We start from the raw sequence: 110,716 nt of genomic DNA on the forward strand, positions 1-110,716 counted from the left end.
TCGTGACGATCCGGCCCACCTTCGATCACGACGTGATCGACGAGCCAGCTTTCGAGCCCGCGACCCCAGGCCCAGACATCGACCTCGATCCGGTCTTTCTGCACGTCGACCCCGGCAGTCAGAAACAGCCCGCCCGCTGGCACCGTGCCGGATGTCCAGCGCTCGCGCCGGTCGTAGAGCCGCTGCCAGTCGGGGGCTTCCCCGGTCTCGACCCAGGTCTCGCCGAGGATCGTGTTGCGAAACGCCTTGATCGCCTCGTCCGACCCCTGGGCCGCGTCCCATGCCCGCACGATCCGCTCCCAGCTCAGCCAGCCGATCGGCGAATAGAGTGCGGAGAGGTGATACCCGACCGTGGTCGGATCGGCGGCCGTGGCGGTTGCCCGCCATTCGCCACGCTCAAGCATCGCCGTCTTGTGGTGCTCCGCGATGGGCTGCTCGCAGCCCTCGCAGTGATATTCCGCCGTCTCGGGGCGGCCCTTCTGCCAGCGCAGCCGGTCGAACTTCAGCCACTGCATCGCGCCGCAATGCGGGCATGGCACGAAGAACCGCCGCTGGTCGGACGCCTCGAACTCCCGCTCGATGCGCGACAGCCCCCGGATCGTGGGCGTCGAGACCAGCAGCACCTTTCGCCGATGGGCGAAGGTCAGCGAGCGCGCCTCGGCCAGCGTGACCGGATCGCCTTCCTCGTCGGCCGATGCCGGATATGCGTCGACCTCGTCGAGGAAGATGTAGCGCGCCGGGGTCGAGCGCAGCCCGACCGCCGAGTTCGCGCCCGTCATGATCAGGATGCCGCCCGCGAACTCCTTCGACAGCATCGTGTTGCCCGCGTCGCGGGACCGCGCCGGTTTGACCCGCTCCCGCAGCTCTGGGCTTTCATCGATCAGCGGGTCGATCCGCTGGCGCGAGTTGCGCTTGGCCAGTTCCACAGTGGGCTGGACGGCGAGCATCGGCCCCGGCGCCTGGTGGATGGCGAACCCGATCCAGTTGTTGCCGGCCTCGGTCGCGCCGACCTGCGCGGCCTTCATGAACACGATCCGCTGCGTGGGATCGCCGGGCGACAGCCGGTCCATGATCTCGCGCATGTAGGGCGTGCGCACGGTGCGATACCGCCCGGGCTCGGCCGAGGCGCGGCCAGAGAGCATCCGGTGCCGGTCCGCCCATTCCGAGACGGTCAGGTCCGGGTCGGGCCGCAGCCCGTTGCCCCAGGCGCGCAGGATCTCGCCCGCGCCGTCGAAGTCGGTCAGACCGCCAAGATCATCGCCGCTCTCACCGGAAGTCGGGCCGGACCTCGGCGAGTTCGTCGAGGTGGGCGCGTACATGTTTCTCCAGGACCTTCTGCATCGCGGCTGGCTCCACGGTGATCTGCTGGCCGGTCGCGTCGCTGCACGAGGCCGAGATCTCGGCCGCCATCAGCGCCGCCGCGCGCGCAGGCCAGTTCACCCACGCGTCCCGCTCCTCCCGCGCCAGCCGGAACACCAGCGCCAGCGCGCGGGCCCGCTCGATCAACTCCCCCTTCAGCTTCTGGAGCCGGATGCGCCGCTCCTGCGCCTTCAGCACCTCGTTCGCGGTCTTGGCCTGCAGGAAGGTCGTGCCGCCCCCGACGGCCGGGACCGCCAGACCCTGTTCGCGGAGCGTGTCTCCGACCGCTGCCACCGCCGCCTCGGGGACAGGCTTCAGCTTCGGCGCGGGCGGTTTCCGCGTCTTCGACGGGTCGGTCGTCTCTGCGCGCCGAGCGTCGCTGGCGGCCGCGTTGATGCTGCCATCGGGATAGAGGACCAGCCGCTCGGCCGTCTTCGCCTTCTGGATCGCGCCCCGCGACAGCCCGACATGGGCGGCGTACTGGCGCTCGCTCATGCCCTGCATCGACGGCTCCGATTATCATTCAGATTCATGTGCTTATCGAGTTGATAAGCCCCGCGGACAGAGGGAACGTGATCCCACGAAGACGATGCAACTCACCACGGAGCCACCCCGATGACCACGCGCCTGAACCCGATCACCACCCCGCGCCACGAACTCCGCGCCGAGAAGGCGCGCAGGAACAAGGAAGCCGCACTAGCCGCCTTCATCGGCAAGAAGGCCGAGATCGACGAGATGCTCGCCCGCCTGCAGGCGCTCAGCGACGACCATTTCAACTGCGCCCCCGACGAGGCGGGCTGGGCGATGGTCGGCACCCTCGAACACTACGCCAGCCTCCTGAAGCGCATTACCGACAGCGCCTTCGGCGAGGGCGAACACGCCCGCTGATCTCCGGCAACGCCGGAACTCCCGCCGCGCGCCCTGCGCGGCTCGGGGTCGTAGAAGGCGCCGCATGTCGCGGGCCGAATACGGAGATGACCCCATGACCAAGATTTCCGATACCCAAGCCATCATCCTCAGCGCCGCCGCACAGCGCGAGGACCGCATCGCCCTGCCGCTCCCCCACAGCTTGCGCGGCGGGGCCGCCGCCAAGGTGGTCGGCGCAATGCTCGCCAAGGGCTTCCTGCAGGAGGTCGACGCCGACCTGCGCAAGGGCGAGCCCGTCTGGCGCGAGACCGGCGATGGCCACGGCGTCACGCTGGTAGCCACCGACGCAGGCCTCGCCGCCATCGGCATCGAGGCCGTGAACGCGAACACCGCGCCTGCGAGCGCGACGGATGCGCCTTCCGAGGAGCCCGCGCCGGACACCCCCACCGAACCGAAGGCTGCGCCCAAGACGCGCACGCCGCGCGAGGGAACGAAGCAGGCCACGCTGATCGCCATGCTGCGCGCGCCGGAGGGCGCGACCATCGAGGAGATCATGGCCGCGACGGGCTGGCAGTCGCACACGGTTCGCGGCGCGATGGCCGGGGCGCTGAAGAAGAAACTCGGGCTCGAGGTGACCTCGGAGAAGGTCGAGGATCGGGGGCGCGTGTACAAACTCCCCGCCGCCTGACGCACCGGACGCCAACAAGCTGATGGCCGCCGTCCCTCCGGGGCGGCGGTCGATCATTTTGCGCTCCGCATCCGGATGGCCTCGAACACCCGGCGAAGGGCGAAGGAACGGGCGATCGACACGACGGTGAAGACGGCGCCCATCTTCAGGTTCTGCGCCAGCGTCGTGTGCAGCCCGAAGATCGGGAAGATCAGGATCTGCGTGACGACGGCAACGCCGTAGCCGACGATCACATTGGCGACGGACTCGACCAGCGACATGAGGCGGGATTGCTTTGTAACTCCTCCACTCATTGGATCGCTGCCCCTGTATGGTGGTGGTTCGATAGCCGGGAGAGGGTCGCCGCGTCTGCTTTGAGGGTCGTTCCTCGTGCATGAGATTGGCGCCCTCGACCGGCGTTCAGGGCTCGAACGGTATCCTGGGGCCGGGTCGGCTTGATCCGTGTCCTCGCTTGGACAAGGCTGGGCGTGAACGTCGGGATCGAGGCTCCCTGGCCTGAACGCGGGAGGACGGGATGTTTGCAGGGATCGACGTGGCGGCAGAGCGTCACGTATTGGCGCGGCTCGACGATACGGGGGTGCCGATCGGCCGCCCGACGCCCTTTGCCGAGGATGCGGGTGGCTATCGGCTGCTGCTCGATGCGCTCGGGCCACCGCCGGCGCTGGTCGTGATCGAGGCGACCGGGCACTACTGGAAGAACCTCTACGCGACGCTTGCCGCGGCTGGCCATGACGTCGTCCTGCTCAATCCGATCATCGCACGGCGTTTCCAGGAAGCGCAGCTCGAACGCACCAAGACCGACGCGGTCGACGCATCGGCGCTGGCCCGGCTCGGCTTCGAGAAGCGCCCCGTGCCCACGCGGCTGCACGATGCAGCCTCCGAAGCCTTGCGCGAGCTCGTGCGCCACCGCGACCGGCTGCGGCAGGACTTCGATGACCGGGTGCGCCAGCTGCACCGCCTGATCGACCTCGGCTTTCCCGAGTTCACGCGCCACGTCAAAGGCCTGGACACGATGCTCGCCACGGCGCTCATCGCCGAGTGCCCGACCGCCGAGATCTTCGCCCGCACCGATCCGCGGCGGCTGGCGCGGTTGCGCTACGACGGCCGGCACAAGGTCGGGCTCGATCGCGCCGAGCGCTTCGTCGCTGCGGCCAAACGCTCGGTCGGTCAACATCGCGGGCCGGTCTACGAGATGCAGGCCCGCCATGTCTGTCAGGACCTCGACCTCTGGCGCCGTCGCCTGAAGGAGATCGAGGCCGATATCGAGGGGCTGCTCGACGCCCATGAGATCGGCCGACTGCTCACCAGCATAGACGGCATTGGCCCGCATTCCGCGGCGCGCATCATCGCTGCCGTCGGCGATCCGGCCCGCTTCCGAAGCGCCGGTGCCTTCGCGGCTTACGTCGGTGTCGTGCCCGGGCTTCGGCAATCGGGAAAGCGCACGCCCGCCCGGGCGCCAACGACCTTCGGGAATGCGAAGCTGCGCCGCGCACTGTGGATGACGGTGCTCGCCGCAGTCCGCATCAACCCCTGGCTCAAGGCATTCCACGACCGTCTGCGCGACGCCGGAAAGCCGCCGAAGCTCGCTCTCATCGCGGCCATGCGCAAACTGCTCCACGCCGTCTACAGCGTCGCCAAAAGCCGAAACCCCTTCGTCATCAGCACCGAGCAGGCGCAAGCGGCGTAGACCCAGAATATCGGAGCCGATCGCGCCTGCGGCGTCAGAAACTGCTTGATCCACCAGACGGTATCTCATGCCGCTGCCTCATCCATCAGCCAGCAATTCAGTCGCCAGAGTTCGCAGCGCATGCGCCGCAACCAGGGGGACCACGCCGTTGCCACAGAGGCGAAGCCGGTCCACCCGGTGGGCCAGCCCATCAGCGCCTCGACGAACAGCGGGTTCAAGGTCCGGCGCGCATCGGAGGTATCGCTCCCAGCCAACGGCGTCAGCAGGACCTGGCGGCCAAGCAGGCCGTTCACCGGCGTGTTGGCAAGGCTCGTCGCCCCGTCCTTGTGGTCGCGCGCCGTCGGCGTCATCCACATCCCGGCCGCGTGGGTCAAGTCCGCTGTCCGCCGGTTGCCAGCGCTCGGCTTGCAGCCGTCGTTCGCCATCGGCGTCGTCCAATCCCGCGCCATGCGGTCCAGACCCTTCTCGTCGCGCCGTTCGCCGCCCCGGCTGCGAAAGCTGTCGGTCTGCGGCGTCGGCCAGAGTGCGGCCGTGGTCGCCAGGTTCATCCCGTGCTGTCCCGCTGCCTGCGACGGCGTCGGCTTCGTCTGCCGGTTCTCGTTCGCGCTCGCCCTCGGTGTCGGCCAAAGCCGCAGCAGTTCCGTCCGGTTCCCGCCACTCGACCGGGTGCCAGAGCAGGCGCGCGGGGTCGGCCAGTTCGTCGCCCTCGCGGATGGCGAGGATGAACAGACGCTCGCGTTTGTGGGGCGCGCCGACTTCCGCCGCCGTGAAGAGGCCTGCCGCAAGGCGGTAGCCCATGCCGACCAGTCCTGCGGCGACTTCGGGGAAGCCGAGGCAGAGATGATGGGCGACATTCTCGAGGAAGACGAAGGGCGGCTCGATCTCGCCGATGATGCGGGCGACATGCGGCCAGAGGTGCCGCGGGTCGTCCGCGCCACGGCGCTTGCCCGCGACGGAGAACGGCTGGCACGGATAGCCCGCAGTGACGATGTCCACCGCGCCGCGCCACGGGCGGCCGTCGAAGGTTCCAACGTCGTCCCAGACAGGCGCGCAATCCAGGGACGCATCTTCCATCCGCGCCACGAGAGCGGCCGCGGCGTAGGTTTCCCGTTCGACATGGCCCACAGCACGATATCCGGGGAGGGCGATGGCGAGCCCGAGGTCGAGCCCGCCCGCGCCAGAGCAGAGGGAGAGGCCGAAGAGGCATGCTTCTCCGGCTCCGGAAGCGCGTCCGGAGGAAGGTAAGCCAGGTCATGCATGTCACGCGGCGGTCTTGCGCTTTCGCGCGGGTTCGGGGGCGGCGTCCGTTGCCGGGGCATCGGCCGGGGCTTCGGTGTCGTTGCCGAGCCGCTCGGTTCTCACCTGTGCGAAGGTCCGGCCGTCGCCTTCGAGAATTGCGTCCTTCCCGGTCTCGGCCTGCCAGCGCTCGACGGCGACATCGACATAGGCCGGGCTGATCTCCATCGCGAAGACGCGCCGGCCATTGGACTCGCCCGCCATGATCTGCGAGCCGGACCCCGAGAACGGCTCGTAGCAGAGGCCGCCGCGGGCGACGTGCTGGCGCATGGGGATCCCGAAGGCGTCCAGCGGTTTCGGCGTCGGATGGTCAGGGCGCTCGTCCTTGGCGAAGGACGGCATTTCCCAGGTCGAGGGCAGCGTCTGCTCGGCCACCTTCGGCGGGCGGTTCGGTCTGCGCCAGCCCATGAAGCAGGGCTCGTGCTTCCAGAGGTAGTGGGAGCGGGTGAGCACCCCGCGGTCCTTCACCCAGATGATCTGCTGGTGAACGAAGGCGCCGGCCTTTTCCCAGCAGGCCTCGAGCATCGCCTGGCGGCGGGAGGCGTGCCAGCAGTACCAGGCCGCGTCCTCGGTGATCGCCTCGGCCACGGCCGCGGCGATGAAACCGTCGTAGAGCTCCGCGCCCTGCGAGCTGTCGTCCCAGGTGGTGCCATAGGATGCGGACCAATCCTTGTTGCGGGTCGGGTGGTTCGAGCCGTCATAGTCCACCAGATACGGCGGGTCGGTCGCGAACAGCACCGCGCGCTCGCCGTTCATCAGGCGGCGCACGTCGGCTGCGCTGGTGCTGTCGCCGCACAGCAGCCGGTGTTCGCCGAGGATCCACAGATCGCCCGTTCGCGATGCCGGGTTGCGCGGCGGTTCGGGGATGGTCACCGGCGGCACGGAGCCCCCGGCGCCACCTTTTTCACCGTCCCCCTCCGGCACGAAAGCCAGCAGTTTGTCCAACTCGCCATCGGAGAAGCCGATCAGCGACAGGTCGAAGTCCTCGGCGAGCAGGTCGTTCAGTTCCGCTGACAACAGCGCCTCGTCCCAGGTGCCGAGTTCGGTCAGCTTGTTGTCCGCGATCCGGTACGCCCGGCGCTGCGCCTCGGTCAGATGACCCAGCACGATCACCGGCGCTTCGGTCAGCCCCAGCTGCGTCGCGGCCAGCACGCGCCCGTGGCCTGCGATCAATTCGCCGTCCTCGGCCACGAGGCAAGGCACGGTCCACCCGAACTCGGCCATGCTGGCGGCGATCTTCGCAACTTGGTCCGGTTCATGCGCCTTGGCATTGCGGGCATAGGGCTGGAGCTTGGCCAGCGGCCACATCTCGATCCGCTCTGGGGCGAAGCTCAGCGTCATGGGCGGGTCATTCCTCGGATCAGGATGGATACCCTGGCTTCCGGAATCCGGGGTCCAGACTGGACCCCACGCAGGGTCCAGTGGCCACCAGGGGTGTCCAGCTTCAAGGGTTTGATTTTGCGGTGTTTCAGGCGGGTTCAGGCGGCGGTGGATTCTTGGTGGCTTCCCAAAAATCCGGCCCTGTCGCTGGCGATGTGCTGCGCTTCGCCCGCCAGCATACGAATATCGCCAGGAAGGAACCGGAAACTGCCGTGGGCTGGACCCCGGTCGGACCCTCGCTGGATACCGGGGTCCAGAAGAGCCCCGTCAACGCAAAGGGGAGAGCGAGCTTTCCAGCGCACTCTCCCCATCTTGCCTTCGGAATAGCATGGATCTGTTGCAGATGTCGAAGGGAAAAGTGTTGCAACACATTGGAGTCACTGCGCATTCAGCCGCGCAGCGATCTTGGTCAGCGCCAGTTGCCAGCGACGCCAGGCGGTCGTGCGGTCGCAGCCGAGTTCCCCGCTGATCTGCTTCCACGGAACGCGGGCGGCACGCGACCAGACCAGCTTGCGCTCCGCCTCCTCGATCCAGAGCACCCAGTCGAAGGTCTGCTCGAGCCGGGTGATCGCGGCGGCCGAGGGCCAGACCCGCATCGGCTGCGGCTCCATCGCCGCGATCTCGCGGCTGGTCCGCACGATGTCGGGCCAGGTGTTGAAGTAACCCTGCGCCTTCACCGGCGGCAGCTTGCGCAGGGTGCGGAACGCCTCCTCGAAATGATCGGCGACGTAGCCGGCGGTCCATTCGCGATCAGCCATGGCGCGCTTCCCTGTCGGACGGGCGCGGGCCGTAGAGCTTCTCGCCGAGCTGGCGGACCAGTTCACGCTCGGGCCAGGTGAGGCGGTCGTCATCGGCGGAGACCGCGAGGACGCCCTGTTCCCGCCAGCCCTCGCGCTTGACCTCGTCGGGGTTGCGGCGGTGGCCGCCGTAGCCCTTGGGCGTGAACCGCATGCCGCTCATTGCACACCTCCCCGGGTCTCAAGCGCCCAGAGCAGGATCGCGATGGCGTCGGCCTCGTTGTCGTCGGCGGGCGAGAAGCCGCGCGCCCGCGCGGCCGCCATCATGGCATCCTTGTTCGCGTTTCCCTTGCCGGTGGCGTGGCGTTTGATGGTGCCGACCGGCACGCCCTGATAGGCGACGCCCGCGGTCTCCGCCCATGACGTCAGCGTGGCCAGCAGCCCGCCATAGACATGCGCCGCATCGGTGCCGACGTGCCTGCGCACCTCCTCGAAATGGATGGCGGTGATGGCTCCGGCGTCGTGGGCCAGTTGATCGAGCCAGCTCCGGAACCGCAGGTAGCGTATGCCGCCGCCGTCGTAGCGGCTCGGTCGGAAGGACACGGTGCCGCTGGTGATCAGACCGTCCGCCGCCTGCAGGGCCCACCCGGTCATGGTGCCGAGATCGAGGGCGAGAACGACCGGCACGCCGGGGCACGGGGCGCTCATGGGTGTCGAGGTCAGAGATACGTGGGCCATGATCGGCTCCTTTCTGGGTTGCTGCTCGATGGGGTGACGGGCGGGACATCCAGCCTTTGAGATTGCCCAGGTGTAGGTGGTGACCCTCCCGCGCTTGGCGGGGAGGTCACCTACCCCTTTAGGGGGGCGTTTTCCGGATTCTGAAATCTGCTCCAAGGCATTGATCCGAAACAGAACTTCCAGAATCCGGAGCAGAATTCGGGAAGAACCTTCCGGATTCTGGAAAGCACCTTCCAAGCCACTGAATCGAAATCGGAAATGCCAGAATCCAGAATTCGCGCGGAAAGCAGAAGCTGCGGATTCTGGCCAGAATCCGGGGCTGTGGAGCCAGAATTCGCGGCGGGGAACGGCGTGAATTCTCATGCCTCGTCCTCCTCCTGGTAGACCCAGACGGAGGGGTTCTCGACGGGCAGGACGGCCCCGGTCTGCGGGCATTTGTAGTGGCTGGGCAGCGCCGGGATCAGCTCCGGCGTGACCTCGCCTGTGTCGGGATCGACGGTCTCGTCGCCAGTGCCGAGCAGCATTCCCTCGACGCAGAGATAGCCGTATTTGCTCCGCTCCGCGGCCAGGCCGATCCGCGTGGCGGCGGGCCCCCGGATGAATTTCACGTTGCCCTTGGTGGCGAGAACGCTGAGCCGGTCGTGGACGATGGTCCGCCCGCCGAGGCCACCGGTATTCTCGAATGCTTCGGAAAACTGGGCGAACGTGTAGAGCTTGCCGCGCCGCGCCTCCTCGTAAAGCAGGCCGAGGATGACGTCGTTCTTGCGCATGCGCTCGGCGTCATGCTTTGCGCCCACCTCGGCGCGCACGAGGCGCTCGTTCATCGGGTTGATCTCGACCCATTGGCTGCGCACCTTGTCGATCAGCTTCGAGGGCAGCGCGGGGCCATTGCGCAGCTCGATCTCCAGCTTGCGCTCGGACGCGTCCTCGTCGGGGCGGTGGAGGATCAGGCCAGAGGTGTAGAAGCCCCGCAGCGCGCTGGCGCCCGAAAGCGCGAGGAACGGATCCTCCTTCACCTGATGCTTGCTCAGCTTCTTGGTGTGGTGGATCAGGATGATCCCGCAGTCGGGGTTCACGTGGTCGCGAAGCACCTCGACCCGGTCCTTGAGAAAGAACATCATCGCGGCGTTGTCGTTCTCGCCGCCGCCGTCAGGTCCGCCGTCGAACAGGTTGCGGATCGGGTCGATGCACAGGATGTCGACGGGCTCGGCCGGGAACGCCTGCTGGATCGCCTGCGCGACCAGCGCGCTGCCACCCTCATCGAGCAGCAGTTTCAGCTTCGGCGTGACGACAAGATTTTCGCGGGCGGCGCCCATCACCTCGGGCGGCAGGCCGATCTGCTGCATGCGCTCGCGCAGATAATGGTACTGGATCTCGGCCTGCAGGTAGAAAATCCGCAGCGGCCGTGGCGGCGTGAAGCCAAGAAACGGCACACCGGCAGCCATGTGCACCAGCCAGCTGATGACGAGATCGCTCTTGCCGACCTTGGGCGCGCCGCCCAGCACCAGCATGCCGCCCGGGGTCAGGACGCGCGGGCCGATGATGTCGTCGGGCATCGGCGTGCCGTCGTCCAGCAGCGCGCCCAGGGTGAAGGTGGCAATCTCTCTTGCCGCCGGAGCGCCGTCGTTCCGAATGAGCGGCGGGCCGTTCCTCGCGATGTGCAGCGCCCAAAGCCGCTCGTATTCGACCCAGAGACGGTCTTCCGGCCAGTTCGGCCGGATCATCGCCGCGTTGTATTCGCCGATCGCGCGCCAGACTTCCTCCCGGCTCATCCGCCCCTCATGCGCCATGCGGACATAGTGTCCGATTGCCATGCTGACGCCTTCGAACCGCGTCCAGGCGTCCTGGCCGCCCTCGCGGACCGGTGTGGAAAGGGCTGCGTCCACGCAGGGTTTCTCGCGTGGCTCGGCCGTCGCCATGCCGACACCGGGCATGGGCGGCATTTCGGCCGCGCGCTCGAGCATGTCGGCCAGATCGAACTCGAGATCGCGGGCTTCACGGATCAGGACGAGCCGTTCCTGGCCGCCCTTGTGATAGACCGTGCCGGGGATACGGATCGGCTGGTGCGCCGAGCGGAAATGCATGTCGCCGCCGACCTTGAGCGCGATATCGCCCCGCAACTGGCAAAGTCGCGCGAGATCGGCGCCTTCGGCAGGCTCGGTCAGCTTCCACCAGACATGGAGCTTGGTCACGCCATCGGCTGTGCGTCCGCCGCTCTCGACGATCAGCGTCGGTCGCCCGAGGTGGTGGACGAGGTGATCGAGCTTGGCAGCGATGTCGCCTGCGTCGAGATCGACGACGACGCTCTGCATCTGCAGGACATCGGCGGCACGCGCCTGTCCGGTTTCCGCCACCGTGCCGGGAATGACATAGACCGCCGCTCCCTCGCGCGCGCCCCAGGCGGCGAAGGTGGCGAGCTTGTCGGGCGCCGCGCCGTTCGCGTCGATCCAGATGTTGTGGGGCCGGCCGTCCTTGCCCTGACCCTTGTCCACGAAGCCGCGGACCGGGATCAGTCCCTCGGAATAGCCGAAGACCACGTCGACGAAGCGCGCGATCTGCGCGGGATCCGGTTCCACGGCGAAGGGATCGGGCAGCGGTGCCGCGTCGTTGAAATCCCGCCATGGATTGAAGTGGATGATCTTGTCGTCGCTCATGCCGCCAACCCCCAGCACCGTTCGGCATGGGCGCAGAACCGGCATTCGAAGAAGTCGCGGCTGGCGGCGATGCGGGGCAGCAGCTCGCCCGCGTCGGTGGCCTGCAGGATCCGCACCGCGCGGTCGGACATGCGTTGCGCCAGATCGGCATCAAAGGGCACCTGCTCGTGATGCAGTTCGGCCGTGTCCTTGTTGATCGCGGTGAAGAGTGCCGGGGCTGAGGAAATGCCCGGCACCGAGGGCTCCATGTAGGCCTGGTAGATCGCGATCTGGGCGGCATAGACGGGCTTGGAGACGGCGACCCCGTCCTTGACGCAGGCCCGCCAGTTCTTCGCGTTCATCGTCTTGCATTCCCAGAGCGCCGGAGCGCGAAGACCGAGCGCGGCCGGGGCGCCGGCGATGATCCCGTCGACATGGCCACGGATGCGACCGCCCGCGACGGAGAAGCCGAACTGTTCCCCATCGGGCCGATTGCCCTTGCGGGTGTAGAGGTCGAGCCCCGCCGCCCGTAGCCAGCGGATCGCCAGATCCTCGAGCTGATGACCGATCTCGAAGATCCGCAGCGTCTGGCCGCCGAAATCCGTGCCCTCATCCTTGGGCGCGCCCGCGAACTCGAACTGCAGCGCGCGTTCGCAGGCGTGCCCCAGACGGGACGCGCCGAGATAGGTCCGGGGCGGCGTGGCCTTCCGCTCGGCGATCAGCGCGGCGTCGACCAGCGCATTGATCCGCTCGGCCATGGAGGGGCGCGAGTTGAAATCCAGCATCAGAACGGCACCTCGCTCCCGGCGGCGATGCGCGACATCTCGGCGCCATAGCCCTCCAGAACCTCCTCGATCAGCGCGGTGACCTCTGTCGCATCGAGATCCCGCAGCCGCTTGTCCCAGCCGATTTGGTCCATGGTCGTGCCGAGCCGCTTCATCACCATCGCTATGGCGAGGCGTTCTTCATCGGTCGTTCCCTGCATGGTCAGTCCTTTCCGGTGGCGAGCCGCGAAGAACGCCTGGCAGTGCATCGAGCAGAACCAGCGGTATTCGCGGGGGCGGGGTTTGTTGGGGTTGAAGAAACCGAAGCCGCGCGCGAGGCGCAGACAGACGGCGCAAGGCTCGAGGCGCGGGTGCCAGAGCCGAATACGCTCCGGGCAATCCGCAGGCGCTGCGGACGGGGATGGGACTTGCGCGACATGGCTCACGCCGCCCTCCGCTCGGATTCGGCCGCCGTGACGAGGCGCCGGATGTCGCGCTTGTTGAACTGGAACGAGATCAGCGCGGAGGCGCGATAGCGTGTCAGGCCGTAGTCGCACCGGAACTCGGGCGGCAGGCAGTTCAGCTGCTTTTCCGTCGCGTCCTGCTTCAGCCAGCCCCTCGACTTGAAGGCGCTCTCGTCGGTCTCATGGGTGTTCAGCCAGTCGTCGGCCTGCGCGAGACAGACGATGCGCTCGCCCACGCTCAGGAGCCGCGTCGCCTTGCCCTTGGCGCCCCCGACCGCGTACCAACGGCCCTCGAGGAAGAACACGCCGCCCCAGGCGTGAAAGCCGTTGGCCATCAGCGCGGCGTCGTCGCCGAACAGATCCACCCACGCGAAACTCGATCGCTCGAGAAGATCGAGCTCGGTCATGACGAAGCTGTCGATGGGCTCCGCGCCTTCGCGTGGCAACTCGCACCCGCAGATCGGGCATTCGGTGACCGCGATCGGGATCTCGGCCTTGCATTCGGGGCAGAGTTTCGTGGGGGCTTCCCCCGGCGTCGGAACGCGGCCGTCGAGATCGACATCCTGTTCCAGCGTGCCGTGCGTGAGGCTCGACGTCCCGAAATCCAGCACGACGCAGTCGGTCTTCACGATGCCGGGGTGTTCCTCGGGATCGACGGTGCGCAGCCCGCGCCCGACCATCTGGATCATGGTGGACTTGTAGGAGCTGGGGCGCAGCAGCACGACGCAGGAGGTGGGTGGATGGTCCCAGCCCTCGGTCAGCACCGCCACGTTGACGACGACGCGGATGTCGCCCGCCGCGTAGTCGGCGAGGATCGCCTTGCGGGTCTCGGCCGCCAGATCGCCATGGATCAGTGCTGCGGAAACGCCCGCTGCCCTGAAGGCCTCGGTGACGTGTTCGGCATGCGCGACTGTGGAGCAGAACACCACGGTCTGCCGGTCGCCCGCCTTTTCTTTCCAGTGCCGGATCACCTCGTCGGTGACGGGGGCGCGGTCCATGATGCCCGCCACCTCCGCCATGTCGAAGTCCGACATGGTCTTGCGGACCGCGCGCAACTCGTCCTGCACGCCCACGTCGATGACGAAGGTGCGGGGCGGCACCAGGTGGCCCGAGGCGATCAGTTCGCCCAATCGCACCTGGTCGGCCACGTTGTCGAAGACCTCGCGCAGGCCCTTCCTGTCGCCACGGTTCGGCGTCGCTGTGACCCCGAAGATCCGAGCGTCGGGATTGGCCTCGCGCACCCGGTCAATGATGCGGCGATAGCTGTCGGCGACGGCATGGTGCGCCTCGTCGACGACCAGCAGGTCGAGGCGCGGCATGTCGGCGAGGTTCGATGCGCGCGCCAGCGTCGGCACCATTGCGAAGGCGACCTGGCCGCCCCAGGACTTCTCTGTGGCGTCGATGACCGATGTGGCGACGCCCGGCACCACGCGCTGGAATTTGGCGCGGTTCTGGGCGGTCAGCTCGTCGCGATGCGCCAGCACGCAGGCCTTGGCGCCGTCGCCGATCATCTCGCCGGTGACCGCCGAGAGCATGATGGTCTTGCCCGCGCCGGTGGGCGCCACGCCCAGCGTGTTGCTGCGGGAAGCGAGCGCAGCGACGCTGCGCTCGACGAAGGTCTTCTGGCGGGGGCGCAGGCGCATGGCCGATCTCCCCCTTACTGCGCCCAGCTCGGCCGACCGGCGGCGCCGGGGGCGGACGCGGGCTGGCTGGGCTGGGTGGCCGTGGCGGGCTGCTGCGGGGCATGTCCGGCTGCACCCTGTCCGCCGAACTGCAGCGCCGCAGTCCCCATGACCTGCGCGTAATCGCGATGATCCGGCGTGACCGCGCTGCGGATCTCGTTCTTGTCGTCGCCGCTGGCGTCGGTGCCGATGTCGATGCGGGCGATGAACTCGATCCCGTCGAGATCGGCAAAGCCGTTGATCCGCCGCGCCGCCTGCGCCTCGGCCGACATGTCCTTGTCGGAAATCCCGCGGGCCGAGTTCAGCATGCCGCGCACGAGGCTGCGGCCCATGTTGGCCCAGTCGGGCCCCTTCGGGCTGTAGAGCCCGATCAGGGTGAAGATCTTGCGCCGGGCGTACTGCCCCTCGGTCACCGTGAACTCGCCGTTCAGATAGACCGCGCCGGTCGAGCCGCGCGTGGCATAGCCGCCGTTCCAGCCCTGCGAGGCGTCGTCGAAGCCGCCCGGGCGGATGGTCAGGCGCACCTTGGCTAGCGTGCCCTTGGGGATCAGGTTGCTGTTGCTCTGCGCGTCGTTGAAATCGTTCCAGGGACCCATGGGGAACCTCCTTTTCTGATCAGGATTGCGGTTGGGATTGGGCGTCAGCCGCCGGATCGGCGGGTGGCGGGGTATAGGTCAGGCGCTTGGGCGCTGGCGCGACGGGGGCGCGGATCTTCGTCATCAGGCGGCCTAGGTGAGGCTCCTCGACCTGATCCAGACGGCCCGAGCGGTCTTTGGCCGGAAAGCCCCAGTAGTTGATCGTTTGGCAGACGAAGGCGCGATAGGGATCGCCGTCGGCCTTCAGCTCGGCCATGGTGATCACCTCGTCGACGATCCCCGGCAGCTCCAACCCGGTCTTCGAGCCGTCGATCTGCGGCTGGAAAACCTTGCGGTTGAAGTCGTCGAGCTTCTCGTCGAGGATTCCGACGAACCAGACGTTCTTGGCCCGTGTGTGCTGGAGATGGGTGAGCCAGCCGATCATCTCGCGGCCGTGCAGCCCGTAGGCCCCGCGCACGTCCGGCTTGCCGGTCTTCTCAGACAGCGCCTCGGGCTGACCCTTGCACCAGCCGAAGCACAGCCGCCCCGCCACGGTGATCGAGTCCACGAAGATCGTGTCGTAATGGTCGAGAGCTGCCGGATCGCCGAAGCGGTCGCAGACTGCCTTGTAATGCGCCGGGCTGTAGGGCTGCTCGTCGCGCAGCGCCGGGTTCGGCCCGCCGATGAACACCGCGAAATCCCGGCATTCCGTCCAGGTTCGCGGCCGGATGCTGTCCCCCGCCCAGCCCTCGATGGCGAGATCGCCCGCCTCGAGGTCCATGAACAGGGTGGTCGACGCGTTCAGCGTCCAGAGGAGCGAGGTCTTCCCGATGCCGGATTTGCCGAAGATGCAGCCCTTGATACCCCGCGGCTCGGCCAGCCGCTGGTCGGCGCTGATGATCGGGAGGCTCATTGATCGTCCCCTTGCGGGACGATCTCAATCTTCAGCGTGCCGGGCCGGACGGTGCGCGCGGGCTCGAACCCGGCACGGATCGCATCGGGCCAGGCGGCGTATTTGCGCTCGGGCACCTTGAACGCGATGTCGACATACTGGGCGGGATCGTCCCCGGCGGCGCGGATGCGCTCGACCATGGCGGCGAGGCGATCCTGGTCCCAATCCACCCGCTTCGGCAGATCGGCAACCACGGTGAAATCGCCGTCGTCGAAGCGGATCGTGCCGGTATTCTTACCCGCCGCCTGCCGTTCCGCGGCGGCGCGGGTAGCGTAGCGGACGCTCAGCGCCCCATCGAGGCGGGCCTTCGCGGCCTTGGTCCCCGCCATGCGCTCGTCGACCTCTCGCTGCAGGATGGCGAGCAGTTCGACGGGCAATTGGGCGATGTCCTGCAGGCTGAGACCCGGCAGGTTGTCGCAGGTGGGGGTGTTCTCGGGGAACGGCATGAATGGGTCTCCGTGATGGGCAAAAGGGGACTGGAAGGCGGTCATCAGGCGGCCTCGGGTTCGGCGAGCAGCAGCGCGGACAACGAGACGGCGGCGGCCTTGGGCTTGGGGCGGGCGACCGCGATGTAGGCGAACTGGTCCGATCCCGTGCGCTGCTGCACCAGATGCACGAGGCCCTGTTCGGCAGCCCAGAAGGCCCGCGAGCCCAACCTGGACAGTTCCGCCCGCTGCTGGTCGGACAGGCCGCCGAGCATCGGGAAGATGTCGAGGACCAGAAAGCCGCGATGGTATTCCAGCCGGTCGCCCGGAACCGCCTGCGCCACCCAGGCGCAGAACTCGATCTCGGTGAGCGGCCGGCTGGCGCGGACCGTGACGAAGGGGGTGGTGCCCATGAACATGATCTCCTCCTTTCGCCTCTACTCAGGCCGCCACGAGATCGTCCCAGGCGGGACCGAGACCGTGGGCGGTGAGAACGTGACGGAGATCGGCCAGGCGGCGGTAAAGCGCGGAACGGCTGCCGAACCCTGCGGCCGCCAGCGCGGAAACAGGGCGATCTGCCAGCGCCGCGCAGAGGCGGCGGTCCGTCTCCGGGAGCCTCGCCAGCGCGGCCTCCAGCGCGTGGTGATCGTCGCTGACCGAAACGGCGCAGCAGTTCTGGCCATGCCAGGCGGCCAGCCCGTCATCCTCGGTCAGCGTGTCGCCGACCGGCTCCTTGCTCCCGGCGAGCGGGACTTCGAGGGAGAGCAGCGATCCACCCTGCGCGCGACGCTGGCGATGGTGTCTGATCGCGATGCGCGATGACTGGTTGCTCAGGACGATGTTGGCGAAGGCGCCGATGCTGCCGCGCGAGGGATCGTAGGCGGGCAAGCGGCGCAGCAGATCGACCAGGAGATCCTGACCCAGATCCTCGCGCTCGCAGATCGGCATGCACAGCTTGCGCCGGAGCCGTTGTCCCGCCGCATCGGCCTCACGGATGATGGCTTCAATGTCGTTGGGGGAGAGTTCGATCTGCATCGCTGCGCGCCTCAGTCATCGTTTCTGATGACACAAAGGTGCCGGATGCAGTCGGCGCGTAGGTGGGAATAAGGTGGGGGTTTGGTGGGTCCGGCCGCGTTAGAGAGCCAGTCGGGCAGAAGACCAGCTACGCCTGTTCATGCCTTGGTCGGCTCCAAGGCTGTTGCCGTGGTTGCTGGTCACTCGGATACTGCGGGCGCATTCGACCCGTCTCATCCCTTTGTTACTGTTCGATTTCGCGGCTATGGTGGAACCCGGCGATGGAATCGCTCGTCACGAAATAAGCATCTATCGTACCTGAAGATGTGTATCCCAAGCTGGGACAGAAGTTCTATTGAGCGGTGAAAACGACATACTTGCTGGCGCGCGTAGAAAACTTTTCCCGCTTTGACGGGGAGAACTTATCCGCAGATCCAGTCATGGGCTACGGGCGAAGCGGCAAGGTCCCCCATGAAATCCATAACTTCTCGGTCGCATCAGATGGGTTCATTTATGGCTACCTTCCGAAAGAAGGTGGAGGGGACTTAAGCAGGCTGGGTGGCAATAGAGGCGACGCGGAAGTCTCCAACGTCACAGTAATATTCATCAGTAGCGGTGTGTTGTGCGGATATTACAGGAATGCGACCGTCTTTTCGCACCCGATTAGGCACCCTGATAACCTGGAAGCCGGTAGTTCGCCGATCTATTGCAGAGTGAAGGTGCAGCCTGAAAATGCATTTTTGATCCCAGCGGGCGACAGACACGACGAGCTACAGCCTAGACCATCCGGCCAGTTTCCAGTTCTCTACGGGAACGAAGATTCTGCGTGGGTCGGTTGGTTTGAAGGTTTGGTCGCAGGAATTCAGAAAACATTCCGCAGTGAGAAAAAACGCAGGAAATGGACGAATAGTGTTGAGCGCAGCTCCAAGGCTCGAGCAATGGCGCTTCATAAATACGGCCTTAGATGTGAATGCTGCAAGATAACGCACACCGACAACGTTCGCGCGTCGATTTTTGAAGTTCATCACAAGGTACCATACGCGGAAAACTTCGAGACGCGGCAATTGAAGATATCCGATCTGGCAGTCCTTTGCGCAAATTGCCATCGAATGATCCACAGAATGCCGGATGTTTCCGATGTCAATGCTCTCAAAGCATATCTGAAGTAGGTGAACGGTACCGGTTCAGTCTTCAACAACGATGTCCGCAGCGACAACGCCTGGACGGTAGCCCCTTCCTCGGACAGTCATGATCAGGGCCTTGCTCTCGGCATCGGTGAACCCCGCAGCCTTAAACGCGTCGCGCAGCTCGCGGATTAGATCCTTGGCCTCGCGCGCCGTCGTGCCTTCGACATGGGATCCGGAGGCGACCTGATCGCGCGACAGCGCCTTTCCCAGGAGGCGCTCGAACACGGGGAAGATTTGACGCGACAGTGTGACGGAGCGACCGTCCCACTGAACCTCGGCCGTCGCTCTCCGCACGCGAAGTACAGGCGCCAGCGGGACCGGCGCCAGAGCCGCGACGTTGATCGCGATGCCATCCGAGGCGGGCATCAGCACTGCGAGGGTTTCGACCAGATGAAATCCCGCATCATGATGTCGCCGCGCGGCCTCCGCTGGCAACTCCGGTGCGAGGATCGTGATGTCCGAGCCCTGCGCGGCCTGGCGCAAAGTCGCGATGATGCCGTCGCCGGTCAGGGCTGCAGGCTCGAGCGCAAGAAACACTGCACGCCCCGATCGCGTATCGCCGAGCCGCCAGACCTTCTCCGCCGCCAGCTTCGGGGCCGCTGGGAATCCCGCCGCTGTGCCGATCATGGATACCAGCGCTTCACAACCAATGCGGAACACGCGCAAATCGTCCTCGCTGAGATCGACGTCGTTTCGGCGGTCGAGCGGACAATCAGCACGGTATCCATCACCCGCTTTCCGGATCGGCCGACAGGAAAGGCCGCACTCGCAGGCGTCGCAGACATCCCAATCGCCGAGCGGCGCCTGTTCGACGAGGACGCGCTTCGCCAGCAGCCGGTCGAAGGTGGTGCCGAAGAACGGCGTGGCAAGCTCGCCGGGCAGGATTGCGTCGTCGCCGGCCTCACTCAGCCGCGTCAACAACCTCAAAATCGTCTCGGTCATTCATCAGCCCGTTCCGTTCGATCAATGTCATCACGCGCGCCTCGTGCTGGGTGCGCCGGAACTGAACGACGCCGGGTGGCCGCAGCTTCACCGTCACCTGCGGCTGACGCTTGCCGTCGCCCTTGAACAGGATCCGGAACACGATCTCGCCGAGCCGCCAGGCGCCGCTGAAGGAAACCGGCGTGCTGCCGAAATGCCGGAGCGCATCGCCGCCGAGATCCCGCGACCGCAACGTGCGCACCACGCGCGGATATCCCTTCTTGCCCGGCGCCATCAGGTCAGCCGCCGCCTCGATGATCAGCACCTTGTCGATCAGCGGATCGTAGCCGCGTCGAAGGCGAAACTCGGTCCCGCGAGTTCGATCGGACGCAGGGTGTAAAGGTCCTGCGCGTCGTCCCCGTCGAAAAAGCCGGGCTTCTCCAGAACGATCGACGCGAAGAGTTCAGCGATCTCGGGCTGATGCGCCTTCCGGACGCGTGCCAGCCTCAGCATGCCGGTATTTTCGGAATAGCGCAGAACCGCCTGCGAGATTTGCCGCACGCTGATGACACGCTCCTGCTGGCCTTCGACAACGGGCATGGTCGAAACCATGGAGCCATGGCTGACCACAAGATTGATCTCGTCATCGTCTATGTAGTCGCCGACCCGGCAATAATCGCCAAGGAAGGCATCGCGGAAAAGCTCCGCTACTGCCGACCGAAATGCCTCTACCTTCTCCGCGGTCAGATCGATGGCGATACCACGCTCCCGACCGGCGTATTCGTGAAGGCGATCCGCGGTCAGCATCGCCTTGTGATCGGCGGCCGCGTCGAACAGATCAGGGTGCTCGAGGAAGACCCGGACCGCGATATGCTTCGGGTCATGCGCCTTGTTCGGGGCGTCCTTGTCGCCGGTCTTCATTTCGGGGAAGAGGTTGATGCCTTGCCGATCGGCCTGCGTCTGGATGATCTCGAGACCGCGAGCGTCGCCCAGTTCGGCGATCCGGTGCAGGTCGGCGCGAAGGCCCTCAGGGTAGCTGTCCTCACTGCCGGTCAGAAGCGACTCCAGCGCGGTACGGGCCGAGTCCTCCTCCTGATCCAAGAGATCGACGGAAAAGCCTTTGCACTCGCCCTCGTGTCGCGCGAGCAGGGCCTTCATTAGGATCAGGTCCACGGTCTTGATGAACCGGGGATTCACGAACTTCTTCAAATTGCCGGCCACGGCGAATCCCCTTTCATGTCTGGATGGACGTTCCTTTTATGTTCTTTTCTGAGGTCGTTCAACCTCCGCGTGATTAGCTGGGACGGATTCTGACCGAGGTGAGTAGAGGCTGAAGGAGACGACCGCTCCGAGGCCCGCATGAAACGCCCCAATCCACTGCCACCCGATCAGATGACGCCCGCCGAGCGACGCGCCGAATTGTGCAGGTTGCTCGCCCTCGGGCTGGTCCGGCTGATGCAGCGCGATCAGCGCTAACCTTCTGACGAGACTGGAGAAATTCGCCTGCACTATCCGGCCGACCAATGCCGTCATGCAACCCGGAAGCCAACGGAGACCGCATGACGATGCACGACCCAATCCCCGCGCGCCTGGTCGCGCTGAAGACTACGCCGACACCAGACCTGAAGAAGCAGTGGCGCGATCTGTTCGACAGCGAACCGCCGCCGTTCAACCGGCGCTACCTTGAATCCCGCCTGGCCTACCGCATTCAGGAACTCGCCTATGGCGGGCTGAAGCCCGAGACCGTCCGGCGGCTGGAACAGCTGGGTGAAGAACTGGACGGTGGCGACAAGAAAAAGCGCGGAATGCGCCTCGACCGCGACCGCCCCATCACTGGCACGCGGCTGCTGCGCGAGTGGCAGGGGGACGAGTACGTCGTCACCGTGACCGCCGATGGCTTCGAGTGGCAGGGGCGGCCCTACAAGTCCTTGTCGGCCATCGCCCGCGCCATCACCGGCACGCGCTGGAACGGCTGGGTATTCTTCGGCCTCAAGAATCACAGGGGGCGGACATGACGAAGCCTGTCGTCCGCAAACTGCGTTGCGCAGTCTACACCCGGAAATCTTCCGAGGAAGGGCTGGAGCAGGAATTCAACAGCCTCCACGCCCAGCGTGAGGCCTGCGAGGCCTACATCGCCAGCCAGCGATCTGAGGGCTGGGTGCTGGTCCGCGATCAATATGACGACGGCGGCATCTCGGGCGGCACGCTGGAGCGGCCCGGCCTCAAGCGCATGATGGCCGACATCGAGGACGGGCTCGTCGACGTGGTGGTGGTCTACAAGATCGACCGCCTCAGCCGCTCGCTGGCGGATTTCGCCAAGCTGGTCGAGGTGTTCGACCGGAACGGCGTGACCTTCGTCTCGGTAACCCAATCCTTCAACACCACCACGTCGATGGGGCGGCTGACGCTGAACATCCTGCTCTCCTTCGCCCAGTTCGAGCGCGAGGTGACGGCCGAGCGCATCCGCGACAAGGTCGCCGCCAGCCGCAAGAAAGGCATGTGGATGGGTGGGGTGCCGCCCTTCGGCTACCGGGTGGAAAACCGCAAGCTGCTCGTCGACGAGGACACCGCCGCGTATGTGCGCTGGATCTTCGCCCGGTTTCTCGAGATCGGGTCCTGCACCGAACTGGCGCGGGAGGTCGGTGCGCGCGGCATCCGGACGCCGCGCGGCAACCGGATCGACAAGAAGTATCTGTACCGCATGATGAACAACCGCGCCTACATCGGCGAGGCGGTCCACAAGGGCGACAGCTACCCCGGCGAGCACGACGCGATCATCGACCGCGGGACTTGGGACAAGGTTCACGCCATCCTGCAGGAGAGCCCCCGCAAGCGCGCCGCACTCACCCGCGCCGAGACTCCCGCGCTACTGAAGGGTCTCTCAAGAACCTTTTCGCCGAACCCAGCGGACTGGCGTCAATTGACATGGCTATGGGATACGCGATCCCAGAAGCAATTATGCGTCAAGCGCGTAGCGAAATATCTCTTGATGCAGGGCGATCTACGTCCTCGCTTTTGGCCTCTACGCTCGATCTATATGTTGCTCCGCAGTTTCAAGGGCGCGCAGACAAGCATGAAAGCCTACTTTCTCTTGTGAGCCGTTATCTTACCGAAGCGGAACAGAAGACGTTTGCCTCCCGTCTCGCGGTTTGGACAGGTTTTGTTGAGTGATTGCCCGAGACCAATGGCACGCCTTTGTAACGGATCCCGCTCGTGCGGGTCGCCATCTATCAAACTTGGGAACCTCTGTCGGCCATTCGACTACCGCGCCAGTTGATCCGTCAGTCCTCGAAGAGTTTCTTCGACGCTTGGCGAACAGTGAGGCTAGTGTTGAACTGATAGCCAGCATCGTAGATTTGACATCACGAGAGTACGTCGAGTTCTGCACGCGACACCTTCCGCCACTACTAGACTCACTAGCGAATGAAAAGGTAGGTGAGTTGGCCGTCGTTGGGCCGATGCTTCGCGGAAATACGCGTTGGGACCTAACAGCAGTCGGCAGAACGTCCGGACGAATTCTGCCAACGCAGTTCATCACCAGATTGCCGCAACGGAGCTTTGTGCTACCAGAAAACGCGCTTGTCCGGTGGTTAGTTGATGACCTGTCGCGAACGGTCAAATTTGTTGAGAACTCGATTGGATCCAAAGCTTTGTTGCCGCAGCTTTCGATTATTCGTGAGGGCTGCGAAGAGGCTATGCGGCATCAGTGGTTTCGCGAGGTACCACCGCCGCGCTCCCTTGATGCTTCGATGCGGCTGGCTGCGCAGCGCCAGCGATTGCCGGCGTATCGGCTGGCATCCGGACTTGCGACACGCCGACTGCGATACTCATCCAAAGACCGCACGAGCCGTTGGCGTCACATCCTTGAGCTCTTAGCGGTCAGCTGGCTCGCACCTGTCAGTGACGATGACCTTTTTGAATTGTTCGCCCTCGTCATGGTCCTTGATCTCCTAGAGAACGAACTCGGGCTTGGATCTCCGACTCAATACGGCCTCGCTGCTCCAGGCCGCAACCATATTGCGCTTTTCGATACGGCCTCCGGTAGTGTCCGAGTCTATTTCGACCAATCGCCGGTATCTGTGCTCGGCTGCAGATCATATCAGCTTGAGATAATAGACGCGCACGATGGCGTTCGCGGTGTCGGGCGGCGACCAGACCTTATGCTAGTTCATGAGGGTCCTTCATCTCGTCACGTGATGTTTGTCGAAGTCAAGAAGACTGCAGACGGTTCCTACATTAGTGACAGTGTTTACAAAGCATTGGGTTACATTTCAGATTTCCGCGACCTTTGGGCGGTTGGCTCGAAGAACCCCAAAATAGCTGTCTTGTTTCCAGAAGGGATCGCGCCGAGGGACCCATCAGCTATCGACAGTCAAGAGGTTGTCTTGTCCTCGGCTTTCGATCGAACAAGCCTTGCATCTGCGCTCAGATCGGGACTGTCTCTCTAGGCAACGTCGGCAAAATCGATGACCATTGACTATCAATGGGTATCTATGACAAGACGGTGACGGGAAGACTTGCCGACTTGGAGTGCCGTATGCTTGAGCGATTTTTCACCCTGCAAGAGCTTGAAGAGACATTGAAACTCTCTCTATCGACTTTGCGCCGCGCGGTCAAAACTGGCGAGTTGCAGCATGTAAGGGTCGGGAAGAAGGGGCAAATAAGGGTTTCCGAGGCTTCCGTTCAAGCATATCTCGCCAAGTCGAAAACAACGCCTGATGCCCAGAGCATTGCTCTTTCGCCGGCTGATCGCGAGTGCAAGAACGCTTCCGACTCATCTGTACGCACCCTTGCCGGGCGCGTCGGCGAGAAGCAGAGCTACAAGATCTTGAATGCCGACGTCTCCGTCGGCCTCAGATCCCTTCCATCGAACTTCGTACACACCGCTGTGACGTCTCCGGCGTACTTTTGGCAGCGCGACTATGAGTGCGAAGGTCAGATCGGGCATGAAGCGACAATCGAAGAGTATGTTCAGGCCTTGGTAGAGCCATTCAAGGAGTTGAAACGCGTTCTTAGACCGGACGGAGTCTTTTTCCTGAACATCGGCGATGCCTACTACAATGCGAAAGGCAGGCCCCACGGTCGGGATCGAAAAAACTCTGGTCGGCAGCTTGCGCGCGAGAAACTACGCGCGGTGGATGGCCCCGGCTTGGGGCTGCCAAGGAAGTCCTTAATTGGGCTTCCTTGGCGAGTTGCCACCGCCATGCAGTCCACTGGCTGGACATTACGAAGTGCCGTGATTTGGGAGCGCCCCGGAAGTCTTGGAGAGCCAACGGCCCATGATAGACCTCACCGGACGTACGAGAATGTTTTCATTTTCTCCAAGGGACCAAAGTACTACTTCAATAGGGCAGTGCTTGGAGGAGAGGAGGACATTTGGCGAATTGCCGCCCGCCCAGAGAATCCACATAGCCATTGCGCTCCCTTTCCAACTGAGTTGGTTGATCGTTGCCTCGCCTGTGGCTGCCCAGAAGAGGGTACAGTGCTTGATCCCTTCTTGGGGTCAGGCACGACGGCAATATCCGCGCTTCGCTCAGGCAGGAGCGTAGTCGGTATCGAACTGAATTCGAAGTATTGCTCAGAGGCCGAACAACGTATTGGCGCGGAATTCGTGACGTCTGAGAGGGCGAGTTCAGCCGCGTGATTGCTGTCAGTCCCTCTCAGAAGCGATAGTCGGGGCCCAGAGCTTCGTCTCAGGGCTCGGCGTTCGTTTGCCATTTGGAAGGTCGAAACGAAGCAAGCCGGTCTTTCGGCTGGTCGCCGCAATTTTGTTGAGATGGGTGGTGCGTACAGGCACTTGCTCCATCACCGCGCTGGCAAGTGTCCCGAACGCGATCCCCGGTCTCTGCGACACGGTGTGCAGCAGGAGTTCGGTCGCCCAGCCTACGTGGGCAGAGCATCCGACTCCGTCGCGGTCGGTCTCGAACGCAATGATCTGGTCCTCGGGAAACAACTGGGATTGCCCGCTTTCCTCCGTCTTTATGGCGTGGCGCGTGCGGACGGCTTCCTTCTCCACCTTTTCTTGGACGGTCCGGAAGACCTCGACCCCAAACCCGCTGTGGGTGCCAAGGATCAGCCGCATCTTAATCCGATCCTCGCGCGGCTTTCGGATCGCCATATCGGTCAGGTAGGTGGCGACCCGCGCCTCTTTCATCTTGGCCTTCAGTAGCTGCAGGATCTTGGCCTCGTTGGAGCCCTCCGGCATTGCCTCGAAGGTGTCCTTCCACGCAGGGTCGGCTAAGAAACGGCCAACAGATGCTGCAACGCCTTCCCAGCCAGCGTGCCGGTTCACCTCTTCGGCCATGAAGTTGAACAGGAATTCGCCGCTCAGGCTCCGCAGGAAATCAAAAACCTTGGCGGATTCAACGTTCCAGCCGGTGGGGTCGATGAACGTAAAGGTGAAACCGTCGCGGCAGGCAGCGCGTATGCCGTCGAGGTTGTCTTCGAACGGACCCGAGAACACCTGAATGTCGAACTCCGGCTTCGCGGCCGCGAATTCCCGCAACTTCGCGACAGAGGCAGGATTCCGTTCGCAAAACCGGAAACGGACCTTGAGACCGGGACGACCCATCTCGAGCAGCGAGCGACGCACCGTCTCCAGCGTTTCGATGGCCTGTGAGAACGAGGCGTCAGAGTATCTGTTGGTGTCCGAGACGCGCCAGGGGCCCGCGAACGCGTCCACAAAGTTGAAGATCGGCGATCTGCCTTGGAACAGCTTGTAGGCCGCGGATTCCAGATACTTATTTAGAAACAGATGCTTGATGAAGGACTGCTCGCGCCCGTGGTAGTCTTCTATCTTTGGCGCCATCACGCATCCTTGGGCTGTAGGGCGCGAAGGATCGGTTCGGGAACGATCTTCCAGGGAAACCCATTCCACTCTTCGCCGTCGAGAAGGCGGCCACCGGATTTCGGTCTTGCACCACCCCATTGCTTGAAAAAGAACGCTACGCCGTCACGGTCGCAAATGTCCCGGAGTTGACGGGCCCAGCCCTCCTCCATCGGTCGAGCGCGAGGCCCGCTCTCTCCTCCAACGATAGCCCATGCCATACCTTCCAGGTCCACGTTCCCGATTGGGCCAAGCAGTGGTTCGAACGAGATGAAGCGTGCATCGGAATTGATCTGCTTCAAGTGCTCGATCCTGCTGGTATGTGCGGCATCCTCGACCGAGACACCGAGCCAAATATGGCGCGGGACCGGCCCGCCCTGATAGCGACCGCGGACATAGTTGCGCATGAGGGAGCTGCGCTTGGTCAGGACTTGGTAGACATGCCAGTCGGCCTGCTCCATGGCGTCGAAGACCTTGTCGACAAAGGATCGGTCGATGTCCTTGTGGAACAGGTCGCTCATTGAATTCACGAAGATCATCCGCGGCTTCTTCCAGAGCGAGGGCTGTTTCAGCCTCGTCGGCCAGAGCGTCAGGTCAAATCCTTGCTCATAAGGGTGGCTCGGAATACCCCGCCAGCGCTCTGCAAAGCGCTCAGCGTAGCAGTTGTCACATCCCGGGCCGACCTTGGTGCAGCCGGTCACTGGGTTCCATGTCGCGTCCGTCCATTCGATCTCTGATTTCTGGGCCAACTGCTCGCCTCGCTTTTTGCTGATGGTAGCACGCACTTGACTCGGCACAAAGCAGGAACGCGCGCCTGACTTCGATCGCTAGTGGGATGCGGCGCGCTTGTGCCGACGACTAATCCGTTCGATCTCCGTTCCCTCCGCCAGTCGGATGGACTTTCCAACATGAACGCTTTCCTGGATGCAAAAATCCACATGAAAGCAGAGACTTGAGGCTATTTACCGGATCGGGCGCGGTTAACAGGTCCGGAGAATATCGGCCCGGAGAGAACGCGTGTGCGCCGTTCGGGACGTGGGCCGGTTAACAGCCCCTCTCGCATAACCCTCGAATACAACGGAAAAATCCGGCCGCAGCCGGATCGGGAGAACGCTTTCGCGAGGGTAAGTGGCGGAGGGGATGGGTCTGACGTCCAACCTTCTCCAGTATAAGTCATTGATTTTATTTGATGCGCACAGCTGCTACGCTGGAAGAGCGGGAGTCCGTCCGCAAAGGTTGGCTCTATCGTGATGTCGGCAACGATGAGCGGCAGTCGGCTGCCTTGATCTTGGAGAGCACCCCCGATCATCCACCAGCCGCCCTCGGCGCCAACAGGATGACGGCCGCACCGGCGAGGCAGATTGCGGCACCTGTCAGGTCCCAAGTGTCCGGGCGCTGCTTCTCGATGAGCCACAGCCAGAGGAGCGAGGCTGCGATATAGACCCCGCCATAAGCTGCGTAGGCCCGCCCCGCAAAATCGGAGGGGGCAAGGGTCAGGAGCCAAGCGAAGACGGCCAGGCTCAGGAGGCCGGGGACCAGCCAGAGCGCGCTCGCGCCTTGCCGCATCCATGCCCAGACCGCAAAGCAGCCCGCAATCTCGGCCAGAGCGGCACCGATGTAGATGGCGAGGGTGCCGGGTGCTTTCACGATGCCGCCTCGCTCTCCGGATGCTGGTGATCGGTTGCGCATAGCGAATGGTCGCCCAGAACTTCAATGACCCGGCAATCGGCAATCCGACCGCCTGCACATTGCACGACCATGCGCTCAAGTTCGCCTTTCAGCGCAGTCAGGCGCGCAAGGCGGCTTTCAACCTCGGCCAGCTGCGCCCTGGCGATGACATCGGCGGCTGCGCAGGATTGATCGGGTCTGTCAGAGAGACTCAGAAGGTCTCGGATAGCGTCCAGCGGAAAACCGAGCTCCCGCGCATGGCGGATGAAGGCTAGCCGATCCAGTGCCGACTGCCCATAGAGCCGCTGGTTCCCGGCACTGCGATCTGGCTCCGGCAGGAGCCCGATCTGCTCGTAGTAGCGGATCGTCGGAACCTTCACGCCGGCCGCTTCGCCCAATTTTCCGATGGTGAGCATCAGATTTCCTCTTGAAGCTATAGCTACTAGAGACCTTAGGTTCCCGACTCAGCAAATACAATGTTGCCCGCTGGGCGGGTTGGAAGGGCGTGATGACGGCGAACGACAGTGCAACCTACGAATGGACGGTTTCCGGGATGGACTGTGCGTCGTGCGCCGGCAAGGTCCGGGGTGCGGTCGAACGCCTGCCTGGCGTGAGCGACGTCGATGTGGCGCTAATGACCGAGCGGCTTCGGCTGACTCTGGATGAAGGGCAGACCCCTCGCAACCAGATCGAAGCAATCGTCAAGCGGCTCGGCTACGGGATCGCGGCGAAAGGATCGAGCCCCGATCGGAAAGGCTTCGTGCTGCCGGACGATGAGCAAGCGTCCCGTGCGGACGGCTCGCGAGATGCCGCAGGACTCGAGCCCAACGCTGGATCGACAGGGCCCGAGAGCGGTCCCGGGCCCGGTTCGCGTTGGTATCAGACCGCGAAGGGCAGACTGGTGATCGGCACCGGTCTCCTCCTCGCGGCGGCATGGGCCGTGAAACTGCTCGCCTCCCAGGATGTGGCAACGTGGGCATTCATCCTCGCGACGCTCATTGGTGTCGCCCCTATCGCACGCCGCGCCGTCGCGTCCGCCAGAGCGGGGATGCCGTTCACGATCGAGATGCTGATGACAATCGCCGCCAGCGGCGCGCTCGTCATCGACGCCGCCGAGGAAGCGGCGCTCGTCGTCTTCCTCTTCGCCGTCGGGGAGGTTCTCGAAGGTGTTGCGGCGAACAAGGCCCGCGACGGGATCCGGGCGCTCGCTCGTCTGGTACCGAAGACCGCGATCCTGGAGATCGGCGGCCGGACTCGGGTGATACCAGCCGACCAGCTGCAGGTGGACCAGATCGTTCTGGTGCGCCCGGGAGACCGGGTCCCGGCAGATGGCGAAGTTATCGAGGGCACCTCGGGCGTCGATGAGAGCGCCGTCACGGGCGAGAGTGTGCCGAAGCTGAAGGAACCCGGTGCCTCCGTCTTTGCCGGCTCCATCAATTCCGAGGCGGCGCTGCGTGTTCGGGTCACCAAGTCGGCCGAGGACAACACCATTGCCCGTATCATCCGGCTGGTCGAGGAAGCGGAAAGCGCCCGGGCCCCGACCGAGCGCTTCATCGACCGTTTCAGCCGCATCTACATGCCGGCCGTCGTCGGAGTTGCGGTGCTGGTGGCCATCGTCCCGCCCCTCGCGTTCGGGCAAGGCTGGGATACGTGGATCTACCGGGCGCTCGCGCTTCTCCTGATCGGATGCCCCTGCGCGCTGGTGATCTCGGTACCGGCTTCCATCGCCTCTGCGCTTTCTTCAGGCGCGCGTCGCGGGCTGCTGATGAAAGGAGGCGCCGTGATCGAGGCCGCGGCGGCCACCACGCATGTCGCATTCGACAAGACCGGAACCCTGACCCACGGACGGCCGCGCGTCACGGACGTGGTGCCGATCTCGGGATCGGAGACAGAGGTGCTGGCGCTGGCTGCCGCCGTCGAAGCGGGGTCGAGCCATCCTCTGGCGGAGGCGATCCTGTCCCGCGCGGAAGCTGCGGGAGCGCCGTTCCTGGCCGCGACCGCCGCCAAAGCGCTTCCGGGCAAAGGGGCCGAAGCAGTCGTTGAGGGTGAAACCGCCTGGGTGGGCTCTCCACGGTTCGCCGGGGAGCGCGGTGTGTTGGACGACCACGCGCTCCGGGCGGTGGTCGGCATGGAAGATGAAGGCAAGACAGTCGTCGCGGTCTTCCGCCGGAGCCAGTTGGTCGGACTCGTAGCGCTCCGGGACGAACCCCGAGAGGATGCCGCCCGCGCGGTGCAGCAACTCAAGGCGCTTGGCATCGCGTCTGTGATGCTGACCGGCGACAACCGGCGCACGGCAGCAGCCATTTCCGCTGGGCTGGGCATTGACCATCGCGCCGAATTGATGCCCGAAGGCAAGGTCGCCGCGATCCGTGAGATGACCGCCAGAGACCGCGTGATGATGGTGGGCGACGGCATCAACGATGCCCCTGCGCTCGCCACCGCCCACATCGGAGTTGCCATGGGCTCCGGAACGGACGTCGCGCTTGAAACCGCCGACGCCGCGATCCTGCGCAATCGCGTGACCGATGTGGCCGGCAAGATTCGCCTTGCTCGCGCAGCCATGGCGAACATCAGGCAAAATGTGGCGATCGCGCTCGGCCTTAAGGCGGTGTTTCTGGTGACGACGATCCTCGGCATTACCGGGCTGTGGATCGCGATCCTTGCAGATACCGGCGCGACGGTGCTCGTCACACTGAACGCGCTGCGGCTTCTTGCGTTTGATCCGGAACGTGAGGCCTGAGATCAGATCATCGGCAGGGCGATGGTTCCGCTGCCATGCCGCAGGGCCGAGCGCTGAGAACATAAACCTCGGGGTACTGTTCCGCCGCGAGTGCTCAACATGCTGCAACTGGAATCGGGCTTCTGCTCGGTTTCGCGCTGGTGGCCGCCATCTGGTCGCGCACCACTACGGGGCTATTGGCCGTCCGGGGCGTGAAGCCGAACTCGAAAGAGAGACCGCAGGCGGCGATCATGGTGGCGTTCGTCGGGCTGCTCGCGCTCCACACGATTGAAATCCTGGCTTTCGCCGCAGTCTACAGGGCGCTGCAGGGCTGGGGCGTGGGAGGCTTCGACGGCAGCTACGACCCATGCTGGAGCGGCCTGATCTACTTCTCCGGCGTCAACTTCGCCACGCTCGGGTACACGCAGATCGAGGCAACCGGGCCGATACGGATGGTCAACATGATGCAGTCGCTCGGCGGCTTCATGGTGCTGACCTGGTCGGCGACGTTCCTCTAACTCGGTCTGCGAACTGGCCTGGCGCGAGTAGCAGCCGACGACCATGGGGAATGTCAGTTTGCCTCCGACACCCTCTCTTGGTATCGGCGCTCGCGCTCTGGCCATGTGCTCTTGATGTAGTCGAGAACGGCGCGGATGTCCGCGTCGCTCAGCACGTCTGCGAAGCCGGGCATGTCGCTCTCGTATCCGCCGCCGACCACGGCGGCGGTGCCTTCCCTAACGATGCGGAACAGGACATCGTCAGGATGGTGCCAGGTGTGGCCGCTGGCGTCGTGGGGTGGCGCCGGCAACCGGCCGGACGGAAGCGGCGAGCGCCAGCCCGGCTGGCCCTCCAGTTCCGCGCCGTGGCAGGCGGCGCACTGATCCGCATAGATCTGGCGTCCTTGCGCGATGATGTCCGCCGACGCCACGGCGGTGGATGCGGTACCGGCATAACGCCAGCCAGCAAAGACCGCGAGGATCACACCTCCGACGACCAGACCGATCACGACAGTATTTCGGAGAGCTTTTTTCAAGACGTCTATCGCCGATCACTGCGGAATAACATTCGCGTTTGGTCGAGACCACGTTGTGCCAGCGGCGAGGCGCCTGCGACAATGGACATTCTCGTGAGCAATGCCTATCTTTGCAGCATGCTCGAACGTGTCGTCACCATGCTTGCCATACTCGCGATCACCGTGGTGACGACGGTGACCTCCGCGCATGCGACACGCATGAGCATGAATTCCGGTGTGGATCACGCGATGCATGTCGCCGACATGATGCACTCTCCGGTCATTTCGGGCTTCGACTGTGACGCTGGAGAGCACTGTGGATCGGCCGATGCCGAGATGTGCGAGTTCGTATGCGCAGGCCTCTCTGCCTTCCTGACGTCGGCAGGCGAGGAAGCCGGGCACGCCTACGGCGCCGCCAGTCATGACGTCCCGTCCGCGGCAATCCACGTCAGCCGTGCGCCGGGACTGAACGAACGACCTCCCAAGCTCCGTCTCCTCTGAGCGCGCCCGGGCAGACGCCCGAGGCGCCCCATCGGTATTGATGAACGGGACGGAAGTCCCGAGGAGACGACCATGAACATGCTTTCTCGACGCGGCTTTCTTGCCGCAAGTGCGGCCGCCATTGGCGCTGCACACTTGCCCCGCATCGCCTTCGCGCAAGGGGTGGCGCCGATCAGCCTCTCCGCTGCGACGCGCACGCTCGACATCGACGGTCGCGCTGCCACGGTCTTCGGGCTTGCCGGCCCCGGCGGTCAGGGACTGATCCTCGACCCCGGCCAGAGGTTCCGGGTCGATCTGACCAACGACCTGGACGTCGGTACCATCATCCACTGGCACGGACAGATCCCGCCCAACGCGCAGGACGGTGTGCCGGACATGCCGATGCCCCTCCTCGCACCGGGTGAAACCCGATCCTACGACTTCGAGGCACGGCCCGGCACGCACTGGATGCACAGCCATGTGCCCACCCAGGAGATGCAGCTGCTCGCCGCGCCGCTGATCGTGCGCTCGGCCGAGGACGTTGCTGCCGACCGGCAAGACGTCGTGATGTTCCTTCATGACTTCTCCTTCAAGGCCCCCGAGGAGGTTCTGGCCGAGATCGGCGCAGGTCATGGCGGCGGGCACGGCGCGGGCCATGGTGCCGGTGCATTGCCCGATCAGGGCGCTCCCATGGGAGGCATGGGGGCGATGCAGGGCATGGATCACGGGGCCATGGGCCATGGCGCCACGGGCGGCATGCCGATGGGCAACATGCCCCGAATGGGCGGGATGATGGGTATGGGCGGCCAGATGGGCGGCATGGCCATGGACCTGAACGACTATGACTGGGACGCCTATCTCGCCAATGACCGGACCCTGTCGGACCCGGAGGTGGTCCAGGTCGAGCGCGGTGGCCGTATCCGGCTTCGGGTCATCAACGCCGCTGCGGCGACGGTATTCTGGATCGAGACCGGCGGTGCCGAGGCGCGGCTGGTCGCGGTAGATGGGCACGCGGTCGAACCTCTCGCCGGCACGCGGTTCGGTCTGGCAATGGGCCAGCGTCTGGACATCGAGATCGACCTGCCGCACGAAGGCGGCGCCTGGCCGATCCTCGCCCTGCGCGAAGGCGCGCGCGAGCGCACCGGCCTGATCCTCGCCACGCAGGGTGCCGAAGTGCGGCGTCTCGATGCAATGGCGGATGCCGAAGCGCCCGCGTTCGACACCGATCTGGCGCAGGAGGCGCGCCTCATCGCGCTGGACGCTCTGCCGGATCGACCCGTGGACCGCAGCCAGATGCTGATGCTGGGCGGTTCGATGCAGCCGTACGTCTGGACGATAAACGGGGCAGTCTGGGGCCAGCACCAGCCGATCACCGCACGCAGCGGTGAGCGGGTCGTGCTGTCGTTCCACAACATGTCGATGATGGCGCACCCGATGCATCTGCACGGCCATGTGTTCCAGGTCGTCGGGCTGAACGGGCGTCGGGTCGCCGGTGCACTACGCGACACGGTTCACGTGCCACCGATGTCGATGGTCGATGTCGCCCTCGATGTCGGTGAGGCCGCCCGATGGATGCTGCATTGCCACCACATGCCGCACCTTACGACGGGGATGATGACCGAATTCGCGGTCACGGCGTCCGTCTGATCCCAGCGGGTCGTCCGGACATGGCGCCCCGCCCGGCACCGATCCTGGTCTGTCCTGCCCCATGTTGTCGTGAGGGCCGGCCAAAAGACGCACCCTGCGGGTAAAAATCAGGAGGATGAGATGATGAACTGGAACGACATGGGCCCCGGAATGGGTTTCGGAATGGGGTTTGGCTGGCTCTTCGGCCTGCTGATCCTCGTGCTGCTGGTTTTGGCCATAGCAGCGCTGATCAAGTATCTTCGGAAATAGAAAAAAGGAGTTGGCAATGACCTACACGATCAATCGAATGTTCCCCGACGCCGGTATCGACGACGTCGACGCTCGCGCGCGGAAGGCCCTCACCGACCACGGCTTCGGCATCCTGACCGAGATCGACGTCAAGGCGACGATGAAGAAGAAGCTAGATGTCGAGATGCCCGCCTACCGCATCCTCGGCGCCTGCAACCCCAAGATGGCGCATCAGGCCATCGGGATCGAACCGCGCGTCGGTGCGATGCTGCCATGCAACGTCATCCTGCGCGAGGTCGACGGTGGCGTGGAAGTCAGCGCCATCGATCCTGTGGCGTCGATGCAGGCGATTGAGAACGCCGAACTGACGGCCGTGGCGGGCGAGGTGCGCGACCTCCTGGCGAAGGCCGTCGCGGCGGTCTGAGATGAGCCTGCGCGTCACCATTCTCGCGGGCCTTGCGATCCTCGGCATCGGACTGCTCGCTGTCTGGCAGTTCGCGCCTTCGGTGTTCGCCGAGGCGCGCAGCCTCCTGGAGCCCGAGCGTCTGGAAACGCTGGTGGCGCGTGCGGGTCTCTGGGGGCCGGTCCTGATCGTCACGCTTATGACCATCGCGGTCGTGGCCAGCCCAATCCCGAGTGCACCCATCGCACTGGCGGCCGGAGCGGCCTACGGACATCTCTGGGGGACCGTGCAGGTCGTCATCGGCGCCGAGCTCGGGGCGCTGATCGCCTTCGGTCTCGCACGGGTTCTGGGGCATGACGTCCTGCGGCGGGTGTTCGGGGACCGCGTCGATGCCGGGCTGCTCGGCTCGCAGAACGCGTTGACGGCGACGGTTCTTGCCAGCCGCCTGATGCCCTTCGTGTCCTTCGACATGATCAGCTACGCGGCCGGACTGAGCCGATTGCACGCCTGGCGTTTCGCCTTGGCAACACTGGCGGGGATCATTCCGGCAAGCTTCCTGCTGGCCCATTTCGGCGGCGAGGCGGTGAGCGGAGATCTGGGCCGGGCGACATGGGCAGTACTTGGCCTCGGCCTCTTGACGGGCCTGCCACTGCTTTGGGTAGCCATGCGGCAAAAGCCTGAAAAGGGAAATCCATGACCGGAAGCGAGTACCAGAAGAACAGCATCACCCTTTCCGGTGCGGTAGCCATGGGCACCGGCGTGATGATCGGCGCGGGCATCTTCGCGCTGACCGGCCAGATCGCCGAACTCGCCGGGCCTCTCTTCCCGCTCTCGTTCGTGGTCGGCGCCATCGTGACCGCCTTCAGCGCCTACACCTATATCAAGATGTCGAACGCATACCCGTCTGCGGGCGGCATCGGGATGATCCTGAAGAAAGCCTACGGACCGACGACGGTCGCGGCGGGCGCAGCTCTCCTGATGGCGCTGTCGATGGTCATCAACGAAAGCCTCGTCGCTCGCACCTTCGGAACCTACACCCTGCGAGCCTTCGGCGGCGATCCGGACAGCATTCTCGTGCCGGTCCTCGGCGTGGGGCTGATCGTCTTCGCCTATCTCGTGAACGTCTCTGGCAACCGGTCGGTCGGGCTGCTGTCCATTATCATGGCCATTCTCAAGGTGGGCGGCATTGCGCTGTTCGGGGCGGCCGGTCTGTGGGCCAGCGGCATTTCGTTCGAAGCGTCGGGCGGAGATTTTCGTGCGGGTGGGTTCGTGGCGTCGGTCGCGCTGTCCATTCTCGCCTTCAAGGGGTTCACGACCATCACCAACAGCGGCGCCGAGGTGACCAATCCGCATCGGAACGTGGGCCGGGCCATAGTCCTGTCCATCGCCATCTGCGTCGTCGTCTACCTGCTGGTCGCATTCGCGGTCGGCTCCAGCCTGCCGCTCGATCGCATCGTGGCGGCGAAGGACTACGCGCTGGCTGAAGCGGCCCAACCAGCCCTCGGGCAAACCGGCTTCTACCTGACGGTGGCGCTTGCGCTGGTGGCAACTGCCTCGGGCCTGATCGCCAGCGTGTTTGCCGTCTCGCGGATGCTGGCGATGCTGACGGACATGAAGATGATCCCGCACAGCCATTTCGGGATGCCAGGCACGATCAAGGACCACACACTCGTCTACACCGTCGTGATCGCAGGCTTCCTGACGGTCTTCTTCGACCTCAGCCGCATCGCCTCGCTCGGGGCCTTCTTCTATCTGGTGATGGACATGATCATCCATTTCGGCGTGTTCCGGCATCTGCGCGAAGAAATCGGCGCTCGGGGCTGGGTGTTGCTGACGGCAATCGCACTTGATGCCGTGGTGCTGGCCGCCTTCGCCGCGATGAAATGGCAGTCCGACCCCTTGATCGTCGTCCTGGGTGCGATCGGCATGGCGCTGGTGTTCCTGTTCGTCGGAATCTTCCTCGCACGGAATCCCGCCCTGGAAGGCGCTCACGACCACCATTGAAAAGAGCTTGAGCTTCCAACGGCTGGAAGCGGCAAGCTGAAACAAGAGATCGAAAGGCTGGCAGACTATGGAGCACGATCACCATCACGCGGCGCCCGACATTCCGGCGGGGGCGAATACCGCAAAGGACCCGGTCTGCGGGATGACGGTCGCGGTCAAGCCGGACGGGCGTCACGCCGAGTTCCAGGGAGAGACCTTTCATTTCTGTTCGGAGAAATGCCAGTCGAAGTTCAAGGCGGATCCGTGGTTCTACGCCTCGGGCCGGGCCGCCGGACAGAAGAAGGCTGCTCCGGCCAACGTCCAGTACACCTGTCCGATGCATCCCGAGATCGTCCGCGATGCGCCGGGGTCCTGCCCGATCTGCGGCATGGCGCTGGAACCGATGGTGCCGTCGGATGAGCCCAGCGAGGAGCTGACCGACTTCACGCGTCGGATGTGGATTTCGGCGGCGGCGGCGGTGCCGCTCATCATCCTGACGATGGGTGAACTGGTCGCGCTGCCAGTGCGCGACTGGATCGGGCATCAGACCGCAAGTTATCTCGAGTTCGTGCTGGCAACGCCGATCATCCTCTGGGCCGCCTTGCCTTTCTTCCGGCGCGGCTGGGACTCCATTGTGAACCGCAGCCCAAACATGTGGACGCTGATCAGCATCGGCGTGGCGGCGGCCTACCTTTACTCGCTCGTCGCGACGTTCCTGCCGGGGGTGTTTCCGGAACAGTACCGGATGGGCCACGGCGTCGGCACCTATTTCGAGGCGGCGGTGGTGATCGTCGCGTTGGTCTTCGTGGGCCAGGTGCTGGAACTCCGAGCGCGAGAACGCACCGGGGATGCGATCCGCGCGCTTCTGGATCTGGCGCCGAAGACCGCGCGGCGCATCCTGCCGGACGGCACTGAATACGATGCGCCGCTGGAGAACATCATGGAGGGCGACCGGCTGCGGGTCCGTCCCGGCGACGCCATTCCGGTCGACGGCACGGTGATCGAGGGCCGCTCGTCGCTGGACGAAAGCATGCTGACCGGCGAGTCAATGCCGGTGGAAAAGGGGCCGGGGGATGAGGTGACGGGCGCCACGATCAACAAGAACGGCTCTCTGGTCATGGAGGCAGGCAAGGTCGGGTCCGATACCGTGCTGGCGCAGATCGTGGCGATGGTGTCGAACGCGCGGCGGTCCCGCGCGCCGATCCAGGGGCTGGCCGACCGGGTGTCGGCGATATTCGTGCCGACGGTGGTGGTCATCGCCATCGTCGCCTTCGTGGTCTGGCTGATCTTCGGCCCGGAGCCCGCGCTGGTCTTCGCAATCGCCTCGGCCGTGTCGGTCCTCATCATCGCCTGCCCCTGCGCGCTGGGGCTGGCGACACCGATCTCCATCACCACGGCGGCGGGGCGCGGCGCACAGGCGGGCGTGCTGATCAAGGACGCCGAGGCGCTGGAGCGAATGGCAGGAGTCGATACGCTCATCGTCGACAAGACCGGCACGCTGACCATGGGCAAGCCGAAGCTGACCGATACGGTTGCGCTCGGGGACGTCACCGAGACCGACCTGTTGTCGCTGGCCGCAGCGCTGGAGCGTGGCTCGGAACACCCGCTGGCTGAGGCGATTGTCGAGGGAGCCGAGGCGCAGGGTGCGCCGCGTCAGGAGGCCACGGACTTCGACGCCGTCACTGGCAAGGGCGTACAGGGCCGGGTCGGTGGGCGCGCGGTGGCGCTAGGCAACGCGGCGATGATGCGGGAGATGGGGCTCGACACCGCGCAGGCCGAGTCAAAGGCCGACACCCTGCGCGCCGAGGGCAAGACGGCGATGTTCGTCGCGCTTGACGGCGCGCTCGTCGGCATCGTGGCGGTCGCCGACCCGATCAAGGAGAGTACCGCGCAGGCCATTCGGGAACTTCATGCCCAAGGGCTAAGGGTGATCATGGCGACGGGCGACAACGAACGCACGGCGCAGGCGGTGGCGGGCAAGCTCGGCATCGACGAGGTGCGCGCAGGCATCCTGCCCGAGGCCAAGAAGGACCTGATCGACCAGTTGCGCCGCGACGGCCACAAGATCGCCATGGCGGGCGACGGGGTGAACGACGCCCCCGCGCTCGCCGCCGCCGATGTCGGCATCGCCATGGGCACCGGGGCCGATGTTGCGATGGAAAGCGCAGGCATCACCCTGCTGGGCGGCGACCTGATGGGCATCGTGCGGGCGCGCAAGCTCGCCCGCGCCACCCTGCGGAACATCAAGCAGAACCTGTTCTTCGCCTTCGCCTACAACGCGCTTGGCGTCCCCATCGCCGCCGGGCTGCTTTACCCTGTCACCGGACTTCTGCTCTCGCCGATGATCGCGGCGGCGGCGATGAGCCTGTCGTCGGTCTCGGTGATCACCAACGCCCTGCGGCTCAGGCGGGTCGACCTCTGATCTGCCAGCCCACACATCCAACCTCGAAAGGAACATCAGATGACCCAAGACATGTTTTCCCGCCGCAAGCTCCTGATCGGTACAGCTGCGCTGGCGGCTGCGTCGCCCTTGAGGGCTCTGGCGCAAGGCGCCGGTCCGGCGATCCACGTGATGAAGGACCCCAACTGCGGCTGCTGCTCGGCCTGGATCGAGATCCTCGAGAACGACGGCTTCGCCGTCACGACCGAGGCGAGCGCCGGGACGCTTCTGATGCGCTACAAGCTGGACAACGGCATCCCGCAGGAGATGGTCTCCTGCCATACGGGTCGTGTGGATGGTTACATTATCGAGGGTCACGTCCCTGTTGCCGACATTCGCCGTCTCCTGCTGGAACGCCCCGACGCGGTCGGCCTCGCAGTGCCAGGCATGCCCTACGGCTCGCCCGGGATGGGACCGGAAAGCCAGCGCGAGGCCTACGACGTGTTTCTGATCCGGCGCGACGGATCGAACGAGGTCTTTACCAGCTACGCTGCTGCCTGACCTTGAGGCTCCAATTCGGCTCTTGATCAGGGGCGAGAACACATACGGACCTGATCCCGGATCACGGCGTAGTCGCTCAGCATCTCGGCGATGGCCGACCCGTGCGGCAGCCGCGCGAGCTCCTCGGCTGCGCGCGCCTGGAACTCGCGGCTGTACTCTACCACGGGCGGGCAGACGGTCGCGATGCCGGGCTCAGAACCGACCGTTGCGCAGCCGCTCAGCAAGCTCGTCGCGAGACCTAGGACGACGAGCCGTCGCCTCGAGCATCTGGCGTTGGACATCATTGGCTTTCTCCGTGGTCTGAAGGCGTTCAGCGAGGCGTCCCGCTCGCTCGCCGGACCGCCGAAGCGAAAGCAGGAACAGGAGCAGGGCGAGGATGATGGCGCCGTAGCGCAAAGCGGCCCGCATCCATGGGCTGGCGGCGAACCCGATCAGGAGCGGGGCCATCACCGCTGCCCTCGGCGCCAGTCATCGAGACGCGCGTAGATCGTGACCGCGATGCCGCCAAGCGCCACGGCGATGAATACCCAACGCAACGTGTCGAGATACGGCACAAGCGGCAAGATCGCGGTCTGGGTCTCGGCCAGCACCTGCTGCGCCACCTCGACGCCCGCCGCGCCCAGCGTCGCCACACCGGCTGCCCCGCCGCCCTTCATGGTGCGGCTGTCAGCCAGCACCTCGCGCGCGGGCGGCGTCTCGGCTGCAAATGCCGTCGCCCGGACCGGGAACCGCTCGCCCCACTGCCGCGCGGGCCCGAGATCGACATGGATGAACCCCGATCGCGGGTAGAAGCCGAAGCCGAGGAATCCGACCTCGCGCGCCGCAGCCTCGAAGGCCACCGGATCGTGGTTCGCCATGGCGATGTCGAAGGCGGCGCCGTCGAGATGCTTCGACCGGCCCGCGCCCCCCACGGCACGGTTGTGCTCTGGGCTGCGGTAGGCGGAGCGGACGATCAGCGGCTTGCCCAGCCGGTCGCGCAGCGCCTGCAGCTTGTCGAGCGCGGTTTCGTTCACGAGCAGCTTGCCGGTGCCCCGGCATGCAATCTCGGCGGGCGAGAAATTCGGCCAGCGCCAGGCGCTCTCCGGCACATCACGCCAATGGCGGTGGAAGGTCGTGGTCATGAGGGTCCTCCGAAACGAAAAAAACCGCCTCGAGGGCGGGTGCGGTTGGGCTGGTGAACGGGGGTGTTGAGCGGCTACGGGCCGCCGCCGAAGATCTTCAGCTTGATCGCTATACCCGCGAGCAGCGCCAGCATGACGCCGGTGGTGATCATGCGGACGGCGGTCTGCATCGCGGTGCGGCGGACCAGCCGGATGCAGTCGACCAGGGAGCGCAGATCGCGGATGTCGAGCGCGGCCTCGTCGCCGTCGAGGCCGACATCGGCCAGCGCACGCTTGGCGCCTTCCTCCGCCGCCCGGGTCAAGATCGCCTCGAACTCGGCGTCGGGCATGCGCACGAAGCCCTCGGATCGGGGTGGGTTCATCGGATCCTCCTTCCGCCGCTCAGCCGACCTTGCAGCCCCAGAAGGACGTGTGGTCGGCGGCGAAGTAGCCGTCCGCGACCCGGAAATACCCCTGCAGCTCGACGGTATCGCCTGCCGTCAGCGGCACCATGGTCTGAAGCCAGATCGCGGTAGCGAGCGAGACATGAGTGGCGGAGATTTCGCCGAGGGAGCCGCGGATTTCGGTCGTGCCGTTCAGGACGAGCCGCCCGCGCATGCGGGCGGTGGCGCTGGCGTTGATCTTGTACAGCAGAGTCGCGCCGAAGAGGTAGGTGCCGTCCACGGGGGCGACGAAGTGGTTGTTCACGGCGTCGAACGCGCCCTGATCGTTGTAGTCGGTGTTGTTAAGGCCGATCTTGGTCCAGGTGCCGACGCCGACGTAGTTGTCGTAGTTCGTGTAAGCCTTGAACCGCGGCAGCCGGGGCTGATCGACAATGCCGGTGGCGTTGTCGACGCTCAGCCCGTCGAAGAAGGTGCTGCCGTCGGCGGAGACCGCGAGCCGGAAGCGGTCCGACCCGAACAGCCCCACCAGCGCCTTGGTCACGAAGCCGGTCTGGAGGGTCAAACCGAGATCGTCGCCGGCCGCCTCCTTGTTCATGGTGTAGAACAGGTCGCCGGTGCCGCCCTCGGCCACGGTCCTCGCCGTCCAGAGCGCGGCGTTGAGCTTGGCCGAGAACGGGTTCGATGCATCCGCCGTGGTGCCAACCCCGAGGAGCGCCATGTTCTGCAGCGCCGCCGGTGTGGTCCCGAGCCAGCCCGCGCCATCGTAGACCAGCAGCAGGCCCTCGTCCTCGACCCATGCGCGCCAGCCGATCCGCGGGGGAAGTCGCAGCCAGGCGCCATCGGTCCAGAGCGCGACGTTCAGGTCCCATCCGGACCATTCGCCCGTCGCGCCCGAGGCGACGATGTAGCGATCGCCATCGGCGGGACTGCCGGGCGGCGCTGTCAGATCGCGGTCGAGCACGGAGAGCTGCACGAGCCCGTCGAGCAGCCGCAGCGCCTCGTTGTGGGTGACGTGCTTCTGGGCCTGCGCCGCCAGGATGTAGGGCAGCAGGAGATGGGTCGTGGCGTCGGACATGGGATGGCCTTCAGAGTATCAGCGTGAGGGTCTTGGGCGCGCCCCGCCCGACGAGGGCGGAGAGCTGGTAGATGCGGCTGTCGAGCGTGTCACCGGGGCCGAGCGGCGCGCCCCAATCGGCGGTCTGGTCTGCGGCGGTGTAGACCGCGCTGGTGGTGGCGGTGCTCAGCACCCGCTTAACGGTCGCGCCATCAAGGATCTCGACCTCGTAGGCTTCGAGCTCTTCTCCGAGCGGCACTTCTAGCCCGCCCCAGCTGTCGGCCGCGAGAGCTCGGGACCGGCGCGTCCAGCGGATCGTCAGATCGCCGGGCGTGCGCGGCCTGCGCCACGGCTGCTCGACATGGGCGCCGGAGAACGGCCGCAGCCCGACGCCCGCGGGCGTGAAGGATTGCGCCACATAGGTCTCGTCGCTGACGGGGCGGCTCGCCGGACCGATGCGCCAGTTCCACGGCAATCCGAGATCGGCCTCGGCAATCGGCAGGGACGCCAGCGACGCGTCCAGCACCACGACAAGAGCGCCAGCGGGCGCCGGATTGCCCATCGCGCCCTCGGTGCCGCGCTGGCCGCGCAGGAGCCGGGTCAGCCGGTATCGACCCGGCGCCAGCAGCTCGGCCGCGCCCGCCTGCACGATCTCCCAGGTGCCGGGCGCGCTCTCGATAGCCAGCGCATTGGCGCCGCCCAACAGCGTCAGGTCGGTGACGCTCTCCAGCGTGCCGGTGAGCAGATCGACCACAAGCGCATTGCCGTGGTCGAAGCGTGAGGTGGGGCCCGGATAGAAGTCCGAGACCAGCGCTCCGATCCGGGCGCGGCTGCCGAACGTGGTCAGCAACTCGAACCCGTCCGTCGAGGGGCTGCGGAACACCGCCATCTCGCCCGGCCAGGGAAGAGCGTGCGCCGCGACAAACGGTCGATGCGCGGGCTGGTCCTCGGTCAGCTGCGGCAGGTCCATCAGCACCGCGTCCGGCGCGCCGAACACCACGGCCCGCGTCAGCGACGCCGCGCGGGGATCGCCGGGCGGCAGATCGTAAGTCGCACGGTCCTGCCGCACCGCCTCGATGCCGCGCGCTGCCGCGTCGGCGATGGAGACGAGCCGCAGATCGACCAGACGCCCGTCATGCGCGAGCCGGATCGCATCGGCCGGATCGAACGCGAGGCGCGAGGGTGGCAAACGGAACGCCGCCGTCTCGCGGCCCACCCACGCCTCCATCAGCGCGCGGCGGCAGCGCCTCTCGGCCTCCTCGGGCGGCACCGCCATTGGAAAGGACTCGGACGCGATCCGGGTCGTGTCCACGGTGATGCGCCGGGCCTCGACGAGGGCCGCGTCGTAATCCTCGTCGGCGCGGGCGACCTGCCATTTCAGGGCCTGCGGCAGTTCGGTCTCCTGGCCGCGCGTCAGTTCCAGCACATCGCCCTCGCGGGTGGCCACCAGATCGTCGGGCGCGAGGGTGGCGACGGAGGCCCGGCCGCGCATGACAAAGCGGATCCCCCCCTCTGTCTCGACGGCGTCGAAGCCGAAATGCCGCGACAGCGTTGTGATCGAGGCGCGTGGGCTTTCCAGCGCCGTGATGGCGTAGCCTTCGACCGCGCCCCAGAGGCCGGTGACGTCGATCCGGGACTCGGGCAGCCCGGCGCGCAGGCAGAGGTGCCGCACGAGCGCCGCCAGCGACACCGCGCCAAGCCGTCCGGTCAGCCAGTGCCCCAGCCGCCAGTTCGCCCCGTCCGTCCAGACATCGGTCAGCGCCGGAAAGAACGGGTACGGCCGCGCGTCCCAGGTCCAGGCGGCGCATTCCGGCACATGCACCATCCGGCCGCCGTAGACCGATGACACCGGGTTGTTCGCCGGGACGCCCCACCAGAGGTACGTCGCCTCGAGATAGGCGCGCTGGATCGCGTCGTCGCGCCAGCCCCGCGAGAAATGCGGCGTGAAGCTCTCGGACGACTTCGGGTCGAAGAAGACGTTCGGCTGGTTCGTGCCCCGGTCGATGGCGGGACAGCCGAGCTCGGTGAACCAGATCGGCTTCGACTCCGGCGCCCACGCCGTCAGCGTGCCGCTCTCCACCCCGCCCGGGCGGTCGTAATGCGCGTTCGACCACCAGGCGCGAAGATCCTTGTAGCGGAAAACCCATGGCTTGCCCGCCGCGCCATCGCTGATCGGGGTGCGCACCTGTGCCACCCGATCAGCCGCACTGGCATAGAACCAGTCGAAGCCTTCCCCGCCCGCAATGTTCCCCTGCAGATAGGCCCGGTCGTAGATCGCAGGCCAGCCCGCCTGCGCATCCGCGTGCTCGAACCCGTCGCGCCAGTCCGACAGCGGCATGTAATTGTCGATGCCGACGAAATCGATCTCCGGGTCCGCCCAGAGCGGATCGAGGTGGAAGAACACGTCGCCCGAGCCGTCGCCCGGCTGGTGCCCGAAGTATTCCGACCAGTCGGCGGCGTAGCCGATCTTCGTCCCGGCCCCGAGAATGGACCGCACATCGGCAAGGAGGTCCCGATAGCCCTGCACCGCCGGATAGGTGGCCGCGCCCGAGCGGACCGTCGTCAGCCCCGGCATCTCGGTGCCGATCAGGAAGGCATCGACCCCGCCCGCCGCCGCGCAGAGATGGGCATAGTGCAGCACCATGCGGCGCAGGCCCCAGTCGCCGGGCGTGCCTGTCCACGAAACCGATTGACCCGCCACGCTGAAGCTCGCAGGTGTCGCCGCGCCAAACAGCGCCGCGACCTGGCTTGCGGCCGTGGCAGTCTTGTCGACCGATCCCGCGTAGCCTGCCGCTGGAGAACAGGTGATCCGGCCCCGCCAGGGGAAAGCGGGCTGGCCGGTCTCGGCGGCGTTGTCGGAATAGGGGTTCGGCAGGGTGTTGCCGGGCGGCACGTCCATCAGGATGAATGGGTAGAATGTCACGCGCAGCCCGCGCGCCTTCATCTCCTGGATCGCCTGCACCACGGCGAAGTCGGACGGCGTGCCGCCATAGACCGGGCGGTCCTGGTCGTCGCGGCTGACCAGGAAGGCGTTGGCACGGCTCACGCCGTTCACCGACCAACTGGCGGGCGTGGTCGACTTGGCCGAGACCTCGACGCCCGGCCGCACCTTGCAGGAGCCCGCGCGCAGGTCGTCGCCGAACCAGGCCACGACGAGGCTGACGCTCTCGACCGCAGGCGCCATCGCTTGCAGCCGGTCGAGCGCCTCCACCATGTCGGTGGAGTCGGCCAGCGCGTTCAGGTTCTCGGGCATCGTCGCGCCGCCATCGGTCTTGCGGATGGCCTGCGTGGCATATGTGAACTCGCCCGAGGCCGGGATCATGGTGACGGCGCGGGTCAGCCCCTCGGCGGTGTCGGGATCGGCGAGCGGCCGGAAGACTTCGAAGGACAGCTGCGGCAGGCGGTTGCCGTAGGTCGAAAGCGCCAGTTCCTCGAAGACGACATAGGCGGTGCCGCGATAGGCGGGCGTGTTGGCTGCGCCCATCTTCCCCGCAATGAACGGGTCCGCCGTCTGCGCCTCGTCGCCGGGATACCAGCGCCAGGTGACGCCGGAGAGGTCCATCGGCTTGCCGTCGGCCCAGATCCGGCCAATGCCGGTGATCGGGCCTTCACACAAGGCCACCGCGAAGCTGGCGTAGTACAGATACTCGGTGGTCTTGACCTTGCCGCCCCCGCCGCCCTTGCCGCCGCCCTGCGTCGTGGTCTTCGTCTCCTCGCGGAAATCGGTCGCCCAGATGATGTTGCCGCCCATCCGCATCCGGCCATAGAGCCGCGGGATCACCGCGCCCTCGGTGGCCGAGGTGATGCGCAGCGTGTCGAGCCGCGCGCCCTCGATGCGCTGGGTCGGCGCCAGCGACGAGATGATCCAGCTGTCGACGACCGAGCCGATGCTCGAGCCGATGAAGCCGCCGATGGTCGCGGCGCTCACGCCGAGGATCGCCCCGCCGATCGAACCGCCGATGGCGGCGCCGGCTGCACCGAGAACAAGCGTTGCCATGTCGGGGTCTCAGCGTTGCGGGAAGAGGAAGGCGAAGGCGATGCGCCGCCGCCAGGCATTGGTGAGCGGTTCCTCGATCACGCCGAGCCGCTCATAGGCGTGGAGGAAGGTGGCAGGACCGGTGAGGATCCCGACATGCTTGGCGATCGCGTGTGGCTTCATGCAGAAGAGGACCAGCGCGCCGGGACCGGCCTCGGCAGGCGACACCTCGATCATCATGCGCCGCGCGCCTTCGGCCAGAACCTCGCGCGGGCCGGTCTCGCCCCAGTCGCGGCTGTAAGGCAGAATCGGGAACGGCTCCGGCCCCACCACGTCGCGCCAGACCCCCCGCGCGAGCCCGAGGCAATCGCAACCGACGCCGCGCAGGCTGGCCTGGTCGTGGTACGGCGTGCCGAGCCAGGAGCGTGCGACGGCGACGACACGCGCGGGGTCGGCCGATGCGAGAGGTTGCGTCACAGCACGCCTCCCTCGTGGCCGCCATCCTTGGTGGCGTAGCGCAGCACGGCATCCTGGCCGGGGATGTGCGGGAACCCCCGGAAGTTGGCCGTGTTGGCGAACCTGGCGCCGCAGGTCTCGATCCGCTTATCGCAGCCCGCACGGATGGTGAAGGCATTGCCCTCGGAGATCTCGCGCACCGGCGCCTCGAGAAGGGTCAGCACGGCGATGCCGTCCGTCACATCATGGCCGAGAACCTCGGCCCGACGCCCCGCGTTGGAGCCACTGGTCCATTCGATGGTCCCGAAGGTGAACCAGCCGGAGGCGAAGCCGCCGAGGCCCGAAGCGGTGAAGGCGCGGTCGCGTAGAAGGTCGATCACGACGCTCGTGCCCTTGAACGCCGGGTTCTCCAGATCGACGCCGCAGCGCGCATCGCCGAGCGCGGCATCGCAGGTCGCCTGGAACGTCCGCCCGATCGTCTGGCCAAGCACATGCGCGAGCGAGCGGACTTCGGCGACGAAGGCCAGCCGCCCGCGCCGGATCTGGCCGATGGCCCCGCGCCGCATCAGCACGCGCTGGTTCGTGTCGGCCCAGTTCACCCGCCAGACTTCGACCTCGGCGTTATCCCAGCGGCCGTCGAGGATGTCGGTCTCGGTAATCCGGTCCGAGGTCAGCACGCCCTCGGCGTCCTGCGCATCGACCGAGAGGTCCGAGCCGGAACGGACCTCGGAGGCCGTCAGCCCGCTCTCGGGCTCGAAATCCGTCCCCTCGAAGCTGAGCGTCCGATCGTGGTCGGTGAAGCCGAAACTCGTGCCGTCGGCGCGCACGATCCGCCAGCACCAGGCGAGCGTCGTCGTTCCCTCGTCGAGATGGGCCTGCAGGTCGGGGTCGAGGGACTTCATCGGCGCAGTTCCAGAAGCGGGATGGAGGTGATCGAGCCGAGCCGCTCGAGGTCGAGCGTCACGTCGAGCGCGTCGGTGTCGAAACGGACCGGCACGTCGAACTCGAAGCCCGCGGTGATGGCGGCGCCAGCGCCCGGCGCGGTGCTGAAGGTGACGACGCCGGTGGCGGTGTCGACCGACCAGCCGGAAGGCTGCTCGACCCCGCCGAGCGCGATGCGCGCGGTTCCGGTCACCGGCTTCGCGACGGCGCGCGTCCAGGATTGCGCACCCGAGGCGTAGCGCTTGACCAGCTGGAAGGCGGTCGTCGCGCCGTCGCCCGTGCCGATAGACTGATCGGTGGGCGACGGCGTGCCCGAAGGCAGGCAGGACTTGTGGTCACCCCAGTCCTTGAACCGGAAGCCATGCAGGCGGCCATTGCGCGCCTCGAAGAAGGCGACGACGGCGGCCAGATCGTCGGCGCGGCGGATGCCATAGGCGACATCGTAGCGGCGGCGCGAATTGGCCCAGCTGGCGTTGCGCTCCTCGTCGCCCGAGGCGAGCTCGACGATCTGCGTGCGCCGCTCCGGTCCGCCCCGCGCACCTCGGCTGATGTTGTCGGGAAACCGGACCTCGTGAAACGCCATCACATGCCCCTCCGACCGAGCGACACGGCGCGGGCGATATCCGCGGCGACCTGCGTTCGCGATTGCCGGAAGCTCTCGGCGTCGCGGGCCATGATGGTCACGTTGACCCCGCCGCCCGCGCCGTAGCTCTGTGCCTCCCGCCGCGACAGCACGCGTTCCCCGCGCTGCAGGATCGCGGGCACCTCGTCGTGACGAAGCCCGGCCATGCCGCCACCATGCATCCGCGGCGCGGCGGCGAAGGCCATGGCCGGGACCATCCGCGAGGGTCCAGCCGATCCGACCATCCCGCCCGCATGCAGGACGTTGGCGAAGATGCCGCCCGCCCCGGAGAAGACGCCGGAGAGCGCATTGGCGATCGGCCCGAGGATGAACCGCCGCGCCGCCAGTTGGGCGAGATCGGCCAGCAGCGACGTCACCAGATCGCGGAAGTCGAGCTTGCCGGTCTTCACGAACTGGCCCACCGCGTTCTCGGCCGACTGGAAGGCGCCGACGAGGCTCTGGCCGATGTCGCCACCGATCTCGCGGGCCTTGCTGGCGTAGTCGGAGAGCGCGGCGGTGACCGCCCGCCAGCCGGTGACGGCCGCGTCGGTCGCGGGCTCCGCTACCGCAGCAGCAGCTCCGGCCGCCACACCTGCATCTGTTGCGGCGCGCCCGGCGTCGCCGAGGGACGTCTCCAGGCGCTCCGCCGCAGCGGTGGTCTCGGCCAGTGCGTCGGCGCCGTCCTCGTCGGTGCCGCGTACGGCATCGCGCAGCGCCTGCCAGCTTTCGAGGGGCGCACGGGCCCCCTCCGCCAGGTCGCGCGCCGCGCCGCGGTAAAGGTTGGCGGACTCGAGCGCCCTGTTCGCCGCCTCGGTCAGACCGAGATCGGGCGCGGAGAGCGGATTGTCCTCGAAGGCCCGATCGAAGGCCGCCTGAGCTGCCGTGGTTGCGGCAGTCGCCGCTCCCTCGAAGCGGTTCTCGATCTCGCCGAGGTCGAGGTCCGGAACCAGCGATATGCGCCGCTCCGACCCGAGCGCTTCGAGCCCCTGGTTGATGCCGCCGATAAAGCCGTTGATCCGCGAGACCACCCCGTTCAGCATCGCCTCGACGCCATCGACCAGGCTGTTGGCCGCCTGGAACGCGAGATCGCCGATGGCGGCGGGCAGCAGGCCCCAGATCGCCTTGATCGCCTCGTAGGCGCCTTCGAAGGTGTTCGCGGCCGTGTTGCCGAAGCCCACCACGCTCTCGATGGCGCTCTGCATGCCCGATGCGGCATCCGCCTTCAGGTCGAAGAACATCGCCGTGGCGGCCGCGCCCGCCGCCGCCGCGCCCATACTGATGCGTTCCCAGACCTCGACCGCGAGGTCCTTCAGGAGCGACATCGCTTCTCCGAAACCGCCGGCGCCGGAGACGAGCCGGGTGAACTGGTAGACGAGCTCGCCCGCGCCGACGATCAGCGCGCCGATGCCGGTGCGGATCAGCGCCCCGCGCAGGACAACGAGCGCCGTGGCGAGGCCCCGGACCGAGAGCGCCGCAGCCGCCATGCCGGCGACCCAACGTCCCGCGAGGAACGCCGCGAAGGTGGCGGCATAGGTGGTCAGGCGGCCGATGTTGTCCAAGAGACCGCGGATCGCGATGCCGAGCGGCCCGGTGCGGCTGGCCACCGCCGCCATGGCATCGGCGACGGCTTCCAGCGCAGGTGCCGCTGCGACCGCCAACTGGTTCGAGAGCCCGCGCCAGACCAACCCGAGCCGCGAGATGGCGTCGTTCGTCCGCTCGATCTGGTCGGCGTCCTGCTCGGAGACGACAACCCCGAAGGCGAGGACGTCCTCTGTCGCCTGGCGCAGCGTCGCGGTGTCGATCCGGCTCATCGCGATGGAGCCTTCCTCGCCGAAGAGCTGGCCCGCGACCGCCGCGCGCTCGGCGGCAGGCACGAAGCTCTCGATCGCCGCGTTGATCGCGCCCACGCGCTGGTCCAGCGGCAAGGCGATCAGCTCATTTGCTGAAAGCCCCAGCCGGTCGAGCGCGTCGGCAGCAGGGCCGGTCCCGGCGGCCGCCTGACTGAGACGGCGCGTCAGATCCTTGGTGGCCTGCTCGATGCCGGACATGGAGACGCCCGCCAGATCGCCCGCGCGCTCCAGCGTCTGGATCGAGGCGACGGTGGTGCCGAGCGACTGCGCCAGCTTCGCCTGCGCATCGACCGTCTGCAGGCTGGACCGGATCATCGCCACGCCAGCAGCGGCTGCGGCGGCCACGGCAGCGGCAGCCGCGACCCGCACCCGCCGCGAGAAGGCCGCGAGCCGGGCGTTCGCGGCTTCCATCTCCCGGCTCAGCCGTCCGAAGCCGCGCGACCCGGCCTCGCCCACGCCTTCGAGTTCGGCGCGCACCTGCCGTCCGCCCACGGCCGCGAGGCGGACGCTGACCCTCTTCTCAGCCATGGGAATGATCCATCTTTTCGTTGAGCTTGGCCACCATCACCGCTTCGATGACGGGCAAGAGTTCACCCGCAGCAGCGGGCGGGACGCCGAGCGCATTTCCCAGAGCGAGGGCCGCGGACAGGTCCCAGCCGACCACCGCGCCGGGCAGCACGCGCAACTGACCGCCGAGGCGGCCGACGAGATCCCAGACCTGCCAGCCCTCATGGGTAAGCGGCCGGTTCAGGCGCGTCGGGCAGTCTTCGCACGCTTGCGCGCAGGCTTCGCAGTAGCGCTCGCCCCCGCCGAAGGACCACTCGGCGAGAGCGCGGAGGCGTTTTTTTCCTGTTCCAGCAGCAGGCCTTTGGACACGTAGGTCAATTGGAAGGCCTCGAAGATCGGCCAGACGTCGAGCAGCGCGTCGATGGCCTCGGGGGTGGGATCGATCGGGTTGCCGTCGGCATCGCCGATGCCCTCCCAGCCGAGCACAGCCCGTCGCGCCAGCGCCTTGGCGAAGGCGACGGCGCGCTCCTCGTCGGAAGCCTCCTCGGGCACCGCCTCGACGGCGGGGTCGCTGCGCGTCGCGACCATCAGGGCGGTCGTCAGCGGGCGCAGTTGCACCCGGACGCCGGGGGCGAGGTCATGCCAGCGCGGCGCGTTGGTCAGGTCGAGCGTCAGCATCAATACGTCTCCACGTCATTCACGAGGGTGGCGGTGCACATCCGGCCGACGACGCTGTCGCGCGCGGCCTGCCAGTCGAATGTCGCCTGGACGCCCTGCGGCCCGGAAATCTCGATCCGTGGACGCGGCAGGTAGACGGCGTGCACGGTGAAGGAGAAGCTTTCGCCTGAAGGCAGGACGTAGGCGAATTCCATCTCGCAGGCCTCGCCGTTGATCGCCTGCGTCACCAGCGTCTGGTCGGCGAAGCGCACCTCGATCCGGCCCGTCAGCGCGGCAATGGATGGATCCGCGCCATCGATGCGGCCGTCCGAGCGGATGGTCTCGATCCGGTCGAGGTTGTTGGCGTAGGTGATCTCGGCCGAGACCACATTGCCGAGGGCGGTGCCGTTCCGGGTGATCGCCCCGTTGAAATGGCCGAAGCGCTTCAACTCCAGTGCGGCGGGCGTTCCGGCACTGGTCGTGGTGCCGACCGTCTCGCCCTGCGCCACCAGCCGCGCGGTCGCGGTGAGCAGGCCCGAGCGCTGCATCTGCCAGGTGATCTGGTCGAGCACGCAGCCCGAGTACATCGCATAGCGGGGCACCTCGGGCATGCCGGTCTCGATCGACATCGAGGGCAACGTCCAGGACCCCGACTGAAATTCGTGGCTGTACGGGGCCTCCGCGCCCGTGGTCGTGGGCGCGCCGAAGGCTGCCTTCAGCCAGAAGCCGAACGCCTCGGCGTCCAGCGGCACGACGACGTCGCCGTCGGCCGTCACGGCGTCCTTGATCGGCGCTAGCGGATCGCGGCCGTAGCCGAGAAGCTCCGAATTCAGCAGCGGCTGCTCCGCGCCGAGCGACGTGCTGGCGAAGGGCATGCGGGTGAAGCCGCTGACGGGCGGCGTTCCATAGGTCGTCTCGAACGCAAGCGCCATCAGCGCTCGCGCCCCTTGGGCTCGTGCCATGTTCGTCTCCTGTGGTCGGTTGGGTCAGGCCAGCGGGTCGGCCGTGGAATAGTGCAGCACGACCGGGATAACGGCGGCCTTCAGACTCGCCGCGCCCTCGACCGGCAGATCGACCGGGCGCGGGGCTTCGGCCTCGACCCAGTCGCAGAACCCGCCCAGCGTCCGGTCGGCGGCGAGCGCTGCGCCGATGCTGGCGGTCAGCGTGTCAAAGGCGGCGTCGCGATCGGCACCCTGAACGACCGCCTCGATCTCGGCTCGGTGCTGGTAGTGATAGCGCAGCGGCGACAGCGTGACTTCGGGCGCACCTGGTTCGCCATCGCGCAGGATCATCAGGCCCTCGACCGGCATGCGCTCGGGCAGCACGTCCCCGCGCAGAGCGGTGGCGGGCAGCGCCGAGAGCCGCGCGTGCAGCGCGACGAGGATGGTTTCGCGAGGTGTCATGGGTCGGCCGAGTTGGAAATCGCGTCGAGCACCGGACAATCGGGGACTTCGGCGCCCGAACACCTGGATGCAGTTGTAGCGAGGACGGATTCGATACGCCGAAGATCCGCGATCCTCGCGCGGACATCGGCAAGGTGCCGCTCCGTCCGTTCCTTGACCTCGGCGCAGGTCGGCGCGGCGCCGTCGCCGAGCCCCATCAGCCCGCGGATGTCCTCCATCGAGAACCCGAGTTCGCGGGCGCGCAGGATGAAGCGGAGGCGTGTGGCGTGTGCGGCGGAATAGACCCGGTAGCCGGCGTCCGTGCGGGGCGGGTCGGGCAGCAGGCCGGTCTTCTCGTAATAGCGGATCGTCTCGATGTTGCAGCCGGTCGCCCGGGCCAGGTCGCCGCGTGTGAAGCCGCTCTCGCGCTCGTGATCGGTCATGGGCAAGTTTCCTCTTGAGCCTGTAGTTGCTACAGACCCTACACCCATCGTCAATCACAGACGAGAGGTGCGCGACATGGCGCTGACAGACGACAGAACGGACAGCACGGGCGCGGATCGCCCCGCCCGAAAGGGCTGGCTCGCGGCGGGCGGTGTGGTGGGCGCCTTTCTCGCCTCGGCCTGCTGCATCGGGCCGCTGGTGCTTCTGACTCTCGGCATCTCGGGCGCCTGGATCGGCAACCTGACGGCTCTGGAGCCTTACAAGCCGATCTTCGCCGTGATCGCGCTCGGCTTCATCGCGGCGGGTTTCTGGCAGGTCTATTTCCGCAAGCCAACCGTCTGCGAACCCGGTTCCTACTGCGCAAGGCCAGCATCGGCGCGCATCACCAAGTCGGCTCTCTGGGCCTCCCTGATCCTCGTTCTCGCAGCCCTCACCATCGACTGGTGGGCCCCGCTTCTCTACTGACCCCGAAAGGACATCCACATGAAGAAGATCCTTGCACTCGCCTTGTTCGGCCTGACCGCCGTTGTGCCGATCACCGCCATCCCTGTTGCCGCGCAGACCGTCGCCGCCGAGCAGACCGTCACCTTCGCGGTGGACAACATGACCTGCGCGCTCTGCCCAGTCACCGTGAAGCGTGCGATGGAGGGCGTCGCGGGCGTGCGCGCCGTCGAGATCGACTTCGATGCCCGCACCGCCACGGTGATCTTCGACACCGCCGCGACGAGCGCCGACGCCATCGCGACCGCGTCGGCCAATGCAGGCTACCCGGCGCGTGTCGCGGGCTGACGAGATGACCGAGCAGTCCGACCGCAAGCTGATCGCGACAGGGATCGTCGGCACCGTCATCGCGGCGCTCTGCTGCTTCACTCCGGTGCTGGTGGTGCTTCTGGGTGCCGTGGGCCTGTCGGCCTGGCTGGGTTGGCTCGACTACGTTCTGCTGCCCGCGCTCGCCTTTTTCGTCGCGCTGACCGTGTACGCGGTCTGGAGACGGCAGCGGCGCCAGACCACTCGAACGGATGGATGACTTGATGAAAGACGATTGCTGCGCGCCCAAGGGCGATTTCGACCTTGCCGTGATCGGCGCCGGATCGGCCGGGTTCTCGGCCGCGATCACCGCCGCCGAGGGAGGCAAGCGCGTCGCGCTGATCGGCCATGGCACCATCGGCGGGACCTGCGTGAACGTGGGCTGTGTGCCCTCCAAGACGATGATCCGGGCCGCGGAAGCCCTGCACGGTGCGCAGACAGCACATCGGTTCCCGGGCCTGAACAGCGAGGCGCAGGTCGCCGACTGGTCGGCGCTGATTGCGGCCAAGGACGATCTTGTCGCGACACTGCGCCAGAAGAAGTACGCCGATCTGCTGCCGGGCTACGGCGGTGTGACCTATCTCGACGAGGGTCCGGCGCGTCTCGTCCTCGGCGGGGTCGAGGTCGGCGGGCGCAGGATCACGGCTCCCAAGGTGATCGTCGCGACCGGTGGCCGACCCGCCGTGCCCGACATCCCTGGGATCCAGGACGCACCAACGCTCGACAGCACGTCGCTGCTGGAGCTGGACCGGTTGCCCGAAAGCCTGATCTTCCTCGGCGGCGGCTACATCGGCGTGGAGCTGGCGCAGATGATGGCGCGGATGGGCACCCGCGTCACCATTGTCTGCCGCTCGCGCCTGCTGCCGCGCACAGAGCCGGAGGTGTCCCGGGCGCTGACGGAGACGCTGCGCGCCGAGGGCGTCGCGGTTGTCGATGGCGCGACCTACGACGCCGCACGGCGCGACGGGGCCCGTGCGGTCCTGACGGTGACGGTGGACGGCGCAGACCGCGATCTGACGGCCGACCGCCTCGTCCTGACGACGGGACGCGCAGCCAACACCGAGGGGCTGGGCCTCGCGGAGATGGGCGTCGAGACCGACGCGCGTGGCGCGATCCGGGTGGGCGACGACATGCAGACCACGAAGGCCGGCATCTTCGCGGCGGGCGATGTGACCGACCGCGACCAGTTCGTCTACATGGCCGCCTATGGCGCCAAGCTCGCGTCCCGCAACGCCGTTCTGGGCGGGGCGGAGCGCTACGACAACGCCGCGATGCCGTGGGTGGTGTTCACCGATCCGCAGGTCGCCGGCGTCGGGCTGACCGAGGCGCAGGCGCGCGCCGCGGGTCATGACGTCAAGACCAGTGTGCTGACGCTCGACAACGTGCCCCGCGCGCTCGCCGCCCGCGACACGCGCGGCCTGATCAAGCTCGTCGCGGACCGGGCGACCGACCGCCTCCTGGGCGGCGTGATCATGGCGCCGGAGGGAGCCGACAGTGTCCAGACGCTCGCCATGGCGCTCAAGTTCGGCATGACGACAAAGGCGCTCGGCGAGACGATCTTCCCCTATCTGACCACGGTAGAGGGGCTGAAGCTCGCCGCGCAGACCTTCGACAAGGATGTCGCGAAGCTGTCGTGCTGCGCGGGGTAACCCGAGCCGTCGGTTTCGTGGCTGCCGAGCAAGATTGCGCATCGATGCGATCACAACCTACCCCCCACCCAGTTCGCCACGATCAGCCCCGGCACGCTGTCCAACGCCCGGTCTGCATCCCGCGCCAGATCCAGCCGCTTCGGCAGCTTGACCTGCGGCACCAGCAGGAAGATCGGCGCAGTGACCTTTCCGCGCCCGGTCTTCGACCGCGACACCACCGCCTGGCCTTTCGTGTTCAGCCGCCCCTCGGCGACCAGCAGGCTGGGGCCCGTCCGGCGATAGACGAAACGCAGGCGGAGGCCGCGTCGCCGCTCCCATTCACCGGGGGTGATCCGGCCGCCGCGCAGGGATTTGCCCGCCGCGGGCAGCGGGATCGCCAGCCAGAACCCGTTCTTCGATCGGATCAGCGGCCCGGTGTCATGCGCACCGACGATTACCGGCGCCTTCGACCAGACCAGCGCCGCAGCCTCAAGGCTCTCGCCCGACCTCGGGAAGTTCTGGCTCCGGATCGAGTTGGCGAGCCGTGTACCAAGCCCCGCGCCGGTGATCTGCAACCGCCACGCCGTCTTCAGCCCAGTCCCGGCCTCGCGAATGGCGGCGGTGACGGCCCGTTCACCCGCCGCGACCTCGGCCGCCATCATCGCGACGATGTCGGGATCGATGTCGAGCTTCAGTTTCACGCGGGCCTCAGGTCGACGGTCCAGACCAGCCGCTCGCGGTCGCGGACCGGCTCGCCCTGTATGAGGAAGGCGTCGCCGTCGATCTCGATGCGGTCGCCGGGACGCGGGTTCGCCACCTCGGCCACGCGCAGGTCGATCCGGGTGGTTTCGGACCAGAGCCGCGCGTCGCCGAAGTCGGTGACCGCGTCGGCGCGACGGGCGACGGCACGCACCAGCACGGGTGTACCGCCGTCGGCGATGTAGACCGCGTCCCGGCCGATGTTCGGATCGGCGAAGAGCGCGCCGATGGCGGCGGCGAAGGCCGACATCAGAACGTCGCGTTCAGGCGCACCCGGCCGATGGTGTCGCCGGCGCCGCTCGCCACCGCCTCGACGGCCGCGCCGATGAGGGTGTTGTCGGTCGCGACGGTCGTGGTGCGCTTGTTGGTGTCGTCCCAATAGACCTTGGCGCCGACGGTCCAGGCCTGCGAGCCGACCTTGGTGATGTCGAACACGCCGACGAGCGCGGTCTCGACGGGCTCGCCAATGGCGGCGGCACCCGCGGCGATGCCGAAGATGGAGCCGACGAGCAGGCCATCGCCGGAGGCGACGGCATAGGGCGCGGTCAGGGTGATGGTGTTGCCGGGCTGGACGTAGGTTTTCATGATGGGGATCCTCGTGGAAAGACGAAGGGCGGCCCGTCAGGACCGCCCGTGTGTCAGGGTTCAGGAAGCGCGCCTTACGCGCCCGGGTTCTTGTAGAGGCCGCGCCAGTCGATGGCCTTGGCTCCGAAGTCGAGGCGGCACTTGATCTCGACCCCGTCGACGTCGAAGCCGTTGCGCGTCTCGATATAGGCGCCCTGCTGGCCCTCGAGATAGGCGTACTCGATGGTGTCGATCTGGTTCGGGCTGGCCGCCAGATACCAGGCGGTCTCGCTGGCGGCGTCGAGCCGGGGCTCGCTGATCGGCGCCAGCGTCCTGATCGACTGCGGCACCACGCTGGACGTCGCGGCGGGCACGAGGTTCTGGGCCACCAGCTGTTCGGCTTTCAGTTCCAGTGAGGCCGGCACGATCAGGAAGGCAGGCCGGACGTTCAGCACCGTCTTCTTGTCGAGGCCGGTCTGCTTGGCCATCGCCGCGCGCGCCGCTCCGACGCTGCTGACATCGAGCGCCGCGCCGGTGCCTGCCAGGTTCTTGTGGGTGGTGTGGAAGAGCGCATTGCCGTCGGCCATCGCCGGGTTGGCGGTGATGATGCCCCAGACCACGTCCGACTCCAGCTGGGCGATGGAGTTGCCGTACATCGCCGGGATGCGGGTGAAGGCGTCGAGATCGTCGTTGATCAGCGTCTGACGGGTGATGGCGACCACCCGGCCATAGGTCTTGACCTTGTAGCTCTCCTTGCTCTCGCCCAGCGTGCCGCGCTTGAACTCGCCGCTTTCGCCGACCTCGAGCAGCTGCGGGGCTTCGCCGAGCTGGACGCGATGCATCGCCTTGAAGTCGGTCGCCAGCACCTGGCGACAGAACAGCATGAAGGTGCGGGGATAGGCCTCGTAGGCCTGCCGCAGCGTCTTGTTGGTGACGGCCGACAGGATCTCGGGGAAGTCCGAGGTCGAGTGCAGCGCGCGCGTCGCCACCTCGTCACGCGACAGGCCGCGCGTGTTGACCCCGGCATTGCCGAGGCTTTCGCGGGCGAGCTCCAGCAGCGTCATGCCGCGATACTGGCGCGCGGCGTCCTCGAGCTGGAACAGCGTTGGGCTGTAGCGGTGCAGCAGTGCGTTCGCCACCGCGTCACGGCGGGTGATGCACTCGTCTCGGCCGCCGAGCGGGACGGAGACATGGGGGAAGTTCCGGGTCTCGTCGGATTTCGCGGCGACCTGGTCGAGGATCAGTCGGCGGGACTCGTCGATGCTGACGCCGCGCTTGACCAGATCCTCGGCGAAGCCGCGCTCGAGGTTCAGCCGCCCGGCCAGATCGTAAATGGTGGAGACGCGGTCGCGCTCGGCCTCGCGGGCGCGGGTGGCGACCACTTCGGTATCGGGCGCGGGAGTTACCTGCGTCTTCTGGCTGCGCGTCTCGCTGGCCGCGACCTTCGGGTCGGGCGCAGCCGGTTTCGGCTCGGTCATGGGGGTGTCCTCGGTTTCGACCGGCGCGGTCGGCTGGGTGTTGGCGGGGGTTGCGGCGTCGCTCGCCGGGGTCTGGGTCGTGTCCGTCATCGGGATCGGTCCTTTCGTGGTGGAAGGGGCGTCCCGGCGGTGGAGGACGCAGTCGTGAAGGGGGTGCTGGGCGCGGAAGCCCGCTGCTGGGTCGGCTCCGACCGCGACGGCGGAGACCTCGAAGGGCGTCCAGTCCACCGCGCGCCAGAGCTCGCGGGCGCCATCAGGCTTCGAGATATCAAACCGGTGGACCTGGTAGCCGATGGAGACGGCGCGGATGTGCCCCGCCTGGATGTCGCGCCAGATCGGCTCGACATCGGCACGCTCGCTGATCCGGACCAAGGCGATGCCGCGACCGTTCTCGATCCGGGCCGAGCCCGGCACGACCGAGCCGATCACCGCGTCGAGCGTGTCGAGCTCGTGCACCTTCAGGAACGGCGCGCCCGCGTTCAGCCGGTCGAGCCGGACATGGGCCGGGTCGAGGCTGAGTTCCTCGTCATAAGGCTCGCCGAAGAAGGTGGCACGGCGGACGCGAGCCCCGGCCGACCAGACCACCTCGACGGTGCGGTTGTCGGCATCGGCCGTGTTCGGCGCAAGCTCCGCCGACCGGCGCATGGCCGGCAGTTCGATCATCGTGTCCATGAAGGTCAGTCCTGTTGGTCGGCCTGCGCCGGGTCTGTATCCGCGTCGGCGGTCGGGTCGTCGGCGTCTGGTTCGTCGGCGGCCGGATCGTTCGCCGGATCGCTGGCCCCGTCTTTGGATTGTGCGCTGCCGGTCTTGGTGACGCGGCGAGGGTCGCTGTCGAGGACCAACCCCAGCGCGTCGAGCTTGGCGTTGGTCGCCGCGATCTCGGCCAGCACGGCGTCGGGGTTGCGGCCCTGCCGGGCGATCACCTCGGCCAGCGTCATGGTGCCCGAGCGGATGGACAGCAGGTTCGCCATCGCGTCCTTCTGCGGATCGACCGCCTCGAACTTCGGCGGCGACCATTCCACAGGCACGATCGGCGACGGGATCTGCCCCGCCGCCCATGCGGCTTCCGTGAACCACCGCCACACCGGGGCGCAGAACATCGGGATGAACAGCTGCCATTGGACGGCGTCGATCTGGCGGCGGAACTCCACGAGACCCGCCCGGATCGAGGAGTAGTTCACTTGGGACAGGTCCCCCGTCAGCAGCTCGTAGGGCACGCGGAAGCCTGCCGAGATCGTGTGCAGGCTCGCGCGCTTGTATTCGCCGTAGCCGCCCGTCGCCGAGGGCTGGTTGAAGCGGATGTCCTTGCCGCCGCGGGCATAGGCGATCAGCCCCGGCTCGAACTGTTCCACCCGGTTGCCGTCGGCATCGACCACGGAGGGCGCGATGCCCTGTTGCGCCTCGTCGTCGCCGAAGACGATGGCGGTGACGCAGGCCTCGGTCTTCTTGCGAACCAGTTCGGCCACTTCATAGTCGTCGAGATCACGCAACGACCGGATCACCGGCGCGCCCCAGGGGACGCCGCGCGCTTGCGTGCGCTGCTTCTCGTAGACATGGGCGATCTCGGTCGCGGGGACCGGGCGGCTCTGCAACCCGTTCTGCAAGGCCCCGTAGGCGTCGCCCGGATGCTCGGCATGCAGCCAGTAAGCCCGGCGCTTCCCGACCGGGTCGAACTCGATCCCCTGCACGAGGCGCCCTGCGCCGAGGGCTCCGGACTTGGTGGCGTCGAGGAAGTCGGCTTCCAGCACCTGCAATTGCAGCGGCACCGGCAGGCCGTCGCTCGCGCGCCGCAGGCGGCGGCGCACCAGAACCTCGCCCGCCTCGACCATCTCCCGGCAGATCAGCGTCTGCAGGCCATAGAAGTCAAGCTGGCCATCGGCGTCGCAGTCCGCCGTCCAGCGTTCGAAGAGCGCATCGACCTTCCGGTCCAGCTTGTCGTCGCCGCTAGCGGCGCGGGGCATGATGCCCGCGCCGATGATGTTGTTGACCAGCACCGCCACGGCCTTGGCCGCATGCGGGTTGTTGCGCACCAGATCGCGCATGCGGTCGCGCAGCAGCGCCCCGGCGACGCCGATTTCGGTGTCGGCCGAGGATCCCGGCGCGCGCCAGCCGTCCGTCCGTCGCCCGCGCGCCGCGCCGTCATAGCCACGCGTCAGCGTCTCGAATGCCTGACGCGCCATCACGCGCCGAGCCGCCATGCGCGGCGCCACCGTGGCGATGGCGTGGTCGAACCAGGTCGCCGACATCAGCGATCCCCGCGCGAGAAGCCAGCGAGCCCCGCCACGGGCAGCGGGCGGCTGAAGCCCGCGATGGCGCGCTCGATGGTCCGGATGCGGGCGAGCAGATCCTCGGCCGAGCCGTAATCCACCGACTTGCCGTCATAGCTGACGCGCGTCGTGCCGCTGGCATAGGCCCGGCGCAGCGCCGAAAGCTCGGTTTCCGTCCAGTCGATCATGTTCAGAACCATCCCTCCCGCCGCCCGAGCCAGTCGGAGCGGCGCTTGCCCTGCGGGGCCTGTCCCGGCCGGTTGATCTGCCCGGCGGGATCGGTGTCGGTGGGGGCGGCCCCGAGCTGATCCTCGAGGTCGCGCCATTTCTCGTCGGGCCAGCGGTCCGCGCCCGCGATCCAGGCGGCTGCGCGGGCGTAGACCCGGCAATCCAGCGCCTCGTTGCGCTCGCGCAGCTTCTGCCATTCCAGCCGGGCGAAGCCGCGCTTGGTGCGCACCGTCACCAGCTGCTCGGCCACGAACTGCTTCAGCCATTCGTTCTCGACCCAGTGCGGCAGGTGCACCGAGCCGGGCGGGAACGCCGCCCCGTCGGCCATCTCCTCCTCGGTCGGGCGTGCCAGCCGCAGGAAGCGGTAGGTTTCGGCCTTGAAGGTCGAGACCGCCACGGTCCAGAGCCGCGCCCCGCGCCGCAGGCGTTTGCCGCCCTCGGTCGCGTCGACAAAGGTCGGCCCCGACACCGGGCTCGAGCGGTTGAACCCCTCGACGCCCTTGACCGGCGACACCTGCGCGAAGCCTTGCGCCCGCGACCAGGAATAGACCGCCGGGGCCTCGTAGCCGGTGTCGATGGCGAGCCGCGCGATCCTGAGATGCGCGCGGCGTTCATGCGGCCAGGACCTGTCCAGCAGCGCGGTCAGCTCCGACCAGGCGTCGTGCCGGTCGGGCCCGCCCTCGATGACGACGTGATCGACGAGCCAGCTTTCCAAGCCGCGACCCCAGGCCCAGACATCGACCTCGATCCGGTCCTTCTGCACGTCGGCTCCGGCTGTCAGGAACAACCCGCCTGCTGGCACCGTGCCGGATTTCCAGCGTTCGCGCCGGTCGTAGAGCCGCTGCCAGTCGGGCGCTTCCCCGGTCTCGACCCATGTCTCGCCGAGGATCGTGTTGCGGAACGCCTTGATCGCCTCGTCCGACCCTTGGGCTGCTTCCCATGACCGCACGATCCGCTCCCAGCTCAGCCAGCCGATCGGCGAATAGAGCGCCGAAAGGTGATACCCGACCGTGGTCGGATCGGCGGCCGTGGCGGTCGCCCGCCATTCGCCGCCCTCCAGCATCGCCGTCTTGTGGTGTTCCGCGATTGCCGCGTCGCAGCCCTCGCAGTGATACTCGGCCGTCTCCGGGCGGCCCTTTTGCCAGCGCAGCCGGTCGAACTTCAGCCATTGTGCGTGGCCGCATTGTGGGCACGGCACGAAGAACCGACGCTGGTCGCTGGCCTCGTACTCGCGCTCGATGCGCGACAGCCCCCGGATCGTGGGCGTCGAGACCAGCAGCACCTTGCGCCGGTGGGCGAAGGTCAGGGAGCGCGCCTCGGCGAGCGTGACCGGATCGCCTTCCTCGTCGGCCGAGGCGGGATAGGCGTCGACCTCGTCGAGGAAGATGTAGCGCGCCGGGGTGGACCGAAGCCCGACCGCCGAGTTCGCGCCCGTCATGATCAGGATGCCGCCCGCGAACTCCTTCGAGAGCATCGTGTTGCCCGCATCGCGGGATCGCGCGGGCTTCACCCGCTCCCGCAGCTCTGGGCTTTCATCGATCAGCGGGTCGATGCGCTGGCGCGAGTTGCGCTTGGCCAGTTCCACGGTCGGCTGGACCGCCAGCATCGGACCCGGCGCCTGGTGGATCGCGAACCCGATCCAGTTGTTGCCCGCCTCGGTCGCGCCGACCTGCGCCGCCTTCATGAACACGATCCGCTGCGTGGGATCCCCCGGCGACAGCCGGTCCATGATCTCGCGCATGTAGGGCGTGCGCACGGTGCGATACCGCCCCGGTTCGGCTGAAGCCCGCCCCGAGAGCAGCCGGTGCCGGTCCGCCCATTCCGAAACGGTCAGGTCCGGGTCGGGCCGCAACCCGTTGCCCCAGGCGCGGAGGATCTCGCCCGCGCCGTCGAAGTCGATCAGGCCATCATCGTCACCGGAAGTCGGGCCGGACCTCGGCGAGTTCGTCGAGGTGGGCGCGTACATGTTTCTCCAGGACCTTCTGCATCGCGGCTGGCTCCACGGTGATCTGCTGGCCGGTCACGTCGGCGCACGAGGCTGACAGTTCGGCCGCCATCAGCGCCGCCGCGCGTGCAGGCCAGTTCACCCACGCGTCCCGTTCCTCCCGCGCCAGCCGGAACACCAGCGCCAGCGCGCGGGCCCGCTCGATCAACTCCCCCTTCAGCTTCTGGAGCCGGATGCGCCGCTCCTGCGCTTTCAGCACCTCGTTCGCGGTCTTCGCCTGCAGGAAGGTCGTGCCGCCGCCGACGGCCGGGACTGCCAGCCCCTGTTCACGCAGCGTGTCGCCAACAGCGGCCACGGCCGCCTCGGGGACGGGCTTCAGCTTCGGCGTGGGCGGCTTGCGGGTCTTGGACGGGTCGGTCGTCTCGGCACGTCTGGCGTCGCTGGCGGCCGCGTTGATGCTGCCGTCGGGATAGAGGACCAGCCGCTCGGCGGCCTTGGCCTTCTGGATCGCGCCCCGCGACAGCCCGACATGCGCGGCGTACTGGCGCTCGCTCATGCCCTGCATCGACGGCTCCGATTATCTATCGAAATCATGTTCTTATCGAGTTGATAAGCAGCGCGACCGGAGCGAACGTCCGTTCAGAAGGACGATGCAACTCACCAAGGAGCCATCACGATGACCACGCGCCTGAACCCGATCACCACCCCGCGCCACGAACTCCGCGCCGAGAAGGCGCGCCGGAATAAGGAAGCCGCGCTCGCGGCCTTCATCGGCAAGAAGGCCGAGATCGACGAGATGCTCGCCCGGCTGCAGACGCTGAGCGACGACCACTTCAACGCCCACCCCGACGAGATCAACTGGGGCCATGTCGGCACCCTCGAACACTACGCCAGCCTCCTGAAGCGCATCACCGACAGCGCCTTCGGCGAGGGCGAGCACGCCCGCTGATCTCCGGCACTGCCGGAACTCCCGCCGCGCGCCCTGCGCGGCTCGGGGTCGTAGGAGGCGCCGCATGACGCGGGCCCGAATACGGAGACGATCCCATGACCAAGCTTTCTGACACCCAAGCCATCATCCTCAGCGCCGCCGCACAGCGCGAGGACCGCATCGCACTGCCGCTGCCCGAGAGCCTGCGCGGCGGCGCCGCTGCCAAGGTGGTCGGCGCGATGCTCGCGAAGAACTTCCTGCAGGAGGTCGACGCCGACACGCGCAAGGGCGAGCTTATGTGGCGCGAGACCGGAGACGGCCACGGCGTCACGCTGGTTGCCACCGACGCGGGCCTTGCCGCCATCGGGATCGAGACCGAGGACGCGAACCCCGCGCCTGCGGGCGCGACGGACGCGCCTACCGAGGAGGCCGCGCCGGACACCCCCACCGTAGCCGAAACCGCGCCCAAGACGCGCACACCGCGCGAGGGCACCAAGCAGGCCACGCTGATCGCCATGCTGCGCGCACCGGACGGCGCGACCATCGAGGAGATCATGGCCGCGACGGGCTGGCAGTCGCACACGGTGCGCGGCGCGATGGCGGGGGCGCTGAAGAAGAAGCTCGGGCTCGAGGTGACCTCGGAGAAGGTCGAGGATCGGGGGCGCGTGTACAAACTCCCCGCCGCCTGACGCGCCGGACCCCGACAAGCTGATGACCGCCGTCCCTACGGGGCGGCGGTCGATCATTTGGCGCTCCGCATCCGGATCGCCTCGAACACCCGCCGCAAGGCGAAGGAACGGGCGATCGAGACGACGGTGAAAATGGCGCCCATCTTCAGGTTCTGCGCCAGCGTCGTGTGCAGCCCGAAGATCGGGAAGATCAGGATCTGCGTCACGACCGCGACGCCGTAGCCGACGATCACGTTGGCGACGGACTCGACCAGCGACATGAGGCGGGTCTGCTTCATGCCGCTGCCTCATCCATCGGCCAGCAGTTCAGCCGCGAGAGTTCGCAGCGCATGCGCCGCAACCAAGGGGACCACGCCGTTGCCACAGAGGCGAAGCCGGTCCACCCGGTGGGCCAACCCATCAGTGCCTCGACGAACAGCGGGTTCAAGGTCCGGCGCGGCTCGGAGGTATCGCTCCCAGCCATCGGCGTCACCAGGACCTGGCGGCCAAGCAGGCCGTTCACCGGCGTGTTCGCGAGTGTCGTCGCCCCGTCCTTGTGATCCCGCGCCGTCGGCGTCATCCACAATCCCACCGCATGGGTCAGATCGGCCGTCTTGCGGTTGCCCGCGCTCGGCTTGCAGCCGTCGTTCGCCATCGGCGTCGGCCAGTCCCGCGCCATGCGGTCCAGACCCTTCTCGTCTCGTCGTTCGCCGCCCCGGCTGCGGAAACTGTCGGTCTGCGGCGTGGGCCACATCGCAGCCGTGGTCGCCAGGTTCATGCCGTGCTGGCCCGCTTTCTGCGACGGCGTCGGTATTGTCTGCCTGTTCTCGTTGGCGCTGGCCCTTGGCGTCGGCCAGAGCCGCAGCAGTTCCGTCCGGTTCCCGCCACTCGACCGGGTGCCAGAGCAGGCGCGCGGGGTCGGCCAGCTCGTCCCCTTCGCGGATGGCGAGGATGAAGAGCCGCTCGCGCTTGTGGGGCGCGCCGACTTCCGCCGCCGTGAAGAGGCCTGCCGCAAGGCGGTAGCCCATGCCGACCAGTCCTGCGGCGACTTCGGGGAAGCCGAGGCGGAGATGATGGGCGACATTCTCGAGGAAGACGAAGGGCGGTTCGACCTCGCCGATGATGCGGGCGACATGCGGCCAGAGGTGGCGCGGGTCGTCGGCGCCCCGGCGTTTGCCCGCGACGGAGAACGGCTGGCACGGATAGCCCGCAGTGACGATGTCCACCGCGCCGCGCCACGGGCGGCCGTCGAAAGTTGCAACATCGTCCCAGACAACAGCCTGATCCAGGGACGCGTCTTCCATCCGCGCCACGAGAGTGGCTGCGGCGAAGGTTTCCCGTTCGACATGGCCCACAGCACGATATCCGGGGATGGCGATGGTGAGCCCGAGGTCGATACCGCCCGCGCCGGAGCAGAGGGAGAGGCCGAACAGACATGCGTCTCCGGCTCCGGAAGCGTCTCCGGAGGAAGGTAGAGCCAGGTCATGCATGTCACGCGGCGGTCTGGCGCTTTCGCGCGGGTTCGGGTTCGGCGTCCGTGTCCGGCGTATCGGTGACGTCGCCCAGCCGCTCCGCCTTCACCTGCGCGAAGGTCCGGCCGTCGCCGTCGAGGATCGCGTCCTTGTCGGTTTCGGCCTGCCAACGCTCCACGGCGACATCGACATACGCCGCGCTGATCTCCATTGCGAAGACGCGGCGGCCATTGGCCTCGCCCGCCATGATCTGCGACCCGGAGCCGGAGAACGGCTCATAGCAGAGGCCGCCCCGCGCCACATGCTGGCGCATCGGGATCCCGAAGGCGTCGAGCGGCTTCGGCGTCGGATGGTCAGGCCGGTCATCCTTGGCGAAGCTGGGAAGCGCCCATGTCGATGGCAGCGTTTCCTCGGCCACCTTCGGCGGGCGGTTCGGGCGACGCCAGCCCATGAAACAGGGCTCGTGCTTCCAGAGGTAATGCGACCGGGTCAGGACGCCCCGGTCTTTCACCCAGATGATTTGCTGATGCACAAAGGCGCCTGCCTTCTCCCAGCAGGCTTCCAGCATCGCCTGGCGGCGCGAGGCGTGCCAGCAGTACCAGGCAGCATCCTCGGCGATGGCTTCCGCCACGGCTGCAGCGATGAACCCGTCATAGAGTTCCGCGCCCTGCGAACTGTCGTCCCAAGTCGTGCCGTAGGACGCCGACCAGTCCTTGTTGCGGGTCGGATGGTTCGAGCCGTCGTAGTCGACGAGATACGGTGGATCGGTCGCGAAAAGGATCGCGCGCTCACCGTTCATCAGGCGGCGCACATCGGCCGCGCTGGTGCTGTCGCCGCAGAGCAGCCGGTGATCGCCGAGGATCCAGAGATCGCCCGTCCGCGACGCCGGATTGCGTGGGGGTTCGGGGATGGTCACCGGCGGCACGGAGCCCCCGGCGCCCTCTTCCTCGCCGCCACCGTCGAGATCGAAGGCCAGCAGCTTGTCGAGTTCGCCATCGGAAAACCCGACCAGCGACAGGTCGAAGTCTTCGGCCAGCAGGTCGTTCAGTTCCGCCGACAGCAGCGCCTCGTCCCAGGTGCCGAGTTCCGTCAGCTTGTTGTCCGCAATCCGGTACGCCCGGCGCTGCGCTTCGGTCAGGTGCCCGAGCACGATCACCGGCGCCTCGGTCAGCCCGAGCTGCGTCGCGGCCAGCACGCGCCCGTGGCCTGCTATCAGTTCGCCGTCCTCGCCGACGAGGCAGGGCACGGTCCAGCCGAACTCGGCCATGCTGGCGGCGATCTTCGCGACCTGATCCGCGCCATGCGCCTTCGCGTTCTTCGCGTAGGGCTGGAGGCGCGACAGCGGCCACGTCTCGATCGCGTCCGGGGCGAAGCTCAACGTCATGATGGGCACGGTTCCTCGGTCGGGTGGATGCCGGTGGCTTCCGGACTCCGGATGCCGGGCCGGACTCCACACGGGGTCCAGCGGCCACCAGCGGTGTCCGGTCGGAAGGCCAGCGTTCATTGGTGTTTGCGCGGGGCGCGCGTGGCTCCGGCTTCCGGGTGGCTTCCCAAAAATCCGGCCCTGTCGCTGGCGATGTTCCGCGCTTCGCCCGCCAGCATACGAATGTCGCCAGGAAGGAACCGGAAACTGTCGTGGGCTGGACCCCGGTCGGACCCTTGCTGGATGCCGGGGTCCAGAAGGCCGCCGTCAACGCAAAAGGGAGAGCGAGCTTTCCAGCGCACTCTCCCCATCTTGCCTTCGGAATAGCACGATCATGTTGCAGATGTCGAAAGAAAAAGTGTTGCAACACATTGGAGTCACTGCGCATTCAGGCGCGCGGCGATCTTGGTCAGCGCCAGTTGCCAGCGACGCCACGCGGTGGTGCGGTCGCAGCCGAGCTCGCCGCTGATCTGCTTCCACGGCACACGGGCCGCGCGGGACCAGACGAGCTTGCGCTCCGCCTCCTCGATCCAGAGCACCCAGTCGAAGGTCTGCTCGAGCCGGGTGATGGCGGCGGCCGAGGGCCAGACCCGCATCGGCTGCGGCTCCATCGCCGCGATCTCGCGGCTGGTCCGCACGATGTCGGGCCAGGTGTTGAAGTAGCCCTGCGCCTTCACCGGCGGCAGCTGGCGCAGGGTGCGGAACGCCTCCTCGAAATGATCGGCGACGCAGTCGGCGGTCCATTCGCGATCAGCCATGGCGCGCCTCCCTGTCGGACGGGCGCGGGCCGTAGAGCTTCTCGCCGAGCTGGCGGACCAGTTCACGCTCGGGCCAGGTGAGACGGTCGTCATCGGCGGAGACCGCGAGGACGCCCTGTTCCTGCCAGCCCTCGCGCTTGACCTGTTCGGGATCCCGGCGCCGGCCGCCGTAGCCGTGGGGGTGCCACCTCATGCGACACCTCCCTTCGTCTCGATCGCCCAGAGCAGCAGGGCGATGGCGTCGGCCTCATTGTCGTCGGCCGGGCTGAAACCGCGGGCGCGGACGGCGGCGATCATCGCGGCCTTGTCGGCGTTGCCCTTGCCAGCGGCATGGCGCTTGATCGTGCCGACCGGGACGCCCTCGTAGGGCACACCCCGCAGCTCGGCCCATGCGGTCAGCGTGGCCATGAGCCCGCCGTAGATGTGGCTCGCGTCGGTGCCGGCGTGACGGCGGACTTCCTCGAACCAGATCGCGGCGACCGGACCGGACAGCTGGTCGATCTCGGTCAGCCAGTTGGTGAAGCGCAGGTAGCGCATGCCGCCGCCGTCGAAGCGGCCCGGGCGCAGCGAGACGGTCCCACTGGTGATCAGACCATCGTGGCCGCGGATCGCCCAGCCGGTCGAGGTGCCGAGGTCGAGCGCGAGGATGCAGGGAAGCAGTCCGCCACCGTCCTCCATCCGAACCGGAGGGTTGGTGACGGGTGTGACGGATGTGACGGATGGTTCCCTATCCGCTCCACAGGCGCGCACATGCGCGCGCGTAACGGTCTTATAGGTATGATCCGTCACATCCGTCACACTCTCTGAATTCATTGGCATTTTCCTATTCTCCCGAGAAAAGGTCAGAGTTGCTGTCATCGAGGGCGATGCCCCGGAATCCCTTCGCGGCGCGGGTGTTGTGACGCTCGAATCCCCGGACGATCAGGGCTTCCGAGAAGCGCTTGACCGAGCCTGCGAACTCGCCGTTCGCATCGGCCCACGCCTTCCAGTCGGCGAACATCGCGGAGGTGCTGGCGCTGAGGTGCAACCCGACAGAGCAGCGCTCGTCGATCCAGCGACCGATGGCGTCCTCGGCCTCGAAGTAATCCTCAGTCGCAGCCATCACGGCGGGCGGAGGGCGCAGCCCTGTCCGCTGCCATTCGATGCAGCCCTCGAGCGCCCATGCGAGGATCCCGTCGCGTTCGGCGAGCAGCCTATCGGCCAGGTGCTTGTCGCGCCGTGCGGGCGGGATGGTGACCGTGAACGGCACCATGTGCAGGCGCCGCTTCATCGCCTCGTCGACGTTGCGGATTGAAGGCTTGTGGTTGCCGACGATCAGCAGCTTGAACTGCGGGATGAACTCGAAGAAATCCTGCCGCATGAAGCGGGCCGTGATCTTGTCGCCCCCGGTCAGCGCCTTGAGTTTGCTCTCGGCCCAGCGGCTGCCCTGTTCCGTTTCGATGGACGTGACGATGCGCGCCCCGCGCAGGCCCGCCATGTCGGTCGGGTGGCGATCACCCTGCGTGGCCATGAACATGTCCATTGGCGCGACGGTGGCGTAGTCGCCAAGGATGGCGGTCAGGGTGTTGGCGAAAACGGATTTCCCATTGGCGCCGGTGCCGTAGAGAAAGAAAAGGGCATGCTCGGTGGTGACGCCGGTCAGGCAGTAGCCCGCCATGCGCTGCAGGTAGGACTGCAGTTCGCCATCCCCGCCCGTGACGGTTTCGAGAAACCCGAGCCAGACCGGACAGGCGTCTGCGACCGATGCCCCGGCAATGCGGGTCATGAAGAGGCCGGGGTCGTGGAGCAGCGAGGCGCCGCTGCGCAAATCGACCACACCGCCGGGCGTGTTCAACAGCCAGGGATCGCGATCCCACGGCTCCGTCGTGGTTGCGTGGCGGCGGTCGGAACGGGCAAGCCGCTCCACGGCGGAGACGGTCGCGGCGCTGGAAAGCTTCGCCTTGAGCCGCGCAGACCCGGCACGGGCCGCCGCCTCGCGGCAGATCATCCGGGCCAGATCGAAGGCCTGCAGCGTCTCCTCTCGCCGCCAGAGCTTGCCCGACCAGGTCAGCCATTGCCCCCAGCCGGCGACGTAGCGCCATGTCTCGGCGTGTCGGGCTGCGAAGGCTGCGGCGAGCGCATCCTCGGTGAAGCGCACCGGCACCGGCCCATCATGCCCCCCGCCAGCTGGGCCGCCGCCATCGGGACCGTCATCCTCGTCATCGATCTCGCCGTTGCGTGCGGCGTCGCGTTTCCAGAGGCGTTCGGCTTCCTCGCGCAGCCGATCCTCCGGCCAGGGAGGGGCAACGCGGGCCATGTTGTAGGAGACGATTTCCTCCCACGCCTGTTCGCGCGGCACGTGGCCTTCGCGGGCACGGCGGATCCAGTAACCGATTACGCGCGACAGTGCGTCGAACCGCGTGGTGCCATCCACGCCGCCTTCGCGAACCTGGCGGCCGAACAGCTCAGTCACGCTGCCGCGCTCGGTCGCGGCCATGTTGAAGTCGAGCCCGTTCTCGCCGTCGAGCGGCGGCATCGCGATGATCGCCTCGAGCAGCTCGCCAAGGTCGTGATCGCGAGGATCGTGGTTCAGGATCTGCACCAGCCGCCGAAGACCCTGTTTGGCGTGGATCGATCCCGCCACGCGGATCGGCTGGTGCGCTGACCGGAACGAAGGGTCGCCGCCGACCTTCGCGGCGATCATGTGCCGGGCGCGGCAGACCGTGGCGATGTCTTCGCCTTCGGCGGGCTCGGTCAGACGCCAGTAGAGGTGCAGCTTGCGCTGGCCCTCGGCGGTGACACCACCGGATGCGACCTCGAGTGTCGGGCAACCGAGGTGCTGCACAAGGTGGTCGCGCTTCGCGCCGATGTCGCCATGGTCGAGATCGACCAGCACCACCTGCGTCTGGACGATGCTCTCCGCCCGCGCGTCGCCGGGAGCCGCAACCGTACCGGGCGCCACGAACAAGGCCATGCCGGCGTCGCTCGCCCATGTCGCCTGAAGCGCGAGTTTCGCGGCGAGCGTGGCGTCCGCTTCGATGAAGGGCACATGCGGCGGGCCATCGCCCGCGCCTTTCTCTGCGAGCGCACGGACCGGCACCCAGCCGTCGCAGTAGCCGAACACCACGTCGGCATAGATCGCGATCATTTCAGCGTCGGGCGCGACGTCGTCGGGCGCGATGGTGTCGGACGGGACCGTCATGCCCAGCAGCGTTCCCGCCACGCACAGAAGCGGCATTCGAAGTGGTCGGGGTCGGCCGTGTGGCGGGGAAGAAGTTCACCCGCATCACAGGCGCGCAGAATCGTCACCGCCTTGTCGCTGGCGGACTGGGCGAGTGCGGCATCGAACGGCACGAGTTCGTGCCAGATCTCGCACGTGTCCTTGTTGATCGCCGTGAAGAGCGCGGGCGCCTCGGTCAGGCCGAGATAGGCCTGGTAGAGCGCGATCTGCGCGGCGTAGACTGGCTTGGCCTTTCTGACGCCGTGCTTCGCGATTTCCCGCCAGTTCTTGGCGTTCGCCGATTTGCACTCCCAGAGCGCAGGAACCGCCATGCCGTTCGGCGCGGCGACGACCACCCCGTCGGCATGGCCTTGCACACGTCCGCCCACGACCGAGAAGCCGAACTGATCGCCATGGCGATTGCGCGTGCGAAGGTCGAACCCGGCCCTGCGCAGCCAGACGATAGCCAGGTCTTCGAGAACGTGCCCGAGCGCGAAGATCCGCAGGGACTTGCCCGAGAACCCGGCGCCCGGGTCCTTCGGCGTCTTCAGGTATTCGTACTGCAGCCTGCGCTGGCAGATGTCACCCAGCCGACTGCCTCCGAGATAGTCGCGTTGGGGACGTTCGGCCTGTTCCGCCACGAGGGCGGTGTCGATGCAGGCATTGACGGTGTCCGCGAAACTGGGCGGCTTCTCCCGATGGTTGAAGTCGAAACCGGCGTCCATCAGAACGGCACCTCCGGATCAGGCCGGGGCGCGCTGGTCTGCATCGCCTCTTGGAAACCGTCGACGGCGGCGGTCGCGAGCGCGAGCGCCTGTTCTTCGCTGAGATCGGCGAACCGCGTGGTCCATCCGATCTCGGCCATCAGTTCGGCCATGTTGCGGAGGGCGGCGCGCAGGGCTGCCTGTTCGCGTTTGTCTGGATCGATCATGCGCCGACCCCGCTAGTGGGCGCTGGCGTGAGGGAATGCGGGATGGCGCGGCGCGCCGGGTAGATGCTGTTCATGGGAGAGCTCCAGATGCTCTCCTCACCTACCGGCGGGGGTGGCGGACTGTCGGATGGCGCTCAGGGAACCTTTCGCGAACAGATACTTGTGCCAGAACCGGTCCGTCAGTAGCCTAAACTTCCACCGATTCATCCAGGAGTCGCGAATGGCGTCATTTAATCCAAAAGTATTTATCCGTCCGGACGGCTTGAAGCGGATAGCAAATGTCCACTTAATCGAACTTCTCGAGCCATGGCGCGATTACTTCGCAAAGCGCGGGTTTGTTTTTCCAACTGACCCGACGGATGAGTTTCCACACAACGATCTGGCGAAGACTCTCCTCTCGTACGATCCCGAAATGCCGATGGAGCTCATGAACGGGCTCTATTACATCGACGAGGCTGCCTCGGATGAAACGCTCGAATGGTTGCTTGAGCGTGCGATGGAGGAAGGTATCGCGATTTCGCCCGCCGCAAATCCGACAACCGCCGATGTTGCAGTCCAGATCCACCTCGCTCGCCCCGGCGTTCTCGAGGCAAGAACAGTTCGAGCGATCGCATTCAACAAATCGGCCTTCCAATACTATCCGGGCCGACACGGCGACGGGCGCGAGCTTCCTGAGGTCGCAGAGACACATCTGGCGCGCATGACTGAGATCATGAACCCTTGGTTCCACGAGCGCAGAAAAGGCCGTGGTGTGCGCGCCTTCTGTTTTCGGCGGGAGCAGAAGTTCTGGTTGGTCATCCGCCATGGAAAGGCGGCGGTTCGCGAGGGCAAGCACGAGGAAGACGGCGAATCCGGTGCCGCGTTCTACCGGCCGCAAAAGCACGACGTAATCATATACGACGCAGTGCTGGATCTCCTCGGCATCAACGCAGAGACCAAGGGCGAACGGGATCTGTATCGTAATACGTTGGGTGGGCTGGTCTTCAACCGGTCGAACTATTTCGGTGAAGGCGAAGTTTTCACCCTCGCGCCGATCAGAACAGTCGGGCCCGATATCCTGAAGTGCGGCGATGTCGACGGCGTGACGCGCGTCCGTCTGCTGGAAGTGGTGCGCGTGATCCCGGGTGATCCTCCTCAGATCGATATTCGGCGCTCGTCGCACCTCTACCAGTCTCTCGGGACACACTGGCAGCAAGCGCTCTCGCGCGGAAAGATCACCTCCGCCAAGTTCGGCTTCCTGTTCGAGGATTCGAGTCGCGAGCGTGGTGTCCACATCCGCCTCGACTCGGCCCGCTACGACCGGGATTCGGATGCCGAACGAGTTGAGGCCTGGCTCCGCGAGCGTGGGTTCTTCGACATCAGCAGGGAGATGGATGTGATCGATGAGGACGAGCCGGTTCTGGCAGGCGCTTGAGGCGCTTGGCGGCTCGGCTCCGCAACGTGATTGGGTACGAGAACTCGGTGAGGACTGGGCCATCGCTGGGGCGCTGCTGCACAGAACCGGCGATTTCGCCGAAGAGCTCGTGTGCCCGCGCTCGAGCGAAAACGGTTGCTTCCGCCACCTCGTTCTGCTGCCCGACGGCAAGTTCCGGGCAGATTGCGGCGATGTTCCGCGCCGCTGCGACACCCTCCGTCTCGAGAGGGACGACGTTCGGATCCTCGCGCTTCACCGTGGCAAGCTTGCCTCCGCCCTGATCCGCGCGTTCGGCCTGCAAGACACGACACCGGTTGTGGCTCCCACGCCTATGCTTGCCCTCGGACGTTACGACATGCGGTCGGGGGTCGGATTCGCCGTCTTCCTTGGCCTAACCGAGCAAGGAGCCCCATTTATCTTCGCCGATCTCGCACCGGTCTTTCGCACACCTGGCCCGAAAGCGGTGTTGGTCCCGCATGCCTCGGCCATCGACTGTGATCTGTCATCGAGGCTGGCCGAAGCGGAGGCGCGTGTCTTCCTTCTCGACGATGTCGTCGTTTGGGACCAGAAGACTACGCTCGCGGCTCGGTTCGATCCTAGGACGATCTTCCGAGACCTGATCGCGAAGCTTCCGGGCTCCGGCGATGACGCACCAGCACCACCGGCAATCGCGCTGCCACCTGGCACGACCTGGTCGTCGATCCGGATCGCATTCGAGAATGACGAGCTGTTCAATTTTAGCGGGCCGGGCGTTCAACGCGCCGTAGCGCCTGCTGATGTCGGCATGGCGGACAAGCGTACAGGCAAGGCACGACTCCCGTGGGAGTGGCTGCGCAGTTTCGCGCTTCACGGCGGCCGAATACCCGTGGGCAAGAGTAGCGCCCAGAAGCACAAGCAGTTCGTTAGCGAGCAACTCTCAGCCTTCACCGGGATTGTCGAGGACCCCATCGGGGACGATTCCGGCCAATACGTCGCGAGGTTTACCATCGACGGCAGCGGACTGAGGCAGGGCGTCGCAGGTCTGTCCCGGCGAAATCTCGCTGACGACGACTGACCCTTTTCGAACTTTTTTCCTGCCACGCAACCCCATGAAACCATTCGGTTTCGTGGGTTTTTTCTGCGTCGTTCGCTCTGATTTCGAGCCCGTTCCGCGAATTTTCGCCGGTCCCGGTCACTCGGGCCGCGTGCCCGTCCACCTGGACGAAGGCGAAACTTCATGGAGCGTTTCCACCCAATTTGCGACGCGCGCTCGCGCGTCTCCCGCAACATCATCATCCGGGCCGAACGGCTGGCGCGGTCGGGCTCGGTTCCCGGCATGGACGCCGAGGACATCAAACAGGACCTGCGTCTGCACCTCTATCGCCGCGACGACAGGTTCGACCCCTCCCGCGGTCAGTACGACACGTTTGCAGACCGCGTTCTGGCGAACCGCATCGCCACGCTGGCCGCGCCGACCGAACGCCTGCGGGCCGAGCGGGCGTGGGTCGACTTCGACACTCCGTCCCAGGGTCGCGGCAACGACGAGATGTTGCCGCTCGCTGAAACCCTCCCTGACAGCGAGATGCCGCACGCCGCCGTCGCGCGTGCACCGGACGAGGCGTTCGGGCTGGTCCGCGATGTCCGGCGCCTTCTCGCAGGGCTGACACCGACCTGCAGGGATGTCGCGCTGGCGCTGATCGACATGTCGCCGACGGAGGCAGCCGAGGCCCTCGGGATCCATCGCAGCACAGTCTACGCCCGGCTCGGCACGATCCGGAAGGCGGCCGAGGCGCTTGATCTCGCCGCATATCTCGGCGCCGCCCCGACAGTCTCGGAGGCCCGCCGGTAGGTGACAACAGGACCGGCGATGACCCGGTTCCACCAAGTTTCATGCCGGGCCCTCGGAGGAATGCAACACCCCCACGCGGGGAAACACTCCGACCGCAAGCTCCAGGGCGGCGTCAGGCCCGGCAGCAGTCTTCCCGACGATCCCTGGACACCAACCGACGAAACCACGGAGCATCACCATGTTCACGACTTCCCCCCTGAAACGCCTGCGCCAGTCGAGCTGGATGGAGGCGATCCCCGACACGATCAACGTTCCGGCCCTGTCTGAGAGGCCGAACCGCGCGGTGCCGATCGAGCGCGCCACTGTGGACGACATCGAGTTCGCGCTTGTCGCCCTGGCGCGGCAGCAGTCCGAGCTCTACCGGCTCACGAGTGCGCTTGGCGACGTGTTGAAGATGGCGCGCCGCCAGGGCGCCTGTGGCGCGGACATCGCCATTTCGGCCGCTGTGCGGGATCTGGAGGGCGGCAAGTGAGCGCCCCCTTCGGCGGCGGGCCGCTCCGCATAATCAAGGCCGACGAACGCCTGCGCGAGGCGCGCGGCATCAAGGGGGTGCTCACGGGCACCTCTGGCATCGGCAAGACCACGCAGCTGCTGACCCTCGATCCGCAGCGAACGCTTTTCCTGAACCTCGAGGCGGGCGAGTTGGCCGTTCAGGGCTGGCCCGGCGACGAGATCCGCATCCGCGACTGGGAGGTCGCCCGCGATCTCGCCGCCTGGATCGGCGGCGCCAACCCGGCCATGCGGGACGACCAGTCCTATGGGCCCGGGCACTTCGCGCGGGTCTGCGCGGCCTTCGGTCCCGCCGGCCAGCTCGACAAGTACGACACGGTCTTCGTCGACAGCATCTCCGTCGCCTCCCGCATCTGCCTTCAGTGGTGCAAGGGCCAATCCCAGGCCCAGTCCGACCGCACCGGCAAGCCGGATCTCCGCGCGACCTACGGGTTGCTCGGCCAGGAGATGATCGGCTGGCTCACGCATCTGCAGCACACGCCCGCCAAGAACATCTGGCTGGTCGGTCTTCTCGACCGCAAGCTCGACGACTTCGGCAAGCCCTTCTTCTCGATGCAGATCGAGGGATCGAAGACCGGCCTCGAATTGCCCGGCATCGTCGACGAAGTCGTGACCCTGACCGAACTGCGCCCCGAGAAGGGTGACCCGTTCAGGGCGTTCATCTGCACCACCATCAACGATTTCGGCCTGCCTGCGAAGGACCGCAGCGGCCGGTTGTCGATGATCGAGCCCGCCCATCTCGGGCGGCTCATGGCGAAGATCCGTGGTCCGCGCCCCGATGGCGCTGCCCGCCTGAACTTCGATCTGCCCGCGGCCGCCACCGCACCCAATCCCCCGACGACGAAAGGAGCATGACAATGGCGAGCGACATGGATTTCAACGGCGCGGACACGCAGGACGCCGCTTTCGACCTCATCCCGGCCAACACGCTGGTCAAGGTCTGCCTCACCGTCCGCCCCGGCGGCGCGGGCCCGGAAGGCTGGCTCACCCAGAGCAAGACGAGCCCGGCCCTCTACCTCAACACCGAGGCAGTCGTGATGGAGGGGCCGTTCGCGCGGCGCCGCATCTACACGCGCATCGGATTTCGCGGAAAAGCTGCGGGCGGTCCCGGCGACGACACCTATGGCAACCGCGGGCGCGCCATGATCCGCGGCATCCTCGAATCCGCCCGCGGCGTGCGTGCCGATGACCAGTCGAACGCCGCCCGCGCCGCGCGGATGATCCGCAGCCTCGGCGAGTTGAGCGGGCTGGAGTTCGTGGCGCGCATCGGCATCGAGCGCGACAAGGACAAGCCCGACGACACCGGGCGCAACGTCATCAAGGCCGCGCTCGGCGCCGACCATGCCGAATACGCTCGGGTGATGGGCAGCGTAGCCCAGCCACCGCAGCAGGGTCAGTTCACCGCCTCGGGCCCGCAGCTTGCAGACAACGGCATGGGTCAGTCGGGCGCGCCGTCCTCCGGCTCCGCGCCCTTCTGGGCACGCTGAGGGGGACGACCATGATTCCGCGCGACTATCAAAGGGCGGCGGTCGATGCCGCCCGCGACCGCACCGCCGCACATGGCAACACCATGCTGGTGCTGCCCACCGGGGCGGGAAAGACGGCCATCGCCGGTTTCTACATCGGCGAGGAACTGGAGCAACGCAAACACGACCGCGTTCTGGTGCTGCAGCACACCGACGAGTTGATCGATCAGAACCGCAGCGCCATCGGCACTGTCACCGGAATGCCGACCTCGGTGGTCAAGGCCGAGCAGGACGACTGGGACGGCCGCATCGTCTTCGGAAGCGTCCAGACCCTGGCGCGCGCCAACCGGCGCGAGCGGATGGCGCCGGTCTCGCATCTCGTCATCGACGAATGCCACCGCTCCGCGGCGCAAAGCTATCAGTCCATCATCGACGAGGCCCGGGCGCTCAATCCGGAGATCAAGCTGCTCGGGCTCTCGGCCACGCCGGGTCGCGGCGATGGCCGCAGCCTGCGCCGCACCTTCAGCAATGTCGGCTATCACCTCAAGATCGGCACGCTGATCAGTCGCGGTCTCCTGGTGCCACCGCGCACCTATACCATCGATCTCGGCGTCGAGGACGAACTGGCGGGGCTCGGCGCCACCGCCGGCGATTTCGACATGCGCGCGGCAGACAAGGTGCTGAACCGCTCGGTGCTGAACGAGGCCGTCGTCGAACACTGGCAGGCGAAGGCAGCGGACCGGCGCACCATCTTCTTCTGTGCGACGGTCGACCATGCCGATGCAGTTGCCGAGGCATTCCGCACGGCCGGCGTCACGGCCGAGACGATCTCGGGCGAGATGCCATCGCGGACGCGCGTCGACCTCATCGCCCGGTTCGACCGGGGCGAGGTGCAGGTGCTGACGAACTGCATGGTCCTGACCGAGGGTTTCGACAGCCAGCCCGTCGGCTGCATCGGCATCCTGCGCCCCATGCTGCACAAGGGTACCTTCATCCAGGCAGTCGGTCGCGGTCTGCGGCGGGTTGATCCCGCGCGTTTCCCAGGCATCGTGAAAACCGACTGCGTCGTGCTCGACTTCGCGGGCGCGGCGCTCCGGCACGGGTCGCTCGAACAGGAGATCACCCTCGACGAGGACGATCCTGAGCCAGGCCAAGCACCATGGAAACTGTGCCCGACCTGTGGAGCCGAATTGCCGCTTGGAGCATCGGTCTGTGATTTCTGCGGTCACGTCTTCACGCGGGAACGAGCAGAGGCTCGACTGCTGACCGCCTTCGACATGATGGAGATCGACCTGCTGGAGCGGTCCCCGTTCGCCTGGTGCGATCTGCATGGCGACGGCCAGGCGATGATGGCGAGCGGGTTCAATGGCTGGGCCGGGGTGTTCCATGACGGCGCGCTCTGGCACGCGCTCGGACAGCCGAAAGGCAGGGCGATCCGGCCGCTCGCCATCGGCACCCGGGTGCAGGCGCTCGCCGCCGCAGACGATTTCCTGCGCGCCACCGAGACGGGGACCGCCTCGATCAAGAGCCGTCGCTGGCTGAACGACCCGGCGACGATGAAACAGATGGACCTGCTGCAGCGCGCGGGGCACGAGGCCAACGGGCTGGATTTCAGCCTGTCGAAATACGCCGCCAACTGCCACCTGAACTTCCGCTGGAACCGTGGCGCGATCACCGCCGCCGTTCTTGGCCGTGCGGAGCGGTCGGCCGCATGAAACGCCCCAATCCGCTCCCGCCCGACCAGATGACGCCCGCAGAGCGCCGCGCCGAGCTGTGCGGCCTGCTGGCGCTCGGGCTGGTCCGGTTGCGGATGCAGGATGGGGGCGAAGTATCTGACGATAGTGGAGAACGTTGCCTACACTATCCGCCCGACCAGTGCCGTCATGCAACTCCAACGCACCGGAGAAATGCATGAACAAGCCCGATCCCATCCCCGCGCGCCTAGTCGCGCTGAAGACCACGCCAACGCCTGACCTGAAGAAGCAGTGGCGCGATCTGTTCGACAGCGAGCCGCCGCCGTTCAACCGCCGCTATCTCGAGTCCCGACTGGCATACCGCATCCAGGAACTCGCCTACGGCGGGCTGAAGCCCGAAACGATCCGGCGCCTGGAGCGGCTGGGCGAGGAACTGGATGGCGGGGACAAGAGGAAGCGCGGCATCCGCGCCGACCGTGACCGCCCCATCACGGGCACGCGGCTGCTGCGCGAATGGCAGGGTGTCGAGCAGGTTGTCACCGTCACCACCGACGGCTTCGAGTGGCAAGGTCGGCCGTACAAGTCGCTGTCCGCCATCGCCCGCGCCATCACCGGCACGCGCTGGAACGGGTGGACCTTCTTCGGGCTGAAGAACCACAGGGGGCGGACATGACGAAGCCGCCCGAGAAATCGAAGGTCGTCCGCAAGCTGCGCTGTGCGGTCTACACCCGAAAATCCTCCGAGGAAGGGCTGGAACAGGAGTTCAACAGCCTCCACGCCCAGCGTGAGGCATGCGAGTCCTACATTGCCAGCCAGCGCTCCGAGGGCTGGGTGCTCGTCCGCGATCAGTATGACGACGGCGGCATCTCGGGCGGCACGCTCGAACGCCCCGGCCTGAGACGGCTGCTTGAGGATATCGAGGACGGGCTGGTCGACGTGGTGGTGGTCTACAAGATCGACCGCCTCAGCCGCTCGCTGGCCGATTTCGCCAAGCTGGTCGAAGTGTTCGACCGGAACGGGGTGACCTTCGTCTCGGTGACGCAGTCGTTCAACACGACGACCTCCATGGGGCGGCTGACGCTAAACATCCTGCTGTCCTTCGCCCAGTTCGAGCGCGAAGTGACCGCCGAGCGCATCCGCGACAAGGTCGCCGCCAGCCGCAAGAAGGGCATGTGGATGGGCGGGGTGCCGCCCTACGGCTACCGCGTCGAGAACCGCAAGCTGGTGGTGGACGAGGAAGCCGCAGCGCATGTGCGCTGGATCTTCGCCCGCTTCCTCGAGATCGGCTCCTGCACGGAACTGGCGCGGGAGGTCGGCATGCGGGGACTTCGGACGCCCCGCGGCAACCGGATCGACAAGAAATACATCTATCGGATGCTCAGCAACCGCGCCTACATCGGCGAGGCGGTCCACAAGGGCGACAGCTATCCCGGCGAACACGACGCCATCATCGACGGCGACACGTGGGGCAAGGTCCACGCCATCCTGCAGGAAAGCCCGCGCAAGCGCGCCGCGCGCACCCGCGCCGACACGCCCGCGCTGCTGAAGGGGCTGCTGTTCGGGCCGGACGGCGCGGCCTTCTCGCCGACGCACACCCGGAAGGGCGACAGGCTCTACCGCTACTACGTCAGCCAGACAGTGCTGAAGCATGGTGCCGGGTCATGCCCCGTGGCCCGCGTGCCAGCAGGGGAGATTGAGGCCGCAGTCATCGACCAACTCCGTGCCGTGTTCCGGCAGCCAGAGATTGTTGCGGGGACTTGGAAGGCGGCGCGTGCCCGCGCCGACGACATCTCCGAGGCCGACGCCCGCGCGGCGTTGCAGCAGCTCGACCCGCTGTGGGACGAACTCTTCCCCGCCGAGCAGGCGCGCATTGTCACGCTTTTGGTCGAGCGCGTCGATATCGGCGCGAACGGGCTCAACTTCCGGCTCCGGATGGACGGCCTCGGAGGGCTCGCGCGCGAGATGCTGTCTGGCAGCATCGGAGCAGCGGCGTGACCCGCGCGACGCCGATCCCCGAGACGGTGACGCTCCACGTGCCGTTCCGCGTCGTTAAGCGCGGCGGGCGCAAGGAAATGCAACTTCCCGATGGCGTCCGGCCAGACCGCAAGGCGGACAACACGCTGGTCAAGGCGCTGGCCCGCGCCTTCCGCTGGAAGCAGATGCTCGAGTCGGGTGAGTTCGCTACCATCGCCGAACTGGCCGAGCGGGAGGGGATCGCCGCTCCATACCTGACGAGAACCATGCGCCTCACTCAACTGGCGCCTGATTTAGTGGAGAGTATCCTTGACGGCAGTCAGCCGTCCGGTCTCAAGCTGGAGGCGCTGCGCAGCACCCTGCCAATGGCGTGGTCCGAGCAGCGAACTGTCCTGAGCGCTCCCCTAGATTGAAGATGCCATCGGCGAGCAGCTGGCTTCATGCTTGCGTCGCCCTAGGGCGACAGCTTAGTCTAGCGCCGTAAACGGCGGTAATGTCAGCTCAAAATCGGGGCGCCCGGCAATCCCGTCGCCGTCCGATAGTTGAGAGCGACAATGGAAGCGGCCGAGCGCACGATAAGTCAGATTCTGACGGAACAGATTAGATACGAAATACCCACGTATCAGCGCCCATATTCTTGGGAGAAGGGTAACGTTGAGCAATTACTCGATGATGTTTGGGAGGCGTTTGCGGCTAACGATGAGGAATATTTCATCGGCTCGCTGATCACGATCGAGCGTGAGAAGGGTCGTCTTTATGATGTCGTGGACGGTCAACAGCGTCTGACAACGCTCAACTTGATCTTTTCACGCCTGCGCGATGGCGTCGATGAACCGGCGAAATCCGAACTCGGTCGGCGCGTCTTGCCACGCAATGCCCTGACCGGTGAAGAGGAGTCGCCACGCCTGACCCTGCGCCAGCGAGATCAGAACTTCTTCCGCCGACATGTTCTGGCAGGGGAAACGGTGCCCGAGGCGGTCCGAAAAGAAGTCGCTAAGGAGCAGGACGCCCCAAAGCAGCGCATCATCGAGAACCTCGAGGCCATCGACAGCTTCATTGCTCAGCATGACCAGAAGACGCTGAAGCTGTTCGCGAACTACCTGCTCAGCAGGGTCTATGTGGTGTTTGTCACCACTGCTTCCTGGCAGTCGGCTTACCGGTTGTTCAACGTTCTGAATGCCCGAGGCATGGCGCTGTCAAATGCGGACTTGATAAAAAACATGCTGTTCGCGCGGCTCGGCGGCAATGCAACCCGAAGCAGTGACCTGGACGAGGCATGGCTCGAACTGGAGGAGCAGATCGGTATCGAGCGGCTTGACCAGTTCATGGCGCATCATCGCAGTTCGATTGTCGCGACAAAAGCACGGAAGGCACTGCACGAGGAGTTTGAACCCCTTATCGAGACTGCAGCGTCGCCGTTCACTTTCCTCGACGAAGTGAATACCTCCGCTCGCAATTATCTGCGCGTTCTCAGGAACGAGTTCGAGGCACCTGCAGCTCGTCGCGCGGTCAGATCGCTCAAGCGGGTAGCGTTCGAAGAGTGGATCCCGCCGCTGCTTGCCTTCTTGAACAGGCCGGTAGCTGACATGCCAGAGGGGGAGTTCATCGATCTACTCGAACGGATCACCTATCAGAACTGGATCCGGCGGCTCGCGTTCACTGCTCGTTTAACAGCGTACTTTCAGCTCATCACCGCGATCCGTGCCGGGAAAAACGCGGACGACATCCACGCGATCTTCCGCGCCAATGCCAACGACGATGAGTTCCGTTCTCTGCTTGACGGCGAGGTTTATGGGCGGCCCTTCGCGCAGGCCGTCCTGCTGCGGCTTGAAGAGGCCGATCAGGACGAGTCGGTCACCAAGGACTTCGGCGGAAAGATTACTATCGAGCATGTTCTGCCTCAGGCGCTCAAGGACGCCTACTGGCGTGAGCGTTTCAGTGATGACGAACACCGCCTCTGGCTGCACCGCCTTGGCAATCTTGCACTGCTTGCTGGCATCAAGAATTACAAGGCGCAGTACTTCCCATTCGACCGCAAGAAGAAGATTTACGCAGAGCGGAACAACCGGGTTTCCTTCGACACCACAAAGCCGATCCTGTCGGCTGATCATTGGACGAAGGACCTGCTGATCGCACGTCAGGCTGATCTGGTCGATAGAGCGCAGCGGATATGGTCAGTCAATGCATAGTGGTCTATCGCTTCGAGGCACTCTCGGCACTGGATGCCGACCCGATTCATCCTTCCGTTCGCAGATAGCATTTTCCAGCTGGGCGGGAGGGTGACCATGAGCATGAATGAAGCCGATACGCGGTATCACCTCATCGACCCAGTCCTCCGGGCAAAAGGCTATGTAAGCCGGGACCAGGTTACGCTCGAAACCGTTCTGACGCCGCCGCCGGTGGAGCCCACAGGGCCAAAGGGGCGCAGGCGGAAAGGTCCGGGGCGCACGGACTATCTCCTGTGCGTCCAGATCGCGGACATGCCGAAGTCGATGCCCATCGCTGTGCTCGAAGCAAAGAAGGAGGGGGACGATCCGCTCAAGGGCATGCAGCAAGCTAAGGCTTATGCCGATTGCGAGCGGTACGAGGTCAAGTACGTCTTCTCGACCAATGGCCACCGCTATGGGGAGTACGACTGCTTCTCAAGCCTGCAGGCTGGGCCCTTTCAGTTTCCCGATTTCCCCACGCACCCCGACCTGACGACACGGTATGCGAAGGACAGTGGGATAGACCTCCACGCCCCCGACGCAGCCATGCTGTTCCAGGCGGACAGCCCGGCATGGGCTCAAAGCCGCTACTATCAGGATGCAGCGATCCGCGCCGCCTTCGAGAAGATCATTCTGGACCGCCAGGCTGGCACGGCACCCCGGGTGTTGCTGACGCTCGCCACAGGCGCAGGCAAGACGATTATCGCCACGAACCTGCTCTGGCGGCTGTCGCAGGCCGGCCAGCTCCCCAAGCCAGCGCTCTTCCTGTGTGACCGGGATGAACTTCGCGAGCAGGCCTACAACAAGCTCAAGGCGGCTTTCGGTGACAACGCCCGCATCGTGAAGACGGAGCGGGGCGGCAACGCCGCGCAGAACGCACGGATCCATATCGCCACCTACCAGACGCTCGGACTGGACGACGATGACGGGTTCGCCAGCTTCCTGTCCGAGCACTACGGTCAGGACGCGTTTAGCGTCATCATCATCGACGAGTGCCACCGCTCTGCCTGGGGCCGGTGGTCCGAGGTGCTTCGCCGCAACCCGAACGCCATCCACATCGGCCTGACCGCGACGCCGCGGAAGCTCGAGGAATCGACGCAGGCCAGCGCCGAGGACCAGGAGATCACTGCCAATAACAGAAAGTACTTCGGCGAACCGGTCTACGAGTACACCCTGATCGAGGCGCAGGAGGACGGCTATCTGGCGGCCTGCGAGATCGTTAAGCGCAAGGCCAGCATCGACAACATGGTCTTCACCCGAGAAGAAATCCTCAGGGCGGGTGTCCGAGACATCAAGACGGGCTTGCCGCTGACCGAGGACGACCTGCCCAAGGCGCAGTACACCGGCAAGGACTTCGACGACGAGCTGTTCGTCGAATTGCGCACGCCGAAGATGTGCGAGGACCTGTTCCAGCTCCTTTGCGCGAATGGTGGGCCGGAGCAGAAGGTCATCATCTTCTGCACGCGCGAGATCCATGCCGACCGGGTCGCGCAGCACATGAACAACCTCTACGTCCGTTGGTGCCGCGAGAACGGTCAGACGCCGAAGGACCACTACGCCTTCAAATGCATGGGCGGAGCGAACAACGGCGCCGACATGATCGAGCCGATGCGCGGGTCCGGCGAACGCGCCTTCATCGCCTGCACGGTCGATCTGTTGGAGGCCGGCGTGGACATCGAACGGCTGAATGCCGTTGTCTTCTTCCGATACCTCCAGTCGCCGATCAAATTCTACCAGATGGTCGGCCGGGGCACGCGCATCCACGAAGAGACGGCCAAGTACAAGTTCTGGCTCTACGACTACACCGGCGTCACCGATCTCTTCGGCACCGAGTTCATCACCAAGCCCCCACGTCCGCGAGGCGATGGAGGCACAGGCAGTGGTGGCGAGGGCGGCGACGACGGGGGCAGCGACGGCCCGTCTGTCGCAGAGATTGGCGGAAAGCAGGTCGTCATCAACCCGCAGGGTCGCTTCATCCTGGTCAGCCGCGAGGGCCGCGACACCCCGATCCCGGTGGACGAGTACCGGCGCGAGGTGATGGCGCGCGTTCTTGCAGAGGCGCACACGCTGGACGAGTTCCGCGAGCTCTGGATCGAGACCAGCAAGCGACGTGACCTGATCGACCATCTGCTGGGCGACAACTTCAGCCCTGAGGTCATCCGCGAAATCGACAAGATGAGCGACTTTGATCTCTACGACTTCTTTGGCCACCACGGCTATCATGCGCGCGCTCTGAAGCGACCCGAGCGAGGGAATCAGTATATCGACTTGAATCGCGGCTGGTTTGACGGCATGGACCCGAAAGCGGCCGTCGTGCTGAAGGAACTGGGCCCCCAGTTCGCGCAAGGCGGTACCGACGCGCTGGAAACGCCTGCGCTGTGGGATGTACCGGAAATCCGGATGGCAGGAGGTCTCGCCGCGCTTCGCGGGCTTGGAAAGCCGTTTGACGTTGTGCGCGAGGCAAAGGGAAGGCTGTTCGGATCGTGAGTAAGAAGATCAAGCTTGGCGACGGCCTGACGGAGATCAAAGGCGGCATTGGTCCCGACTGGGCAAACGTTCCGGTGTATGGCGCGACAGTTGACGGTCTTGCCCCAGCGAAAGAACCGCCTGGGAAGAGCCCTCATAAATACAAGCCAGTGACGCCAGGAACCATTTTCTACAACCCGATGCGCATACTTATTGGTTCTGTAGCTTTTGTTTCCGACGATGACGCGCCTGGGATGACAAGTCCGGACTATGTTGTATTCCGCGGGAATGAAGGCTGCATTGACTCCCTATGGTTCTACTACTGGCTCCGCTCGCCTCTCGGACACGAATGCATACTTTCTCTGGCTAGAGGAGCGGTGAGAGAACGTATGCTTTTCAATCGGCTGGCAGAGGCTGAGGTCTCACTACCTGATTTCGATATTCAGCAGGATTTTGCCAATAAGCTACGCACTGCACAATTTGAGATAAACTCGATAAAGTCTGCAATTGATTTGCAGCTCAGGGACATAAGGAGCCTCCCACACAGAATTGTTGCGGCTTCCTTTGGGGCAGAATAATGAAGCAAGCTAAATCGACAAAACCCCAGCAGAGAAGCATCAACGGCGTGAGATCTCTCTCGACGTTCGTTAAGGGCATTTGTGACGTGATGCGTCGCTCCAATTGCGCCAGCGCCCTACAGTATGTGCCGGAACTGACATGGATCCTTTTCCTGCGCCTACTAGATGCCCAAGAGGCACGCGATCAGGAAGAAGCCGATGCCGTCGGCGTCGGGTTCTCGCACGCCCTGCGCGCGCCCTACCGCTGGCAGGACTGGGCGGCGCCATACTCCGAGAAGCCGGGCCATCCGAAGACTCCGGAGGGGAAGCCGTTCGGCTGGAAGCGCCAGGAACTGTTCGCCGCTGGTGACGGCAAGCTCTTCGACTTCATCAACAAGGAGCTGCTTCCGGCACTGCACGGGCTGGACATAGACGCAAGGACGGGTTTGCCGAACCCCGCAGCATCGCCGAAGCAGCGCATCATCGGCCGGATCATGACGGCGGTCGAACGCGTTCGCGTGGATTCCGAGACGAACCTGCGCGACATCCTTGATCGCGTGGACGAGATCAGCGTCGACAACATCGACGACACCCACTTCTTCACCCTGTCGCAGGTGTACGAAGACCTGCTGCTCAAGATGGGCGAAAAGAACTCGGATGGCGGCCAGTTCTTCACCCCGCGCGAGGTGATCCGGGCGATGGTGCACACCGTCGATCCGCAACTCGGCAAGACCATCTATGATCCCTGCTGCGGGACGGGCGGCTTCCTGGCAATTGCATACGAGCACATCGCGCGGAAGCTGGGCCGGTCCCCTCTGAGCACCGATCTCGAGACCTTGAAGCACGACACGTTCTTCGGCCGCGAGAAGGAGAACCTCGTCATCCCGATCGCGCTGGCCAACCTCGTCCTGCACGGGATCGACCAGCCCAATCTCTGGCATGGCAACTCCCTCACGCGCCGGGCAACCTATGGCGCGCTGTTCGACAAGGCGCCGAAGCAGTTTGACGTCATCCTGACCAACCCGCCGTTCGGCGGAAAGGAAGGTAAGGACGCGCAGAAGAACTTCGCCTTCGAGACCAGCTCGACGCAGGTGCTGTTCGTCCAGGACATCCTTGCCGAGCTGGCGCCGAAGGGCACCTGCGCCATCGTTCTCGACGAAGGCATGCTGTTCCGGACCAACGAAAGCTCCTTCGTTGAGACGAAGCGCAAGCTGGTCGACGAATGCGACCTTTGGGCAATTGTGAGCCTGCCGGGAGGGGTCTTCTCGACCGCTGGCGCGGGCGTGAAGACCAATTTGCTGTTCTTCACCAAAGGCAAGAAAACCGAGCGAATCTGGTACTACGACCTGAGCCATGTGAAGGTCGGCAAGAAGACCCCGCTCACACTGGCGCATTTCGGTTTCGACAAGGATGGGAAGCCGCTTGCCGACAGCGCGCTGCCCGCCAATCTGACCGCCGATTGGCTTGAGCAGGAAGAGAACGCCGGGAAGCCGTTCCCGTCCTACGCCCGGCTGCTGCCGCTCCGTGGCAAGACCGAGGCCGACAGCCGTTACTCCTGGACCATCGACTTTGCCGCGCGCCGCGCGAAAGCCCGCGAAGAAATGCAGCCCATCCTGGCGCAGGCAGCTGAAACCAAGGCCGAGGTGATCGACCTCAAGGAAAAGCTCAAGCGCCTGAAGAAGCTGAAGACTTCAGATGCCGAGGTGGCTGCGCTTATTGGCGAAATCAACGAGAAGGAGAAGTCGGCGCGAGAACTGGAGGCTCAGGCAGCTGCCATTGACGCTGCTGTCTTCGACCTGAAGGCGGTCAATCCAAGCACCGTTGCAAAGTTTGACGACCGGTCGCCAGCTGAGATCATTCAGAGCATCCACGATCAGGGCCGCATCGTGGCGGAAGCGCTCGCTCGGCTCGCGGCCTTGGTCGAAAACGACGACGCCAGCTTGCCAATGGTGGGTGTTGCGCGTCGGTGATGTGCACGCCACTGCTCGTGGCCGTCGCGGCGGGCGGGCCTAATTTGCCTGCACCTCACCGGCCCAGAGCTTTGTATCGGGGCTCGGGGTTCGCTTGCCAGTCGCAAGGTCGAACTGCAGCAACCCGGCCTTTCGGTTTGTCGCTGCGATCTTGTTCAGGTGCGTGGTCCGGACGGGAACCTGCTCCATAACCTCGCCGGCAAGCGTGCTGAACGCAATCCCCGGTCTGTCGGCAACAATGCGAAGCACCAGTTCGGTGGCCCAGCCCATGTGGGAGGAACAGCCGACCCCGTCACGATCGGTCTCGAAAGCGATGATCTGGTCATCCGGAAAGAGCTGCGACTGGCCGCTCTCCTCGGTCTGGATAGCGTGGCGGGTGCGAACCGCCTCCTTTTCCACCTTTTCCTGAACGCTGCGGAACACCTCTACGCCGAAACTACTGTGCGTGCCGAGGATCAAGCGCATCTTGATCCGGTCCTCACGAGGCTTCCGGATGGCCATGTCCGTCAGATACGTCGCGACCCGTGCCTCCTTCATCCTGGCTTTCAAGAGATGCAGGATTTTCGTTTCGTTGGCCCCCTCGGGCAGCGCCTCGAACGCAGCCTTCCAAGCGGGGTCCGCTAGGAAGCGACCGACCGATTGCGCCACACCATCCCAACCTGCGTGTCGGTTCACTTCTTCGGCCATGAAATTGAACAGGAACTCGCCGTTGAGATTCCGGAGAAAATCGAAGATCTTGCCGGACTCGACATTCCAGCCGGTTGGGTCGATGAAAGTGAAAGTGAAGCCATCGCGGCAGGCGGAGCGGATGCCATCGAGATTGTCCTCGAAAGCACCAGAGAACACCCGGATATCGAATTCGGGCTTCTGGGCTGCAAACTGTTGGAGCTTGGCGACCGAAGCCGGGTTTCGCTCGCAGAACCGGAAACGAACCTTCAGCCCCGGGCGCCCCATATCTAGTAGCGACCGGCGGACGGCATCCAGCGTTTCTATCGCCTGAGAAAATGAAGCGTCTGAGTATTTGTCCGTGTCCGAGACCCGCCAGGGACCCGCAAATGCATCCACGAAATTGAAGACCGGCGATCTGCCCTGGAACAGCTTGTACGCCGCTGACTCAAGGTACTTGTTGAGAAACAGGTGCTTGATGAACGACTGTTCGCGCCCCTGATAGTTTTCGATCCGAGGTGGCATCAAGCATCCTCGGGCTGCAGAGCACGGATGATGGGTTCGGGAACGATCTGCCACGGAAAGCCATTCCACTCTTCACCATCAAGAAGGCGCCCGCCTGACTTCGGCCGGGCACCGCCCCATTGTTTGAAAAAGAACGCCACGTCGTCACGGTCGCAGATGTCACGAAGTTGGCGTGCCCAGCTCTCGTCCATGGGCCGAGCCCGAGGCCCGCTCTCCCCCCCGACGATGGCCCACGCGACGCCCTGCAGATCAACATCCCCGATCGGTCCGAGCAGCGGCTCGAACGAGATGAAGCGTGCATCGGAATTGATCTGCTTCAGGTGCTCGATCCGGCTCGTATGCGCGGCGTCCTCTACAGAAACGCCGAGCCAGATGTGGCGAGGGACCGACCCACCACCATACCGTCGCCGGACGTAGTTGCGCATGAGCGAGCTGCGCTTGGTCAGCACCTGGTAGACATGCCAGTCCGCCTGCTCCATGGCATCGAACACCGCGTCGACGAATTTCCGATCGATGTCCTTGTGGAAGAGGTCGCTCATCGAGTTGACGAAGATCATCCGCGGCTTCTTCCAGAGCACGGGCTGCTTCAGCCTTGATGGCCAGAGTGTCAGGTCGAAGCCCTGCTCGTAGGGGTGTCCGGCAATTCCGCGCCAGCGCTCTGCGAACCGCTCAGCATAGCAGTTGTCACAACCGGGACCGACCTTGGTGCAGCCTGTCACCGGGTTCCACGTCGCGTCCGTCCATTCGATGTCTGACTTCTGGGCCAACTGCTCGCCTCACCGCTTTTTGGCGATGCTAACACGCAGTTGAGTCAGCACAAAGCACGAACGGCCGCTGTGCCGGGATTGGTTGCCAGCTGCAGCCGAACTGCAGCGCAGCGGACAGCGTTCGATCTCTGTTCCATCCGCCATGCAGATGGATTTACCAAATCGCATGCATCAGGGATTTCAAAATATCGATTTAAAACAAATACTTGAGGCTATTCACCGGAACGGAGGCGGTTAACAGGTCGGGAGAATACCGCCCTTGAGAGAACGCGTCCGGGCCTCACGGCGCGTGGGCCGGTTAACAGCCCCACCGGCATAACCCTCGAATACAACGGAAAAATCCGGCCGCAGCCGGATCGGGAGAAAGCTTTCACAAGGGCAAGTGGCGGAGAGGAAGGGATTCGAACCCTCGAGACGGTTCCCCGCCTGCACCCTTAGCAGGGGTGTGCCTTCGACCACTCGGCCACCTCTCCAAGGACGGATATATTCGGCAAGGTCTTTGGGCACAAGGCATTTTCCCGCGCTTCGGTTCAGGACGCCCAGCGTGCTGATTTTTGGTGGTTTTCCCGCAACTTCTCGCGACATGTGGATGGCTTCGCAGAGAAAAGCTCCGGTTCGGGCGGCGAAGGGCTGTCGCAGATGCGGCAGGCCAGGTGCCCGTAATGGTGGCGGACGCAGCGGATATCGTGCCGGCAATTGTGCGCCCGCGTGACGGCGCTTCGGACGTGGAGGCCCCCGACCTCGCGGGCCGGGTGCTTCAGGGGCAATGGGGGGCAGTCCTCGGTCGAGCTCAGCCGGACGTCAGATGAGGAAGTGATCCACGGTCAGGTCAGCCAGCAGATGGTCGGCAAGGGCCACGCGGCTGCCGCCGCCGAAAGAGATCAGGACTTCGCTGCCGTTCTGCTCGGCGCGCGCCAGGACGTCGTCGGCGCTGGCAAAGCCGTAGGCCGTGACGTCGATGCGGTCCGCCCCGACGCCGAAATCCACGATCAGGTCGGTGCCGCCGCCCGCACGGAACTGGAATATGTCCGCGCCTCGGCCACCGATCAGCCGGTCGTTGCCGAGATCGCCCGAGAGGGTGTCCTGGCCAAAGCCACCGAGCAGGAGATCCATGCCGGCGCCGCCGCTCATGCTGTCGTTTCCGGCCTCGCCAAGGAGCCTGTCGTCACCGCGACCGCCGTTCAGCCGGTCATTGCCTTCGCCGCCGAGAAGGGTGTCGCGGCCGTCCTCGCCAAGGAGACGGTCGTCACCCGCCTCGCCGAGCAGCGAGTCACCGCCGACGCCGCCGCGCAGGAGGTCATTGCCCTCGCCGCCGCCCAGCGTGTCGTTGCCGATCTCACCGTTCAGGGCATCGTCGCCCGCCCCGCCGAGCAGCAAATCGTTGCCGGTCCACCCCCGCAGGAGATCGTTCCCGTCGCCACCGCTCATCCAGTCGTCACCGATGCCGCCGAACAGCAGGTCGTCGCCGAAGCTCGCCACCAGCACATCGTCGCCCGCGCCGCCGAACAGACGATCATCACCGGCACGCGACAGGAGGATATCCCGGCCACCGAGGCCCGCCATATTGTCGGAGCCTGGCGTTCCCAACAGGCGATCGGGCCCGCCTGTGCCTTTAATCAGAGCCATACTGCTTTCCCTCTGCCTCAAGTCTTGTTGGCGGCACACCGGCCGCAAGACAAGCATGGTGCAGGCAAGGCGCGCAACCTATGCCCGACTCGCGCGCGGCGGTCGCTTCGGAGCGAGGTGTGTCCTCGACGCAGCAGGCGAGCGGCAAAAACGGCGACGCCTGACGCCGCCCGCGACTCAGGCCTCGAGCATCCGGCGCAGAAGTTCCACGTCTTCGGCGATCTGGGCGTCGGTCGTGCGCAATTCCTCGATCTTGCGCACCGCATGGATCACCGTCGTGTGATCCCGCCCGCCGAACCGGCGACCGATCTCCGGCAGCGATTTCGAGGTCAGGGTCTTCGCCAGATACATCGCCACCTGCCGCGGCCGCGCCACCTGCCGCGCCCGACGGGCCGAGAGGAGGTCCGACATCCGAAGCGTATAGTGATCGGCGACCTTGCGCAGTATCTCGTCGATCGTCACCTTGCGCTCGGACGCGCGCAGGATGTCGGCGAGGCATTCCTGAGTCATGTCGAGGTTGATCTCGCGCCCGACGAGGCTCGCGTAGGCGAAGAGCCGGTTGAGCGCGCCCTCGAGCACGCGAACGTTCGAGCTGATCCGGTGGGCGAGGAACTCCATGACGCCGGAGCCGACCACCACGCCCGGGTGCTGTTCGAGATGCGCCTCCGCCTTCGCCTGCAGGATGCCGAGCCGCAACTCGTAGTCGGTCGGGTGCAGATCGACGACGAGGCCCCACTGCAACCGCGACTTGATGCGATCCTCGAGCCCGTCGATCTCGCCTGGCGCGCGATCGGCGGAGATGATGATCTGCTTCTGCTGCTCGATCAGCGCGTTGAACGTGTGGAAGAATTCCTCCTGGGTGGAATCTTTGCCGGAGATGAACTGCACGTCGTCGACCATCAGCATGTCGACCGAGCGGAACATCTCCTTGAAGCCGTGCATCTCCTTGAAGCGCAGCGCTGACACGAAGCGGTACATGAACTGCTCGGCCGAGAGGTAGAGGACTCGCGCCTCGGGGTTTCGCTGGCGCACTTCCCACGCAATGGCATGCATCAGGTGGGTCTTGCCGAGGCCGACACCGCCGTAGAGGAACAGCGGGTTGAAGGTCACGGTGCCGCCTTCGGCCACCCCTTCGGCCACCCGGTGGGCGGCGGCGTGGGCCAGCTCATTCGGCCGGCCGACCACGAAGTTGTCAAACGTGCAGCGGCCGTCGAGCGGCGACGCCGGAAGATCGACTTCGTTCGCGCCTCCGGTGGCAGCAACCGCCGGCGAGGGCGCCGGCGACGACGCGGCCGCCGATGAGGCCGCCGGCGAGGCTGACCCGGCGCTTGGCACGACACGCATCGCCGGGACCGGAGTCTGGGCTACGGCGAAGTCGAGTCGCGACACCGGCAGCCCCTCGCGACAGAACAGCATCCGCAAGGTATCGCCGTAGGTCCGCTGTACCCAGGTGCCGATGAACGCAGTCGGCGCCGCGAAGCGGCCGACGCCGGCATCTGCGCCGAGAAACACCAGCGGCTCGATCCAGTTCTTGAAATTGTCCTGGCCGATCTGGCTGAACAGGCCAGCGCGCACGCGGGTCCACGGCTCATCGATACGATCGTGGGAGGAGGCCTTGGTCTGCGGTGTCATGGCAACTCTTCGGGGGCAGGATGGGGAGGGACCTGGTGGCGCGACCGTCGTATCAACGAACCTGGGGACAGTCGGCAATCCCCGGCCCCGGGCAGCAACCAACGAGAACCGACGCCCCCCGACGCCGCAACGGGAGATCTACCCCAAGGTTATACTTTGCAACCACAGGTTGTGCGATACGAACGGAGAGCCCTTCTTCGCGTATCCAGGTCACCACTCGCAATTGATCTCACCTTCCCGTCATACTTTTATACACTTCCAGTCTCGTTGACCGGAAATGTTTTCCGCTCCACGTTTCGATGACTAGACGAACTCTTGGCGCCAAGGGTTGCGGCACCTGCCACCGATCCATTCGAGCGCGAAGCTGGAATCGTTAACTCGAGCCTAACATACCGGAGCGCCCCCGAGCGAACAACTGGACCGAAGGCGGAACATCGATCCCGGCTTGAAACGCCCCGCGGAACTCGCTCGCGCGCCCGCGGCGCGCCGGGAAACCCCGGCCCGCACACGGGCAAGCACAACGAAAAACGCGCGCCTCGCGACGCGCGTTGGCGACGGGTCCGGCCGTCGGCCGGCCCGGGCGCTACGGATGACTCAGGCGGAGAGCGCCTTCACCCGGCCAGCGAGGCGGGAGATCTTGCGGCTCGCGGTGTTCTTGTGAACGATGCCCTTCGAGACGTTCTTCATGATCTCGGGCTGCGCGGTCCGGAGAGCCGACGACGCGGCATCGACGTTGCCTGTCGCGATCGCCTCTTCGACCTTGCGGATGAAAGTGCGCATCCGCGAGCGGCGCGCCTTGTTGACGTCTGCGCGGCGCTCGGCCTGCAGCGCGCGCTTCTTGGATGACGGCGAATTTGCCATGTGCGTATCGGTCCGTTCGGTAGCGTGAAATCCAGTCGGGGGCTCATATCCGTGCCCCGGGCCGGTGTCAACCGCCGATCTTGGGACGCCCCGCGATGAACGCGACCACACGCCGGACGAGGGCCCCGAGGGCCATGGCGCGTCCCTCCCGGGAAACGGCCGATCGCCGCCGACGCGGCAGGCGCATCGCCTGCGCTTCAAGCTCTTCGATGTAGCGCGCCCAGCCTGGTGTCGAGTCCTGCATCGCTCCGCTCATGCCGCGACTTCCGCCGAGGCGTACCAGCGAATGATGACCCGAAGATTACGCTGCGCGGACTTTTTCGGTGCGCCGGCTTTTCCCTGACGGGCCTCCCGCGCGGGGTCACGCGCCGGGTCATCGGCCGCGAAACTGCGGGCTTCGCTTTTCGGCGAAGGCCGCCATGCCTTCGGCCTTGTCCTCGGAGGCGAAGAGCGCGTGGAACAGCCGCCGCTCAAAGAGCAGTCCCTCGCGCAACGTCGTCTCGTAGCTGCGGTTCACCGCCTCCTTCACCGCCCGCGCCGTCAGCGGCGATTTCTCCGCGATCTTCCCCGCAGTCTCCCTGGCATCGCGCATGAGGTCACGCGCCGGCACCACGCGGCTCACGAGCCCCGCGCGCTCGGCCTCGGCGGCGTCCATGAAACGCCCGGTCAGGCACATTTCCATCGCCTTCGACTTGCCGACCACCCGGGTCAGCCGTTGCGTGCCGCCCATTCCGGGAATGATGCCGAGGTTGATCTCCGGCTGTCCGAACTTCGCCGTGTCGGCGGCGATGATGAAGTCGCACATCATCGCAAGCTCGCAGCCGCCGCCGAGGCAATAGCCCGCAACCGCCGCGATGATCGGCTTGCGGCAACTCAGGATCGCCTCGGTTTCCGGGGTGAAGCGGTCCTCGGTGAACATCTCGACGAAGCCCTTCGGCGCCATGTCCTTCACGTCGGCGCCGGCGGCAAAGGCCTTCTCCGAGCCGGTGACGATGACCGCGCGCACCCGCGGCGAGGCCTCCATCTCGGCAAGCGCCTCGCCCAGCTCCTCGAGAAGCTGGAAGTTCAGCGCGTTCAGCGCCTCGGGGCGGTTGAGGCGGATGAGCCCGACGTGGTCCTCCACGTCGACGATCAGGGTCTCGAAGGCCACGGGCACGTCTCCTCGGCTGGGGCTCGCCGACCATGGCGCCGCCGCGGGTCCGGTTCAAGCCCCGGTCGGAGAGCGCCGCCCTCGGGGAGCCTCAAGGGCTCCCGCTCGGTCACCGCTTGGCGCTTCGCCGCCGTTGCGGCTTCGCTCCGGCGGAACGGGCTTGCGCCCGTGAGTCTGGGTTTCTCCCCGCCTGTGGGCGGGGCCCCTCGTCCCTGCCCGATAGGCTTCTGCCCATATGAGAACCGCCGGGTTGTGCCTCGCGCGCGCCGGGGCAATAGTGGCCGCGGTTCCCCCGCTGCCGGAAAGTCACTGCCTTGAACCCGCTCCGCGGCATTGCCTGCAAGGTGCTCTCCGTGATCCTGTTCACCTTCATGGCGGTCTGTATCAAGTCGACCGCGCCGCATGTGCCTCCCGGCGAGGCGGTGTTCTTCCGCTCGGCCCTCGCGGTGCCGGTGATCCTCGGCTGGCTCGCCTGGTCGCGCACGCTGCGACACGGGCTCTCGACCCGGCATCCGCTCGGACACTTCTGGCGCGGGTTCGTCGGCACGGCGGCCATGGGGCTCGGCTTCACCGCGCTCGGCTTTCTGCCGCTGCCGGAAGCGACCGCCCTCGGCTATGCCGCGCCGCTCCTCACGGTGATCTTCGGGGCGATGTTTCTCGGAGAGAAGGTCCATGCCTTCCGGCTGACCGCGGTGTTCGTCGGGCTTGTGGGTGTCGTCATCGTGCTTTCACCGCGGCTGACACTGACCAATCCGACCGAGGCGTCGGCCCTGCAGGCGTTCGGCGCGATGGCGGCACTCTTCGGGGCGGTCTGCGCGGCTCTCGCGCAGGTGACGGTGCGAAAGCTCGTCACCACTGAGGCGACGGGCGCGATCGTGCTCTATTTCTCGCTGACATCCGTGGCCCTGTCATTCCTGACGATCCCGTTCGGCTGGACGGTCCCGACCGGGCCAGAGGCGGTGCTGCTGGTGAGTGCGGGCCTGCTCGGCGGTGCGGGGCAGATCTTCCTGACCGAGGGCTATCGCCATGCCGAAACCGGGGTGATCGCGCCCTTCGAGTACGTCTCGATGGTGCTGGCACTCGTGCTCGGCTACCTGATCTTCGGCGAGGCGCCGACGCTCACCATGCTCGCTGGCGCCGTGCTCATCGTCGCCGCCGGGCTTTTCATCATCTTCCGGGAACGGCGGCTCGGTCTCGCCCGCGCCGCCGCACGCCGGGTCATGACACCGCAGGGGTGACGACATGCTGGTCTACAAGGTTCTGCGCGGCTCCGAATGGGCCGAGCTCGAGGCAGCGGGTGAGAGCCCCGGCGCTCCGGTCGACCGGGCGGATGGCTTCGTCCACTTCTCCACCGCGACCCAGCTGCCGGAGACGCTCGCGAAGCATTTCGCCGGCGAGAGCGGGCTCATGATCCTCGCCGTCGACGACAGCGCCGGGTTCACCTGGGAGCCGTCGCGCGGCGGCGCGCTGTTCCCGCATCTCTACCGGCCGCTCCGCCGCGCGGACGTGCTCTGGGCGCGGCCGCTTGGCGAGATCGACGTGGAGGCACTGGCATGAGCCTCGGTGAACGCCTGACACTGCCGCTCCTGCGGCGGATCGACCCCGAGGCCGCGCATGGGCTGGCGCTCCGCGCGCTCGGCGCCGGGCTTGGCGCGCGGACCCCGGCCGATCGCTTTCCGCGCCTCGCGACCGAGCTTGCCGGGCTCGCCCTGCCGAACCCGCTCGGTCTCGCGGCGGGCTTCGACAAGAACGCCACCGTGGTCGGCCCGCTGGTCGCCGCCGGCTTCGGCTTCGTCGAGGTGGGCGCGGCAACCCCCCTGCCCCAGCCCGGCAACCCGCGGCCCCGGCTCTTTCGCCTCGCCGAGGACCGCGCGGCGATCAACCGCTTCGGCTTCAACAACGACGGGGCGGAGGCGATCGCTACCCGGCTGGGCGCGCGCCCGAAGCGGGGCGTGGTCGGGCTGAACCTCGGGGCGAACAAGACGAGCGCCGACCGGGCGGCGGACTTCGCCGCAGTGCTTGCGGTCGCCGGGCCGCATGTCGACTTCGCCACCGTCAACGTCTCATCGCCCAACACCGAGCGGCTGCGCGACCTGCAGGGGGCGGACGCGCTCGCGGCACTCCTCGAGGGCGTGCTGGCGGCGAATGCCCGGCTCTCCCGGCCGGTGCCGGTGTTCCTGAAGATCGCGCCCGACCTCAATGACCGTGAGTTGGCCGAGCTGGTAACCGTGGCAGTGGCGAGCGGCATCTCGGCGATCATCGCCACCAACACCACGCTCTCCCGCGACGGCCTCGCAAGCCCGCAGGCCGGCGAGACCGGCGGGCTCTCGGGGCGGCCGCTCTTCCGGCGCTCGACCGCGCTTCTTGCCCGGGTCTCGGAGCTGACCGACGGACGGCTGCCGCTTGTTGGGGTCGGCGGCGTCGACTCGGCCGAGACCGCCTACGCGAAGATCCGCGCCGGTGCCTGGGCGGTGCAGCTCTACACCGGCCTCGTCTACGGCGGGCTTTCCCTCGTGCCGGAGATCCTCGCCGGGCTCGACGCGCTGCTCGCCCGCGACGGCTTCGCGAGCGTCGCCGCGGCGATCGGCAGCGGCCGTGACGAGTGGCTCGGCCGCTACGCCGCCCGGGCCTCCAGCGCAGGGTAGCGCCTCGCGAGCGTGATGCCGCGGGCGAGGTTCAGGATCATCAGCGCCGCCCAGAGCCCATGGTTGCCGAAGGCGGGAAGCAGCACCATGAGCGCCGCGGCGTAGATCACGACCGAGAGCAGCATCGCGTTGCGGAGCGCGCGGGTTTCCGTCGCGCCGATGAAGATGCCGTCGAGCATCCAGGCGGCAATGCCGATGAGCGGCGCCGCCGCCATCCACGGCAGGTAGCTCTGCGCCGCCGCCTGCACGTCGGGCGCCGTGGTCATCACCCCGACGATGGACGGACCGGCAAGCAGGACGATCGCCGCCATCACCACCGATGTGCCGAGCCCCCACAGGGAAGTCAGGAGCGCCGCCTGCCGGAGGCCGTCGCGGTCGCGGTTGCCAAGCGCCTGCCCGACCAGCGCCTCGGCGGTGAAGGCGAAGGCATCGAGGGCATAGGCGGACACCTCGAGAAACTGCAGCAGGATCTGGTTCGCCGCGAGGGTCACGTCGCCGAGCCCCGCACCGAGGAACAGGAAGGTGGTGAAGCTGCCTTGCAGCACCACCGAGCGGACGAGGATATCGCCGTTCACCTGTGCCATCCGCTTCAGGCGGGCGGGGTCGAGCACCCGGCCCCAGTCGCGCCACTGGTTGCCGGCGAAGGCCGCCCGGCAGAGCCAGAGGCCAAGGCCGAGGCCGCACCATTCGGCGATGAGCGTCCCGAGCGCCACGCCGGGGACGCCCCATCCGAGGCCGAGGGCGAAGATGATGGTGAGCACGACATTGAGCCCGTTCGTCGCAAGCTGCAGCACCAGCACGCCGCGCGTCCGCTCCATGGCAATGAGCCAGCCGGTGAGCGCGTAGAGCGAGATCGCGGCCGGCGCGCCCCAGATGCGGATCGCGAGGTACTGCCGCGCCAGCGCCTCGACCTCGGCCGAGGCGGGCGCCAGGCGGAAGGCGCCCCAGAAGAGCGCGGCCTGCGCGAGCACGAAGACGACACCGGCGGCGAGACCGATCATCAGGCCGCGCATGAGCAGCGCCCCGGTCTCGGCCACGTCGCCGGCACCCCGGGCCTGTGCCACGAGGCCGGTGGTGCCCATGCGCAGGAAGCCGAAGATCCAGTAGATCGACGCAAGGATCACCGCGCCGAGGCCGACCGCGCCGAGCGGTGCCGCTTGTCCGAGCTGGCCGATGACGGCGGTGTCGACCGCGCCGAGCAGCGGCACGGTGACGTTCGCGAGCATGATCGGACCGGCAATGGCGAGGACACGCCGGTTGCTGGCCGCGGCCGGCGTCACTCCTCGCCTGCCGCCATCAGGAAATGCCCGGTCGCCTGCGCGAAGAGCCGGGAGCGGTTGTCCTGCCACGCCTCCACATGGACGCTGGCGTAGCGCCGGCCCATGCGGTTCACCCGGGCGCGGGCGTAGGCGTCGCGCGGCAGGCCGGAGCGCAGGTAGTCGACGGTGAAGTCGATGGTCTTGGGCCAGGCCGGGAACGCGCCCGCCTCGATCGCCGCCGCCTCGGCGCCGCCGCCCTCCATACGCTCCCAGACCTGCGCCCAGGCCAGTTCGACGAGCGCCGCCATCTCGAGAAACGCGCCGATCGCGCCGCCGTGCAGCGCCGGCAGCATCGGGTTGCCGACGAGCTTCTCCTGAAACGGCAGCACCGCAGTCAGCTCGTCACCGCGCCGCTCGAATTCGATGCCGAGGTAGCGCGCATAGGGAACTGCCGCGGCGAGCCGCTCCAGCGCGATGTCGCGGCGGTGCTTGATCACCTGCACGGGTTCGGGGGCGGGCCTCACTTCCTTGCCTCCACGGTGAACGCACCCGCCGCCGTCGCGACCGGGTCGGCCGGGTCGGTGGTCCAGGCCGTCGCGCGGACGAAGGCGACGGTGCGGGTGACGCGGTAACACTCGGCGCGCGCGACGAGACCCTGACCGGGCTCGGCGGAGCGCATGTAATCGATGCGAAGATCAATCGTCGCGGTCGGACCCGGCGCGACCCGATGCAGCATGACCGATGCGCCGCAGCAGGTGTCGAGCAGTGCGGTCACCACGCCGCCGTGCAGAACGCCGCTGGCGGGGTCACCGACGAAGCGCTCGTCATAGCCGAGCGTCATGGTTGCGATGCCGTCGCCGGCGTCGATCAGGTCCATGCCGAGATCGCGCGCATGCGGCAAGGCCCGGATGAACTTCCGCGCCGTCTCGACTCTCTCCGAAGCGTCCTGCATCGCCGCCGTCCCAGCCCACCACACTGGGCGCCAGATGCACACAATCGGCGGCCTCCTTCAACCGCGTCCCTCGCTCCCCGGCCGCCACCGCGCGCGGCACCCGACGTTCGCGTCATCTTTACGTTAACGTCAACTTTTATCTTGCAATCATCGCCGCTCGCCTCCATCCTGTTCGGGACGTTGCCCCCCCCCGAACGGCCTGAACGCGTGACTGAGAACCTGACCCCCATTGCGGAGATGTGCGCCGAGTTCGGCGTCACACCCAGAACCCTGCGCTTCTACGAATCGAAGGAGCTGCTCACACCGGTTCGAGTCGGCCAGCGGCGGCTCTATACCCGCTGCTGCCGTGCGCGGCTGACGCTGATCCTGCGCGGGCGGCGCTTCGGCTTCTCGCTCGAGGAGATGCGTGAGCTGCTCGACCTCTACAACCACGAGGATCAGGGGACCCAGCTCTCCCGCACGGTCGAGGTGGCCGAGAAGCGCCTCGCGGCGATGGAGGCGCAGCGCACCGAGCTGGAGATCGCGATTACCGACCTGCGTCAGCAACTCGCCTGGGCGCGCTCCATTCTCGACGGCCGCGGGACCGACGCGGCCGAATAACTCCGCGCCCGACGCCATGGGCCCGGACTCTCCCCGGAGGAAATATTGGCCGCCTACACTCCCCCGCTCCGCGACGTGGCGTTTCTTTTGCATGACGTCCTTCGCGTCGAGGAGCAACCGACGCCCGGCTATGCCGAGCTTGACCGCGCCACCACCGCCGCCGTGCTCGATGAAGTGGGCCGGATCTCTGCCGAGGTGCTCGCGCCCCTGAACGCGGTCGGTGACCGCGAAGGCTGCCGCCTCGAGAACGGCGTCGTGCGCACGCCGACGGGATTTGCGGACGCCTTCGCACTGCTGCGCGACGGCGGCTGGACCGGCATCGACTGCGATCCCGAGTACGGCGGCCTCGGCCTGCCCTTCGTCATCCACGCCGCCGCCGGCGAATTCCAGTCCGCCGCCAACATGGCCTTCGGCATGTACGCGGGCCTCACCCATGGCGCCTATTCCGCCATCCACGTCCACGGCAGCGCGGCGCAGAAGGCGAAATGGCTTCCGAACCTCGTCTCCGGCCGCTGGACCGGCACGATGAACCTGACCGAGCCGCAGGCCGGCACCGACCTCGCGCTGCTGCGCACGAAGGCCGAGCCCGACGGCGACGGCTTTCGCCTCACCGGCCAGAAGATCTTCATCTCCGCCGGCGACCACGACATGGCCGACAACATCGTCCATCTCGTCCTCGCGCGCCTGCCCGACGCGCCCGCCGGGGTACGTGGCATCTCGCTCTTCATCGTGCCGAAGCTCCTCGTGAACGGCGACGGCACGCTGGGCGAGCGCAATGCCGTCTCGGTCGGCAAGGTCGAGGAGAAGATGGGCATCCACGGCAACTCCACCTGCGTCATGAACTACGACGGCGCACTGGGCGAGTTGCTCGGCGAGCCGCATCAGGGCCTCAAGGCGATGTTCACCATGATGAACGAGGCCCGCTCGCAGGTCGGGATGCAGGGCCTCTCCCAGGCCGCCGGCGCCTACCAGCTCGCAGCCAGCTACGCGCGCGACCGCCTGCAGGGCCGCGCCGTCACCGGGCCAGTGAACCCCTCCGGCCCCGCCGATCCGATCATCGTCCACCCCGACGTGCGCCGGCTCCTGCTCGACCAGCGCGCCTTCGTCGAGGGCGGGCGCGCCTTCATGCTCTGGGCCGCGACCCTCATCGACGCCCACAAGGCGGGCGACGCCGACGCGGGCGGCCTCGTCTCGCTGCTCACGCCCGTGGTGAAGGGCTACCTGACCGACAAGGGGTTTGACGCCTGCGTCGCCGCCCAGCAGGTCTTTGGCGGCCACGGCTACATCGAGGAGACCGGCATCGCGCAGTTCGTCCGCGATGCCCGCATCGCGATGATCTATGAGGGCGCCAACGGCATCCAGGCGCTCGATCTCGTCGGCCGCAAGCTCGGTGCCGGGAACGGCAAGCCGGTGATGGCCTTCTTCGGCCTGATCCGCGCCTTCCTGAAGGAGAACGAGGGGGACGAGCGGCTGAAGGCCGACTTCCTCGACCCGCTCAAGTCCGCCTCGAAGGACATGCAGGCCGCGGCCGAGTTCTTCCTCGCCAACGTCCGCGATCCCGACGCGGCGCTCGCGGGCTCCACCGACTTCCTGCACCTCTTCGGCCACACCTGCCTCGGCCTCATGTGGGCGCGCATGGCGAAAGTTGCCCTCGCTGCGCCCGATGACGAGTTCCACCGTGCCAAACTGGCCACCGGGCGCTACTTCATGTCGCGGGTGCTCCCGGCGACGGGTCTGCACCTCGCCCGCATCCGCTCCGGCGCGGCACCGGTGATGTCGCTCGACGCGGATGCCTTCTGACGGGGGAGAACCGATGCCCGAGTACCGGCTCTACTGCTTCGCCCAGTCCGGCAACGCCTACAAGGCAGCTCTCCTGCTTGCCCTCGCCGGTGCCGACTGGGAGCCGGTCTTCGTCGATTTCTTCAACGGCGAGACCCGCACGCCCGAATATCGCGCGCTGAACGCCATGGGCGAGGCACCGATCCTCGAACACGGCGACCTGCGCCTCACCCAGTCGGGCGTCATTCTCGACTACCTCGCCCGGCGCTTCCCGGACTTCGGGCCGACGTCCGAGGAGGAGCGTCGCGAGATCCTGCGCTGGACGCTCTGGGACAACCACAAGCTCACCTCCTGCATCGCCACCCTGCGCTTCCAGCTGAAATTCCTCCCCGAGGAAAAGCGCCTGCCGGAGGTCATCGACTTTTTCACCAGGCGGTCCGGCGCGGCGCTGCGGGTTCTCGACCGCCACCTCTTTCACCGCGACTGGATCGCCGCCGATCACCTCACCACCGCCGACCTCTCCTGCATCGGCTATCTCTACTACGACCACGAGTTTCCCCACGACCTCACCACTTTCCCGAACATCGACCGCTGGCGACAGCGCATCGCCGCGCTTCCCGGCTGGCGGCACCCCTACGACCTGATGCCGGGCCACCCGCTGCCGCCAGGGGTGCTGTCATGAGCATCACCGGTGGTTGCCAGTGCGGCCGGATCCGCTACGAGGCCGCCGCACTTGGCCCCGCCAACCTCTGCCACTGCCGCATGTGCCAGCGCGCCACCGGCAACGCCTTCGCCCCGCTCGTCACCGCCACGGACGTCCGGTTCACCGGCACGCCCACGCGCTTTGCCTCCTCCGACGTCGCCGAGCGCGGCTTCTGCCGCGACTGCGGCACGCCACTCTTCTACGCGCCCACCGGGACCGACCAGATCGAGCTGATGGCCGGAACCCTGGATGACCCCGACGCGGCCAGCCCGGCGCTGCACTATGGCATCGAGAGCCGTGTAAGCTGGCTGCACCTCGCCGACGGACTGCCGGAATACGCAACGCGTCCACATGGCCTGTCGGGCAACGGTCCCGCCCGGATCACCAGCCTGCAAGCCCCGATCGGACCCGATACGGAGACCCCATGACCGACGCCTACATCTACGACTGCGTCCGCACACCCCGGGGCCGTGGCCGCGCCGACGGCGCGCTCCACGAGGTGACGGCGCTCCGCCTCTCCGCCGCCACGCTCGACGCGCTCCGTGCCCGGACCGGCACTGCGACGGACGAACTCGACGACGTGATCTGGGGCAACGTCACGCAGGTCGGCGAACAGGGCGGCTGCCTCGCGCGCTCCGCGGTCCTCGCCTCCGGCCTGCCGGAAGCGGTGCCAGGCCTCTCGATCAACCGCTTCTGCGCCTCGGGCCTCGAGGCGGTGAACCTCGCGGCAAACCAGATTCGCGGCGGCGCGGGCGAGGCTTACGTGGCAGGCGGCGTCGAGATGATGAGCCGCATCCCCATGGGCTCGGACGGCGCGGCCATCGCCGTCGACCCGTCCCTCGCCATGAAGACCTACTTCGTGCCGCAGGGCATCAGCGCCGACATCATCGCCACCGAATACGGCTTCTCCCGCGACGACGTCGACGCCTACGCCGTCGAGAGCCAGCGCCGCGCCGCCCTCGCATGGAGCGAAGGCCGCTTCGCCCGCTCCATCGTCCCGGTCACCGACCGGAACGGCGTCGAAATCCTCGCCCGCGACGAGCACATGCGGCCCGAGACCGACATGCAGACGCTCGGCGCGCTCAAGCCCGCGTTCCGGGACATGGGCGAAACCATGCCCGGCTTCGACGCGGTGGCAATGCTGAAATACCCCCACCTCGAACGAGTCAACCACGTCCACCACGCCGGCAACTCGTCGGGTATCGTCGACGGCGCCGCCGCGATGCTCATCGGCTCGAAGGGTTTCGGCGAGCGGCACGGCCTGAAACCCCGCGCCCGTATCCGCGCCACCGCCCGCGTCGGCACGGACCCGACGATCATGCTGACCGGCCCGGTGCCCGCTACCGAGAAAGCGCTCGCCGCCGCCGGCATGACAATCGGCGCCCTCGACGTGATCGAGGTCAACGAGGCGTTCTCCGCGGTCGTCCTGCGCTTCCTGCAGGCGTTCGACGCCGACCCCACCAAGGTCAACCCCAACGGCGGAGCCATCGCCATGGGCCACCCGCTCGGTGCCACCGGCGCGATGATCCTCGGCACCGCCCTCGACGAACTCGAGCGCACCGGCAAGGGAACGGCGCTCGCCACCCTTTGCGTCGCTTCCGGCATGGGTGCCGCGACGATCATCGAGCGAGTCTGATGGGCATCATCGACGCCTCGACGGCGCCAGCAAAAACCGGCTCGGTCTACCCCGAACCCTACGCCAGCCAGGTCGCCGGCCGCTCGTCGCTGCGCCTCGGCGAGGCGGCGGGCCTCACCCAGTTCGGCGCCAATCTCGTCACCCTCGACCCCGGCGCCCGCTCCTCGCTCCGGCACTGGCACAAGTCCGAGGACGAATTCGTCATGGTGACCGAGGGCGAGCTCGTGCTCCTCCAGGACGAAGGCGAATACATCCTCCGCCCCGGCGATTGCGCCGCGTGGCAGGCGGGCGACCGGAACGGCCACTGCTTCCTCAACCGCACCGATGCGCCCGCCCGCTTCCTCGTCGTGGGCTCACGCGCGCCGCATGAGGTCTGCACCTATTCCGACGTCGACATGATCCTCGAAGCAAAGGACGGCGCCGTCACCTTCACTTACCACGACGGCACTCCGTGGAACGGCCCGCGATGAGCCGGGAACGCCCGCAACCCTCCCGGAGGTCTTCATACGGCCTTGAAACCTGGAGAGCAGTCGGTTTTCCGCCATCAGGCGGAAAACAAGCAAAGAAACAATGCGCGCACCCGCGCGCGCAAGATGGCCGCCACAGCGGCCTCCCCCGGCGGCCGACGGCGCACCAGCTGGCCGTCGGGCGCGTGAATTCCTGATCCCGAGGATCTGCCGATGCCCATCTTCACCCTCACCACCGACTCCGACGGCGTCGCCACCATCACCTGGGATCTCCCCGGCCGGTCGATGAACGTCCTGACCGAGGAAGGCATCGCCGAGCTTGACGCCGCCGTCGACGCGGCCCTCGCCGACCCCGCGGTCAAGGGCATCGTCATCACCAGCGCGAAGCCCGATTTCGCCGGCGGCATGGACCTCTCGCTTCTCTCGCGGATGAAGGAGCGGGCAGGCGACGATCCGGCGCGCGGCCTCTTCGACGGCGTCATGGCGATGCACCGGCTGCTCCGCAAGATCGAGCGTGCCGGCATGGACCCGAAGACCCTGAAGGGCGGCAAGCCCGTCGCCTGCGCCATGCCGGGGCTGACCGCCGGCATCGGCACCGAGATCGCGCTCGCCTGTCACCGCCGCTTCCTTGCCGACCAGCCGAAAGCGAAGATCGGCCTGCCGGAGATCCTCGTCGGCCTCTTCCCCGGTGCCGGCGGCACCACCCGCCTCTCGCGGATGCTCGGCCTGATGGCCTCCGCACCGGCGCTGCTCGAAGGCAAGATGCTCACGCCCGCCGCTGCGAAATCCATGGGCCTCGTGGATGAGACCCCTGCGCCTGACGACCTCCTCGCCGCCGCGAAGGCATGGGTGCTCGCGGCCGAACCCGCCGCGCTGGTGAAGCCGTGGGACGCGAAGGGCTACAGGTTCCCCGGCGGCGCCCCGTACCAGCCGGCAGGCTTCATGACCTTTGTCGGCGCCAACGCCATGGTGCTCGGCAAGACCCAGGGCGCCTACCCGGCCGCGAAGGCGATGCTTTCGGCGATCTACGAGGGCGCGCTCGTCGACTTCGACACCGCACTCCGCATCGAGGCCCGCTGGTTCACCTCCGTCCTCATGGACCCGTCGTCCGCCGCGATGATCCGCTCGCTCTTCCTCAGCAAGCAGGCGCTGGAGAAGGGCGCGCTGCGCCCCGACGTGCCCGAGGGGCCGGTCAGCAAGCTCGGCGTCCTCGGCGCCGGCATGATGGGCGCGGGCATCGCCACCGTCGCGGCGCAGGCCGGCATCGACGTCGTGCTCATCGACCGCGATCAGGACGCGGCCGACCGGGGCCGAGCCCATGCAGCCGCCTACTTCGACGACGGCGTCAAACGTCGGAAGACCACGCCCGAAAAGCGCGACGCCGCCCTTGCCCGCATCACCGCCACCCCGGACTTTGCCGCCCTCGCGGGGTGCGATCTCGTGGTGGAAGCCGTCTTCGAGGATCCGGCCGTCAAGGCCGACGCCACGGCCCGCGCCGAGGCCGTCCTCGGGCCGGACGCGATCTTCGCCACCAACACCTCGACTCTGCCGATCAGTGACCTCGCCCGCGCCAGCAGCGACCCCGCCCGCTTCGTCGGCATCCATTTCTTCTCGCCCGTCGAGAAGATGGCGCTGGTCGAGATCATCCGTGGCCGCGAGACCGGCGATGCCGCCGTGGCGAAAGCCCTCGATTTCGTCCGCCAGATCCGCAAGACCCCGATCGTCGTCAACGACGCGCGCTTCTTCTACGCCAACCGCTGCATCCTGCCCTACATCAACGAGGGCGTGCGCATGGTGGCCGAGGGCGTCGAGCCGGCGCTGATCGAGAACGCCGCCAAACAACTCGGCTTCCCCCTCGGCCCGCTGCAACTCACCGATGAAGTCTCGCTCGACCTCGGGGTGAAGATCGCCAAGGCAACGAAGGCCGCCATGGGTGACGCCTACCCCGAAAGCCCCGCCGATGGCGTGCTCTTCACCCTCGCCGACGCCGGCCGCCTCGGACGCAAGGCGAAGGCCGGCTTCTACGCCTACGACGACAAGGGCAAGCGTCAGGGCCTCTGGAGCGGGCTCAAAGAGCACTGGCCGCCCCGGGACGATCAGCCGGACCTGACCGAGGTCCAGCACCGCCTCGCGATGATCCAGACCCTGGAGGCGGTCCGCGCCTTCGAGCAGGGCGTGCTCACCGACATCCGCGAAGGCGACGTCGGCGCGATCCTCGGCTGGGGCTACATGCCGTGGTCCGGCGGCCCGTTCTCGTGGCTCGACATCCTCGGCGCGGAGCAGGCGGTCGAGATCAGCGAAGGGCTCGCCGCAGACCACGGCGAGCGCTTCACCGCCCCGAAGCTCCTGCGCGATCTGGCCGAAAAGGGAGACAGCTTCTACGGCCGCTTCCGTCCGGCGGAAGCGGCCTGAGGTCGCTGGGCCTCAGCCGTCAGGCGGCGGGAAGCTTCACGCCGTAGACCGCTTCCGCCGTGCCATGCGCCATGGCGTGCTGCTCCGCCTCGGAGCAGCCCCCGAGGATCGCGCGGAAAGCGTCGATCCAGTCGGGCAGCGTGCCGCCCTTCACCGTGCAGACCGGCCAGTCGCTGCCCCAGAGACAGCGATCCGGGCCGAAAGCCGCGATCACCGCCTCGACCCATGGCGCAACGGTGGCAAGGCTCGCCGCGCCGGGCGCCACATAGGCGAAGACCCCGGAGAGCTTCGCCACCACGTTCGGCTCGGCCGCGAGCGCCGTCATCCCGGCGTGCCAACTCTCCCACGCGCCGCCGGCGATGTCCGGCACGCCGCAGTGGTCCATGACCAGCCGGGTTTCGGGACAGGCGCGGGCAAGCGCCACCGCGATCGGCAATTGCCGGGCGAGAAAGCACATGTCGAAGGAGAGACCCCGCGCGCCGATCCGGCGGACGTTGGCGCGAAAGGTCTCGCTCTCCGACACATCGTCGGTCGTCTCGTGCAGGATGCGCCGGTAGCCGACCACCCCGAGCGAGCCGCCCTCGTCGAGCCACGCCTCGAAACCCGCGTCGGTCTCCGGCCGGCACGAGGCGATCTGCCCGAGCACACCGCTGGCCGGATCCCCCGCGAGCCGGGCGATCATCCGGGACTCGGCGCGATAGTCGACCGCATCGACCTCCATGAAGATCGACCCGGCCACTCCGCGCCCCGCCACCAGATCGCGATAGTCACCAAGCGTGAAGGCCCGCCCCCTGAGCGCGGGGGCGTTCTCCGTCCAGGCGTAGCTCTGCTGTTCCGGGTAGACGAGATGCTGATGGGTATCGAGAAGCGGAACGAGGCTCATTCCGGGTCGGCGATGCAGGTCTGCCGCTGCTCGCCAAGCCCCTCGATGCCAAGCTCCATCACGTCACCGGGCTTCAGGTACACCGGCGGCTTCATCCCCATGCCGACGCCCGGAGGCGTCCCGGTCGAGATGATGTCACCGGGCTCGAGGCTCATGAACTCGCTGAGGTACGAGACCAGATGCTTCACGCCGTAAACCATGGTCGCCGTCGAGCCGTTCTGCCGGGTGTCGCCGTTCACCTTCAGCCACATCTTCAGCGCCTGCGGGTCGGCGACCTCGTCGCGCGTGACGAGCCACGGGCCGGTCGGCCCGAAGGTGTCGCAGGACTTGCCCTTGGTCCACTGGCCCTGACGCTCGGCCTGAAACGCCCGCTCGGAGACGTCGTTGATCGTGCAGTAACCCGCAACGTGGTCGAGGGCGTTCTCCTCGGAGACGTACTTCGCCCGCTTGCCGATGACGATGCCGAGCTCGACCTCCCAGTCGGTCTTCTGCGAGCCGCGCGGGATCAGCACCTCGTCGTTCGGGCCGCAGATCGCGCTCGTTGCCTTCATGAAGACCACGGGCTCGGACGGGACGGGGAGGTTCGATTCCGCCGCATGGTCGGCATAGTTCAGTCCGATGCAGACGAACTTGCCCGTACCGCCGACGCAGGCACCGAGACGGACGGACGCATCGACCGCCGGCAGCTTCGAGAGATCAAGACCGCGCAGGCGCGCAAGCCCCTCATCGGAAAGCGTTACCCCGGCGATGTCGCCGACGAGACCGGAGAGATCGCGGATCGTCCCCTCCGCATCGAGAACACCAGGCTTCTCCGATCCCTTCGCGCCGTAGCGGACGAGCTTCATCTCTCTCTCCCTTCCTTGGAATGCGGCGCACTCGCGCCCTGTCTTTGGTCCGTTACATCCGACACTTCCGGCGGGATGTCCACTCCCCGCGGCGCCCCACGCAAGCGCCAGCCCCCAAAGCTTCACCTGCAACGTATTGAAGACACAGGAATTAACTTATGTTCTTAAATAATTAAGATCACATCAGCGGCACGGGATCGCGATCGGCCTGCCGCCCGGCGCATGGCTGCCATGCGTGAACTGCATCTGCTCGCCGCGCCCCCGGAAGGGCTATATTGCCAGCATCGCTCCCCACGGTTCCAGAGTTCACAGTACCATGTCTTCGCTTCTCGAGTTGACCGGGCTCATCGCGGCCGGCCTTACCACCTTCGCCTTCCTGCCGCAGGTCGTGCAGACCTGGCGCAGCCGCTCGACCGAGGGGCTGAACCTGCCGATGCTGGCAGTCCTCGCCTCGGGCATCGTGCTCTGGACAATCTACGGCTTCGGCACCGGGCAGCTGCCGGTGATCCTCGCCAACACCGTCACCCTCTGCCTCGTGGCGATCCTGCTCGGCATGAAGCTGCGCGACACGCTCTTCGGCGCCCGCGCCTAGCGCTGGAGCGGTTCCGGCAAAGCCGGATCAGGTTCTGGAGTTTCCGCGACAATCCGGGCCATCGGGCGACACCGCCCGATGGCCCGGCGCTTCAAAGCGCCTCGATCCAGATCAGGCTCAGGTCCGGGTTCGCTTCCGGCAGCGCGCCCTCCCCCTGCCACTCGGCGGCCTCGATCGTGGCGTAACGCACCTCCTCGCCGAAGCCGAGTTCGGTCCGGCCGTTCGCCTCCACCAGCTTCGTGCCGATCAGGCTGCCATCCTCCGCATAGGCGGTAATCTCCGCCGCCTCGTGGGCGCTGCCGCGCTTCGAGAGCCCGGCCACCACGACGGCCACCAGATCACTGCTCTCGCCGAGGTCGACCAGCAGCTTCTCCGAGCCCGCATCCGAACGCTCGATATCGGATGGCTTGCCGATATCGGCCACGCCGATCCGGCCATTCTCCGCGACGACGGTCGTGGCGCTCCCGTCGCTCGCAAAGGCGAAGACGTCCGCCTCGCCCAGCGAAAGCGCCGGCCCGGCCTTGCGCAGGAGCGCTGCGACCTCGCCCCCCTCGCCCGTGTCCGCATCGGTCGCCACCAGCTCCGCCGCCGCGACCTTCACCTCGGTCAGCGTCTCGGAAAGCTTCTCCGCCGGCGTGTTGTCGTCGTGCTCCAGTGCCGTCGCCACCGCCGTCGTCGCACTGGCGTCGGCTCCGGCCTTGTTGCCGTTCATCAGCGCGCGCGCGTCTTTCCAGTCGAAATCATTGAACATCACCCGCAGCCGGTAGCCGCCGCCCGCCTTGACGACCTGATGCTCGTGGCCGACCTGCGCCGACAGGGTTTCGCCCGCCTTCAGCCGGTTGTCCCAGTTGGCAAGCAGCCGGGTATCGTTGACCGCGAAGGCATGGCTGCCCGCGTCCGACCCG

118 protein-coding genes, 1 tRNA gene and 2 pseudogenes (1 of these 121 cut by a window edge) are annotated in these 110,716 nt (G+C 66.6%); 48 read left to right on the forward strand and 73 right to left on the reverse strand.

Annotation, left to right across the window (positions count from 1 at the left end):
* Both HNP73_RS00005 and HNP73_RS00010 read right to left on the reverse strand, forming a co-directional pair.
* Positions 1–1,319: phage terminase large subunit family protein (locus HNP73_RS00005; RefSeq protein ID WP_184145932.1), on the reverse strand; the 1,319-nt coding region annotated here is incomplete at its 3' end.
* Positions 1,267–1,863 carry a hypothetical protein gene (locus HNP73_RS00010; RefSeq protein ID WP_184145934.1) on the reverse strand — a complete coding sequence of 199 codons (597 nt, stop codon included), beginning with the start codon at positions 1,861–1,863 and terminating at the stop codon, positions 1,267–1,269. The genes HNP73_RS00005 and HNP73_RS00010, both read right to left, overlap by 53 nt.
* A 111-nt stretch (positions 1,864–1,974) precedes the next feature.
* On the opposite strand from HNP73_RS00010, the gene HNP73_RS00015 reads away from it, so the two are divergent.
* Together HNP73_RS00015 and HNP73_RS00020 are read left to right on the forward strand one after the other, a co-directional pair.
* Positions 1,975–2,247, forward strand: coding sequence for a hypothetical protein (locus HNP73_RS00015; protein WP_036751164.1), 273 nt, complete (start codon positions 1,975–1,977; stop codon positions 2,245–2,247).
* A gap of 94 nt (positions 2,248–2,341) precedes the next feature.
* The gene (locus HNP73_RS00020; RefSeq protein WP_184145936.1) at positions 2,342–2,914 is read left to right on the forward strand and encodes a DUF3489 domain-containing protein; all 573 of its coding nucleotides are present in this window, start codon (positions 2,342–2,344) and stop codon (positions 2,912–2,914) included.
* A 53-nt stretch (positions 2,915–2,967) separates the two neighbouring features.
* Here HNP73_RS00020 and HNP73_RS00025 read toward each other — a convergent pair whose 3' ends face one another.
* Entirely contained in the window at positions 2,968–3,207 is a 240-nt protein-coding gene (locus HNP73_RS00025) for a DUF7220 family protein (RefSeq protein WP_425486607.1), read from the reverse strand.
* A 221-nt stretch (positions 3,208–3,428) separates the two neighbouring features.
* Between HNP73_RS00025 and HNP73_RS00030 the strand changes: the two genes are divergently transcribed.
* Positions 3,429–4,601 carry an IS110 family RNA-guided transposase gene (locus tag HNP73_RS00030; protein ID WP_184145940.1) on the forward strand — a complete coding sequence of 391 codons (1,173 nt, stop codon included), beginning with the start codon at positions 3,429–3,431 and terminating at the stop codon, positions 4,599–4,601.
* Between the two features lie 65 nt (positions 4,602–4,666).
* On the opposite strand, the gene HNP73_RS22980 is transcribed toward HNP73_RS00030, so the two are convergent.
* The 15 genes and pseudogenes from HNP73_RS22980 to HNP73_RS00100 all read right to left on the reverse strand — a co-directional run bounded on the left by HNP73_RS22980 (position 4,667) and on the right by HNP73_RS00100 (position 17,282).
* A complete protein-coding gene (locus HNP73_RS22980; RefSeq protein ID WP_246399435.1) occupies positions 4,667–5,149 on the reverse strand; it encodes a hypothetical protein in 483 nt (160 codons plus the stop codon).
* Between the two features lie 202 nt (positions 5,150–5,351).
* A pseudogene (locus tag HNP73_RS22985) lies at positions 5,352–5,750 on the reverse strand (DNA cytosine methyltransferase); the annotation flags it as partial.
* A 111-nt stretch (positions 5,751–5,861) separates the two neighbouring features.
* The gene (locus HNP73_RS00040; protein ID WP_184145942.1) at positions 5,862–7,238 is read right to left on the reverse strand and encodes a site-specific DNA-methyltransferase; all 1,377 of its coding nucleotides are present in this window, start codon (positions 7,236–7,238) and stop codon (positions 5,862–5,864) included.
* 416 nt (positions 7,239–7,654) lie between these two features.
* Entirely contained in the window at positions 7,655–8,035 is a 381-nt protein-coding gene (locus tag HNP73_RS00045; RefSeq protein ID WP_184145944.1) for a DUF6362 family protein, read from the reverse strand.
* On the reverse strand, positions 8,028–8,237 hold the full coding sequence (locus tag HNP73_RS00050; protein WP_425486608.1) for a hypothetical protein: 210 nt from the start codon (positions 8,235–8,237) through the stop codon (positions 8,028–8,030). The genes HNP73_RS00045 and HNP73_RS00050 overlap by 8 nt, the downstream gene beginning before the upstream one ends.
* Positions 8,234–8,752 (reverse strand): hypothetical protein, encoded by a 519-nt coding sequence (locus HNP73_RS00055; RefSeq protein ID WP_246399437.1) that lies wholly within the window; start codon positions 8,750–8,752, stop codon positions 8,234–8,236. The genes HNP73_RS00050 and HNP73_RS00055 overlap by 4 nt, the downstream gene beginning before the upstream one ends.
* Positions 8,753–9,111: 359 nt before the next feature.
* Positions 9,112–11,406: an AAA family ATPase gene (locus HNP73_RS00060; protein WP_221288077.1), complete on the reverse strand. Its 2,295-nt coding sequence runs from the start codon at positions 11,404–11,406 to the stop codon at positions 9,112–9,114.
* Positions 11,403–12,170: a hypothetical protein gene (locus HNP73_RS00065; RefSeq protein WP_184145948.1), complete on the reverse strand. Its 768-nt coding sequence runs from the start codon at positions 12,168–12,170 to the stop codon at positions 11,403–11,405. The genes HNP73_RS00060 and HNP73_RS00065 overlap by 4 nt, the downstream gene beginning before the upstream one ends.
* Complete coding sequence (locus HNP73_RS23850) at positions 12,170–12,595, reverse strand: DUF6511 domain-containing protein (protein WP_343063161.1); 426 nt, start codon at positions 12,593–12,595, stop codon at positions 12,170–12,172. The genes HNP73_RS00065 and HNP73_RS23850 overlap by 1 nt, the downstream gene beginning before the upstream one ends.
* A complete protein-coding gene (locus tag HNP73_RS00075; RefSeq protein ID WP_184145950.1) occupies positions 12,592–14,256 on the reverse strand; it encodes a DEAD/DEAH box helicase in 1,665 nt (554 codons plus the stop codon). Before HNP73_RS00075 ends, HNP73_RS23850 begins: the two co-directional genes overlap by 4 nt.
* A 14-nt stretch (positions 14,257–14,270) precedes the next feature.
* Positions 14,271–14,891 (reverse strand): hypothetical protein, encoded by a 621-nt coding sequence (locus HNP73_RS00080; RefSeq protein ID WP_184145952.1) that lies wholly within the window; start codon positions 14,889–14,891, stop codon positions 14,271–14,273.
* Positions 14,892–14,910: 19 nt separating this feature from the next.
* Entirely contained in the window at positions 14,911–15,783 is an 873-nt protein-coding gene (locus tag HNP73_RS00085) for an ATP-binding protein (protein WP_184145954.1), read from the reverse strand.
* Positions 15,780–16,313: a hypothetical protein gene (locus HNP73_RS00090; protein ID WP_221288079.1), complete on the reverse strand. Its 534-nt coding sequence runs from the start codon at positions 16,311–16,313 to the stop codon at positions 15,780–15,782. The genes HNP73_RS00085 and HNP73_RS00090 overlap by 4 nt, the downstream gene beginning before the upstream one ends.
* On the reverse strand, positions 16,313–16,660 hold the full coding sequence (locus HNP73_RS00095; RefSeq protein WP_246399442.1) for a hypothetical protein: 348 nt from the start codon (positions 16,658–16,660) through the stop codon (positions 16,313–16,315). The genes HNP73_RS00090 and HNP73_RS00095 overlap by 1 nt, the downstream gene beginning before the upstream one ends.
* 28 nt (positions 16,661–16,688) lie before the next feature.
* Positions 16,689–17,282: a sigma factor gene (locus tag HNP73_RS00100; RefSeq protein ID WP_184145959.1), complete on the reverse strand. Its 594-nt coding sequence runs from the start codon at positions 17,280–17,282 to the stop codon at positions 16,689–16,691.
* Between the two features lie 341 nt (positions 17,283–17,623).
* On the opposite strand from HNP73_RS00100, the gene HNP73_RS23855 reads away from it, so the two are divergent.
* Positions 17,624–18,430 carry an HNH endonuclease gene (locus HNP73_RS23855; protein WP_184145966.1) on the forward strand — a complete coding sequence of 269 codons (807 nt, stop codon included), beginning with the start codon at positions 17,624–17,626 and terminating at the stop codon, positions 18,428–18,430.
* A 15-nt stretch (positions 18,431–18,445) separates the two neighbouring features.
* Here HNP73_RS23855 and HNP73_RS00110 read toward each other — a convergent pair whose 3' ends face one another.
* The 3 genes from HNP73_RS00110 to HNP73_RS00120 are packed head-to-tail and all read right to left on the reverse strand — an operon-like array spanning position 18,446 to position 20,590.
* Entirely contained in the window at positions 18,446–19,390 is a 945-nt protein-coding gene (locus HNP73_RS00110) for a helix-turn-helix domain-containing protein (RefSeq protein ID WP_184145968.1), read from the reverse strand.
* Positions 19,350–19,694, reverse strand: coding sequence for a hypothetical protein (locus HNP73_RS00115; protein WP_184145970.1), 345 nt, complete (start codon positions 19,692–19,694; stop codon positions 19,350–19,352). The genes HNP73_RS00110 and HNP73_RS00115 overlap by 41 nt, the downstream gene beginning before the upstream one ends.
* An 8-nt stretch (positions 19,695–19,702) precedes the next feature.
* Positions 19,703–20,590: a hypothetical protein gene (locus tag HNP73_RS00120; protein ID WP_184145972.1), complete on the reverse strand. Its 888-nt coding sequence runs from the start codon at positions 20,588–20,590 to the stop codon at positions 19,703–19,705.
* A 338-nt stretch (positions 20,591–20,928) separates the two neighbouring features.
* Here HNP73_RS00120 and HNP73_RS00125 point away from each other — a divergent pair, with 338 nt between their 5' ends.
* The 3 genes from HNP73_RS00125 (at position 20,929) to HNP73_RS00135 (ending at position 25,013) form a co-directional block, all read left to right on the forward strand.
* Positions 20,929–21,384: a DUF2924 domain-containing protein gene (locus HNP73_RS00125; protein WP_184145975.1), complete on the forward strand. Its 456-nt coding sequence runs from the start codon at positions 20,929–20,931 to the stop codon at positions 21,382–21,384.
* Complete coding sequence (locus tag HNP73_RS00130; RefSeq protein WP_246399445.1) at positions 21,381–22,466, forward strand: recombinase family protein; 1,086 nt, start codon at positions 21,381–21,383, stop codon at positions 22,464–22,466. Before HNP73_RS00125 ends, HNP73_RS00130 begins: the two co-directional genes overlap by 4 nt.
* Positions 22,467–23,852: 1,386 nt before the next feature.
* Positions 23,853–25,013, forward strand: a complete 1,161-nt coding sequence (locus HNP73_RS00135) for a DNA methyltransferase (RefSeq protein ID WP_184145977.1) — start codon at positions 23,853–23,855, stop codon at positions 25,011–25,013.
* 6 nt (positions 25,014–25,019) lie between these two features.
* On the opposite strand, the gene tcmP (HNP73_RS00140) is transcribed toward HNP73_RS00135, so the two are convergent.
* From tcmP (HNP73_RS00140) to HNP73_RS00155, 4 genes are all read right to left on the reverse strand, one after another.
* A complete protein-coding gene (tcmP, locus tag HNP73_RS00140) occupies positions 25,020–26,177 on the reverse strand; it encodes a three-Cys-motif partner protein TcmP (RefSeq protein ID WP_184145979.1) in 1,158 nt (385 codons plus the stop codon).
* Positions 26,177–26,980: a DUF5131 family protein gene (locus tag HNP73_RS00145; protein ID WP_343063162.1), complete on the reverse strand. Its 804-nt coding sequence runs from the start codon at positions 26,978–26,980 to the stop codon at positions 26,177–26,179. The genes tcmP (HNP73_RS00140) and HNP73_RS00145 overlap by 1 nt, the downstream gene beginning before the upstream one ends.
* 520 nt (positions 26,981–27,500) lie before the next feature.
* Positions 27,501–27,842, reverse strand: a complete 342-nt coding sequence (locus HNP73_RS00150; RefSeq protein WP_244304760.1) for a YnfA family protein — start codon at positions 27,840–27,842, stop codon at positions 27,501–27,503.
* Positions 27,839–28,279, reverse strand: a complete 441-nt coding sequence (locus tag HNP73_RS00155) for a MerR family transcriptional regulator (protein ID WP_045681275.1) — start codon at positions 28,277–28,279, stop codon at positions 27,839–27,841. The genes HNP73_RS00150 and HNP73_RS00155 overlap by 4 nt, the downstream gene beginning before the upstream one ends.
* Before the next feature lie 92 nt (positions 28,280–28,371).
* Here HNP73_RS00155 and HNP73_RS00160 point away from each other — a divergent pair, with 92 nt between their 5' ends.
* Both HNP73_RS00160 and HNP73_RS00165 read left to right on the forward strand, forming a co-directional pair.
* Positions 28,372–30,603, forward strand: coding sequence for a heavy metal translocating P-type ATPase (locus HNP73_RS00160; RefSeq protein WP_208997431.1), 2,232 nt, complete (start codon positions 28,372–28,374; stop codon positions 30,601–30,603).
* 230 nt (positions 30,604–30,833) lie between these two features.
* Entirely contained in the window at positions 30,834–31,100 is a 267-nt protein-coding gene (locus HNP73_RS00165; RefSeq protein ID WP_123193413.1) for an ion channel, read from the forward strand.
* Positions 31,101–31,153: 53 nt separating this feature from the next.
* Here HNP73_RS00165 and HNP73_RS00170 read toward each other — a convergent pair whose 3' ends face one another.
* Positions 31,154–31,588 (reverse strand): c-type cytochrome, encoded by a 435-nt coding sequence (locus HNP73_RS00170; protein WP_123193412.1) that lies wholly within the window; start codon positions 31,586–31,588, stop codon positions 31,154–31,156.
* 108 nt (positions 31,589–31,696) lie between these two features.
* Between HNP73_RS00170 and HNP73_RS00175 the strand changes: the two genes are divergently transcribed.
* The 8 genes from HNP73_RS00175 to HNP73_RS00205 all read left to right on the forward strand — a co-directional run bounded on the left by HNP73_RS00175 (position 31,697) and on the right by HNP73_RS00205 (position 39,276).
* Complete coding sequence (locus HNP73_RS00175) at positions 31,697–32,095, forward strand: hypothetical protein (protein ID WP_045681279.1); 399 nt, start codon at positions 31,697–31,699, stop codon at positions 32,093–32,095.
* Positions 32,096–32,167: 72 nt separating this feature from the next.
* A complete protein-coding gene (locus HNP73_RS00180; RefSeq protein ID WP_062563567.1) occupies positions 32,168–33,721 on the forward strand; it encodes a multicopper oxidase family protein in 1,554 nt (517 codons plus the stop codon).
* Between the two features lie 120 nt (positions 33,722–33,841).
* Complete coding sequence (locus tag HNP73_RS23555; protein WP_264224588.1) at positions 33,842–33,970, forward strand: hypothetical protein; 129 nt, start codon at positions 33,842–33,844, stop codon at positions 33,968–33,970.
* A 16-nt stretch (positions 33,971–33,986) separates the two neighbouring features.
* A complete protein-coding gene (locus HNP73_RS00185) occupies positions 33,987–34,373 on the forward strand; it encodes a DUF302 domain-containing protein (protein WP_045681285.1) in 387 nt (128 codons plus the stop codon).
* Position 34,374: 1 nt separating this feature from the next.
* Entirely contained in the window at positions 34,375–35,049 is a 675-nt protein-coding gene (locus tag HNP73_RS00190; protein WP_045681287.1) for a TVP38/TMEM64 family protein, read from the forward strand.
* A complete protein-coding gene (locus tag HNP73_RS00195; RefSeq protein ID WP_045681289.1) occupies positions 35,046–36,356 on the forward strand; it encodes an APC family permease in 1,311 nt (436 codons plus the stop codon). The genes HNP73_RS00190 and HNP73_RS00195 overlap by 4 nt, the downstream gene beginning before the upstream one ends.
* A 67-nt stretch (positions 36,357–36,423) precedes the next feature.
* Positions 36,424–38,757: a heavy metal translocating P-type ATPase gene (locus tag HNP73_RS00200; RefSeq protein WP_062563565.1), complete on the forward strand. Its 2,334-nt coding sequence runs from the start codon at positions 36,424–36,426 to the stop codon at positions 38,755–38,757.
* 39 nt (positions 38,758–38,796) lie between these two features.
* Positions 38,797–39,276, forward strand: a complete 480-nt coding sequence (locus tag HNP73_RS00205) for a DUF411 domain-containing protein (protein ID WP_045685040.1) — start codon at positions 38,797–38,799, stop codon at positions 39,274–39,276.
* Between the two features lie 26 nt (positions 39,277–39,302).
* Here HNP73_RS00205 and HNP73_RS22995 read toward each other — a convergent pair whose 3' ends face one another.
* The 15 genes from HNP73_RS22995 to HNP73_RS00280 all read right to left on the reverse strand — a co-directional run bounded on the left by HNP73_RS22995 (position 39,303) and on the right by HNP73_RS00280 (position 52,669).
* On the reverse strand, positions 39,303–39,440 hold the full coding sequence (locus tag HNP73_RS22995) for a hypothetical protein (protein ID WP_208998930.1): 138 nt from the start codon (positions 39,438–39,440) through the stop codon (positions 39,303–39,305).
* 28 nt (positions 39,441–39,468) lie between these two features.
* Positions 39,469–39,723, reverse strand: coding sequence for a hypothetical protein (locus tag HNP73_RS00215; protein ID WP_203561091.1), 255 nt, complete (start codon positions 39,721–39,723; stop codon positions 39,469–39,471).
* On the reverse strand, positions 39,723–40,397 hold the full coding sequence (locus HNP73_RS00220; RefSeq protein WP_062563563.1) for a YcbK family protein: 675 nt from the start codon (positions 40,395–40,397) through the stop codon (positions 39,723–39,725). The genes HNP73_RS00215 and HNP73_RS00220 overlap by 1 nt, the downstream gene beginning before the upstream one ends.
* Positions 40,398–40,471: 74 nt before the next feature.
* The gene (locus tag HNP73_RS00225; RefSeq protein ID WP_075784372.1) at positions 40,472–40,759 is read right to left on the reverse strand and encodes a DUF6127 family protein; all 288 of its coding nucleotides are present in this window, start codon (positions 40,757–40,759) and stop codon (positions 40,472–40,474) included.
* A gap of 19 nt (positions 40,760–40,778) precedes the next feature.
* A complete protein-coding gene (locus tag HNP73_RS00230; protein ID WP_093359542.1) occupies positions 40,779–41,855 on the reverse strand; it encodes a DUF2793 domain-containing protein in 1,077 nt (358 codons plus the stop codon).
* 10 nt (positions 41,856–41,865) lie between these two features.
* Complete coding sequence (locus HNP73_RS00235; protein ID WP_123644175.1) at positions 41,866–45,831, reverse strand: baseplate multidomain protein megatron; 3,966 nt, start codon at positions 45,829–45,831, stop codon at positions 41,866–41,868.
* A 9-nt stretch (positions 45,832–45,840) separates the two neighbouring features.
* Entirely contained in the window at positions 45,841–46,287 is a 447-nt protein-coding gene (locus HNP73_RS23000; protein WP_184145983.1) for an NlpC/P60 family protein, read from the reverse strand.
* A complete protein-coding gene (locus tag HNP73_RS00245) occupies positions 46,284–47,168 on the reverse strand; it encodes a DUF2163 domain-containing protein (RefSeq protein ID WP_093359545.1) in 885 nt (294 codons plus the stop codon). The genes HNP73_RS23000 and HNP73_RS00245 overlap by 4 nt, the downstream gene beginning before the upstream one ends.
* Positions 47,165–47,791, reverse strand: a complete 627-nt coding sequence (locus HNP73_RS00250; protein WP_083548837.1) for a DUF2460 domain-containing protein — start codon at positions 47,789–47,791, stop codon at positions 47,165–47,167. Before HNP73_RS00250 ends, HNP73_RS00245 begins: the two co-directional genes overlap by 4 nt.
* Positions 47,791–50,208, reverse strand: a complete 2,418-nt coding sequence (locus tag HNP73_RS00255; protein WP_093359546.1) for a phage tail tape measure C-terminal domain-containing protein — start codon at positions 50,206–50,208, stop codon at positions 47,791–47,793. The genes HNP73_RS00250 and HNP73_RS00255 overlap by 1 nt, the downstream gene beginning before the upstream one ends.
* Positions 50,201–50,359: a DUF7697 family protein gene (locus tag HNP73_RS00260; RefSeq protein ID WP_419181863.1), complete on the reverse strand. Its 159-nt coding sequence runs from the start codon at positions 50,357–50,359 to the stop codon at positions 50,201–50,203. The genes HNP73_RS00255 and HNP73_RS00260 overlap by 8 nt, the downstream gene beginning before the upstream one ends.
* A 68-nt stretch (positions 50,360–50,427) precedes the next feature.
* Positions 50,428–50,865 carry a hypothetical protein gene (locus tag HNP73_RS00265; RefSeq protein WP_083548835.1) on the reverse strand — a complete coding sequence of 146 codons (438 nt, stop codon included), beginning with the start codon at positions 50,863–50,865 and terminating at the stop codon, positions 50,428–50,430.
* Positions 50,865–51,806, reverse strand: coding sequence for a phage tail tube protein (locus tag HNP73_RS00270; RefSeq protein ID WP_083548834.1), 942 nt, complete (start codon positions 51,804–51,806; stop codon positions 50,865–50,867). Before HNP73_RS00270 ends, HNP73_RS00265 begins: the two co-directional genes overlap by 1 nt.
* Before the next feature lie 24 nt (positions 51,807–51,830).
* Positions 51,831–52,247, reverse strand: a complete 417-nt coding sequence (locus HNP73_RS00275) for an acyl-CoA transferase (RefSeq protein WP_083548833.1) — start codon at positions 52,245–52,247, stop codon at positions 51,831–51,833.
* Positions 52,244–52,669, reverse strand: coding sequence for a MerR family transcriptional regulator (locus tag HNP73_RS00280; RefSeq protein ID WP_062563550.1), 426 nt, complete (start codon positions 52,667–52,669; stop codon positions 52,244–52,246). Before HNP73_RS00280 ends, HNP73_RS00275 begins: the two co-directional genes overlap by 4 nt.
* Before the next feature lie 76 nt (positions 52,670–52,745).
* Here HNP73_RS00280 and HNP73_RS00285 point away from each other — a divergent pair, with 76 nt between their 5' ends.
* Genes HNP73_RS00285 through merA form a run of 4 tightly spaced genes read left to right on the forward strand, consistent with a single transcriptional unit; the run spans position 52,746 to position 55,126 of the window.
* On the forward strand, positions 52,746–53,135 hold the full coding sequence (locus HNP73_RS00285) for a mercuric transporter MerT family protein (RefSeq protein WP_062563549.1): 390 nt from the start codon (positions 52,746–52,748) through the stop codon (positions 53,133–53,135).
* An 18-nt stretch (positions 53,136–53,153) separates the two neighbouring features.
* A complete protein-coding gene (locus tag HNP73_RS00290; protein ID WP_062563548.1) occupies positions 53,154–53,459 on the forward strand; it encodes a heavy-metal-associated domain-containing protein in 306 nt (101 codons plus the stop codon).
* Between the two features lie 4 nt (positions 53,460–53,463).
* Positions 53,464–53,697 (forward strand): mercury resistance system transport protein MerF, encoded by a 234-nt coding sequence (gene merF, locus HNP73_RS00295; RefSeq protein WP_123644184.1) that lies wholly within the window; start codon positions 53,464–53,466, stop codon positions 53,695–53,697.
* Positions 53,698–53,701: 4 nt separating this feature from the next.
* Positions 53,702–55,126 (forward strand): mercury(II) reductase, encoded by a 1,425-nt coding sequence (gene merA, locus HNP73_RS00300; protein WP_228189482.1) that lies wholly within the window; start codon positions 53,702–53,704, stop codon positions 55,124–55,126.
* 50 nt (positions 55,127–55,176) lie between these two features.
* On the opposite strand, the gene HNP73_RS00305 is transcribed toward merA, so the two are convergent.
* The 8 genes from HNP73_RS00305 to HNP73_RS00340 all read right to left on the reverse strand — a co-directional run bounded on the left by HNP73_RS00305 (position 55,177) and on the right by HNP73_RS00340 (position 62,911).
* Positions 55,177–55,806 (reverse strand): DUF6441 family protein, encoded by a 630-nt coding sequence (locus HNP73_RS00305; protein WP_062563545.1) that lies wholly within the window; start codon positions 55,804–55,806, stop codon positions 55,177–55,179.
* On the reverse strand, positions 55,803–56,114 hold the full coding sequence (locus tag HNP73_RS00310; RefSeq protein ID WP_062563544.1) for a head-tail joining protein: 312 nt from the start codon (positions 56,112–56,114) through the stop codon (positions 55,803–55,805). The genes HNP73_RS00305 and HNP73_RS00310 overlap by 4 nt, the downstream gene beginning before the upstream one ends.
* Positions 56,114–56,449, reverse strand: coding sequence for a DUF2190 family protein (locus HNP73_RS00315; protein WP_062563543.1), 336 nt, complete (start codon positions 56,447–56,449; stop codon positions 56,114–56,116). Before HNP73_RS00315 ends, HNP73_RS00310 begins: the two co-directional genes overlap by 1 nt.
* A 74-nt stretch (positions 56,450–56,523) precedes the next feature.
* The gene (locus HNP73_RS00320; protein ID WP_062563542.1) at positions 56,524–58,578 is read right to left on the reverse strand and encodes a prohead protease/major capsid protein fusion protein; all 2,055 of its coding nucleotides are present in this window, start codon (positions 58,576–58,578) and stop codon (positions 56,524–56,526) included.
* Between the two features lie 5 nt (positions 58,579–58,583).
* Positions 58,584–60,152 (reverse strand): phage portal protein, encoded by a 1,569-nt coding sequence (locus tag HNP73_RS00325; protein WP_123644170.1) that lies wholly within the window; start codon positions 60,150–60,152, stop codon positions 58,584–58,586.
* Positions 60,152–60,361, reverse strand: a complete 210-nt coding sequence (locus HNP73_RS00330; RefSeq protein ID WP_177208251.1) for a phage head-tail joining protein — start codon at positions 60,359–60,361, stop codon at positions 60,152–60,154. Before HNP73_RS00330 ends, HNP73_RS00325 begins: the two co-directional genes overlap by 1 nt.
* A gap of 2 nt (positions 60,362–60,363) precedes the next feature.
* Complete coding sequence (locus tag HNP73_RS00335) at positions 60,364–62,367, reverse strand: phage terminase large subunit family protein (protein ID WP_184145985.1); 2,004 nt, start codon at positions 62,365–62,367, stop codon at positions 60,364–60,366.
* Positions 62,315–62,911: a hypothetical protein gene (locus tag HNP73_RS00340; protein ID WP_028720223.1), complete on the reverse strand. Its 597-nt coding sequence runs from the start codon at positions 62,909–62,911 to the stop codon at positions 62,315–62,317. The genes HNP73_RS00335 and HNP73_RS00340 overlap by 53 nt, the downstream gene beginning before the upstream one ends.
* Before the next feature lie 111 nt (positions 62,912–63,022).
* Here HNP73_RS00340 and HNP73_RS00345 point away from each other — a divergent pair, with 111 nt between their 5' ends.
* Entirely contained in the window at positions 63,023–63,295 is a 273-nt protein-coding gene (locus HNP73_RS00345; protein ID WP_028720222.1) for a hypothetical protein, read from the forward strand.
* 95 nt (positions 63,296–63,390) lie between these two features.
* Positions 63,391–63,963 carry a DUF3489 domain-containing protein gene (locus tag HNP73_RS00350; protein ID WP_028720221.1) on the forward strand — a complete coding sequence of 191 codons (573 nt, stop codon included), beginning with the start codon at positions 63,391–63,393 and terminating at the stop codon, positions 63,961–63,963.
* A gap of 53 nt (positions 63,964–64,016) precedes the next feature.
* Here the strand turns inward: HNP73_RS00350 and HNP73_RS00355 are convergent, their stop codons facing one another.
* The 10 genes and pseudogenes from HNP73_RS00355 to HNP73_RS00395 form a co-directional block, all read right to left on the reverse strand.
* A complete protein-coding gene (locus tag HNP73_RS00355; RefSeq protein ID WP_028720220.1) occupies positions 64,017–64,241 on the reverse strand; it encodes a DUF7220 family protein in 225 nt (74 codons plus the stop codon).
* Positions 64,238–64,720 carry a hypothetical protein gene (locus HNP73_RS23005; protein WP_177208252.1) on the reverse strand — a complete coding sequence of 161 codons (483 nt, stop codon included), beginning with the start codon at positions 64,718–64,720 and terminating at the stop codon, positions 64,238–64,240. Before HNP73_RS23005 ends, HNP73_RS00355 begins: the two co-directional genes overlap by 4 nt.
* Before the next feature lie 202 nt (positions 64,721–64,922).
* A pseudogene (locus tag HNP73_RS23010) lies at positions 64,923–65,432 on the reverse strand (DNA cytosine methyltransferase); the annotation flags it as partial.
* A 1-nt stretch (position 65,433) separates the two neighbouring features.
* Positions 65,434–66,798 carry a site-specific DNA-methyltransferase gene (locus HNP73_RS00365; RefSeq protein ID WP_093359550.1) on the reverse strand — a complete coding sequence of 455 codons (1,365 nt, stop codon included), beginning with the start codon at positions 66,796–66,798 and terminating at the stop codon, positions 65,434–65,436.
* 416 nt (positions 66,799–67,214) lie between these two features.
* Entirely contained in the window at positions 67,215–67,595 is a 381-nt protein-coding gene (locus HNP73_RS00370; protein ID WP_083548827.1) for a DUF6362 family protein, read from the reverse strand.
* Positions 67,588–67,788, reverse strand: a complete 201-nt coding sequence (locus HNP73_RS00375; protein ID WP_028720215.1) for a hypothetical protein — start codon at positions 67,786–67,788, stop codon at positions 67,588–67,590. The genes HNP73_RS00370 and HNP73_RS00375 overlap by 8 nt, the downstream gene beginning before the upstream one ends.
* A complete protein-coding gene (locus HNP73_RS00380; protein ID WP_425486609.1) occupies positions 67,785–68,408 on the reverse strand; it encodes a crossover junction endodeoxyribonuclease RuvC in 624 nt (207 codons plus the stop codon). Before HNP73_RS00380 ends, HNP73_RS00375 begins: the two co-directional genes overlap by 4 nt.
* Before the next feature lie 10 nt (positions 68,409–68,418).
* Complete coding sequence (locus tag HNP73_RS00385) at positions 68,419–70,776, reverse strand: phage/plasmid primase, P4 family (RefSeq protein WP_221288085.1); 2,358 nt, start codon at positions 70,774–70,776, stop codon at positions 68,419–68,421.
* Positions 70,773–71,519, reverse strand: a complete 747-nt coding sequence (locus HNP73_RS00390) for a hypothetical protein (protein WP_184145987.1) — start codon at positions 71,517–71,519, stop codon at positions 70,773–70,775. Before HNP73_RS00390 ends, HNP73_RS00385 begins: the two co-directional genes overlap by 4 nt.
* The gene (locus HNP73_RS00395; protein ID WP_184145989.1) at positions 71,519–71,725 is read right to left on the reverse strand and encodes a DUF6511 domain-containing protein; all 207 of its coding nucleotides are present in this window, start codon (positions 71,723–71,725) and stop codon (positions 71,519–71,521) included. Before HNP73_RS00395 ends, HNP73_RS00390 begins: the two co-directional genes overlap by 1 nt.
* A 220-nt stretch (positions 71,726–71,945) precedes the next feature.
* Here HNP73_RS00395 and HNP73_RS00400 point away from each other — a divergent pair, with 220 nt between their 5' ends.
* The 14 genes from HNP73_RS00400 to HNP73_RS00465 all read left to right on the forward strand — a co-directional run bounded on the left by HNP73_RS00400 (position 71,946) and on the right by HNP73_RS00465 (position 87,811).
* Positions 71,946–73,139 (forward strand): hypothetical protein, encoded by a 1,194-nt coding sequence (locus HNP73_RS00400; RefSeq protein ID WP_184145991.1) that lies wholly within the window; start codon positions 71,946–71,948, stop codon positions 73,137–73,139.
* The gene (locus HNP73_RS00405) at positions 73,108–74,193 is read left to right on the forward strand and encodes a hypothetical protein (protein WP_184145992.1); all 1,086 of its coding nucleotides are present in this window, start codon (positions 73,108–73,110) and stop codon (positions 74,191–74,193) included. The genes HNP73_RS00400 and HNP73_RS00405 overlap by 32 nt, the downstream gene beginning before the upstream one ends.
* Before the next feature lie 162 nt (positions 74,194–74,355).
* A complete protein-coding gene (locus HNP73_RS00410; RefSeq protein WP_184145993.1) occupies positions 74,356–74,967 on the forward strand; it encodes a sigma-70 family RNA polymerase sigma factor in 612 nt (203 codons plus the stop codon).
* A gap of 178 nt (positions 74,968–75,145) precedes the next feature.
* Positions 75,146–75,439, forward strand: a complete 294-nt coding sequence (locus HNP73_RS00415) for a hypothetical protein (protein WP_083548819.1) — start codon at positions 75,146–75,148, stop codon at positions 75,437–75,439.
* Entirely contained in the window at positions 75,436–76,332 is an 897-nt protein-coding gene (locus HNP73_RS00420) for an AAA family ATPase (RefSeq protein WP_184145994.1), read from the forward strand. Before HNP73_RS00415 ends, HNP73_RS00420 begins: the two co-directional genes overlap by 4 nt.
* Entirely contained in the window at positions 76,329–76,964 is a 636-nt protein-coding gene (locus tag HNP73_RS00425; RefSeq protein WP_184145995.1) for a hypothetical protein, read from the forward strand. Before HNP73_RS00420 ends, HNP73_RS00425 begins: the two co-directional genes overlap by 4 nt.
* A gap of 11 nt (positions 76,965–76,975) precedes the next feature.
* Complete coding sequence (locus HNP73_RS00430) at positions 76,976–78,658, forward strand: DEAD/DEAH box helicase (protein WP_184145996.1); 1,683 nt, start codon at positions 76,976–76,978, stop codon at positions 78,656–78,658.
* 196 nt (positions 78,659–78,854) lie between these two features.
* Complete coding sequence (locus HNP73_RS00435; RefSeq protein WP_184145997.1) at positions 78,855–79,310, forward strand: DUF2924 domain-containing protein; 456 nt, start codon at positions 78,855–78,857, stop codon at positions 79,308–79,310.
* Complete coding sequence (locus HNP73_RS00440; protein WP_184145998.1) at positions 79,307–80,632, forward strand: recombinase family protein; 1,326 nt, start codon at positions 79,307–79,309, stop codon at positions 80,630–80,632. Before HNP73_RS00435 ends, HNP73_RS00440 begins: the two co-directional genes overlap by 4 nt.
* Entirely contained in the window at positions 80,629–81,024 is a 396-nt protein-coding gene (locus tag HNP73_RS22805; RefSeq protein WP_343063163.1) for a hypothetical protein, read from the forward strand. Before HNP73_RS00440 ends, HNP73_RS22805 begins: the two co-directional genes overlap by 4 nt.
* A gap of 141 nt (positions 81,025–81,165) precedes the next feature.
* Positions 81,166–82,800: a DUF262 domain-containing protein gene (locus tag HNP73_RS00450; RefSeq protein WP_184146000.1), complete on the forward strand. Its 1,635-nt coding sequence runs from the start codon at positions 81,166–81,168 to the stop codon at positions 82,798–82,800.
* A 96-nt stretch (positions 82,801–82,896) separates the two neighbouring features.
* Positions 82,897–85,305 carry a DEAD/DEAH box helicase family protein gene (locus HNP73_RS00455; protein WP_184146002.1) on the forward strand — a complete coding sequence of 803 codons (2,409 nt, stop codon included), beginning with the start codon at positions 82,897–82,899 and terminating at the stop codon, positions 85,303–85,305.
* Complete coding sequence (locus tag HNP73_RS00460; protein WP_184146004.1) at positions 85,302–85,862, forward strand: restriction endonuclease subunit S; 561 nt, start codon at positions 85,302–85,304, stop codon at positions 85,860–85,862. The genes HNP73_RS00455 and HNP73_RS00460 overlap by 4 nt, the downstream gene beginning before the upstream one ends.
* Positions 85,862–87,811, forward strand: a complete 1,950-nt coding sequence (locus HNP73_RS00465; protein ID WP_184146006.1) for a class I SAM-dependent DNA methyltransferase — start codon at positions 85,862–85,864, stop codon at positions 87,809–87,811. Before HNP73_RS00460 ends, HNP73_RS00465 begins: the two co-directional genes overlap by 1 nt.
* 39 nt (positions 87,812–87,850) lie before the next feature.
* Here the strand turns inward: HNP73_RS00465 and tcmP (HNP73_RS00470) are convergent, their stop codons facing one another.
* The 8 genes from tcmP (HNP73_RS00470) to HNP73_RS00505 all read right to left on the reverse strand — a co-directional run bounded on the left by tcmP (HNP73_RS00470) (position 87,851) and on the right by HNP73_RS00505 (position 95,038).
* On the reverse strand, positions 87,851–89,002 hold the full coding sequence (gene tcmP, locus HNP73_RS00470) for a three-Cys-motif partner protein TcmP (protein ID WP_184146008.1): 1,152 nt from the start codon (positions 89,000–89,002) through the stop codon (positions 87,851–87,853).
* Positions 89,002–89,769 (reverse strand): DUF5131 family protein, encoded by a 768-nt coding sequence (locus HNP73_RS00475; protein WP_184146010.1) that lies wholly within the window; start codon positions 89,767–89,769, stop codon positions 89,002–89,004. Before HNP73_RS00475 ends, tcmP (HNP73_RS00470) begins: the two co-directional genes overlap by 1 nt.
* A gap of 383 nt (positions 89,770–90,152) precedes the next feature.
* Positions 90,153–90,242: transfer RNA gene (locus HNP73_RS00480), tRNA-Ser, on the reverse strand.
* Between the two features lie 328 nt (positions 90,243–90,570).
* Positions 90,571–91,452: a calcium-binding protein gene (locus HNP73_RS00485; protein ID WP_343063164.1), complete on the reverse strand. Its 882-nt coding sequence runs from the start codon at positions 91,450–91,452 to the stop codon at positions 90,571–90,573.
* Positions 91,453–91,572: 120 nt separating this feature from the next.
* On the reverse strand, positions 91,573–93,027 hold the full coding sequence (gene dnaA, locus HNP73_RS00490) for a chromosomal replication initiator protein DnaA (RefSeq protein WP_184146014.1): 1,455 nt from the start codon (positions 93,025–93,027) through the stop codon (positions 91,573–91,575).
* A gap of 594 nt (positions 93,028–93,621) precedes the next feature.
* Positions 93,622–93,888 (reverse strand): 30S ribosomal protein S20, encoded by a 267-nt coding sequence (gene rpsT / locus HNP73_RS00495; RefSeq protein ID WP_184146017.1) that lies wholly within the window; start codon positions 93,886–93,888, stop codon positions 93,622–93,624.
* A 67-nt stretch (positions 93,889–93,955) separates the two neighbouring features.
* Complete coding sequence (locus tag HNP73_RS00500; protein ID WP_184146019.1) at positions 93,956–94,144, reverse strand: hypothetical protein; 189 nt, start codon at positions 94,142–94,144, stop codon at positions 93,956–93,958.
* A 117-nt stretch (positions 94,145–94,261) separates the two neighbouring features.
* Positions 94,262–95,038 (reverse strand): enoyl-CoA hydratase, encoded by a 777-nt coding sequence (locus tag HNP73_RS00505; RefSeq protein WP_184146022.1) that lies wholly within the window; start codon positions 95,036–95,038, stop codon positions 94,262–94,264.
* A gap of 314 nt (positions 95,039–95,352) precedes the next feature.
* Between HNP73_RS00505 and HNP73_RS00510 the strand changes: the two genes are divergently transcribed.
* Genes HNP73_RS00510 through HNP73_RS00520 form a run of 3 tightly spaced genes read left to right on the forward strand, consistent with a single transcriptional unit; the run spans position 95,353 to position 97,683 of the window.
* Positions 95,353–96,276, forward strand: a complete 924-nt coding sequence (locus HNP73_RS00510) for a DMT family transporter (RefSeq protein ID WP_184146025.1) — start codon at positions 95,353–95,355, stop codon at positions 96,274–96,276.
* Positions 96,277–96,280: 4 nt separating this feature from the next.
* Complete coding sequence (locus tag HNP73_RS00515; RefSeq protein WP_184146027.1) at positions 96,281–96,595, forward strand: DUF952 domain-containing protein; 315 nt, start codon at positions 96,281–96,283, stop codon at positions 96,593–96,595.
* Complete coding sequence (locus tag HNP73_RS00520) at positions 96,592–97,683, forward strand: quinone-dependent dihydroorotate dehydrogenase (protein WP_184146030.1); 1,092 nt, start codon at positions 96,592–96,594, stop codon at positions 97,681–97,683. Before HNP73_RS00515 ends, HNP73_RS00520 begins: the two co-directional genes overlap by 4 nt.
* On the opposite strand, the gene HNP73_RS00525 is transcribed toward HNP73_RS00520, so the two are convergent.
* Genes HNP73_RS00525 through HNP73_RS00535 form a run of 3 tightly spaced genes read right to left on the reverse strand, consistent with a single transcriptional unit; the run spans position 97,653 to position 99,894 of the window.
* Positions 97,653–98,909 (reverse strand): MATE family efflux transporter, encoded by a 1,257-nt coding sequence (locus tag HNP73_RS00525; protein WP_184147967.1) that lies wholly within the window; start codon positions 98,907–98,909, stop codon positions 97,653–97,655. The genes HNP73_RS00520 and HNP73_RS00525 overlap by 31 nt on opposite strands.
* 50 nt (positions 98,910–98,959) lie before the next feature.
* Positions 98,960–99,466 carry a hotdog domain-containing protein gene (locus HNP73_RS00530; RefSeq protein WP_184146032.1) on the reverse strand — a complete coding sequence of 169 codons (507 nt, stop codon included), beginning with the start codon at positions 99,464–99,466 and terminating at the stop codon, positions 98,960–98,962.
* A complete protein-coding gene (locus tag HNP73_RS00535; RefSeq protein WP_184146035.1) occupies positions 99,463–99,894 on the reverse strand; it encodes a PaaI family thioesterase in 432 nt (143 codons plus the stop codon). The genes HNP73_RS00530 and HNP73_RS00535 overlap by 4 nt, the downstream gene beginning before the upstream one ends.
* A 207-nt stretch (positions 99,895–100,101) precedes the next feature.
* On the opposite strand from HNP73_RS00535, the gene HNP73_RS00540 reads away from it, so the two are divergent.
* The 7 genes from HNP73_RS00540 to HNP73_RS00570 all read left to right on the forward strand — a co-directional run bounded on the left by HNP73_RS00540 (position 100,102) and on the right by HNP73_RS00570 (position 107,491).
* Positions 100,102–100,494 (forward strand): MerR family DNA-binding protein, encoded by a 393-nt coding sequence (locus HNP73_RS00540; RefSeq protein ID WP_184146039.1) that lies wholly within the window; start codon positions 100,102–100,104, stop codon positions 100,492–100,494.
* Between the two features lie 45 nt (positions 100,495–100,539).
* The gene (locus HNP73_RS00545; protein ID WP_184146040.1) at positions 100,540–102,294 is read left to right on the forward strand and encodes an acyl-CoA dehydrogenase; all 1,755 of its coding nucleotides are present in this window, start codon (positions 100,540–100,542) and stop codon (positions 102,292–102,294) included.
* 13 nt (positions 102,295–102,307) lie between these two features.
* Positions 102,308–102,955 (forward strand): glutathione S-transferase family protein, encoded by a 648-nt coding sequence (locus tag HNP73_RS00550; RefSeq protein WP_184146042.1) that lies wholly within the window; start codon positions 102,308–102,310, stop codon positions 102,953–102,955.
* Entirely contained in the window at positions 102,952–103,404 is a 453-nt protein-coding gene (locus HNP73_RS00555; RefSeq protein WP_184146045.1) for a GFA family protein, read from the forward strand. The genes HNP73_RS00550 and HNP73_RS00555 overlap by 4 nt, the downstream gene beginning before the upstream one ends.
* Positions 103,401–104,612, forward strand: coding sequence for an acetyl-CoA C-acetyltransferase (locus tag HNP73_RS00560; RefSeq protein ID WP_184146048.1), 1,212 nt, complete (start codon positions 103,401–103,403; stop codon positions 104,610–104,612). Before HNP73_RS00555 ends, HNP73_RS00560 begins: the two co-directional genes overlap by 4 nt.
* Positions 104,612–105,082 (forward strand): cupin domain-containing protein, encoded by a 471-nt coding sequence (locus tag HNP73_RS00565; protein ID WP_184146051.1) that lies wholly within the window; start codon positions 104,612–104,614, stop codon positions 105,080–105,082. The genes HNP73_RS00560 and HNP73_RS00565 overlap by 1 nt, the downstream gene beginning before the upstream one ends.
* Positions 105,083–105,292: 210 nt before the next feature.
* Positions 105,293–107,491: a 3-hydroxyacyl-CoA dehydrogenase NAD-binding domain-containing protein gene (locus HNP73_RS00570; protein WP_184146054.1), complete on the forward strand. Its 2,199-nt coding sequence runs from the start codon at positions 105,293–105,295 to the stop codon at positions 107,489–107,491.
* A 19-nt stretch (positions 107,492–107,510) separates the two neighbouring features.
* On the opposite strand, the gene HNP73_RS00575 is transcribed toward HNP73_RS00570, so the two are convergent.
* Both HNP73_RS00575 and HNP73_RS00580 read right to left on the reverse strand, forming a co-directional pair.
* Positions 107,511–108,374 (reverse strand): amidohydrolase family protein, encoded by an 864-nt coding sequence (locus tag HNP73_RS00575; RefSeq protein ID WP_184146056.1) that lies wholly within the window; start codon positions 108,372–108,374, stop codon positions 107,511–107,513.
* On the reverse strand, positions 108,371–109,219 hold the full coding sequence (locus tag HNP73_RS00580; RefSeq protein WP_184146059.1) for a fumarylacetoacetate hydrolase family protein: 849 nt from the start codon (positions 109,217–109,219) through the stop codon (positions 108,371–108,373). Before HNP73_RS00580 ends, HNP73_RS00575 begins: the two co-directional genes overlap by 4 nt.
* 316 nt (positions 109,220–109,535) lie before the next feature.
* Here HNP73_RS00580 and HNP73_RS00585 point away from each other — a divergent pair, with 316 nt between their 5' ends.
* Positions 109,536–109,811 (forward strand): SemiSWEET family sugar transporter, encoded by a 276-nt coding sequence (locus tag HNP73_RS00585; protein ID WP_184146062.1) that lies wholly within the window; start codon positions 109,536–109,538, stop codon positions 109,809–109,811.
* A 91-nt stretch (positions 109,812–109,902) separates the two neighbouring features.
* Here the strand turns inward: HNP73_RS00585 and HNP73_RS00590 are convergent, their stop codons facing one another.
* Positions 109,903–110,716: the 3' portion of a hypothetical protein gene (locus tag HNP73_RS00590; RefSeq protein WP_184146064.1), read on the reverse strand. It continues 839 nt past the right edge of the window; the window shows 814 of its 1,653 coding nt (coding positions 840–1,653); its start codon lies off the right edge, out of view — the gene reads right to left on this strand; its stop codon occupies positions 109,903–109,905.

The sequence above is a fragment of the Amaricoccus macauensis genome, assembly GCF_014201905.1.
Classification (GTDB): Bacteria; Pseudomonadota; Alphaproteobacteria; order Rhodobacterales; family Rhodobacteraceae; genus Amaricoccus; species Amaricoccus macauensis.

Coding starts and splice junctions, on each gene's coding strand:
- HNP73_RS00060 (WP_221288077.1), bottom strand. CDS start 11,406: ATGAGCGACGACAAGATCATCCACTTCAATCCATGGCGGGATTTCAAC.
- HNP73_RS00130 (WP_246399445.1), top strand. CDS start 21,381: ATGACGAAGCCTGTCGTCCGCAAACTGCGTTGCGCAGTCTACACCCGG.
- HNP73_RS00575 (WP_184146056.1), bottom strand. CDS start 108,374: ATGAGCCTCGTTCCGCTTCTCGATACCCATCAGCATCTCGTCTACCCG.
- HNP73_RS00075 (WP_184145950.1), bottom strand. CDS start 14,256: ATGCGCCTGCGCCCCCGCCAGAAGACCTTCGTCGAGCGCAGCGTCGCT.
- HNP73_RS00310 (WP_062563544.1), bottom strand. CDS start 56,114: ATGTCGGCCTTCGCCGCCGCCATCGGCGCGCTCTTCGCCGATCCGAAC.
- HNP73_RS00380 (WP_425486609.1), bottom strand. CDS start 68,408: ATGAATTCAGAGAGTGTGACGGATGTGACGGATCATACCTATAAGACC.
- HNP73_RS00440 (WP_184145998.1), top strand. CDS start 79,307: ATGACGAAGCCGCCCGAGAAATCGAAGGTCGTCCGCAAGCTGCGCTGT.
- HNP73_RS00410 (WP_184145993.1), top strand. CDS start 74,356: ATGGAGCGTTTCCACCCAATTTGCGACGCGCGCTCGCGCGTCTCCCGC.
- HNP73_RS00110 (WP_184145968.1), bottom strand. CDS start 19,390: ATGACCGAGACGATTTTGAGGTTGTTGACGCGGCTGAGTGAGGCCGGC.
- HNP73_RS00195 (WP_045681289.1), top strand. CDS start 35,046: ATGACCGGAAGCGAGTACCAGAAGAACAGCATCACCCTTTCCGGTGCG.
- dnaA (WP_184146014.1), bottom strand. CDS start 93,027: ATGACACCGCAGACCAAGGCCTCCTCCCACGATCGTATCGATGAGCCG.
- HNP73_RS00200 (WP_062563565.1), top strand. CDS start 36,424: ATGGAGCACGATCACCATCACGCGGCGCCCGACATTCCGGCGGGGGCG.
- HNP73_RS00175 (WP_045681279.1), top strand. CDS start 31,697: ATGGACATTCTCGTGAGCAATGCCTATCTTTGCAGCATGCTCGAACGT.
- HNP73_RS00100 (WP_184145959.1), bottom strand. CDS start 17,282: ATGCAGATCGAACTCTCCCCCAACGACATTGAAGCCATCATCCGTGAG.
- HNP73_RS22980 (WP_246399435.1), bottom strand. CDS start 5,149: ATGAACCTGGCGACCACGGCCGCACTCTGGCCGACGCCGCAGACCGAC.
- HNP73_RS00560 (WP_184146048.1), top strand. CDS start 103,401: ATGACCGACGCCTACATCTACGACTGCGTCCGCACACCCCGGGGCCGT.
- HNP73_RS00320 (WP_062563542.1), bottom strand. CDS start 58,578: ATGGACACGATGATCGAACTGCCGGCCATGCGCCGGTCGGCGGAGCTT.
- HNP73_RS00030 (WP_184145940.1), top strand. CDS start 3,429: ATGTTTGCAGGGATCGACGTGGCGGCAGAGCGTCACGTATTGGCGCGG.
- HNP73_RS00430 (WP_184145996.1), top strand. CDS start 76,976: ATGATTCCGCGCGACTATCAAAGGGCGGCGGTCGATGCCGCCCGCGAC.
- HNP73_RS00425 (WP_184145995.1), top strand. CDS start 76,329: ATGACAATGGCGAGCGACATGGATTTCAACGGCGCGGACACGCAGGAC.
- HNP73_RS00125 (WP_184145975.1), top strand. CDS start 20,929: ATGACGATGCACGACCCAATCCCCGCGCGCCTGGTCGCGCTGAAGACT.
- HNP73_RS00160 (WP_208997431.1), top strand. CDS start 28,372: ATGACGGCGAACGACAGTGCAACCTACGAATGGACGGTTTCCGGGATG.
- merA (WP_228189482.1), top strand. CDS start 53,702: ATGAAAGACGATTGCTGCGCGCCCAAGGGCGATTTCGACCTTGCCGTG.
- HNP73_RS00525 (WP_184147967.1), bottom strand. CDS start 98,909: ATGCTCGCGAACGTCACCGTGCCGCTGCTCGGCGCGGTCGACACCGCC.
- HNP73_RS00235 (WP_123644175.1), bottom strand. CDS start 45,831: ATGGCAACGCTTGTTCTCGGTGCAGCCGGCGCCGCCATCGGCGGTTCG.
- HNP73_RS00225 (WP_075784372.1), bottom strand. CDS start 40,759: ATGAACCCACCCCGATCCGAGGGCTTCGTGCGCATGCCCGACGCCGAG.
- HNP73_RS00090 (WP_221288079.1), bottom strand. CDS start 16,313: ATGACCGCCTTCCAGTCCCCTTTTGCCCATCACGGAGACCCATTCATG.
- HNP73_RS00405 (WP_184145992.1), top strand. CDS start 73,108: ATGAGGACGAGCCGGTTCTGGCAGGCGCTTGAGGCGCTTGGCGGCTCG.
- HNP73_RS00280 (WP_062563550.1), bottom strand. CDS start 52,669: ATGACCGATCACGAGCGCGAGAGCGGCTTCACACGCGGCGACCTGGCC.
- HNP73_RS00385 (WP_221288085.1), bottom strand. CDS start 70,776: ATGACGGTCCCGTCCGACACCATCGCGCCCGACGACGTCGCGCCCGAC.
- HNP73_RS23005 (WP_177208252.1), bottom strand. CDS start 64,720: ATGAACCTGGCGACCACGGCTGCGATGTGGCCCACGCCGCAGACCGAC.
- HNP73_RS00045 (WP_184145944.1), bottom strand. CDS start 8,035: ATGGCTGATCGCGAATGGACCGCCGGCTACGTCGCCGATCATTTCGAG.
- HNP73_RS00055 (WP_246399437.1), bottom strand. CDS start 8,752: ATGGCCCACGTATCTCTGACCTCGACACCCATGAGCGCCCCGTGCCCC.
- tcmP (WP_184146008.1), bottom strand. CDS start 89,002: ATGCCACCTCGGATCGAAAACTATCAGGGGCGCGAACAGTCGTTCATC.
- HNP73_RS00040 (WP_184145942.1), bottom strand. CDS start 7,238: ATGACGCTGAGCTTCGCCCCAGAGCGGATCGAGATGTGGCCGCTGGCC.
- HNP73_RS00315 (WP_062563543.1), bottom strand. CDS start 56,449: ATGAAAACCTACGTCCAGCCCGGCAACACCATCACCCTGACCGCGCCC.
- HNP73_RS00080 (WP_184145952.1), bottom strand. CDS start 14,891: ATGGGTCCCTGGAACGATTTCAACGACGCGCAGAGCAACAGCAACCTG.
- HNP73_RS00190 (WP_045681287.1), top strand. CDS start 34,375: ATGAGCCTGCGCGTCACCATTCTCGCGGGCCTTGCGATCCTCGGCATC.
- HNP73_RS00265 (WP_083548835.1), bottom strand. CDS start 50,865: ATGCTGACGCTCGACCTGACCAACGCGCCGCGCTGGCATGACCTCGCC.
- HNP73_RS00085 (WP_184145954.1), bottom strand. CDS start 15,783: ATGAGCCTCCCGATCATCAGCGCCGACCAGCGGCTGGCCGAGCCGCGG.
- HNP73_RS00230 (WP_093359542.1), bottom strand. CDS start 41,855: ATGTCCGACGCCACGACCCATCTCCTGCTGCCCTACATCCTGGCGGCG.
- HNP73_RS00255 (WP_093359546.1), bottom strand. CDS start 50,208: ATGGCTGAGAAGAGGGTCAGCGTCCGCCTCGCGGCCGTGGGCGGACGG.
- HNP73_RS00135 (WP_184145977.1), top strand. CDS start 23,853: ATGGGTATCTATGACAAGACGGTGACGGGAAGACTTGCCGACTTGGAG.
- HNP73_RS00215 (WP_203561091.1), bottom strand. CDS start 39,723: ATGGCCCCGCTCCTGATCGGGTTCGCCGCCAGCCCATGGATGCGGGCC.
- HNP73_RS00345 (WP_028720222.1), top strand. CDS start 63,023: ATGACCACGCGCCTGAACCCGATCACCACCCCGCGCCACGAACTCCGC.
- HNP73_RS00185 (WP_045681285.1), top strand. CDS start 33,987: ATGACCTACACGATCAATCGAATGTTCCCCGACGCCGGTATCGACGAC.
- HNP73_RS00340 (WP_028720223.1), bottom strand. CDS start 62,911: ATGCAGGGCATGAGCGAGCGCCAGTACGCCGCGCATGTCGGGCTGTCG.
- HNP73_RS00250 (WP_083548837.1), bottom strand. CDS start 47,791: ATGGCGTTTCACGAGGTCCGGTTTCCCGACAACATCAGCCGAGGTGCG.
- HNP73_RS00355 (WP_028720220.1), bottom strand. CDS start 64,241: ATGAAGCAGACCCGCCTCATGTCGCTGGTCGAGTCCGTCGCCAACGTG.
- HNP73_RS00180 (WP_062563567.1), top strand. CDS start 32,168: ATGAACATGCTTTCTCGACGCGGCTTTCTTGCCGCAAGTGCGGCCGCC.
- tcmP (WP_184145979.1), bottom strand. CDS start 26,177: ATGGCGCCAAAGATAGAAGACTACCACGGGCGCGAGCAGTCCTTCATC.
- HNP73_RS00220 (WP_062563563.1), bottom strand. CDS start 40,397: ATGACCACGACCTTCCACCGCCATTGGCGTGATGTGCCGGAGAGCGCC.
- HNP73_RS00370 (WP_083548827.1), bottom strand. CDS start 67,595: ATGGCTGATCGCGAATGGACCGCCGACTGCGTCGCCGATCATTTCGAG.
- HNP73_RS00015 (WP_036751164.1), top strand. CDS start 1,975: ATGACCACGCGCCTGAACCCGATCACCACCCCGCGCCACGAACTCCGC.
- HNP73_RS00515 (WP_184146027.1), top strand. CDS start 96,281: ATGCTGGTCTACAAGGTTCTGCGCGGCTCCGAATGGGCCGAGCTCGAG.
- HNP73_RS00020 (WP_184145936.1), top strand. CDS start 2,342: ATGACCAAGATTTCCGATACCCAAGCCATCATCCTCAGCGCCGCCGCA.
- HNP73_RS00450 (WP_184146000.1), top strand. CDS start 81,166: ATGGAAGCGGCCGAGCGCACGATAAGTCAGATTCTGACGGAACAGATT.
- HNP73_RS00365 (WP_093359550.1), bottom strand. CDS start 66,798: ATGACGTTGAGCTTCGCCCCGGACGCGATCGAGACGTGGCCGCTGTCG.
- HNP73_RS00010 (WP_184145934.1), bottom strand. CDS start 1,863: ATGCAGGGCATGAGCGAGCGCCAGTACGCCGCCCATGTCGGGCTGTCG.
- HNP73_RS00400 (WP_184145991.1), top strand. CDS start 71,946: ATGGCGTCATTTAATCCAAAAGTATTTATCCGTCCGGACGGCTTGAAG.
- HNP73_RS00330 (WP_177208251.1), bottom strand. CDS start 60,361: ATGATCGACTGGACGGAAACCGAGCTTTCGGCGCTGCGCCGGGCCTAT.
- HNP73_RS00500 (WP_184146019.1), bottom strand. CDS start 94,144: ATGAGCGGAGCGATGCAGGACTCGACACCAGGCTGGGCGCGCTACATC.
- merF (WP_123644184.1), top strand. CDS start 53,464: ATGACCGAGCAGTCCGACCGCAAGCTGATCGCGACAGGGATCGTCGGC.
- HNP73_RS00205 (WP_045685040.1), top strand. CDS start 38,797: ATGACCCAAGACATGTTTTCCCGCCGCAAGCTCCTGATCGGTACAGCT.
- HNP73_RS00275 (WP_083548833.1), bottom strand. CDS start 52,247: ATGACACCTCGCGAAACCATCCTCGTCGCGCTGCACGCGCGGCTCTCG.
- HNP73_RS00570 (WP_184146054.1), top strand. CDS start 105,293: ATGCCCATCTTCACCCTCACCACCGACTCCGACGGCGTCGCCACCATC.
- HNP73_RS00455 (WP_184146002.1), top strand. CDS start 82,897: ATGAGCATGAATGAAGCCGATACGCGGTATCACCTCATCGACCCAGTC.
- HNP73_RS00290 (WP_062563548.1), top strand. CDS start 53,154: ATGAAGAAGATCCTTGCACTCGCCTTGTTCGGCCTGACCGCCGTTGTG.
- rpsT (WP_184146017.1), bottom strand. CDS start 93,888: ATGGCAAATTCGCCGTCATCCAAGAAGCGCGCGCTGCAGGCCGAGCGC.
- HNP73_RS00025 (WP_425486607.1), bottom strand. CDS start 3,207: ATGAGTGGAGGAGTTACAAAGCAATCCCGCCTCATGTCGCTGGTCGAG.
- HNP73_RS00465 (WP_184146006.1), top strand. CDS start 85,862: ATGAAGCAAGCTAAATCGACAAAACCCCAGCAGAGAAGCATCAACGGC.
- HNP73_RS00485 (WP_343063164.1), bottom strand. CDS start 91,452: ATGCTTGTCTTGCGGCCGGTGTGCCGCCAACAAGACTTGAGGCAGAGG.
- HNP73_RS00520 (WP_184146030.1), top strand. CDS start 96,592: ATGAGCCTCGGTGAACGCCTGACACTGCCGCTCCTGCGGCGGATCGAC.
- HNP73_RS00050 (WP_425486608.1), bottom strand. CDS start 8,237: ATGAGCGGCATGCGGTTCACGCCCAAGGGCTACGGCGGCCACCGCCGC.
- HNP73_RS00285 (WP_062563549.1), top strand. CDS start 52,746: ATGGCGCTGACAGACGACAGAACGGACAGCACGGGCGCGGATCGCCCC.
- HNP73_RS00065 (WP_184145948.1), bottom strand. CDS start 12,170: ATGCTGGATTTCAACTCGCGCCCCTCCATGGCCGAGCGGATCAATGCG.
- HNP73_RS00415 (WP_083548819.1), top strand. CDS start 75,146: ATGTTCACGACTTCCCCCCTGAAACGCCTGCGCCAGTCGAGCTGGATG.
- HNP73_RS00335 (WP_184145985.1), bottom strand. CDS start 62,367: ATGTACGCGCCCACCTCGACGAACTCGCCGAGGTCCGGCCCGACTTCC.
- HNP73_RS00555 (WP_184146045.1), top strand. CDS start 102,952: ATGAGCATCACCGGTGGTTGCCAGTGCGGCCGGATCCGCTACGAGGCC.
- HNP73_RS00270 (WP_083548834.1), bottom strand. CDS start 51,806: ATGGCACGAGCCCAAGGGGCGCGAGCGCTGATGGCGCTTGCGTTCGAG.
- HNP73_RS00155 (WP_045681275.1), bottom strand. CDS start 28,279: ATGCTCACCATCGGAAAATTGGGCGAAGCGGCCGGCGTGAAGGTTCCG.
- HNP73_RS00165 (WP_123193413.1), top strand. CDS start 30,834: ATGGTGGCGTTCGTCGGGCTGCTCGCGCTCCACACGATTGAAATCCTG.
- HNP73_RS00350 (WP_028720221.1), top strand. CDS start 63,391: ATGACCAAGCTTTCTGACACCCAAGCCATCATCCTCAGCGCCGCCGCA.
- HNP73_RS00325 (WP_123644170.1), bottom strand. CDS start 60,152: ATGTCGGCGACCTGGTTCGACCACGCCATCGCCACGGTGGCGCCGCGC.
- HNP73_RS23555 (WP_264224588.1), top strand. CDS start 33,842: ATGATGAACTGGAACGACATGGGCCCCGGAATGGGTTTCGGAATGGGG.
- HNP73_RS00375 (WP_028720215.1), bottom strand. CDS start 67,788: ATGAGGTGGCACCCCCACGGCTACGGCGGCCGGCGCCGGGATCCCGAA.
- HNP73_RS00435 (WP_184145997.1), top strand. CDS start 78,855: ATGAACAAGCCCGATCCCATCCCCGCGCGCCTAGTCGCGCTGAAGACC.
- HNP73_RS00390 (WP_184145987.1), bottom strand. CDS start 71,519: ATGGACGCCGGTTTCGACTTCAACCATCGGGAGAAGCCGCCCAGTTTC.
- HNP73_RS00245 (WP_093359545.1), bottom strand. CDS start 47,168: ATGAAGTCCCTCGACCCCGACCTGCAGGCCCATCTCGACGAGGGAACG.
- HNP73_RS00395 (WP_184145989.1), bottom strand. CDS start 71,725: ATGATCGATCCAGACAAACGCGAACAGGCAGCCCTGCGCGCCGCCCTC.
- HNP73_RS00580 (WP_184146059.1), bottom strand. CDS start 109,219: ATGAAGCTCGTCCGCTACGGCGCGAAGGGATCGGAGAAGCCTGGTGTT.
- HNP73_RS00535 (WP_184146035.1), bottom strand. CDS start 99,894: ATGCAGGACGCTTCGGAGAGAGTCGAGACGGCGCGGAAGTTCATCCGG.
- HNP73_RS00550 (WP_184146042.1), top strand. CDS start 102,308: ATGCCCGAGTACCGGCTCTACTGCTTCGCCCAGTCCGGCAACGCCTAC.
- HNP73_RS00095 (WP_246399442.1), bottom strand. CDS start 16,660: ATGGGCACCACCCCCTTCGTCACGGTCCGCGCCAGCCGGCCGCTCACC.
- HNP73_RS00585 (WP_184146062.1), top strand. CDS start 109,536: ATGTCTTCGCTTCTCGAGTTGACCGGGCTCATCGCGGCCGGCCTTACC.
- HNP73_RS00565 (WP_184146051.1), top strand. CDS start 104,612: ATGGGCATCATCGACGCCTCGACGGCGCCAGCAAAAACCGGCTCGGTC.